Genomic DNA, 104,296 nt, shown 5'->3' with positions numbered 1-104,296 from the left:
ACGATATCGGCGACTCAGCAAGGATTATGAGTGTTTACCGGAGACATCCGAAGCTTTCATCTACTCTACGTCTCTACGTATACTTCTGCATAGATTGGCATAATTTGCTACTTCTCAAACATCCTCTAACTTAGAGTGCTGCCAAATCCAGTTAAAATAGCTGACAACTAACCGCACTGTGTCCTGCTTGTGTTCCCATAATTTGTCAAACTTGTTCTGCCACCAATGCTACAGAATAGACCTTCCATTGCCGGATGAAGAACTTAGTTATCTTGGATTTTACCAATCCCACACTGCCTTCTGGCACCACCGAATTGTGTTCGCGCCTTAGTATCGTAATTTCACACTCCCTACTAGATATATACGAAGTAGTCAGCTAACAGATTAAGCCTAGTTGAGCTTTCGACAATGGCAATCAGCTCATCCGTCGCGCCTACACCAGCTTCCCTGTCGGTGTTCAGATAGATTCCTCTCCCAGCAACCCCAGCAATTGGAGATGAACCCAAGACGTAGTTCTCAGGTGTCCCCTTGAGGTAGATGAAGTCAGCTAAAGTGAAATCGGTAATTAATGCATAATCCCTCAACCCTTGAGTTGAGTTGTCACTGTCGTTGTAATAAGTGGTCAAGGTGTCGGCAAGGAAAAAGCGATCGTTATCCCGCCCACCCGTTAGAGTATCGATCGTGCCTACTCCCGTGCTTTCACTGAAAGGAGTTACGCCGTAGAGTTCGTTATTGCCCTCCCCACTAGTAAGAATATCATTGCCATTTCCACCAACCAAGCGGTCATTGCCATTTCCACCAACCAAGCGGTCATTGAAATTACTCCCAGTCAGGTTTAGCACCTCAATGTTGCGGAAGGTATCTGTTTCAGACACTGTGACTTTCCTTTGCATGTTAGGATCGAAAACCTCTGCCGCTGTCTTGATCGTGCTATAGTCAGTATTTAAAGTCACGGTAACGGTCTTAGTAGCATGGCTGTAATCAGCAACAAGGGTATCGTAGCCCTCCCAGCCATCGAGAGTATCGCTCCCAATACCACCATCGAGGATGTCATCACCAGCCTTACCATCGAGGATGTCATCACCAGCCCCACTATTGAAGGTATCGCTGCCCTTGCTCCCGTAGAGTTTGTCATTGAAATTACTTCCGGTCAGGTTTAACACCTCAATGTCGCGGAAGGTATCCGTTTCAACCACTGTGACTTTCTTGTCTCTGGTAGGACCAATGAAAACCTCTGTCGCCGTCTTGATCGTGCCATTTATCGTGCCGTCTTTAGTTTCAGACTCAAAAGTCAAGGTAATGGCTTTGGTGGCATGGCTGTAATCAGCAATGAGGGTATCGTTGCCCTCCCAGCCATTGAGACTATCGCTCCCGATGCCACCATTGAGGATATCGTTGCCCTCCCAGCCATGGAGGATGTCATCACCAGCTCCACCATTGAGGGTAGCGTTGCCCTCCCTACCATGGAGAAAGTCATTACCAGCCCCACCATTGAGGGTATCGTTGCCCTTGCTACCGTAAAGTTTGTCATTGAAATTACTTCCGGTCAGGTTTAACATCTCAATGTTGCGGAAGGTATCTGTTTCAGACACTATAATTTTCCTGTCTCTGGCAGCATCGAAAACCTCTGTCTCTGCGGCGATCGTGCCATTTATCGCGCCTTCTTTAGTCTCAGACTCAAAAGTCAAGGTAATGGCTTTGGTAGCATTGCTGTAATCAGCAATGAGGGTATCGTTGCCCTCCCAGCCATCGAGAGTATCGCTCCCAATACCACCACTGAGGATATCGTTGCCCTCTCCACCATGAAGGATGTCATTACCAGACCCGCCATTGAGGGTATCGTTGCCCTTGCTACCGTAGAGTTCGTCATTGAAATTACTCCCAGTTAGGTTTAGCACCTCAATGTTGCGGAAGGTATCCGTTTCAAGCACTGTGACTTTCGTGTCTCTGCCAAGACCAATGAAAACCTCTGTTTCTGCGGTGATCGTGCCATTTATTGAGCTGTCTCTAATATTAGACGCAAAAGTCAAGGTAATGGCTTTGGTGGCATGGCTGTAATCAGCAACGAGGGTATCGTTGTCCCTGCCGCCGTCGAGAGTATCGCTGCCAATGCCACCATCGAGGGTATCGTTGCCATCCCCACCATCGAGGGTATCGTTGCCATCCAAGCCGAACATTCCATCATCGTCTGTTGTGCCAATGAGATTGTCATTATCTGAAGTACCCGTAATAGTAGCCATATTTATTTCTCTCGTTTGATGTGTGAATAAACCAAAAGCCTGCTCACATGCCAATTTTTAAGTAGGAATCCCGAAAGACAGTTCCAGAGAGCAAAGAGCGCTTTCCATAGTTTTGTATAAATTTTTAATGTCTTGCTGGAATGAGCAAAGCCTACTCCAACAAGTCGATGAACTATCAAAATTGCTATATTATCTGCGGTGAAGAACTAGATGTAGGAGATGTATGGTGCTTGCTAATGTAAGATCATCCCCAAATTGGGGGTTACTTGTATCTGTCTGGTGTCTGCTGAAAAACTAAATCTATCTTCCGTTCTCAATTCCAGTTTCAACAACCAAAGTTTAGGCTCTTAAGAACAAATTTAAGGATTTCTGGTTATCAATTCCCTAAAATCAGCACGAGCAAAGGTTTCAGGCGTTGTAAGATTGAACTACTTGCAGCAGTAAATTTGCTTAAAATCGGAAAAGGCTTATTTGCGGAAGGCGACTATATTCTTTAGCAGAGATAAGTTAACTAGATACAATGCGATCGCAATCGCACTGACAATAGAGATTGCAGCGTGGAGTCACTTCATTTGATTCGCCTTCGCTTCAGATGCTTAATCTACCTGGCAGATGAATGCGATGAAGATGTATCGTTTTATTGCTAATAGCAACAGAGAGAATCTAACTCGAAACAAAACAATTCTTTCTCTGAAATAATTGACCAGGTTCAGGTCAAGTTTAACGGCGAATTAAACTAATTTATATAGGATTGTATGCAGATGGTATACTCGAAAGTAGGTATTACGCGATCGCCAAAGACAGTACAGAAAGATTGTTTGAACTAACGATCCTAAATGCGATACCTAAGTTTAGTAAAGAGCAGATGGTGTCCTTTACTGGTGGTGTCGGTACAGTCAAAAGCTATCGACCCAATCCAATTGTATAGAATTATACGATCGAGATGAAGCTTAACACAGAAGCAAACATATGTAGAGTTGGCAGTGAAACTGCAATCCTGCTTACTGAGGCAGAAATTTAGATTGCGATCAACTGATGGCATTGTTGAGAAAACTGAAAGATGAACTACAATTCAGCACCAAAGTAACTTTGATAGAAGGCAACTGCGCTGAGGGTAAATAAAAGCAAGTCTTGATCGCGTCCAACTAGAACCAAGGAGTTCCGACGCAGATGAATGGACAACAATACAGGCGGAGGAGGGGTGTAATCTTATCACCTCAGGGATTTCAGAAGCTTCAGGCAGCTAAATCTCAGGCGGAAATTTGGCAAAACTCCGGCAACCGTTATACCCTCGAAGCTCTGAACGAGCAAACAGGCTTGTCTGCAGACACCCTAATGAAGGTATTTAAATGCGAAGCTGGGGTCGATAAGCAAACTCTGAAGTGCTGCTTTAAGGCTTTTAATCTTTCTCTAGAGCCAGGCGATTATTTCCAGCCAGACTTGCAAATTGAAGAGGTAGTAAATGCTACACAATCAAATCAAAACGTAGATCCAGAATTTCCAGGCGGTCCCATGCCTGTGAATTCCGCTTTCTATGTCGAGCAACCACTGCTTAGGGCTGACTGTTACAAGACAATCATGCAACCAGGAGCACTGCTGCGGATCGAAGCCCCCAGACGGATGGGAAAAACCTCGTTGATGGCGTGGATTCTCCATCAAGCCGCCGAGCAAAGCTATCGAACCGTGCTTCTCAACTTTCAGCTAGCAGATAAAGCGATTTTCCAAAACTTAGATAAATTTTTGCAGTGGTTTTGTGCCAGCGTTGGTTTGAGCGTGCAAATGCCTAATCGTTTAGCAGACTATTGGGACGATTTGTTTGGCAGTAAAGTCAGTTGCAAAATGTACTTTGAGCGGTATCTGTTGGCTGAAACAGGACAGCCTTTAGTGCTAGGGTTAGATGACGTTGACCGACTGTTTCAATATCCCGATATAGCTGACGAGTTTTTTGGTATGTTGCGAACTTGGCATGAGGAAGCCAAGAATCAGGAGATTTGGAAAAGACTCCGGTTAGTCGTGGCGCATTCAACAAAAGTTTATATTCCGTTGAACGTGAATAAATCGCCGTTTAATGTCGGCTTGCCGATTGAGTTGCGAGCGTTCACTAGCTCTCAGGTGCAGGATTTAGCATTGCGGTATAGACTGGATTGGTCGTTGAGAGAAGCGGAGCAACTGATAGTCCAGGTAGGCGGGCATCCTTATTTGGTGCAGTTGGCTTTGTATCACATTTGGCATCACGATGTCACCTTAGAGCAGTTGTTGCAAACATCCCTTGCCTCAGCTGAAATTTATCGCGACCACTTGCAACAGAAATTGTGGCATCTACAACGGCATCCAGAGTTGGCAGCAGCTTTCGGTCGGATTCTGGCTGCACCGTCGCCAGTGGAGATAGATTTGGTGCAGGCATTTAAGTTGCAAAGTATGGGATTAATAAATTTGCAAGGCGATCGAGCAATACTCAGCTGCAAGTTATACGCTGAATATTTTCGCGCTTGTTTTAGCGGTAATTTGGAAGATCTGATGATGAAACAATGTTTAGCTTCAGCAAAAGTAGGTAGCGAGTCATGCCCATCAAATTTCTAATAGCCAATAGCTATTTAATGACCAGTTACCAGCCCTTCGTTATATTCATGTTTACCCACGTACTTAATCTTACTTCTAAAATATGCAAAAAGTAAATCGCTCTACTCAGACTAAAATTCTTTCAAAGAATTGGCAAATCAGTGAATTACCAGGATTAAACTCCCAAGAACAAGCACAACTTACACAGTTGGGCGTCTCTAAAACACTGCAACTACTACAACAATGCCGAACTTCTGCTCAACGACAAGCTTTAGCAACACAGTTGCGAGTGAGAACTGAAACTGTCAACAAATGGGTGGCTTTAGCAGATTTAGCGCGGATTCCCAGTGTTGGCTGTCAACATTGCGGCGTACTACTACATGTAGGAATTATATCTGTTGGACAACTTGCGCAAACTCCACTGCATCGGTTACATCAACAGATTTTGCGATTGCAAGTCGCTACAACTCAACGTCGCGATTTGTGTCCTTCTCGAAGTGAAATGCAAGTATGGATTAATCAAGCGCGATCGCTTGCCTCATATTTGTAATACATATATATTTATATTTGTAGTACAACGAGTACATTGTCATGACGTCTCAGTTTGAATATGACATCATCTCTAATGCTGAAGACGAGCAACGACTAGGAAAAATCTTACAGCAGTGCTTCAACTCTCCACCCGACAGCATCAAGACTTACTTTCAACGTATTGGTAGAGAAAACTTCCGCAGCATCAGCAATTCAAATCAAATGATCGGTGGTTTAGCCATTCTTCCGCAAGGACAATGGTTTGGGGGTGAGTGTGTCCCCATGGGAGGAATTGCAGCAGTCGGTATAGCCCCAGAATATCGCGGTTCTGGTGCAGCACTAGAACTCATGCAACAAACGATTCGAGAACTTTACAAGCAGGGTATACCACTTTCTACTTTGTATGCAGCGACACAACAATTGTATCGCCAAGCCGGATACGAACAAGGAGGAAGCCTTTGCACTTGGGAAATGCCCACGCAAAGTATCATGATGCGCAATCGCACACTACCAATGCAAGCTGTAAATCTCGATTGTCATGAATTCTATAATCTGCATCAGCAACAAGCAAAATCAACAAATGGATATTTGCAACGCCATCAGTCGATTTGGCAAGAGAAAACAGAATCATCTACTTATGCTTATTTGATTGGTGCAGATCAACCTGAAGGGTATTTAATGTTTCAACAACAGGAAATCAATAATAGCAGTTGTCTTACAATCCGCGATCTTGTCTTGCTTACTACAGGCGCAGTGCAGCGTTTCTGGACATTTATTAGCGATCACCGCTCGCAAGTTGAGAAAGTACGATGGAGGGCTTCTCCTAATAATTTTTTAACGCTATTTTTGCCGGAACAAACTGCTAAAGTAGCAAGCCTAGAGCATTGGATGGTGCGAATTGTAGATGTTATGAAAGCTTTAGAGAAACGCGGTTATCCACAAGGATTAGTAACCGAATTACATTTGGAAGTTCGCGATGACTTGATTGTAGAAAACAACGACAAATTCATTTTAAAAGTAGCACAAGGACGCAGTGAAGTAGTACGAGGAGGAAAAGGAGAATTAAAGCTCGATGTCAGAGGATTATCTCCCCTATACACAGGATTATTTACACCACAGCAATTGCAACTTGTAGGATGGTTAGAAGCTACAGAAACAGCTTTATCAATAGCAACACAGATTTTTGTTAGTTCTTCACCTTGGATGTCAGACTTCTTTTGATTAAACATAAGATGACATGATTGACTATGGGTTATCTAATAAGGTGGCTTTAGTGACGGGAGTGAGTCGCATTCAAGGTATTGGGTTCGCGATCGCGCGTGCTTTAGCTGAAGCTGGGGCGAATGTTTTTACAACTTATTATCGTCCTTACGATGCTTTGATGCCTTGGGGAAGTCGCGATCGAGAAGCAGAAGAAATTGTTACCATGCTGCAATCTTATCAAGTAAAAGCTGCTGGATTGGAAGCGAATCTTGCTGAATCAGAGATACCAAAACAATTATTTGAACAAGTAGAAAATTTACTGGGTTCGGTGGATATTTTAGTGAACAATGCAGCATACGATGAACAAGTTGATATCTACTCGCTATCTGCTGATTTACTTGATACACACTATGCAGTGAATGTACGGGGAACTACACTGTTATGTCAAGAATTTGCGCAGCGTCACGATGGACGCGATGGCGGTAGAATTATCAATCTAACTTCTGGTCAAATAGCACCAATGCCAAAGAATCTCCCTTATGCAATTACTAAAGGAGCCATTGAGGCACTAACAATCAGTTTAAGTGCTAGTTTGGCAGAGAAAGGTATTACAGTTAATGCAGTCGATCCTGGCGCGACAGATACGGGTTGGATGAGTGCAGAATTTCGCGATCAACTGGCAATGCGATCGCCTTTTGGTCGTGTTGGTACTCCAGCAGATGCAGCACATATTATTTTATTTCTAGCTTCGGCACAAGCACAATGGATTACTGGGCAAATTATTCGTTCAAGAGGTGGATTGTAGTAATATTTCTGCGACAATAACTTGAATTTCTTTAACATATATAACTTGTTGTATTTTCTATCATCAAACCTTGCAAAGATGTAAGAAGTACTGCATAGCTTATACCTTTTTTCTGTTCCTCTACGAGTGAGTAGCCTTTAACCGAACGTGATATTAGGTAGACATCCATGTCACCTCTCAATCAAAAACTCTGGCGAGATCTCTTGCATTGGCGAGGACAAGCGATCGCGATCGCATTAGTTGTTGCTTGTGGTATTGCTAGCTTTGTTTCGATGTTAAGTGCGTATGATTCACTGCAACTATCGCAAGCGACATATTATGAGCAATATCGCTTTGCAGATATATTCGTACAACTGAAGCGTGCGCCAGAGTCACTTGTTAATCAAATTGCTGCTATTTCAGGGGTAGCACAAGTACAAACACGAGTCGTGATGGATGTCACACTCGATATTCCACAGCGCGATGAACCAGCGATTGGACGGTTGGTATCAATTCCTGAACAGCCGAGTGTCATGCTTAACGATCTTTATTTGCGTCAAGGGCGATACATTCAAGCAGGGCGTAACAATGAAGTATTAGTTAGTGAAGCCTTTGTTAATGCAAATCAACTGCAATTAGGAGATATGCTAGGAGCCATTATCAATGGACGTTGGCAATCGTTGCAGATTGTTGGTATTGCGCTTTCGCCTGAATATATTTATGAAATTCGTGGTGCAGGAAATTTGTTTCCAGACAACGAGCGATTTGGCGTGTTATGGATAGGACGCGAGGCGTTAGCTACTGCATTTAATATGGATGGTGCATTTAATGATGTTACTCTGTCGCTGATGCCCCAAGCAAGTCAAGCCGAGATAATTTCTCAACTCGATCACTTGCTAGCACCTTATGGTGGTTTAGGGGCTTATGGAAGAGAAGATCAAATTTCGCATCGAGTTTTAGCCGATGAAATTACTCAACTGCAGGGAACAGCTACGGTAGTACCGATTGTCTTTTTAGGAATTGCAGCATTTCTGTTGCATATCTCACTATCACGATTAGTGAGTACCCAGCGCGAACAAATTGCGGTACTCAAGGCGTTTGGATATAGCAACAGCACAATTGGAATTCATTACTTCAAGTTTGTGCTGGCGATCGTACTGCTGGGAGCTATTTTCGGCACAGGAATTGGGGTATGGTTTGGAAATGCTGTGACACGCACTTATGCTCAGTTTTATGCTTTTCCTGTACTACGCTACGAAGCAAGAATTGAATTGATTGTTGGCGCAATTGTCATTAGTGGAGGGGCTGCACTCTTTGGAGCATTTATTGCTGTGCAACGTGCTGTATTGCTACCACCCGCCGAGGCGATGCGCCTAGAACCGCCTGCAGTGTTTCGCCTGACGTTCATCGAACGCATGGGATTGCATACTTGGCTTTCTCCTGTAGGACGCATGATTGCGCGGAATATTGAGCGTAAACCGGTGCAAGCTTTGTTTGCAGCTTTAGGTATTGCACTGGCTTTAGCAATGTTAGTGGTGGGACGTTACTTGATTGATGCTGTTGAGTACATGATTGATATTCAATTTCGGCAGGTGCAGCGTGAGGATGTCACAATTGTATTTAATCATCCACGTCCTGCTCGCGTCCGTTACGAAGTCAATCGTTTACCTGGTGTTTTGTATTCCGAACCGTTTCGCAGTGTAGCAGCCCGCTTACGCTTTGAGCATCGATCGCGCCCTATTGGAATCACAGGGTTAGAACCAACAGGAAAATTACGTCGCTTAATTGATCGACAACTCAATACAGTTAATTTACCACCTCATGGTATCGTTTTAACTAAAGTTTTAGCAGATATCTTACACATTGGTTCAGGAGATCTACTCACAGTTGAAGTTTTAGAAGAAGAACGCCCGATCCGCACAGTTCCAGTAGTCGGGTTTGTTGATGAGATGATTGGTGTTGCTGCTTACATGGATATTCATGCGTTAAATCGATTGATGCAAGAAGGTGGAACAATTTCTGGCGCATTCTTGGCGATTGATACAAACCAAACTGAGCAACTTTACGCACTATTAAAACGAACACCCGCTGTTACAGGAATTTCAATTCGTCAAGCCGCGATCGCTCAGTTTCAAGAAACAATTGCTGGCGGTAGAGCCATTTTTACCACTGTTCTAGTCATTTTCGCGTGTATTATTGCTTTTGGAGTTGTCTACAATTCGGCAAGAATTGCCTTATCAGAACGCAGCCGCGAATTAGCAACGTTACGAATTATGGGATTTTCTCGCGTCCAAGTCACAGTAATTCTCTTAGGCGAACAAGCTGCGATTATTTTGTTTGCGATTCCGTGGGGATTTGTTTTAGGATATGGTTTCTCAGCATTTCTGTCTGCAGCTTTTGAGTCAGAACTGTACCGAATTCCCTTAATTGTCACTAAAACAAGCTATGCTTTTGCCTTGGGAGTCATTGCGATCGCTGCGATCGTTTCAGGAGTAATCATTCGCCGTCAGGTGAACCGACTTGATTTAGTTGCGGTGCTCAAAACCCGCGAGTAGTTGGATAGCACAAGAACTCAATCATTTATAGTGACAGAGCGATTATCCTCAATTTGTTCTGTGGGGTGCAAGATTAATAGTTCATCAGCAGTTAAGCCTTGCTGAATTTCTACGGTAGTATCACTGCGTTGCCCAACTGTAACTGGACGTCGTTCGGCTTTACCATTATTAACGACAAAGACACACCAAGCTTGATTGCAACGAAACAATGCACTCAACGGTGCTTGTAATACATTGCGTTTTTCCCAAACTACAATTTGCACATCGACTCGATAACCATCGCCGAGTACTTTTGGTGCGTCAAGACTACCTATGACATTCACGCGCTGTTCTTCTACGCCCAAAGCAGATGTTTTTGTAAAAGCAGAAGGTTCAACGCGCCGTACTCGACCTTCTAGTTGTGTTGTCCCAGAGGTAACTTGCATCGCATTTCCGACAGCAACTCGTTCTGCATCACTAGAAAGAACATCTACCACAAGTTCAAGTTTTGTTGGATCGCCTAGTTCCAGAAGTGGAGTTCCGTCGTTAACAACTTGGGCGCTACGTTGCAAAACTCGCAACACTTGACCGCGTACTGGCGATCGCATCTCAGTACGCTGAGCTTCATCTTGCAATCGTGCTAGTTCCGCCTCGACACTAGCAATGCGAGCATTGTAAACTTCTAAAAGATAATCAGGATCGCTTTGCTCGGCTTGTAGTAAGGCAAGAGCTTTTTGGGCAACAGCTACTTCAGATCGCGCTGCTTGTGCGGCTTGGAGTGCGGCATTGTGTTCTTCTTGTTTTGTTTGTTCGTTTAATTCGGCTTGTTCTCGCGCTTGACGTGAGATGACACCTGTAGAGGCAAAGTATTGTGCCCGTTGGCGATCGCGCTGGGCTTGCTCTAAAGTAGCTTGTGCTTGAGCAACTCGTGCTTCAATTTGTCGCTGATTTGCCTGAGTTGTTGCAATGCGACTGCGTGCTTGTGCTAAAGCTGCGGTTTTGGGGCGTTGGGTTTCAACTCCTGCACGTTGTGCCCGCCATTCTGCTAAACGCCCTAAAGCTTCTTGAACAGCAGTTGTATGTGGCAAGGAATCAATCCGCGCTACAACATCACCTACATCCACAACATCACCCTCATTTAAAGTAATCCGATCTAGGTGTCCATTGACTTCTGCTGCAAGGATGTAGCGATCGCGAACTCGTGTCATTCCCTCTGCATTAACTGTGACTTGCAACTTGCCTTGTTCAACGCGCCCTACCTCAACTGCAACAGGAGTGGGACGTAGTAATAAGACAATGGCGATCGCTGTTGCTAGCGCAATACCGAGATAGATCAATAACTTTGAGGATCGTTTAGATAATGGCAGTGATATCATCTACAACTACCTCAAATCTCTTTGTGCCTCATTATTTACAACTAAAGCTTGTAGCCTACTTGACGTAAAAATTGATGGCGTACTTTCACATCTTCATCAGTTTCAATAGCCTGCGGTGCCGAACCATCCACAATACCTAAAATTCCTCTTCCTTGATCTGTTTCAGCCACAATTGCTTCAACAGGATTCCCAGTAGCACAGTAGATATTACAGACTTCTGGACATTGCTTAATTGCGTTCAAAACACTAATTGGATAGGCATTTTGCATCACAATAATAAAACTATGTCCAGCCGCGATCGCTTTGGCATTATTGACCGCAGCAGTTTTTAGTGCTTGTTCGTTACCAGCAGCACGAATCAAACATGGTCCGGATGCCTCACAAAACGCAATACCAAATTTGATCTGAGATGAACTTTCAGTCATGATTTCATAAAGATCTTCAACTGTTTTAATGAAGTGTGATTGTCCTAAGATGACATTACTTCCTTCAGGAATTTGAACAGGAATTGATTGCAGTTGCATTTTTACCTCATTAGCTACTAAGCCAGTTTTTTATGGTAGTTGTATGCTCTTAGCCATTGCAATGAGACTATATTAAGTAACAAACCAATAAAAAATAAAACAATCATTAATGCGATTTGATACCAAGCAATTGGTGTAACTTCTAAGTCAAGTACAACGTGTAAAAAGTTCAGAACGGTATAAAAAATTGTCAAACTTAAATGAATAACTCGATAACGTTTAGAGTCATTGAATGCCATGACTATAATTGCAAACATGGGTAAAACAAAAAAGCCGAGCATTCCCCAGAGAATATAAGCAATATTCAGATTATTGTGGATATCTGCGATCGCAATATCTTGACCGTGAAACAGTGGCATCAAACCAAGTTGAGTATGAAAGAGTGTACCTAGTAAAAAAACAGTCCAAAGTGCAATGATTTTTTCCTGGTAGCTGATCACAACAGTCGCCTCTACATTTCATTTGCTGAGTTCCACTTTAGGAAGGAAACTTGAGAATCTTGTGAAGATCAGGTGCGATCGCCTAAACTTGAAGCATCACCATAGAATTACCTCTGACCATGAACAATCAACACGGTCAGTTACCTACCTCTGCTGTCTCCAACAATGTTGGGTTTCATTTGCAAGACATCACAAAGGTGTACCGCATGGGTGAAGTGGAGGTCTATGCGTTACAGTCCGTTGATCTTGATTTGTACGAAGGTGAATTTGTTGTTGTCTTAGGACCTTCGGGTAGCGGTAAATCCACATTATTAAATATCTTAGGTGGATTAGATGTTCCTTCAAGCGGGCAAATTGTTTTTCATCATCGCAATTTGACTAACGCTAGCGATGCAGAACTCACCCGCTTTCGCCGAGACTGCGTTGGTTTTATTTTTCAGTTCTACAATTTGATTCCTAGCCTCACAGCGCGAGAAAATGTGGCACTAGTGACAGACATGGCACGTCGTCCAATGCAACCAGAAGAAGCACTCTTCCGAGTTGGATTGAGCGATCGCATCCATCATTTTCCCTCGCAAATGTCTGGTGGCGAACAACAGCGAGTGGCGATCGCAAGAGCTATTGCGAAACGTCCAGAGGTATTATTATGTGATGAACCAACAGGAGCGCTTGACTTTCAAACTGGCAAACTGGTACTAGAAGTCTTAGAACAAGCTAACCGTGAATTAGGCACAATGACAATTGTGATTACCCACAATGCGGGAATTTCGAGAATGGCCGATCGCGCGATCGCAATGCGTAGTGGTCAAATTCTGAATATTCGTCGTAACGAACGCAAAGTTGCGCCGGCTGAATTGGAATGGTAAAGGGCAGACAAGATGCCTACCCTATTTATTATTTAATTTTGTTGACCTTGGTGCTGCTATCTTTTTCTTGAAGAAGGCTTTTCGATTGGATCGATGCGATTAGCAATAATTGCAGTGGGAATCATTGGTAAACCAACAAGCAGACAAATCAGCCATTGATTCCAGTTGAGTGGTGCTGTAGAGAATAATGTATTCATGAAACCCACTTGACTGAAAATAATTTGGAGAATGACTGCACCAACAATTCCAATTAAAATAGCACGAGCATCGCTAAATGATTCTCTGCGGCGTCCAATAAGTCGAGTTGCGATCGCAGTTCCCAGTTGACTCAAACTCAGCAGATAAAAGATCCTACCAGAAACCAGCGCTTGAATCGCCATTGTCCGAGCTAAATCAACATTTCCAGTATCGCGGAGTACCCATTCAAACATCCCAAAAATCAGAATCCAGTTGAATACAGAAATTAGGATGATGCGATACAGTAGTCTGCGAGAAAGCAGCGGTTCGTTTGGATTACGCGGTTCCTGCTGCATAACAATTTCTGATTTGGGTTCAAAAGCGAGGGGTACAGTCATCGCAATTGAATTCACCATGTTTAACCACAGAACTTGTAACGAGAGAATCGGCAGAACTCGCGCTAGCAACACGCTAATTAAAATCGTCATTGATTCACCACCATTGACAGGGAGAATAAACGCGATCGCTTTCAACAAGTTGCGATAAACTGTGCGTCCTTCTTCAACTGCGGCTTCAATCGAGGCGAAGTTATCATCTGTTAAAATCATGTCGGCGGCTTCTTTAGCCACTTCGGTTCCTGCACCGCCCATTGCCGTGCCAATATCAGCTTGCTTTAAAGCAGGGGCATCGTTCACACCATCGCCAGTCATGGCGACAATTTCACCTTTAGATTGTAAGGCTTCTACTAAACGAAGTTTTTGTTCTGGAGCAACGCGGGCAAACACGGCACCATTTTCTACCGCATTAGCCAATTCGCGATCGTCCATCTGTGCAAGTTGTTTTCCGGTATAGGCAATCACTTCTTCATGGTGATTAAAGCCCATACGTTGTGCGATCGCTCGTGCCGTGACAGCATGATCTCCGGTGATCATTTTGACTTGAATCCCTGCTTCCTGACACGTTTTTACTGCCCTAATTGCCTCTTGACGTGGCGGATCGATCATTCCCTGCAATCCCAGGAAGATTAAGCCTGTGGCAATATCGTCGTGATCGAGTGACTGCTGTGCTGATATTTTTTGAGCAAAAGCTAACACTCGCAATCCTTCGTTCGCCATTGCATCAACTTGCTGCTGAATGATCTCTGCATCTACTGGTTGCAGTTCCCCTTGGGCATCCAACATCTGTTCGCAACGCTGTAGCAATGCTTCTACTGAACCCTTGACATAAATTATCCGTTGTCCACGCCCCTTCTCATGCAACGTTGCCATATACTGAAATTCAGACTCGAAAGGAATCACATCCACTCTGGGCATTGCTTCTGCGTGAGAGTCATTCAGCCCTGCTTTATTAGCAGCAATAATCAAAGCTCCTTCAGTGGGATCGCCAATTACAGTGTTTTGTCCATCTTTGACTTCTATGCGCGAGTCATTACACAGTAAGCCTGCGGTTAAACACTCATATAAAGCTATATTTGAATTAAGATCTGCAATCTGGTGTGCATCAACACCATCAGGTATATCTGCAGCAACGACAATTTGCCCTTCTGGATTATACCCACTACCTGTGACTTGATAGTGTTGTCCTCCGGCATAAATTGCTTGCACCGTCATTTGGTTTTCGGTGAGTGTTCCTGTTTTATCAGAACAAATAACAGTAGCACCGCCAAGAGTTTCCACTGCAGGTAGTTTGCGAATAATCGCATGACGACGTGCCATGCGCGATACACCAATTGCGAGTGTGATTGTGACAACAGCAGGTAAGCCTTCAGGAATAGCACTCACAGCCAAAGCAACAGCAGCTTCAAACATATCGATTAAGGAGTTTCCGTAACCAATACCTACAGCCACGGTTAAAGCCGCAACACCCAAGATAATGTACAACAGCGTTTTGCTGAAGCGATCAAACTTGCGTGTTAAAGGTGTTGTTAAGTTTGTTCCGCGATCCATTAACTGCGAAATGCGTCCGGTTTCTGTATCTTGCCCGATCGCAATCACAATACCGCTACCAGTCCCAAACGTCACAAAGCTACCTGCATACGCCATATTAGTGCGTTCGGCTAAGGGGGCATCAGTTTCTACTTGTCTTGTATTTTTTTCGACCGCAACCGATTCTCCCGTTAAGGCTGATTCATTGACTTGCAAGTTGCGGATATCGAATAATCGTAGATCTGCGGGAACTTTATCTCCAGAAGCTAGCAATACAATATCGCCAGGAACAATCTCTGTGGAAGACACCCTGACTTTTTGCCCGTCGCGCAATACTGTCGCTTCCGTTTTTACTGCGGAAGCCAGCGCTGCGATCGCACTTTCAGCTTTCGATTCTTGTACATAGCCAATAATTGCATTGATGACAGTGACACCCCAAATCACCCAAGCATTTGTCCACGATCCCAGTAATGCCTTAATTGCACCAGCAACTAATAAGATATACAGCAGTGGTTGATTAAATTGCAACAAAAATCGTATTATTGGGCTTTTCCCTGGTTTACCTTTTAACTCATTTGAACCATATTTCTGCTGTCTTTGCGACACTTCAGCAGCGGATAAACCAGTTTTAGGATCGCTATCTAAACTTTGAGCAACTTCCTGTGGTGATAGATTATGCCAATGATGTTCCAGCAGTTTTTCTTCTGTTGCCGTCATGTGATTTGCCCCCCGACACTGTTTCTGGCAGTTAGGTGATGGATTAAAGTTACACTGCAAGCCATTACCTGTTTGTAAAAACCGTTATCTTTATTACTTTATTCAATATATATGATGGAAAAATGACAATTTTTAAATCATTAAAGATTATGTCTCCGTGCTTGTAGCCAATAACTTGTGGATATTTTATACTGTGCGCTCAATCGATCAAATATCTTGATTTACAGGTTTTATTTATTAAAAAAAGTAACTAAATATAGATATTTTTAGGAACAAAAATTGATATGTATACCTTACCTATTAGCAATCTTTACACTCAAAGCGCAATGGAAGTCATAAATTTCTATCAAGTATCTTTTCTAACATTTGTGCAGGCGAGTTGGTTGTCTACGCAGAATACAGGGCGATCGCTTGTTGAGTTTTTTCGTCCATCAGTTTTAGCTGGTCCCATTACCGATCCTGTACCTGTATTTCTAATTATCATGGCAATTATGCTAGTTGCGCCGCTATTATTCGAGCGGATCAAACTACCAGGTATTGTCGGTCTAATTTTAGCAGGATTAGCAGTAGGTCCTTATGGTTTTGGTTTATTAGAGCGTGATAGCACAATCGTTTTACTTGGTACTGTAGGATTGCTATTTTTGATGTTCATGGCTGGTTTAGAAACAAGCCTGGATGATTTAAAGTACAACGCTGATAAAGCAGTTATTTTTGGATTAGCAACTTTTATCATTCCTATGCTTTTGGGAACTGGTAGTATGTTGCTACTAGGTTATGGCTTACTTGCCTCAATTTTAGTAGCCTCTTGTTTTGCTTCGCACACGCTCTTGGCGCTACCCATCGCGATGCGGTTGGGAGTGATGCGTACCCAAGCTGTAACAACAGTTTTGGGAGGGACATTAATCACAAACATTTTGGCATTGCTTGTTTTAGCAGTTGTTGTTCGCGCCCATCAAGGAAATCTTACTTTAGGATTTTGGTTATTTCTGATTCCAGCTTTAACAATATATACTTTTGCTACTTTGTGGGGAGTTCCTAAAATTGGTCGTTGGTTTTTTCGGAAGTTTGGACACGATGAAAGTGCAGAATTTACCTTTGTTGTTGCTACGTTATTTATTGTATCTTATGTCGCTGAATTAATTGAAATTGAACCAATTATTGGGGCTTTTTTAGCTGGAATTGCAATTACTCAATTGATTCCTCAGTTAAGTCCTTTAATGAATCGCATTCAATTTATTGGAAATACTTTATTCATCCCATTTTTTCTTATTTCTGTTGGGATGCTAATTAATCCAAGTATTTTAATTAGCGAACCACGCTCTTTATTAGTAGCAGGAGTGATGACTTTTGTAGCAATTGTTGCTAAATTTTTACCAGCATGGGGAACAGGTAAAATTATTGGATTGCAGTTTCCTAACGTAATGTTGATGTTTGGTCTTTCAGTTGCACAGGCTGCATCAACTCTTGCCGCAATTACAGTTGCATTTGAGATTGATTTAGTCGATCAGCTAACAGTAAATGGCACGATCGCCATGATTTTAGTAACGTGTATTGCTTCTCCGTGGATAACAACACGTTGGGGCAAAGGTGTGAAACCCGATGCCGTAACTTCGACAACAGAGACAGCACAAAAGTTAGCAGATCGTATTCTAGTTCCTGTTGCTAACCCTAGTACCGAAGATCATCTCTTGAAACTTGCAATCATCTTGGCAAAAAATAGTGATGGTACATTACTACCTTTACATATTCTGAGTGACAGTAATGGAGCGGTAACTGCCGAGAAAAGAATACAGCAACAAGAACTTTTAGCTAAAGCCGAAACAATTGCTCATGCAGCAGTAACGTCAGTCGAAACAATTGGACGCGTTGATGATTCAATTGAGAAAGGAATTCTTAGAGCAGCACAAGAACGCGATGCCAATTTAATCGTTTGCGGTTGGAAAGGTTACTCTAGCTATCGCGATAATTTTTTTGGCAGTGTCATTGACAATGTTATCCGTCAAGCAACTGTACCTGTACTCGTTGCACGGTTTACCCAGCCCATTAGAAATACTGAACGTGTCATTCTCGCATTAACTGATTTAGACTTCGCCTCATCTAAGTTGCAAAAAACAATAGCTTTAGCACAAACCTTAGCTGACGAACTGAAAGCAAATCTAGAAGTGTTGCACGTCACGAAAAATTCTCGTCGCAAAGCACCTAAAATTCCTCCAGAACTACAAACCGAAGCAACAATTGAGCACGTACGGGGTAATTTTGTCAGCCGCGTTGCCAAAATGCTACAACCTGACGATTTACTCATCCTAACTTCAGGAAATCACCCTGATATTCTAAGTATGCGAATGTTAGGAACAGAACCAGAAGTCATTGCTCGCACTCATCCAGAAATCTCAATTATTGTGTTACATTTTCCCCGATAGGTATAAATTAAAACTAAGGAGCAAAACAATTGAATTGTCATGAAATATGCAAGGAATGTATGGCAGCTACTTAAGGAGACATTTTCAGAGTGGCAATTTAATCAAGTTTCATTGTTAGCTTCGTCCTTAGCTTACTACACAGTTTTCTCGCTTGTACCACTCATGATCCTTGTCATTATGATGGTAGGGGCAATTTATGGCGAAGCAACAGCAAAGCAACAACTTGTCGATCAAATTCAAGGTATTGTCGGAACTGAAAGTGCTGAGGTGATTGCAACAGCGATCGCTAATATGCGACAAGATGCTACAGGAGGACCATTTCGCTTAATTTTTAACTTAGCTTTTTTCGCCTTTGGTGCTTCTGGAGTTTTCACCCAAATTCAAAATGCACTTGACAAAATATGGGAAGTTAAACCAGTACCAGGGAAGCATATTACACACTTTCTGCGTAAACGATTATTGTCGTTTGCAATGGTGCTAGTAATTGCATTTTTACTTCTTGTTTCTTTTGTTGCTAACACAGTATTAGCTTCAGTTGTTGATGTTTTAAATGAGTTAACACCTGGGCAGGGCTATTGGTGGCGAGTTCTCAGTTTTGTCGTCTCTTTTTGTATGATTACAGTTTTATTTGCCGCGATTTATACTGTATTACCTGATGCCAAGGTAAGATGGCGTGATGCCTTAGTAGGCTCGATTTTCACTACAGTATTATTCATGCTAGGTCAGTACTTTTTTGGTTTATTTTTAGGTCAAACAAATTTTGCTTCAGCTTATGGTGTTGCTGGCTCCTTTTTAATTATTATCACCTGGATTTACTACGCTGCCCATATTTTATTTTTAGGTGCAGAATTTACCAAAGTCTATGCCAAACAACATGGATCTCCAATTGTACCAGAAGAGTATGCAATACCTATTTCTGAAGATATACCCCAAGCAAACCAGAAGCGATCGTCGCCTGGTTTATTAACTAATTTCCGCCGTAAATGTATGCGTACATGGCATAGCCTCATTGGGAGAAGATAGTAGCAATTATTGCAACGAATTAAAGAATTTTTTGTATAATTCTAGTCCCCATTTATGAGTGAGTCACCGATCAAGCCTTTATGGAACCGACTAAATAATTCAACGCTAGTTCGGTATTTATTACTTATTGCACTTGGCTGGGCAATTGCTCAAATCCTAGCTTATTTTGAACACGTCATTGTTACTTTCATTTTTGCTGCTGTCTTTGCTTTTCTTCTCAGTTATCCTGTACGTTGGCTAGAAAGTTTCTTACCTCACACCGTAGCAGTTATACTTGTCTTTCTCTTAAGTATTTTTTTGCTACTAGCGATAGTTTTTACAATCGGTTTAGCAATTTTGTCACAAGGCGAACAACTTATTAACCAAGCCCCAGAACTTTTAAATAGCGTTCTACCTGCAATAGAACAACTAGAACAAGCACTACAGCGATTTAAATTTCAAGTAGATTTTGAGGCTATTGAAGAACAAATTCGCAATCAAGCCTTAGCTGGATTAGGATTTGGTTTTGCTACATTACAAGCCATTATTACTAATATTGTCGATTTAATTATTATTGCTGTAATTGTCTTGTTTATGCTACTTGATGGCAAGCGATTATGGTATTTTCTTTTACAAGTTTTCCCCTCTCATTGGCGCGATAAAATAACTCAGGCAATTCAACACAATTTTCTCGGTTTTTTCTGGGGACGTTTCTTGTTGTCACTCTTTTTTGGTGTCTCAGTTTACGTTGTTTTGCTACTATTACAAGCACCCTTTGCTTTACTACTAGCGACGATCGCCGGAGTATTCGACTTAATTCCTGGTATTGGTGCAACAATCGGAGTTGCTTTAGTGTCAATTATCTTATTACCCCAAGGCATTTTTCTTAGTCTTCAAGTCTTGGTAGGTTGCGTTTTACTACAACAAGTTGAAGAAAATGTTCTCATGCCAAAGATCATGCAAGGATCGCTGAATGTCAATCCAGTTGTAATGTTTTTTGCTTTGCTAGTAGGTGCAAGAATTGCAGGTTTAGTTGGTGTTTTTCTATCAGTACCAATTGCCGGCGTCATAATTAGTTTATTTGAATTAAATCAACTTCAAGCAGATCAAAAGGAGCATGGTTAGTCATTGAACTTAGACTTCTTTCCATTCCTCACTAATTTCTGGATCGTAATCTGTATTAGTATCATAAATGACTTCCTCATGCACCACTTTAGCTTGGGGGTGACGCCATTTATCTAAAATATCTATAAACAAGACTTCCTCTAACCATGTTTTGGCAATAACAGTTAGTGGTAGTGCCATCAATAATCCTAATGCACCGAAAAAGCCTGCAAATAATAACTGTGCTGTTAATGTAATAGCTGGTAACAAAGCTACTTGATGTGCCATGACTAATGGAGTTAGCCAGTAACTTTCGATATTTTGAATAACTATGTATAGTATGAGAACCGCAACTGATTTCCAAGGAGCATCAAGAAGTGCGATCGCAATCGGAAATACTGCACTCAGTGTTGGTCCAATATTAGGAATAAAGTTCAATAAACCAGCAAGCATTGCATGGGCTAAGGCTAAGGGTACGCCAATAATCCATAACCCCAGTCCACTTAAGACTGCAATAAATATTCCTTCAATGACTGCACCAACCGCCCAACTTCCCAATGCAACATCACACCGTGTCAAAATCTCATCGACTCGACGGCGGTAGAATGAAGGAAAAAGTCGGATAAATGATTCGCGATACGGCTGAGGCTGTGCTAGCAACATCAGTGTTAACACCAGGACTAAGAGAAACTGTAGTAGTGCAGTAATCGAAGTTGAGAAAAAGTTAACAGATTGACCTAATAACTGAGTAGCGATCGGCTGAATTTGTTGAATTAAGCTACTAATATCGGGTAAGTTAGCTGGTAAATTAGGAAATCGTTGAATGATCTGCAGTTCTAACCAACTCAGCCAAGTTTGAATTCGCACCAAGCCTGTAGGAAGTAGAGCAATAAGTTGTTGAAATTGTTCAACAAATGCAGGTACAATGAGCACGAAAAAGCCAGTAAGAAGCGCCAACAGACTTGTTAAAGTAATTAAAACTGCCCAACCGCGTTTGACGTTTAATCTTTGTAGTTGTAAAACCAACCGATTCAAAGCTGTTGCTATGACAACTGCCGTAAGTAAGAGTAAAAGCAGCTGCCGAATCTGCCAAAGGATATACAAAGAAATCAGCAGAACAATTAAGCCAATCCATCGACCGAAATTCACAGCGAACCTTACTCCTCTGATTGAAAGATTTTTGTAGCTATTTTTGAATAACTAAACGATTGTGGATCTCAATAATACTATGCCTTAATTTCAGGTTACTGTGGCGAGCATCAGTAGTAAACATGATTAAATACATCCGGATGCTACTTTGAGGCTATATAAATAGGCAGTAGAGCGGACATTATTTGTGTTGCTCGCTAAGTGAGAGGCTGTTACTTAATTATTTAGGTTCAAAAATTATACTCTGCGATCGCACTACTTAAAAAAGATAGTTTTATGACAAAATCTGCCTTTTTAATTTCTGTCACTCTCTCGTCACAATTGTTCCAAATACTGATCGTTAGCAGAAATTATTCAATGGTGTTGATTTAAGAATACGAGTTTACATGGCATTTCAACTTGGTATTACCGTATGAGCCTTGCCAGAAAAACGTGTGATACACAAATTTTAATGCGCTCAAAATCCTGACAAGTGACTGTAATTTGAGGTAAATAGTATGCAGGGGCACAAGCTTAACCAAAACTCTTTGCTTGCAGAAAGAAATTTTAGCAACCTGACTCGTACAGAAATTAATCAGAATACAGCAGCGCCAAATCAAGTAAATATACCTAACACAGGTGCTTTTTGGGGTTCCTTAGGTTTACTTACTGGTGGAGTCATTTTTCTCAGTATGTTGTCTAAGCTTCGTAAACGAAAACAAAGTTATGTTGTTATCAATCTACAGCAACTAAATAAGATTCCTTGTAGCAACTGTCGCTTTTTTTCTAGCAATCCTTATTTAAGGTGTGCTGTGAATCCTAAAATTGCTTTAACAGAGGAGGCAATTAATTGTGCAGATTATTGCCCTCAAGCTAAAAAAAATCACTAAAGTGAATTTTAAATTAAAAACATGAGGCGTTTAGTTTGGATTAGCGCATTTACTAGTGCTATATTAGTTTGCTTTTTTACTTTTAGTTTAGTTTTTTGGCACGTACCACAACCGAAAACAAAACCAATATCAAACATAACCGTAAATTCATGGGGTCAATCAGCCAATTCACAAGCGATTGTAACTTCTATAGAAGCACAATCATTCAGCAATTCCCAAAGTGTATATCAACCAAATTATGAAGTTGTTCCGGTACACCCAACGAATTATGGTGTCAGACTGACTACCGACATTAATGGCGTTCCTGTTACCAATCAACCAATTGTTGTTTTACATGAAACAGTCAGTTCTGCCGCAAGTACAATTAATTTTTTCCAAACACCTCATTACAACGAAAGGCAGCAAGCAAGCTATCATGCATTAATTAAACTAGATGGAACAGTTGTTTATCTTGTCCCACCAGAATATCGAGCTTTTGGTGCAGGAAATTCTATTTTTGATGGTATTTCAGGAGCAGAAGCTGTAAAAACTCATGCAAATTTTCCGCCATCTGTGAATAACTTTGCTTATCATGTAGCACTAGAAACTCCACCAAGTGGTAGAAATAATGCAAGAAGACATAGTGGTTACACAGAAGAACAATATCGTTCACTTGCTTGGTTAATAGCCCAAAGTAGCGTTCCAGATAATCGAATTACAACACATCGGGCAGTTGATCGGTCAGGTACGCGAATAGATCCGCGAAGTTTTAACCTAAACAAATTTTTGCAAATTCTTCGTACCAACCGACAGCAAGAGAAGAGAAGTACATAAGACTAAAAAATCTGGTCTTACTATGTTTCTACTTGCTGATGTAACCAGGAATACAATGTGCATTCTAAAAAAATGACTCTATTTCTTCAGATAGAAGATGAAAAAGCAAGAATATCCACTTATTTATAAGGAGTATTAACTGTCAAAATATTGTTGTAAAATACTTTTTTTGTTGACTTTAATACAATTTTCCTCATTAATTTTCTGGAGGAGCAATGGATTTAGAAGCTATATTTCACTGGCTTTATATTGTTGGAATGGCTGTTGGTGCAATTTACTTTATTTCGCTAAGCACAAACCCGCGTGGTGTACCGAAGTATGAGTATTTAGTTGCAGCGTTTATTCCTATTTGGTCAGGATTAGCTTATCTCTCAATGGTTTTACCACACGGAGAGTTAGAGCAAGGAAAAATTGCTGTTGCTGGTCAAATAACCCACTACGCACGTTATTTAGACTGGGTTGTCACTACGCCTTTATTATTATTAGCTTTGTCTTGGACGGGGATGCATCGTTTACCAAAAAAAGACTGGGTGCTACCTGCTGCATTGATGATGACTCAGGTCATTGTTGTTGTGTGTGGCTTAGTTGCTGATTTGTCTGTGATACCTTGGGTGCGCTATTTATGGTACATCAACGGTGTTGTTGCATTCTTGGTTGTGATGTGGGGAATTTGGGGACCATTACGCGCTAAAACGCGCAGTCAAGGAGGCGATTTATCAAGTTTTTACGATCGCCTAACGACATATTTCACCGTGTTGTGGATTTGCTATCCCTTAGTGTGGATTTTGGGACCTTCAGGATTTCGGGTATTTAATCAAACAGTTGATACTTTTCTCTTTTGTTTAATTCCCTTTTTCTCTAAAGTGGGATTTAGCTTTTTAGACTTGCATGGATTACGCAGTATTAGTAGTGATACCCCAGAAAGTTCCACAGATAGAACCATAGGCAACGTTATGCAATTTTTCTTAGGAAAACCCAGACGGAGGTTATCGATGCGTCGCAGAAGCTACTACTAATGCTTTTTGCTTGATCGAGCTGGTGGTAATGCGGCGATCGTCTCCTGAGTGGTATCAGCGATGCTTGCCAATTACTGGAGGAATTGCGGCATTTTAGTCATGAATTAGGTTGCGTAAATAGCAGGTATTGGCTCAGCAAGGCTGAGGGCATTTTGGTAATTTATTTGAACATGCGATCGCACTGCAGTCAAGAGTGAATTGTACAAATAGGGAAGAAATTGCCACTTTTTGAACTTCCAGCTTAGGGTAGAAGAGTAAGTGAATCTACGCGTGTTAGAGCTTTAGCTAGTACAGCATCCGCATGAACAAAAGTCGATTTTTGTGGAGATTATGTGTTTTAAGTACACCTATTGCCTTGATTTTAGGAGGGTGTGACTCTGTAAGAGAATTGGTTTTATCAATACCTGGCGCAGATCAGTTCATTAATCAACCGTTACCTTCAATTCCTGCGCAAACACCAAACATTGCTGAAATGGAAGCGGCGATTCGCCAACAAATTAATGAAATTCGCTTGGAGAACAATTTGCAACCGCTGGAAAACAACGAAAGATTAGCCCAAGTGGCACGGCAATATAGTCAAAGAATGGCGCAGGAAAATTTCTTCAGTCACACAGGACCAGATGGTGATAATCCGGCACAACGAGTGCGCGATGGTGGAATTATGTATTTAATGGTGGGCGAAAATTTATTTCGCAGTTCAAATATCTCCGATCCTGTCCCTGCTGCAGTTCAAGGTTGGATGGAGAGTCCTGGACACCGTGAAAATATTTTACGTTCCGTCTTTGCCGAAACGGGTGTGGGTGTTTGGCAAGAGGGAAATCAATACTACATCACACAAATGTTTTTGCGATCGCTTCTGTGATAGCGTTTTGCTTCAAGGTTGCTACGTACGGGTAAGCAGGGGGTAGAGGAAGCAGGAAATTAATTACAAATTATGAATTAGTAATATGGCTAAATTTGGCTACCACTGTTCGCACGAACAATTTAAACCCAGTACTCTGCTACAATACGCTCAAGCTGCATATAGTGCAGGATTTCAGCGGATATCATGTTCGGATCATTTCTACCCTTGGAGCGATCGCCAGGGCGAGAGTGGTTATGCCTGGTCGTGGCTAGGCGCAGCAATGCAAGCTGTACCATTGACTTTTGGAGTTGTTTGTGCTCCAGGACAGCGCTATCATCCAGCAATCGTTGCCCAAGCTGCAGCAACATTAGCCGAAATGTTTCCCGAACGATTTTGGGTAGCTTTGGGTAGTGGTCAAGCATTAAATGAGAAAATTACAGGCGATCGCTGGCCTGCTAAAGAGGAACGCAATGCACGTTTGCAAGAGTGTGCTGAAATTATGCGGGCTTTATGGCAAGGCGAAACTGTTACTCATTACGGTTTAGTCCGCGTCGAAGAAGCAAAGCTTTATACTCGCCCTCAAGTTACCCCTAAAATTATTGGTGCAGCGATTACACCACAAACTGCTGAGTGGTTAGCAGGGTGGGCAGATGGGATGATTACAATATCGCACCCTCACGAAAAGTTAAAAGAAGTCGTAGAAGCATTTCGGCGTGGTGGCGGGGAAGGAAAACCAATATATCTTAAAGTACAGCTTTCTTATGCTGCAGATGAAGCTACAGCACTAGAGGGTGCTTACGATCAATGGCGGACAAACATTTTTACAAGTCCAGTATTAGCCGATTTGCGCAGTCCTCAGCAATTTGATGCGATCGCCGATTTTGTCAAACCAAAGGATATGTATCAATACGTCCGCATCTCCCCCGATCTCCAACAACACATCGAATGGTTGCAAAAAGATATCGAACTCGGCTTTGAAGTCATCACACTTCACAATGTCAATCGCGAACAGCAGGCATTTATTGATGTCTTTGGCGAAAAAGTTTTGCCAGTACTTTAGTGGGTAATGGATCTTTTTTCAATCACCAATTACCAGTTACCAATTACCAGTTACCAATTACCAGTTACCAGTTACCAATTACCAGTTACCAGTTACCAATTACCAGTTACCAGTTACCAATTACCAACATTCAACTCACATTTATTCATCTAAGGAGATATATGCGCATCACCGTCGGTCCCCCAATTTTAACCATCAATCATGGCGGAACGTTCATGGTTACTGATTTGGATGGTCAAATTCAGCAAGATGGTTTTTTAGGAATTTTTGCCGAAGATACTCGTTTTTTGAGTTACTACGCCTGTTATGCCAATAGTAGTTCGTGGGTACGTTTGCGCTCAACTACAACGACATACTATGCATCACGAGTTTATTTAACCAATCCAGAAATTATTACTGAAGAGGGAAATATTGAACAAAATTCTCTATCTTTAATTATTAGCCGCACAGTAGAACATGGAATTCATGAAGATCTCGATCTAACAAACTACGGACTCAGACCAGCAAAGTTTACTCTAGAAATTGCGTTGCGATCAGACTTTGCCGATATTTTTGAAGTGAACTCTGGTCAATTAGTGCGTCGGGGTTGTTTGGAAACAAACTGGGATAATGAAAAAAAAGAACTGCATACGATCTACAAAAATAAAGATTTTTTCCGCAGTTTAATTTACCAACCGCGTAACTATGACTCACAACCCCACTACGCAAATGGTCGGATTAACTTTGAAATTGCCTTAGAACCAGGCGAAAGCTGGCACACCTGTGGAAACTACATTTTGGTAGAAAATGATGTAAAACGCGAACCGATTCATATTTGCTACTACAAAGCAGTCGATGAGGAAATTAACACCGAGTTAGAAAAACTTTATCATCGCTGGTTAGAAATAGTTACAGAAGTGACAGTTACCAACGAAGAGGTTTATCGAGCATATCGTCAGTCGGTTAGTGATACGGGTGCATTACGACTATACGATTATGATTTTGGTCCTGATGTATGGCTTCCAGCGGCGGGTGTACCCAAGTTTGTCACTCTTTTTGGGCGCGATAGTTTAATTGTCACGCTGCAAAACATGATTACACACCCTGGTTTTGCTCGCGGAACGCTAAAGAAACTCGCGCAGTTGCAAGCTACAGAAATGGACGATTGGCGCGATGCTCAACCAGGTAAAATCTTACACGAGATTCGTAAAGGAGAACTCGCACATTTTCAAAAGATTCCGCATACACCTTATTACGGTACAGCAGATGCAACAACTTTGTATCTTATTGTGCTGCACGAGGCTTGGAAATGGACGGGTGACGACTCCTTGTTGCACGACTATCGCGATACGATCTTGCAGTGCATAGAGTGGATTGATCGCTACGGCGATCTGGACGGTGATGGATTTCAAGAATATCAAACGCGATCGCCCAGTGGTATCGAAAATCAAGGTTGGAAAGATTCAGGAGATGCCATTGTCTATCCTGATGGTAGCCAAGTAAAAGCACCAAAAGCCTTATGCGAACTACAAGGCTATGTTTTTGATGCGTGGATGCGCATGGCAGAAATTTTTGATTATTTGGATGAATGCGATCGCGCTAACCATCTACGCTGTAAAGCGGCAAAACTCCAAGCACAGTTTGAAGAAACTTTTTGGTGCGAAGACATCGGTTTTTATGCTTTGACGCTCGATCCTGATAAAAAGCCAGTGCGAACTGTTGCGTCAAATCCAGGACATTGCTTGTGGAGTGGTATTGTCTCTCCTGAACGTGCAGCAAAGGTTGTGCAAAAATTACTGGCACCAGATATGTACAGTGGTTGGGGTATTCGTACTTTATCGGCGAATAATCCTGCTTTTAATCCTTTCTCTTACCATCGAGGGAGTATCTGGCCTCATGACAATGGCATCATTGCCTTAGGGTTGAAGCGCTATGGCTTCAAAGAAGAAACAGCGCGGCTAGCGCGTGACCTTTTTGAGGCAACGAGCTATTTTGCTAGCTATCGTTTACCTGAACTTTACTCTGGTGTCACCAGATCGCCTGGTGCTTTTCCAGTACCATACATTGAAGCAAATGTCCCTCAAGCTTGGGCAGCTGGTTCAATCTTTCATTTATTGCAAGCAATTTTAGGCTTGCAGGCAGATGCTCCTAATAAACTTCTTTATGTCGATCCTTGTCTGCCACATTGGATACCGGAGATTACTCTCAACCGTTTAGAGGTTGGCGAGGCTTGTATTAAATTACGATTCTGGCAAGAAGATGGAATCACTCGCTGGGATGCAACTCCTCAGAAAGGTGAGATTGAGGTTAAACAGAAGTCTTGGCAACCTTGGAAAGTTGAGGCTGATTAAAAACCCCATTGGCGCATTCCCCGTAGGAGTTGCTAAAGGTTAGGATGCTTCCGGCGATAGAAGGCTTAGCAGTTGAAACCACAGTTACACAAAGAAAACTCGTAAAAGCGATCGGTATTTAGCTAAAAGCGAATTGCTAATCGCTAACAGCTCTATTAATGAGGTACGTATGCGATTACGTCCAATCATCATTTTAATTTCTTTGGTTGTTCTTGTCGGGTTTATTGCCTTTCGCATTGAACTCGCACTTCCTGGAACACCGCCAAGTCTTTACAACACATATACACCACTCACGAAGCCTACATCACAAGAGATTGGTTGGTATGATGTGCTAGGTCATACAGTAAGTAAGGCGGAAGCTGACCAATTGTTGCAAACTGAGATAGGAAGACAAGAACTTTCGCCAGAAAATGGTGCAGTAGAAGTCAGTGAAGAACTTGTCGATGTCGGTCGTAAAGCGTTTTACTTAGAAACGTTTGGCAATGAGTATTTATTTACTGATGTCATTGGAATTCTGGATGGACCGTTGAATATTGGGAGTTTGAGCAAAGCAATCTTGGCATTGGGAGGAAAACCAACAACAAATTTACAAGTCACTTTGGATGAAGATGTTACGGTAGGTAATCGCATTTTTAATGAGGGTACAGTACTCAATACAGGTATCGATGTTCCCAAAGGTTCGCTGTTTCCTTTAGGAATTCGCTCATTTTTGGATCGAGGTAAAGTTCGTGTCGGTGTGACTTGTGCGTTGTGTCATGCAACAGTCAGTTCAGAAACAGGACGTGTTTTAGAAGGTGCGCCAAATAATGATGTAGACACGGGTTTAATTATTGCATTTGCAAGTAACTCCGCAGCATTGTTTCGTCAAGCGAGTGCAAATCCTACTGAAATGCCATTAGGCGAACGCATTTACATTAACAAAGACGGACAAGAAGCCCGCTTACCAGATATCAAAGCAATGGAAGATGCGGTTGATATTGACTTGTTATCTTGGCCTCCTGGAAACTTTACCTCAAATGGAGACTTAAAAAATAATCCTTCGCAAATTCCTTCATCTTACACTCACGGCTCTTGGCCTTATAGTTGGAGTGGTGTTGCTTCTGTTGGCTGGTTCCACGGTTTAACAACATTAAATAATGCCGTGTTTGGTGTCAATGCAGATCCCGCAACGACAGCTGATGCAGGTGGCGAACTCTTGGGAGTTGATAAAGAGATTTATCTAGGGACGATGCTCCAAAATGCCTCAAATCCTAAATTCCGCTTGCCAGAAAAAGTCAAACCATCGGAATTTTTTGAGAAAATTGATCCCACCCCAGGAGAACCAGGTTTCAACGAAGTGATCAAAATGCCAGAATACCCCAAAGGTAGTTTATTTATGCAAAACGGGTTAATGGCAGCTTCTCCAGGATATCAAGTCGCAGAGCAAATTAATGCTATGTCGGCGTATCAAAACACGCTAGCGCCACCACCGTATCAACCAACAAATGATAGCGAAGTCTTAAAGCATGGTGCAGCAATCTTTAACAAAGCAGGTTGTGTCGATTGTCACAGCGGACGCTACTTTACAAACCACGATGTGATTGCTCAACGCGAAATTGGTACGCAACCATCCCGTGCCCAAGCATCAAAAGGTTTTGCCAAACTATTTGTACCACCCCAAACTTATCCACCTAATGTATCTGTCCCTTTACCACCCGATCCTCCTGTCATACCAGTTCCTACAGATATCACACCCAAAGAAGATATTGAACTAGCTTACGCACAGAGCGATCCTTTGGGAGGATTTAAAGTTCCTAACTTAATTGGACTTTATCTCAGTGCACCATATTTACACGATGGAGGTGTTGCTGCAAGTTCAGAAGCAATCAAGCTTGATAAAAAAGGCTTTAAGATAGCTAACCCCGATCAGTTAGGAATGGCTGGTACTTTACTACAAAACATCCAACCCGATCCAAGTGCAAGTTTGCGAGTACTTGTAGATCGCAAGCTGCGTAAACCTGTCGTTGCTGCTAATCGTGCTAATTCTGACTTGCAACGAGTTAATGTCGATGGTAGCGGTCACAATTACTGGGTTGACAAGCAAGCTGGTTTTTCTGTCAAAGACCAAACTGACTTGATTCAATTTCTGCTCTCAATTGACGACGATCCAAAAGTGCTACTTGATAACTAAAACTCGTCACTAAACAGTAGGAGTAGGTGGGTAAGCGGGTAGTAGGGTAGGCGGGGAGATTAAGAGAGTTACTCATTAAGAGTGTTGAGTTATGAGTTATAAAACTTTCTTCAATTCAAAACTCAAAACTCAAAACTCAAAACTCTATTACCCACACTCCTACTCTTCCACTAGTCACTCACCCCTCGCCCCTCTAGGAGAACCAAGGATATCTTGCACGTAAAGCATTTTAATCAAAGCCATAATAACTGCCGCAAGTGGTGTAGCAACTAATGCTCCCAAGGGACCAAACAACGCACTCATTGCTAACACGGCAATTAGAGTAATTGCTGGTGGTAAAGAAACAGTTTTTTGCTGTACGATTGGTGTGAGTACATTGCCTTCTAACTGTTGCACAACAAGATAAAATATCGCAACGTAAACTGCGGGCATAAACCCTTGACTAATCGCAATAATAATTGCGGGAACTGCAGAAAGAATTGGTCCGACAACAGGAATAAACTCCAACAATCCGGTAATGATCCCTAAAACTAAGGCAAGGGGGATATCAAGCAATGTCAATCCAATTCCAATCACAACCCCAATCGCAATCATAGAAATCACTCGTCCTAACAGCCAAGCACGTAGTACATGGACGACATCTGCAATAACTTCTCGAGCGCGATCGCGTCCTTGCGAGGGTACTAAACTGACAACTCCACTGCGATAGAGATTTGGATCAACAGCTAAAAATATGCCAATAAAAAGTACAAACAGCGTATTGGCTAGCCCTTCTAAAGTCAAAGTGAAAGCATTCACAAACTGATTGAGTAAGTTAGATATTGGCAATCCTCCATCACCACCAGGCATTTGCTCTAGTAACTGTTGACCCCAAGTATACTGAGCTAAAAAATTTTGCACTTGGTTGATACCGACTCCAATTTGTTGCACAAATAGTTCAGTTTGGCTCAAAACCTCTGGAATAAAAAACCACCCGCCAACTCCGATGACAACGACAAGCAACAATACAACGACACCTAATGACCATTGGGCAGTTAAAGGCGTATAACGAGCTATAGGTTTTGCTAGGGTACGCAGCACTACAGCTAAGAGCAACCCTAAAAAAATTAATAGTAAGACATCAATAATTGCCCAAGCAAAGAGAAGCAAGATGATAAATAGCCCAATAATGCCGACTGCGATTAGCAAGCGTTTTAGATATTCCCAAATATTCTGCTGAGACACGCGCCCGACTTCCTTGCAGTTGAGATTTTTCGCAGCATATCAAATATTACTCCTCAATTAATATTTTTAAGAAGATCTAGCTAATTGGGCAATCAGCGATCGCACGATCTCGTATCAACTGCTGAGTTCCTTTCTCTTGATCTTATTTTTTCGATTTAGCTTACTTAACTGTGTGTCTTTTATCTATAGGAAGAATTACATAGAAGTACAAGTTATTATGGCAGCGGTTAACTTCTACTGTTACGCTATAATAGTTAAAAATACATATTTCGTTTAAATTAGCAGTATTAAGTAATGACTTCAGGGATAATTTCATCACATTGTAAGTAAAAAACTCAGAAACAATTGGTGAACTAAATTCGTTAGTAAACGAACAAATTCCAAGATACATGAACTAAATAAAAAAAAGCCACAAAGTTAATTTTGTATGTATAGCTGCAATTTATAATCGCTAAGAATTTTGAATTTGAGACTTTTTATCTGTCAACTGATTGATATTAATTTTCTACTTAATTACCAGTCAGACTATGAAACAATTTCAATAAAATCTTCATCAAGAAAACTATATCAATGATGTCATTTTCTCAAAACTTGAATGTGTAAAAAGCAAGTTTATAAAATCAAATTTCAAGTTAACATAATTGGAGGGTATAAATGCAGCTGACAAGAATTATTGCCAGTGTAGTAGCAGGTATGAGTACATTAGGTGTTGCGGCTTGTGGGGTACAATCCTCAGAACAAGTTTCTAGTAATGGCAACGTTGCTCAATCACCTCAATCACAATTAGCAAGTGCAAACCAACAAGCTTGTACTTTAGTACCTGAAGGCGCAGGTCCACAAGGACAAGTTAATGTGCGAACCGAAGAAGTTGTAACTGGCTTAGAAGTTCCTTGGGGAATTGCATTTCTGCCTAACAACGATATGTTGGTGACAGAAAGACCAGGAAGAGTGCGATTAGTCCGAAATGGTCAATTAGAATCTGCACCTGTGGCAACAATTAATGTTACTGATAGCGGTGAAGGTGGCTTGCTTGGCATTGCAGCTCATCCTGATTTTGCAGAAAACCGACTATTTTATGTATATTACACTGCCGATCGCAACGGAACACCAATAAATCGAGTCGAACGCTGGCAATTATCACAAGACGGAACGAGTGCGACTCGCGATCGCATGATTGTTGATGATATTCCAGTCGCACTCTATCACAATGGCGGACGTATTCGCTTTGGTCCAGATGGGATGCTCTATATTGGCACTGGGGATGCGAGAGATCCAGATATTTCTCAGGATAATAGCAGCTTAGCTGGTAAAATCTTGCGCGTGACACCTGATGGTGAAGTTCCCCAAGATAATCCATTTCCAGGTAATCCTGTATATATCAGCGGCATTCGCAATACGCAAGGTTTTGACTGGGCAAACGAATCAACAATGTGGGTAACAGATCATGGTCCTAGTGGCGAACTTGGTAGACGCGGTCACGACAAAGTCAGTGTTGCCACAGCAGGCGATAATTTAGGATGGCCTACAATTTATCGCTGTGAATCGCAAGAAGGATTAGTAACTCCCTCTTTAGTCTGGCGAGAAGCCGCACCGCCAGGAGGCGCAACAATTTATACCGGAAATGCAATTCCAGAGTGGCAAGGTAATTTGATGATTGCAACACTGCGTTCTGAACACTTGCATCGCGTTGCTTTCGATCCTAATTCTCAGCAAATTCAACAACATGAAGTTTACTTACAAGGCGAACATGGTAGGCTACGAGATGCTGTGATGGGTCTTGATGGAGAACTTTATATCACAACAAGTAACTGTGATGGCAGAGGTAGCTGTCCCGCAGGACAAGACAAGATACTACGCGTTACTCGGTAATAATGCGAGCGAGTGCGAATGAATTCGCTGTTAAACAAACAAAGTCCACGGAGGTGGACTGACGGTAGAAGTCTTGTTTTAGGTACACTTTCCTTGGGTAGCCCCGACTTTAGTCGGAGGCATTTGTGATTTAATGACCGACAATTTGAGCGCCTAGTAAGCGCTGGGTGTGGCGATCGCCTGTAATGCGAATGTGTAGCTTCTGCGATCCAGGATAACATGCTTTATGATCCCAAATTTCTGTCTCTAAAGTTACAGACTCAAAACCAACTTCTGCAGCTTCTGAGTCGCGTAAACCAGTACGGGCGATCGTCAGCTCAAAAACTTTGACAACTTGAGTACCCAAACAACCAGCAAATTCTCGATTTCCACCTGCAGCATTTTCCCCAGCAACGCGACCTTGTTTGTGTGCTGTGGTTCCTAAGGGAAGATAAGTATACTGATTTAGTAATAGATTTTGCTAAATTTATTGTGAATTTCTGTTCAATTTTAGTTGTAGTCAAGCTGTACGATTAATGAATAAATTTTATATTAGAAAATTCAGAATTTTCTACATAATGCAGTAAAAATCTAAACTTAATTAATCGTTAAAATAAGTTTAATCTTTTGTTAATTTGAAACAATGTTATTACAAAAAATACTCGCCCTTAAAAGTTATTTCAGGGCGAGAAATGAAGATGCTGGTACTAAGTTTACTACTTAACTGCTGTATGAAAGCTAATTATTTAGATTTAGGATTAGCTTAAGTGTGGGCAGGCAAGATACCTACCCCACATTTGAGCATCTAATATTAATTTGATCTTGCTTACATTCGAGCAATAATATCTATTTGACGATCGACAACGTTTTCTCCAGGAGCAGGAGCAGTATCCTCAGGAGTTTCTGTATCAAAGTTTTGATGATTTTGACTAGCAGTGTTTTGATCGGCTTCATTGGTAGCAACAGGAGAAATGCTTGTTGTCTCTTCTGAGTTGTAGCCTGCTGGAATATTAAGTTTGCTTTGTTGAGAATTCAAGATGTTTCTCTTCTATTCGGTGCTTGTACTAAGTTTCTAATATTGTGCCAATTATTGCGCTGGGTGTAGTGGTAGCTATGACAAGCTTGCCATACTTCTTGGGTGCAAACATAGGAACCTCGATAACAGCTTTAATCGCAGCAATGTCACTTGCTAGTGATGGAAGTGCAGAGGGAGTAGCATCCCTAACAGTAGCATGGGTGCATATGGTGTTTGATCTCTATGCGATCGCACTACTTTACCCAACTAAGTACACGCGGAAACTACCTGTTTGGCTTGCCGAAAAATCAGCCAATTTTGTGACAGCAGGTCGAGTAGCTGCCATTGGTTACATTGCTTTGATATTTTACGCTTTACCTTTTGGTGCAATTTGGTTAACGCAAGATTGGGAAGTCGCTGAATTTTACCAACCTATCGTACCACCAGAAGTTGAACAGCTCAAACAAGAAGCAGCGAGTGGAGATGAACAAACTCAAGATGTTGAAGTAGCCAGTGAAGATGAAGCTAGTTCTGATTCAGAGTAACTTATAAATAAATCCTCATGCGATCGCTCAAATCCTTTAAGTAAACAGAGACATGTCACAGAATTCATCACCATCACTCAAGCGAGAATTAGGTGTCGTAGGTGCAGTTGCCCTTGGTTTAGGTTCAATTGTGGGTGCTGGTGTATTTGTCAGCACAGGAATTGCTGCGGGTGTAGCGGGATCTGCGGTGATTATTTCAGTGGCGCTTGCTGCGGGTGTAGCAGTGTGTAATGGCTTAAATAGCGCTCAATTAGCCGCGAGTCATCCTGTGAGTGGTGGGGCTTATGAGTATGGTTATAAATATCTCACACCTTGGCTAGGGTTTACAGCAGGGTGGATGTTTTTAGTAGCAAAATCGGCTTCAGCAGCGACTGCGGCTTTAGGATTTGCAGGTTATTTGTTGAATGTGTTGGGAGTTAGCGATCGCACTTATTTAGTTCCTACAGCTTTAGCCGCAGTCGTACTATTAACTTTGATTGTTTTGGGTGGAGTGAAGCGCTCAAACGTTGTCAATATTACGATTGTTTCCATTACGCTACTCTCACTCATTTTCTTTATTGTGGCTGGTTTACCAACAGTAGTTGCTACTGAATTTACAAATTTCACTCCGTTTGTTGCGGATGCAGATAATCCGGTTGCTTCAGTTTTGCAAGCAACCGCTTTGATGTTTGTTGCTTACACTGGATATGGACGGATTGCCACATTAGGTGAAGAAGTCAAAGAACCACAAAAGACAATTCCCAGAGCAATCATTATTACACTGACAATCACAATGTTGCTTTATATTGGTGTTGTAGTTGTTGGTATTGGCTCAGTAGGGGCGCAGACATTAGGCGCAGTCACTAGCGAACAAGTTGCACCTTTAGAAATTGCAGCAAGAAACTTTAATATTCCTGGTAGTGGTTTAATTTTGGCAGTTGGTGCTGTAACGGCAACGTTAGGTGTTCTACTCAATTTAGTTTTAGGTTTATCTCGCGTGTTACTAGCTATGGGGCGGCGTCAGGATATGCCTAAGTTTGTTGCCAAAATGAACTCATCACGCACAACGCCTTATATTGCAGTGCTCATTATGGGAACTGCGATCGCCTGTTTAGTGTTAATTGGTGATGTGAGAACAACTTGGTCTTTTAGTGCGTTTTCTGTATTAATCTACTACGCAATTACTGATTTATCAGCATTACAAATTCCAGATGAAAAACGACTTTATCCTAAGTGGATTGCTTGGATTGGTCTATCAGCTTGCCTTTTCCTAGCTTTTTGGGTCGAACAGCACATTTGGTTAATAGGTGTTGGACTAATTATTGCTGGATTGATCTGGAAAACTGTGATTAGAAAACTAGTAATAAGTTATTCAGAAGATTAAAAACATAAACCCCCTGTTTGTCTTAGTGTACGAAGGTACACTTTACCTAAGTAGCCCCGACTTAAGTCGGAGGACATCTTAAAAACCAAAAACCGTTCTAATTGTACCAATAAAAATATCGCCGTTTGTAGCGTTGTGTTCGGGGTTTGTGAGATATATAATACCTGGGATGACAGTAATATTTTCAGTAAGCGGGTATTCATAAAAAGCTTCAAAATGCAATCCGGTTGCAGTATCTTCACGCGCTACAATGGTATTATTAGTAACTTTCGGTGGCATTCCAAAACCTAAACCACCGACAGCACCAGTTTTAAATAAATCGGGAAAAGCAATGTTGATTGCGTAATTAAAAATATCTGCTGTATCGCCAACACCATTAGCTCGATTTGCGTGAGTGTATCCTAACCAACCACTAACTGCAAGCTGAGGTGCAACTCGCCACAAAGCTTGAATTCCGTAGGAATTAGATGTCAAGGCAACGCCAGAACCGAAAGGGATATTAGCAAAAGTACTACCAGTACGATGCGCCAAGTCACCATTAGCCGAGTAGTTGCGAACATATGTTAAAGCTAATTCTACATTTGCTGTCGGTCTGACGGAAAGTTGTGCTAAAGCGCTATACGTTCCATTAAATAGCCCTGCACCAGAGTTAGCTAAACCGGCATTTTGGGCAAGATAGCCTAAATCTAACTGTAATGCTTCATTGAAGCGATAAACTGCGCCTACTCCACCTGCACTAATATCGCCAATGCGATAAATCGGGTTACGTTCAGAAAAACGCGATGGCGAACCTTTAGCACCTCCAAAGCTAGCAAAATAAGGATTGACAACGGTAGTGTAGTAATGATGTGAGGCAGCATTGCCATAAAGGAAAATATTGAGGCGATCGCCTACAGGAAATCGATATTCAAGTAAATTCAAATTGAAACTGTTATCAGTGTTGCCGACTTCGTAAGAAAGTCGTGTCACATTTGTTGCAGAAATACTACTAAAGTTCGGTACTCGATTTGATGCTTGTAGTCGTACAAGTAAGCGATCTGTACCAGTAAAACTAGTCGTGAAATTCATCCGCGCTCGATAGTTCAAAGCAAGATTCGAGTCAATATTTGTGTCTGGGTTACTATCAGCAGTATCTCCAGTTAAATCGCTCGCTGCAACTACGATAGAAGTACTTAACACTGTTGTCGTAGAAAACTGATTTGCGCTTAATTCAGCAACACGCGCTGCTAAATTATCTACTCGATCTTCTAGAGTTGCTAATTCTGTTGCAAACTCATTTTGTAAGTGTTGGATTGTTGCTAAATCTGCTGGAGGTATCACTGTAAGTGGTTGATTGATGTTGTTCAAACAAGCATTTAAACTACTCGCGAACTCATCACGTGAAAGGGTTTGATTTCCTTGAAATGTGGCATCTGGATATCCTGCAAAACAACCATAACGTTCAACTAAATTGCTTAATGCAGAACTTGCCCAATCTTGATGTACTTCAGTGAGTTGAGATACAGAAGTAATATTTGCCAAATGTTCACTAGCGATCGCCTGATCCATCCCACTTGCGATCGCCGCACCTAAAACACAATAAGCGTAAGTTCTTTTTCTTTGCCAAAGCTGAAATGCAACCTGTAGATAATATTGCACGCATTAACTCCTGACACTCTCCAACACCCATCACACCAATCTACGTTAGAAATGTATTGAGTCCATAATTATTGCTTGCAGATTTACTGACCATTGACTGATAGCAGTCTTTGAGTTGGGTTAATTTTTATCCACGTACTCGCGCACTAATGCTTACGCCATCAGACAGATGCGATCGCTTTGGGAATACTCTAAGTTTAAGCCTAAAATCCAGTTAAATAAAAATAATGTGCTGTACGCATTATCTAAAGTAATGCTAAGTGGTTCTTTCTACATAGCTGGATCAAATAGCCTACTCTTCAGTCTTGCCAGCCAGCTTGCAAATATCCATGAAAAATGTTGTGACGCGCAAAAATCTTGAATTATTCTTGCTTGGTATCGCCCTTCTAGGCATTATTAGTACTCCCGCAAATTCCCAGCAGCCAGAACAACGTAGAATTGAGCGTGTTGAAGGCTATTTGGCAACACCAGAACAACTAGAGTTTGATGAAGCGCTGGTGCAGCAATTGAGAATGCCTGCAGGATTTCAGATTAATGTTTTTGCTAAAGACTTAGGAAATCCGCGTAATATTGCGATCGCACCTGATGGCACAGTTTATGTTACCCGTCGCGAACAACAAGATGTCATTGCACTACGCGATCGCAATCGTGATGGACGTGCTGACGAAATGCGGACAATTGCCTCAAATTTACCTTTTGTAAATGGTATTACAATTTATCAAAATCGCTTGTATTACGTCACCGATACGTCACTTTATGCCTCTGATTTAGGACGTGGCGGTACGGTTGGCAAGCCTCAAGTTCTCATTGACGATTTACCCGATGCAGGGCAACACCCCAACCGCACGATCGCTTTTGGTCCTGATGGTATGCTATACATCTCAGTGGGTAGTACCTGTAATGCTTGTGATGAGCCGAATGAAGAACACGCAACAATGTTACGCGCTCAACCTGATGGTAGCGATCGCACAATTTATGCTGAGGGATTGCGCAATACAATTCCTTTTGGTTGGCATCCCCAAACAAAACAATTTTGGGGACTAGATCACGGCAGCGACTGGCGAGGCAACGATCAACCACCGGAAGAATTAAATTTAATTGCGCAAGGAAAACATTATGGTTGGCCTTTCTGTTTTGGCGATCGCCGTCCTGATGTTTACTTACCGGCAGAACCCGAAGGTAAATCGAAAGCAGAATTTTGTGCCACAACTGAACCACCAGTACTAACGTATACTGCTCACAGTGCACCGTTGGCAATGGTTTTCTATACAGCTTCTCAGTTTCCCCAAGAATACCGTAATGATGCATTTGTGACAATGCGCGGTTCTTGGAATCGCAATCCACCGGTGGGTTATAAAGTAGTCCGCATTCGTTATCAAAATGGGAAACCGACTGCAATTGAGGACTTTATTGTTGGTTTTCTCAACGAACAACGAACTGCACAATTTGGTAGACCAGTCGGTATTGGTATGACACCCGATGGATCATTATTATTTACAGATGATACCAATGGTGTTATTTACCGTGTAACTTATGCTGGCACAGCAAAAAGATAGTCCAGTGTCATTCTGATTGACTTTTCTATTTGAGGTGAGCAGTATCCCACCTCACTTAATTTTAAATTAATTCAATTACAATAAGCACCTTGTCACTTTTCCGCCACATTGTCTGCAAATAATATGAAATTATGAACAGTGTATGGTTCTCGATTTGAACCAAATACTCTCAAGGAGTTTTTATAGGAGTTATTAGATGGGAATTATTATTAATTGGATTGTGACTACAATCAGTTTTTTAATTATTTCAAAAATACCCATTGGTGTCGAAATCGACAGTTTTGGAAAAGCCGCAATATCTGCAGCAGTTTTTGGACTTCTCAATGCTTTTGTCCGACCAATTATTGCTTTTCTAGCTTTTCCCATCAATCTTTTAACTTTGGGTTTATTCAGCATTGTTATCAATGCAATTATTTTTGGATTAGCAGCATTATTAGTACATGGATTTCGCTTACGTTGGGGAATTTGGAGTGCCTTGATTGGCACAATTGCTTTGAGCATCGTTAACTCTATTTTATTCAGCTTGCTTGGTACAGTAGGAATATAAAGGTTGGTTGCATAGCAAGCTGATTGAAGCAAAATCTTTAAAAAGATCTATTATCAAATTCTACCGCCTTTCACAGTCAACATAAGATTGCTGTAGTTTAACGTCAATCTCAAATTAAGTGGAAAGAGAAAGATGTTTCAAATGAAAAATCCCTGGGTTGCAGGAACATTTTGGATTGTTTTATACCTCTTAGTAACCCTTTCCCCCTTGTTAATTTTGTTAATTCACCCAGCACCAGGAGGGCGGGGATTTTGGATCGAATTTTCTGCAGCATTGGGTTACGTGGGCTTGGCAATGATGATGCTGCAATTTGCATTGACAGCTCGTTTTGATGCGATCGCCGCGCCTTACGGCATTGATATTGTCTTGCAGTACCATCGCTATATTACCCAAGTTGCCTTTGCGTTAATCCTGATTCACCCAATCATTTTATTTTTCCAGGACGCTGAATATCTACGACTACTTAACTTCTTTGAAGCGCCTTGGCGAGCAAGATTTGCGGTTATTTCGACGATATCATTAATCTTACTAGTTGTGACTTCACTATGGCGAGAGAAGCTGAAGCTGAACTATGAAGTGTGGCGGACAAGTCATGGAATTCTGGCGGTTGCGACGGTAGGTTTAGGGCTAGCTCATGCTTTTGGTGTAAACTACTATCTCGCACTGCCTTGGAAGGCGATGTTGTGGATACTATTAGCCTTGTTGGCATTTGGTTCTTTAATATATGTCCGCTTGCTCAAACCGTGGCTGATGATGCAAAAACCCTATCGGGTAGAAACTGTTGTCCCTCAGCGGGGTGATGTTTACACATTAGTACTGCGTCCGCAGGGACACGAAGGCATTCGTTTTTTGCCAGGACAATTTGCTTGGCTTACTCTAGATCGTTCTCCGTATCGCATTCAAGAGCATCCGTTTTCATTTTCTTCAAACGGCGATCGCAGCGATCAAGTTGCACTCACAATCAAAGCTGTTGGTGACTTCACAAACACAATTAAAAATGTTCAGCCTGGAACAAAAGCTTTTCTAGATGGTCCTCACGGGGCTTTTACTCCTGATCGTTTTGACTGTAAAGGTTTAGTCCTGATCGCCAATGGTGTCGGTGTTACCCCCATGATCAGTATTATGGTTACGCTTGCGGAACGCGGCGATCATCGACCAATTCGCTTAATTTATGCCAACGGTTCGTGGGATGATGTTGCTTTTCGTGAAGATCTAGAATATCTCAATAAGCGCTTAGATAGTCTCACAGTGACTCATGTTATTAAAGAACCCCCTGAAGATTGGGCAGGAGAATCAGGTTACGTAGATAAAGATCTCCTAGCACGACACATTCCCGATAATCGTGAAGGCTGGCGCTATTTCCTTTGTGGTTCTCCTCGCTTTTTAGATGAAGCAGAAAAAGCTCTACACGAGCTAAAAGTTCCTGCCAAATACATTCACATGGAACACTTTAATCTTGTTTGATGAAGCTCACAGCTTAAAAAATATGCGTTTTAAAATTATGCTTGAAGTAGTGGCATTTGTCTCTGTTGTCCTTGTATTAACGTCAGCATTGTTTGGCTACGTCCAAAGACGCCCAGTCGAGCCAAGCATTAATTCGGGTCGGGTTGAACCTAATACTAACTAACTTGGTATTTGATGTAAGGTTGGTGCATCAACCACACCAATAAAGCACCCAGGGTTAGGCATTTTTTGCCTGCCCAACTTGGATCTTCTCAATCAGACTAAATTGAAACTAGTTTTTGCCCAGTACAATTTCTTCTAGAAGTTAACACAAACATTCATGTTTGGATACCAGGTACGACAACTGGAAACAAACACAATTTTTATCTGTCTTTGGACTGGTTTTTATATTTAAGTATTACTGTAGAAATTACAGTTAAAGCACGCTTTCATTAAATGAACATTGAAAATTTACAGAAGCTTTAACAAAAAATTGGTAAAAAGCTATCAATATTAGTGGTATCTTGTAGTAACAAATAATTTTCTTGGTGTAAAAATTAATGTCTTACACAGCATTAGCTTAGCCTACGAGGCTGAGAAAAACTAGTGTAGACCCTAATTGTTACTAATTATGTGTGGTTGTCCGTAATGACTAATCGAGGAGTAATTGAACTAAATTTTCAGTTCATCAATACGTCTTATATAAACCTGTACAATTTTTTATTTTTGTAAACAACGGATATTAGGCGATTGCCCAAAGTCCACCGATTTCCCTAATCAAATACTACTAAGTTAACGAAAATCCTTCTTCAATTTGAGTTGAGGAAAGGAAATTATCTTGAAAATTTGCCTGGACGTAAAGTCATGATAGATACACTATCAAATATTTGGCTGCGGTTACGTAACCGCCATTTTCTTGCTGTTGATACAGCAATTTTCTTATTAACACCTGCATTAGCACTCGCGTTGCGCTTAGACAAATTATTTGTCTATAGAGTGTATGGCACCGATGTTCTTATTGTAACAATCCTATTTTTAGCTGTAAAGATCGTACTGCTGTACTTGTTTGGTTTTTATCGTCGCTGTTGGCGTTATGCCAGTATTGATGAACTTATTCAAGTCGTGGCTTCTATGACTGCTGCTGTTATTGTTCAAAGTTGGTTATTTTACCTGCTTTACTACAGTAGTGCCTTAGTAGACGACTTACCGCGATCGCTACCCCTACTCGATGGCATACTGAGTTTACTCCTAGTTGGTGGAGTACGCTTTAGCGTACGTGCTGTAGAGCGCATGTATCAATTACCGCGAACAACTCACCAGTACGAACGGGCGTTGATTATTGGTGCTGGTAATGCGGGCGTGTCGCTAGTTCAAACAATTCAACATAATCCTGAATTACGTCTTTATGCAGTCGGTTTTATTGATGATGATGCAACAAAACTAGGCTTACGCATTCGGGGAATTCGCGTTTTAGGCGATTGCCGTAACATTCCAGATATTGTTCGTGCTTTCAACATCGAGCGCGTCATTATTGCCATGCCGACTGTTTCTGGCAAAACAGTAAGAGAAATTGTCGATCGCTGTCAATCGCTGGGTGTGGCGACAAGTACCTTGCCAAGCATGCATGAAATCCTTAGTGGTAATGCCCATGTTGCTAGTATTCGAGATGTCAAAATTGAAGATTTGCTGCGACGCGAACCAATTAAAACAGATGTCAAGGAAGTTTCACACTTTCTCAATGGCAAGCGAGTTTTGATTACAGGTGCTGGAGGTTCAATAGGTGGTGAAATTTGCCGTCAAGTATTGCAATGTTGTCCTGCAGAAATATTGCTTGTCGGGCACGGAGAGAACTCTGTTTTCAACATTCAACAGGAACTCAAGCAAGTCTTAGACTCTTGGCATTCTTGCCCAAATCCACCTCGGCTGACAACGTTAATTGCTGATATTCGCTTTGCATTGCGCTTAGAATATGCTTTTGAGCAATTTAGACCAGATATTGTTTTCCATGCAGCAGCACATAAACATGTGCCCTTAATGGAGGCAAACTCACCAGAAGCAATTACAAATAACGTTGTCGGAACAAAAAATCTACTCGACTTGGCACTACGCTACAACGTAAAACACTTTGTCATGATTTCTACCGATAAAGCTGTGAATCCCACAAGTATTATGGGTGCGAGTAAAAGAGCGGCAGAAATGTTGGTCTTAAAAGCAGCACAAACAAGTAAAAAACCTTTTGTTGTTGTGCGTTTTGGCAATGTCCTAGGAAGTCGAGGTAGTGTAGTTCCGACATTTAAGCGACAGATTGCAGCAGGCGGTCCAATTACAATTACACATCCTGATATTTGCCGTTATTTCATGACAATTCCCGAAGCAGTTCAACTTGTACTGCAAGCTGCGGTGATTGGTCAAGGTGGAGAAGTGTTTATGCTTAAAATGGGGGAACCTGTTAAGATTGTTGACTTGGCAAAAGATCTCATTCGCCTTTCTGGTTATGAAGTCGGTAAAGACATTGATATTGTGTATACAGGACTGCGACCAGGAGAAAAACTGTATGAGGAGTTGTTTATTCCTGGAGAACGTTACGAGCCAACGCAGCACGAGAAAATTGTTTCAGTTAGCAATGCAAGTGGAATTATTCCTTTAAATTTAGATGCAATGGTGGCAGCGCTTTGTGAAGCCGCAAATTTAAATGATCATCGAGCTATTGCTTCTTTGTTAAAACAGCTAGTCATCGAGTATCAACCAGGAAGTAATGCAATTCCTAAGGATAGTACAGTTGTTTCAAGCGATCGCCTAAATCAAGTCACAAAACTACAGCAACTCGCAAAAGACTTACAAAATGCTTTAACACAATCCGAGTTCCGCATTCACTATCAACCGATCGTTAACTTAAACACGAATGAGATTACAGAATTTGAAGCTTTATTACGCTGGCAACATCCTCAACAAGGCTTGATAACACCATCTAAATTTATCGATCTCGCCGAAAGTACAGATTTAATTATCCCAATTGGCTGGTGGGTGTTGCGTCAAGCCTGCAGACAACTCCGAACTTGGCAACACCAATTTCCTCACATTCGCTTAACGATGAGTATCAATTTCTCGCACAAGCAGTTTTTTCAACCTGACTTGAGCAAACAAGTTGCCCAAATCTTGCAAGATGTCAATTTGACAGCAGGTAGTTTGAGATTAGAGATAGCTGAGAGCGTTATTTTAGAAAATCTCGATCGTGCTGCGGCAGTTATTCAACAGTTAAATAATTTAGGTGTTCAGTTACAAATAGATAATATTGGTGTTGGATACTCTTTCTTGAGCTTACTTCAGCAATTACCGCAACTTCTGCAAAATCACAAAATTAGTAAGTTAAAGCTGGATCGTACGCTCATTAGTTCTACTGACAGTGAAACTGCAGAAATTATGCAAACTATTGCCGCGATCGCGCACGACTTGCATATAAACCTCACGGCTACTGGTGTAGAAACAATCAAGCAACTTGCACAGATTCGGGCACTTGAGTGTAAATATGGACAGGGTTATTTGTTCTCAGAACCTCTAGAAAGCCAAGCAATTCAACCATTACTAGCAACGCACTACACTCCAATCAATACCTTTTAAGTATATAATTATTGGTGGTAGTAAAATAACAGTAGATGCAAAATGTCTATTCAAATACTGAGATATTACTGAATATTACCCTCAATTTTGTTGAGGATAGATTCTTAAATAAGTACAAATCCTGAAGCATCAGCATAAGGAAAAACAGAATATAGCTCTATTTTCAGTAGATTTGCTCTAGGGTAAAAAATACAAGTAAAGCTATCTTCAATTTGTTATTTGGTTATGTATAGTTATTATGAAAATCTAACTATCAAAACTAAATATGAAATCTTTCCTATTCAGATAAATCATGGTAAGACAACTTCTACAGCGTTTGCGAACACCTATTGTTTTTTCATTACTGAGTTTAACTGTTGCTGGTTCATGTCATGCTGCTACCACTGTTAGTGGAGAAACGAAAAATTATCAAGTAAGTCAAGAAAATTTTACTAATCCTGAGCGTGGATTTTATATAAATTACCTGACAAGACATCAAGAATCTCCCTTAAAAGCTTCTGAGTTAGCAACACTAAAAAGCAGGAATATAAGTTTAGCTAGACGGCTTTACATCATTCCACAATATCGTTACAATAGCTTACCGCAATCTTTTCTTGAATTTGTCAAACAAGACTTAGATACAGCTCGACAAGCTGGGATAAAATTAGTAGTTCGCTTTGCCTATAATTGGGACATCGGTGGATATGATGCACCAAGAGATATTATTTTAACTCATCTAGAACAATTGCAACCTGTGTTAACAAATAACCATGATGTGATTGCTTATTTAGAAGCAGGATTTATTGGTGCTTGGGGACAGTGGAATCGTTCTTCTCATCAGTTGATTAATAACACAACTTTAGATGTTACAGCAGATTCAAGAGCAATATTTTTTAAAATGCTGAATGTCTTACCTCCACAAAGAATGGTAGCGCTACCATTTCCCAAGCAGAAAATGGATATGTTTAACACAACTCAACCACTCAAATCGAGTGAAGCTTTTAGCGGAAGCGATCGCGCTAGAACAGCGACTCACAATGATGGTTTCTTGGCAAGTTCTGATAATTTAGGGTTTTATACTTATCGCCAGGTAGAAAGAGATAAACAATACTTAAGTACAGATAATTTGTATGTTGTTCATGGCGGTGAAACTGCAAGTGCTAGTAGCCATGCACAACCTTATATTGGGTGTGCAAATGCGTTAACAGAAATGGCACAACTACGCTGGAGTGTCTTAAATCTTGAATTTCATCACACAGTTGTACAAGGTTGGGAAAAACAAGGCTGTATGCCAGAAATTAAAAAACGTTTGGGCTACCGCTTTCGGTTACTCAAGTCAACAATTCCTAACCAAGTTAAGCCAGCAGGTACTTTTGCAATGAATTTTGTTGTGACTAATGATGGCTGGGCTAATGCTTACAATCCCCGTAAAGTAGAAATTGTATTACGTCATAAACAGACAAAAAAAGAATACTACATACCAGTCAATGAAGAGCCACGCAAATGGCTACCTGGTAGTACAAAAACTGTCACAGTTGAGGCAGGTATTCCAGCAAATATACCGAGTGGAGAGTATCAAGTTCTTCTTAATCTTCCCGATCCATCATCTACGTTATATAATCGCCCAGCGTACTCTATTCGGCTAGCAAATCAAAATACATGGGAAGGAGCAACAGGTTATAATTTATTATCAACCACTGTTACAGTTACTTCAAACGGATCGGGAAGTAATTATTCAGGTACTCAGATTTTTACTTCTCGGTAATTCCTCAATCTTGACAAGTTTTAAATATAGCAGTCTGTAGCGGAATTTTTGAGAGATTTTCCGCTACTTTCAATTTTTTAAATAAATTTATTGCCAAAACTACGATGATATATAGCTGTTTATTGTAAAATATATATTCAAACAGCTAATTAGATCTCCTTATTAAGGATATTGAAAAAATCAAAATAGTTGTCTACTGCATGAAGCTATCGTCAAGACAAGTAAATTAACTTCATTAAAGTAGAAAGCTACTTCAAGGAATTGGCAAGTGCAAAGATTACTAAATGGTTGGACAAAACTAACAAGCACTTCCGTCAACCGGAAAATTTTTGGTGCAGCCATTACGGTTGCTATCTTAACTGCATTTGTCAAGATCGCAGCTGTAATTAAAGAATTAGTAGTTGCTTGGAGGTTCGGTACTGGTGATGCAGTTGATGCTTTTTTAATTGCTTTGTTAGTACCTGCTTTTATTATTAATGTTGTTGCTGGTTCTTTTAATGCGGCTTTAATTCCTACTTACATTCAAGTTAGAGAAAAACAAGGTACACAAGCGGCGCAACATTTATTTTCTGCAACCATGATTTGGGGGTTAGGTCTACTTGGCATAACGACCTTACTCACGATCCTTTCAGCACCAGTTTATCTACCATTGATTGCATCTGGGTTTGATTCAGAAAAACTCCGTTTAACATTTTACTTGCTGTGTGCGATCGCGCCAATTATTTTACTCAGTAGTATTGTTACCATTTGGGGAGCCGTTTTAAACGCCGGCGAGCGTTTTGCATTAGCGGCACTAGCTCCAATCGCCACTCCAGCAGTTACTATTATTTTTCTATTTATCCAGTCTTGGGGTATCTTTGCTTTAGCAGCAGGACTCGTTGCAGGTACGGCAATAGAAATTATTTTACTAGGATTAGCACTGCGTAAGCAAGGTATTTCTTTGCTGCCGAAATGGTATGGTATTAATCCAGCACTACGCCAAGTTGCCTATCAATGCATACCAGCACTCATTGGCGCGTTTATTATGTGTAGTGCTACTTTGGTCGATCAATCTATGGCTGCCATGCTTGCACCAGGAAGTGTAGCATCACTTAATTATGGCAATCGAGTGATTGCATTTCCTATTACGCTTGCAACAACAGCCTTGAGTACAGCAGTTATTCCCTATTTTTCTAGGATGGTTGCGTGCAATGAATGGGCAGGGGTACGCCACACATTAAATCGCTATATGTGGTTGATATTTGCTGTATCTATACCTTTTACTGGATTATTACTACTAAGTTCTGAATTAATAGTAGAAATCTTATTCCAACGCGGTTCTTTTACATCTGAAGATACACAAATAGTTGCTCAAATTCAATCTTTGTACGCCCTGCAAATTCCTTTTTATATAGCAGATATTTTTGTGGTAAAGCTCCTCACTTCAATGCGACTAAATCATATTTTAATGTGGGTGTCAGTCTTCAATCTTTTAATTAATATTAGTCTCAACTACTTATTTATGCAATGGATCGGAGTGAGTGGTATTGCTTTATCCACTAGCTGTGTCTACTTATTCTCTTTTTTGTATTTACTCTTTTTTGCTAACAAAAACTTAAAAATATTTGCAGCACAATGCGATTAACACTAGTAACTGCAACTCTTACCTGTGGTGGGGCAGAACGAGTTTTGGTTCTGCTGGCAGAGGGCTTTTTGCAGCAAGGACATAATGTTGCTATAGTAACACTTTCAGGAAAGGAAAATGATTTTTATCAGTTGCCACCAAAAGTGACAAGAATTGCTTTAGATGTGATGCAGAAGTCTCCTAATCTCTTTCAAGCCGTGAGAAATAATCTTTATCGCTTGTTACAGTTAAGGAGAGCAATTCAGTCTACCCAACCAGATGTAGTGATTTCTTTTGTCGATCAAACTAACATTACAACTGTGTTATCGCTGCAAGCAACAGGTTATCCAGTGATTGTCACAGAACATTGTGATGTTGGCATAAAATATGGTGGTGCTATTTGGGAAAAACTGCGCCGAATTACTTATCCTCGTACAGCGAAGCTTGTTAGTGTTAGTCAAGGTGTAGACAGTGCTTTTCAGTGGCTACCTGCAAGAAAGAGAATGGTCATTTACAATCCACTCATCATTCGTGAAAATCAACATGCAGCTAATCTGCTGCAATTTGACCTGCACAAGCAGTGGATTGTTGCTATGGGTAGGTTGACTTATCAAAAGGGCTTTGACTTATTAATCGCTGCATTCCAGAAAATAGCTGCTCAGTTTTCAGATTGGCAATTGATTATTTTAGGTGAGGGAGAGTTACGGCAAGAGTTAGAAACTTATGTAGATAAGTTAGGGTTGTCTCATCAGGTTGTTTTGCCTGGAGCTGTGAATAATCCTTTTGCGATCCTCAGACAAGCAAAGTTTTTTGCAATGGCTTCTCGATTCGAGGGCTTTCCGATGGTGCATGGAGAAGCTTTAGCTTGTGGTTTACCTGTGATTAGTACAGATTGTCCTAGCGGTCCTAGAGAAATTATTCGCGATCGCATCGATGGTATTTTAGTGCCTAATGGAGATGTGACAGCCTTAGCTATGGCAATGCAGCATTTAATGACAGATGAAGCAGCGCGTCAGCAACTAGCTAACCGCGCGCCAGAAGTTTCCACAAGATTTAGTCTTGATAGTGCCATGCGTCAATGGGAAGCATTATTTGACGAAGTTGTGCGCTAGCACAAATTACAGCTTAGTACTATGCCTGAATTTTTATCAAAAAAACGTATTGCTTTTTTCCTACCTGCTTTACATGGTGGTGGTGCAGAAAAAGTAGCAATAAATCTTCTTAAAGGAATGCTGCAATACGATGTGTCTTTAGATTTAGTTTTAGCCAGCAAAGAAGGTCCATACTTGGAACAAGTTCCCTCTCAAGTCAAAATTATTGACTTAGAAGCAGGAAGAGTCATTAAGGCGATCGCACCGTTATCAGGTTATCTACGTCAAACCAAACCAGACGCATTATTGTCACATATGAATCATGCTAATGCGATCGCAGTTATGGCAAAACAATTAGCATCGACAAACACTCGACTTGTTTTGGTAGAACATGACACTTTATCTGTTGCTAGATCTAAACTTCTGCGGGCAAAACTTGTACCATTGTTCATGAAATGGCTGTATCCCAGTGCTGATGCAATTGTAGGAGTTTCTCAAGGCGTAACCGATGATTTAGGTAAATATTTAGGTATTGTTCCCTACAAGCTTCATACAATTTATAATCCGGTTGTTGATGAAGAACTGATTGATAAAGCAAAAGCAACTCTAGATCATCCTTGGTTTCAAAATCAAGCTATACCTGTATTTCTAGCTGTCGGAAGACTTACTCTACAAAAAGATTTCAGCACTTTAATTAAAGCTTTTGCTATTTTACGTCAAACCCAACAAGCACGATTGTTAATTTTAGGAGAAGGTGAAGCACGACAAGAACTAGAAGCATTGATGCAAGAACTAAAAATTATTGAGGACGTCTCTTTACCTGGATTTGTTGATAATCCTTATCCCTATATGAGTAAGGCTACTGCTTTTGTTCTTTCTTCGCGCTGGGAAGGTTTACCAACTGTATTAATTGAAGCAATGGCTTGTGGTTGTCCTGTTATTTCTACTAACTGTCCTAGTGGTCCGCAAGAAATTCTAGCAGCAGGTAAATATGGTTTTTTAGTACCAGTAGGTGATGTTAATGCTTTGGCAACAGCAATGTTAAAAGTATTAAGCAATCCTACTAAACAAGAATTATTGATTCAGCGATCGCAAGATTTTTCATTACAACAAGCGGTTCCTAAATATCTGAATTTGTTAGGTTACTAAAACGCTCGTGTAAAAAATAGTATCTCTAAAATTATGACTCCTGCTTTAGATAGAAAACACGATCTACTTCTTTATTATCAATGTATCCTAGCAGTAGGTGCTGTTATTCTCTTCTTTTCTGATATAGATCTTTATTTTTTCAGAACTGGGCAAGCGCCTGCACCTGTAATGTTGGTTTTTCTATTCGGATTTGCATCACTTCCGTTACTACTTTCAATTTTTAGTAGAATTGATTTTTTTTCAGCACCTATTGTTACTTGGTGTAGTAGTTATTTGTTAGTTTCTTTATTGTCTTTTTTGATTTTTTTATCGTCTGATGCTGGTTATCAAGAATTAAGACTACGAATTTTATCAGTTTTGTTTTTTCTAATCATGCTACTGATATTTTCTCGATATCGTGCTGTGCAATCATCAGCAAGATATACAACTATCATTGTTGGTATCATGGGAGTTCTTAATAATATTTATGAACTTTTAAATCCTTTGGTATTTGGTGGACTTAATGATACAGGTCGTCCAGCAGGGTTTTATGTAGATCCTAACAGAACAGGATGCGCTCTTGTTTTAAGTATGATCTTTGGTACTGGTTTAGTGCCTCAAAAATATCGCCCATATTTTATTGCATTTATAGGATTAGGAATTCTGCTGACTTTTTCTCGTGGAGCAATTTTAGGATGGATTTTAGTTATCCTCATTTTTCTTAAGCAAAAAGTTATTACTAAGAATCAATTAATATACTGGCTGATTGGAACAGGAATTATTGTTATTGGATTGGGATTACTGAGCAGTAACTTTATTAATATTAATCAACTTCCGTACGGAGTTCGCGAAAGGTTGGAATGGTTTGAAAACCCAACTGCTTCTGAACACTCTGCAGATTCGCGGATGGCAATTTTAATTGCTGGATGGCAATTATTCATTCAAAGTCCATTATGGGGAAATGGAATTGCTTCAACTATAGATTGGAGTTATAGAATATCGACGCATAATATGTATTTGGTATTTATGGTAGACCATGGTTTTTTAGGTATCTTAATTCTGCCCTTATTTGTTTATGCCGTAACATATCCTACTAGAGGAGAAAACCGATACGTTGCTCTATCATTTGCTATTCTAATTTTATTGTGGGGTTTGTTTAGTCACACAATACTTGAAGATAGATTCATTTTACTCAGCTTTGCTTTAATGGCAACATTGAATGTAACAAGTCAACAAGAGGAGAAATATCACTTAAGGCACCAAATATGAGAATTGTTCATGTCATCACCGGACTTTCTACGGGTGGTGCAGAAATCATGCTTTACAATCTGTTGTCGCGGATAAATCGCGATCGCTTTAGCCCAAGTGTAGTCTCGTTACTGGAACAAGGAACATTAAGCGATCGCATTTTAGAATTAGATATCCCTGTATATTCCCTTGGTATGAAACCAGGGGGACTTCCTACACCAAACATTTTCTGGAATTTGATTCGGACTTTACGTCAATTGCAACCAAATATAATTCAAGGTTGGATGTATCACGGCAACTTAGCTGCATATGTTGCTAGTCGTTTTTTTACCCCTAAAATTCCAGTTATTTGGGGAATTCATCACTCAATTGCGGCACTTGATGCTGAAAAGCAAATGACGCAAGCAATTATTAAACTAGGTGCAAAAATATCTGATTCTCCTAAAAAAATTGTTTTTGTTTCGCAAACAAGTCGATCGCAACACGAAGCGTTAGGATATTGTCATCAAAATAGCTGCGTTATTCCTAACGGTTTTGATCTTGTACGCTTTCAACCTTCATCACAGGCAAAAATCAATATTCGCACTGCTTTGAACTTAGCCACAGATACATTATTAATCGGATTATTTTGTCGCTATCATCCGATGAAAGATCATGCAAACTTTTTGCAAGCAGCGGCAATTTTAACTAAAAAATATTCAAACGTTCATTTTTTGCTAGCAGGTACAGACGTTGATGCAGCAAATCAAACCTTGCAACAAATTATTGACAATCTAGCGCTACAGTCTCAAGTTCATCTTTTGGGTGAACGTAGTGATATACCAGACTTAATGGCTGCTCTCGATATTGCAACTTCAGCCTCAGCGTATGGTGAAGCGTTTCCTTTAGTAGTAGGAGAAGCAATGGCTTGTGGAGTCCCTTGTACTGTTACAGATGTTGGTGATTCTCAGTCGATTGTTAGCAACACCGGAAAAGTTGTCCCACCAAAAAATCCTCAAGCCCTTGCTCAGGCTTGGCAAGAATTAATTGAAATCGGTTCAGCAGGTAGAACTGCTTTAGGTCAAGCAGCAAGAGTCAGAATTCAAGAAAATTTTGCCCTTGATGCCGTTGTCGACCAGTATCAAGCTTTATATGTATAGACTTTTGATTGTTACAACAATTCCTGCTACTGTGCGGGCGTTTCTGTTGCCTTATATCGCCCACTTTCGCGCACAAGGTTGGCAAGTTGATGCTATGGCACAAGGTATTACTGATTGTAGCGAGTGTATGAGTGCGTGCGATCGCGTTTGGGATATTGAGTGGTCGCGCAATCCTCTCGATCCGCGTAACTTGATCAATGCACCGCGCCAAATTCAGCAAGTTCTGACTCAACAAAATTATGATTTAGTCCACGTTCATACACCAGTGGCGGCGTTTGTAACTCGTTATGTTATCAATCGTTGGCAATCAACAAAACCACGAGTTATTTACACAGCGCATGGATTTCACTTTTATCGTGGTGGTTCGCCAATAAAAAATAGCATCTTTCTCACTCTAGAAAAACTTGCAGGACATTGGACAGATTATCTGGTTGTGATTAACCGTGAAGACGAACAAGCTGCGAATCAAATTGTCCCCGCCACCAAAGTGCGATATATGCCAGGAATCGGCGTAGATACAGCCTATTACAGCCCTCACGCAGTGACAGCAGATGAAGTGATGCAAGTACGTCAAGAAATGAGTTTATCACCAGAAACACCCCTATTTTTGTCAATTGCAGAATTTATTCCCCGCAAACGTCATCGCGATTTGCTGCAAGCTTTTGCTTCATTAGAACCGCAAGCCCATTTAGCGTTAGCAGGGACAGGATCGTTGCAAGCACAAATGCAAAGCTTAGCATCTGAATTGGGTATTGGCGATCGCACTCATTTTCTAGGGTTACGACGCGATATTCCTGCACTGATTCGCGCCTCTGTTGCAACTTTACTGGTTTCAGCCCAAGAAGGATTACCCCGCAGTGTTATGGAGTCTTTAAGTCTAGAGGTTCCTGTTATTGGTACTGATATTAGAGGTATTCAAGATCTTTTAGACTCTCATCTTTTAGTTCCGTTAGGAGACGTCTCTGGAATTGCCCAGGCTATGAATTGGGTGTTAGATCAACCTGAAGCCGCTCAAAATTTAGGGAAAAAAGGACGCGATCGCATGGCTAATTATGACTTACAGCATGTTATCGCCAAACACGAGCAACTCTATGCTGAAGCTTTAAATGATATCTAAGTTTAGGACGTTGAAATCATGATTAATATTATCTCTAACTGAATAACCAAACTATTATTGAGTTGCTACTCACTATTCACTACCTGCTTGAATCGTAATTAACCCGATTTGATATAACTTACATCTTCATCAAGCAATGTTTGATATATGTATCTATAGTACTCAGTAAAATTGAAAATTCTTATCACAGTAGTAATTCATGGAAACTACGTACATGTAATTAGTTAAAATATTTACACCTTGAGAGGAAATTTAAAATTGCTGTAATAGACCTGAGGGAATTATGACATGAAAAGCTGCCACAAAGCTCAATCCATAGACACTCTTTCCTCAAACGAACCTATTTGTCAAGTCCTTGATTTACAAAATCCTTTGTGGCAACAAGTGTTAAGCAGATTACGCCACGACATTTATCATCTCCCTGCATACGTAGCTTTAGAAGCACAAAGAATCAAAGCCATTCCTGAAGCTATTCTCATTACTAAAGACGACAAAGTTTTCTTTGTTCCCTATTTATTGCGCTCTTGTGACGATCTATTGCCAACTTCTCAGACTCAGATTGAGCTTTTTGATGTTATTTCTCCTTACGGCTATCCAGGAATTTTATTAAACGAAGCAGCCAATAACCCAGATTTTCTCAATTTTGCCATCAATGAGTTTACGCATCAGTTATCTAGAAAAAATGTTTGCTCAGCTTTTCTAAGACTGCATCCTTTACTCAATCAAAATTTAAGTGAGTATCCGTATAGCAAAATCAATGGTGAAACTGTTGCAGTTGATTTAAGATTATCACTTGCTGAAATCTGGAGTCAAACTAGACCAGAACATCGTAATAAAATCAACAAATGCAAACGCGCTGGTATGATAGCCAAAATAGTCCCGTTCGTAGCATATATTGATGATTTTATTGATATTTATGAGCAAACAATGGATCGTGTAGGGGCAAGCTCATCCTACTACTTTGATAAGAGTTATTTTATCCAATTATCGCAAGCTCTCAAAAATCAACTTCACTTGTGTATTGTTGAATTAGACAATGAAATCATTTGTAGTGGTTTATTTACTGAGGCTTGTGGCATCGTTCAATATCACTTGGGTGGCACAAAATCAGCATTTCTCAAACAAGCACCGAGTAAACTCATGTTTGACTATGTCCGCACTTGGGCTAAAGAACGCAACAATGAGTTTTTACACCTTGGTGGCGGTGTTGGCAGCGCAAAAGATAGCCTTTTTCATTTCAAAGCTGGTTTTTCTAAACAGACACAGACGTTTTCAACGATCCGCTTGGTTGTAAATAAAAAAAAATACCACAATTTAGTTCAAAAACGTGCAGCAGAATTAAATATTTCTTTTGAAGAACTACTGAACTCTGAATTTTTTCCTGCTTATCGTTGCAGTTAAATAGCAAACTACTAACGAAATCATGTCAAAAGTTAATAATAAACACATATACAGCACAGCAGAATTTGATGCCTGGGCATATGGGGTAAATCTGCTTGATGAGGAAAAGTATTTAGTTGATACTTACTTAGATAAAGAAAGAAAAACGTTGGAAGCAGGTACTGGTGGTGGCAGAATTCTCTTGGAAATGGAGAAAATGGGCTTTAACTCTCTTTATGGCTATGACTATATGCCTGAGTATATTGAACAAGCTCAACAAAAAAATCCTAATTCTAAAATTAGTTTTGAAGTTCAAGATGCAACTCAGTTAGAATATACAGATTCTAGCTTTGAGCAGATAATTTATTTACAGCAGATTGTTAGCTCAATTGAAACTGAAGTAGGACGAAAAAAAGCAATTCAAGAAGCTTATCGAATTTTAAAAAGAAAAGGTATCGCTTTATTCTCGTTTTTATACCTCGAATCTAGACTTCAGAATCCAGTCTACTTACCATTCTTGATGTATCTCAGAACAACAAGAAAGTTACGCGGATCAAGCCTAACACTGAACTATCTACCTTGGCTTAAACTTGGCGGAAAGCCTAACTGGAAGGCACTTTGCGATCGCGCACCTTATATGTATTGGTATAGACTACACGAAGCGATTTTAACATTAACATCTGTAGATTTTACAATCCTAGCACTTGGCTCAAGTTATCAACTTCAACAACAGCAAATGCTTGAATCTTTTGATGGTTTAGCGCATCAGCCCATCGCAGGAATGCTTTACTGTGTTTGTCAAAAGACTTGATCGGCAAAGTTACCAAAGTAAAAATTAATAGAACTTGGGTAAAACCTCTTTGAAACTCTTGTTCTTTTATGTCTACCCTACGAGAAGGCTACGCCAATGTGATTCGTTTTTTGTGTTTTACTTAAGTGTTGATTAAATTAAATGTGTAGTAGGCATTTTAAGGTATCTTACCTAAACCTGATTTTGGCTCAAAACTAAGATAAACTAATTCTTTAGGGAAAATAAAAATTTTCTGATGGGTGCTAATGAATAGCAAGTTGAGCTGCTTGGTAAAATCTTTCTTAGACAAAACTACAGCAATCATCGCTCTAAGTCTGTTCTCTCCGATTATGTTAGGAGTTGCGATCGCTATTGCCACGCAAATTGGACGACCAGTTTTTTTCACACAACAGCGTCCTGGAAAAGATGGCAAAATTTTTAATTTCTATAAGTTTCGTTCGATGACCAATGATTGTGACGCGCAAGGTAACTTACTTCCTGACGAACAACGGCTAACGCCAATAGGACAATTTATCCGTTTCACAAGTTTAGACGAACTTCCACAATTATGGAACGTCCTTAAAGGTGATATGAGTATTGTTGGTCCACGCCCTTTACTGATTCAATATCTTGAACGCTATACTCCCGAACAAGCACGTCGTCATGAAGTCAAGCCAGGTATTACTGGCTTGGCACAAATCAACGGACGCAATGCCCTAGGCTGGGAGGAAAGATTTAAACTCGATGTTTGGTATGTTGATCATTGGAGCTTGTGGCTCGATCTTAAAATTCTTGGGCTAACAGTGTGGAAAGTTTTACAACGTGAGGGTATTAGTCAACAAGGTTATGCTACGTGTGAAGAATTTAAGGGCAGTTGGTCAGAAAACTACAACTTAGAAGAGCAATAAGGATAGTGCGATCGGGTAAAAGTACTAATATTCATGTCCAGTCAAGCGATAGTATACGTGAGGATGCCGCCGCTGAATATAGCTGCCAATGATTGAATTTAAAAACACTTGAGCTGGAATATGTTTGACAGGAAAACCTATACCATCCTTATAGGTACATAATGCTTGATCTTCGCGCGAATGTAAACCATTAACAACCTCACGAATATTGCCACTGCGACGACAAATTTGGATGAACTCATAAACTAGTCCACTGTTAATGTTAGTCGTCAACACCTCAGTTGCGACATACAGATTTTCAAAGTAAGCTGTTCCATCAACAGCATAGCCACTAATATATCCACCTAGCTGATTGCCAATCATACCAGCTAGAACTAACCGATGTTTGGAATCAATGTAGTTGGGAAGACTTTTGAGATATTCCTGTTTTGAAGGTGCTTCCAAGTATTGAGTTCGCTTTGCTGCTGAGAGAACAACTTCAAATCCCTGTTGCTCTAATATTTCTGTACTAGTAAGTTCCACGATTTTGACCCGCTTCTGACATCGACGAAGATTATGTCTACGATTTGATGAAAAGTTTTGCATATCGTAGCTATCAAGATCGGATAAAAGGTGAACTGGTATTGAACCATTAGCAACTGCGATATCAGTCTTACCTAAAGCTGCCCGAAATCCCCAACATAATTGTGTTGGCTTTGTTGCCTGATCAGCACTCAAGCGAGCTAGCAAATGGATGGGTTGATAAAAACCAGGACGTATCCTTTCCCAATAACGACCACTATGCGAGATGATGTGAAACCCCTGTTGGCGACGCCAGCTTGCCATTTCCGCTTCGGTCATTGATTCTATCACCGGTTGAGTTGCTCGTGCTTGCACTTATCTGTCCTACGATTGCTTGTATTGCCTATCATAGACTTTAAGCTTTTCCAATAAGATTTTAGATGAAGAATGTGTTTGTCTCACATCTTGTATTTCTCTGGCATTTCTATATAAGGAAGGATAGAAGTCTACCCTACCAACACATCAAATCACTGTAGGATGAGCTTTTTTGCCTATCCACTTTGTTCAAACCTATCTGATTCATTTGTTCAACTAGTCATACCCAATCGAGCCGAGTAGTGATTAAACCAATTCTCCTTTCGACCCCACACATGGGCGATCGCGAACTAGAGTTCGTGCAAGAAGCTTTTAAGACTAATTGGATTGCGCCTGTTGGTCCTCATGTTGACGCTTTTGAACAAGAGTTTTGTCAAGCAATTGGTGCAAGTCATGCAGCAGCAGTGAGTTCAGGAACCGCTGCTTTACATTTAGCATTACGCTTGATTGGGATTAAACCTGGTGATGAAGTCGTTTGCTCAACACTAACGTTTATTGCAACGGCAAGTCCAATTACCTACTTAGGGGCAAAACCACTATTTATTGACAGCGATCGCACTTCTTGGAACATGAACCCTGATTTGTTACGGGAAACTCTAGCCAAGCGATTGCATCAGGGGAAACTCCCTAAAGCCGTTGTTGTCGTTCATCTTTACGGACAAAGTGCCGATCTTGCGCCAATTGTAGAAGCTTGCAACGAGTACGAAATTCCGCTGATTGAAGACGCTGCTGAAGCCCTAGGTGCGACGTACAAAGGGCGATCGCCTGGAACGTTTGGGCACATTGGCATTTTTTCGTTTAATGGCAACAAAATTATCACAACTTCCGGCGGCGGGATGTTAGTATCTGAAGATGCTGATTTAGTCGCTAAAGCTCGTTTTTTGGCAACACAAGCCAGAGATCCTGCACCACACTACCAGCATTCTCAAATTGGCTATAACTACCGTCTAAGTAATGTTTTAGCAGGAATAGGACGCGGTCAATTGCGCGTATTAGCAGATCGAGTGACTGCACGACGGCACAATTTTGCAATTTATCAGCAAGAACTAGGTAAGTTACCAGGAATTGAGTTTATGCCAGAAGCAACATTTGGGCGGGCTACACGCTGGTTAACCTGTCTGACAGTTGATCCTGATGCTTTTGGCGTTGATCGCGAACAAATTCGTTTAGTACTATCACAGCAACAAATTGAAGTTCGCCCAGTCTGGAAGCCATTACACCTGCAACCTGTGTTTAGTGAATGCGATCGCATTGGTGGGGCGATCGCCGAAGACTTATTTGACCGTGGCTTGTGTTTACCATCAGGTTCAAATTTAACATCAGAAGATTTAACCAGAGTGATTCAAGCGATCGCCAATCTCCACCCTTGATAACTCTATTTACCTACTTTGGGCTGTACAACTTGTGGTGCGGAATTTGTCTTAACAGTGTTGTACTCTTGTGAAAAGTAGTAGTAGCTTTGGGGTTCGTTTTCAGGGACAACACCATTCACAACCAACCCTAAAATATTTTGGTTTGACTGTTGCAGAAACTGTTTAGCCAAAGCCGCATTATTAGCATCTGAGACTCCAGGGCGGACAACAAGCAATACTCCATCTGCCATTTTGCCTAAAATTGGTGCTTCAGCATCTACATTAATTGCGGGTGTGTCGATAATTGTGAAGTCGTAATCTTTGACAAATCGCCTCATCAAAGCTGCCATTTTCTGGGAATCGAGTAATGCAACAGGGTTAGGTGGTGTGACTCCTGCCGGAAGGACATCTAGATTAGGCATTGCGGATTTAATTGCTGTTCTAAATTCTGCTTCTCCAACTAAAAGATTACTTAAACCTGTTTGATGGGTTGTTTCCCAGACATGATGCTGTACAGGGCGATGCATATCCGCATCCACAAGTAAGACTCTTCTACCTGATTGTGCCATTGTTGCTGCTAAATTAGCTGCTACAGTCGATTTACCTTCTTTTGGTACTGCACTAGAAACAACAATAACTTTCAGTTCCTTGTCAGAACTCAGAAACCTCAGATTTGCCTGTAACATGCGGTACACAGCACTAAAAGGCGATCGCGGAGCATTTAACACCACAACTTCTGGAATCGTACGTTCCATTCCTTGGCGCAGGGCAGGTTTGTCTGATTTTTTAAAAGCTGGAATAATGCCTAACAATGGCAAACCATAAATTCTTTTCGCTTCATCAACTGTTTTCAGTGATTTATCTCGTGCTTCTAAAATATAAACTGTAGCTGCTGCGGCAAATCCACCTAGTAGTATTGCTGCCAAAATTGACAACTGACGAGAACCTACTGGTTCTGGAGGAACAAAAGCTGCTGAAATAATACTCGCGTTGCTTGCATTTTGATTTTCTGCAATTCGTGCTTCTTGATAGCGCTGTTGTAACAAGTTATATGTAGCTTGTGCCGTATCTCGTTCGCGTTCTAAATCTCCTTGTTGTTGTTCTAGTTGAGGAATACCATTGAGTTTTTGCGTGTAAGCTGTTTGTAGGTTTGATAAAGCTGTTAGTTGACTATTCAACCCTAGTCTTCTTGCCTCAGAACGTGCCAAGTCTTGAGTCAAGTTTTGCTCATAGGGACTCAGTTGTAAACCACGAATGTTTTGTGGCTGATTAGCACCAAAACTACTTTGAACTCGCTGTTGCAACAACCGTTCTAAATCAGCTTGTCTTGCTTCCGAAGACACAATACTAGGATGATCTGGCTGAAAACGTCCGCGATCTGTTGCTAGTTGTGACTCAACACGTTGAATTTCTGCGAGTAATTCTTGGACACCAGGTAACTGACTTGCCGCGGTAGCTGTACCTGCTTGTTGTAAGCCTCTACCAAGTTGTCTTTGTAGCAGTGCTGATTGTGCTTGTGCGTCTGCTAGCTGAGTTTGAATCGTATTAATTTGTCTTTGAATATCTGCAGATGTATCTACCGCAGTCCGTTTTTCTTCTGGCAGTGAGACAATGCGATTTTGTTCGCGGAAAGCACGTAAAGCTGATTCTCTTTGTTGTAAAGTTGCTCTCGCTTCAGGTAACTGCTCTTCAATAAATTTTCGCGCTGCTGCCGCTGCACTGCGGTTATTAACTATATTGTTCTCAAGATACGAAGTCATCAGAGTATTCACAACTGCTGCTGCTCGTTCTGGATTTTTATCTCTATAAGTTACTTGCAACACGTCAGTACCAGTAATATTTCTGACACTGAGTTGGTTGAGAAGCTGAGTTGGGGAGAGTGCTCTACCTTCTTGATCGCTCAGATTAAGTTTATTAATTGTATTTGTTGTAATGGGCGCAGATCGCATCACCTCTGCTTCAGTATCAAGGGGTGTGTTTTGATATTGCAAAGGATCTAACTGCCCTATTTCTGTTCCTAATCCTGTCAGTGAGGATGTTGGACTTGTTCTGCGAAATTGTAACTTTCCTTCAGCTACATAAGTTGGTTTTCGCATTAATAAACCCGCAGCAGTTAAGGCAAAAATGACACTAAAAACTATAGAAGCAGGCAACCACCGCCGCTTCAGCATCAGCCAGTACTGCTGGAAACCTGTAGAAGCATCCTTAGATTCCATAATTAACTTGTGAAAAGGTTTCCGTTGAACGTCGAAAATACCAAGTTACAACAATATTACCGCAATCATTCAGTAATTTTGGCTGTCACAAAAAAACAGAGCAATAGAGATTTTTATGAATCAGAGCGACGCAATCGACGTTGCCATTCTGCGTCTATTTTATCAGATGATTCTTGTTCTAAGAGATCTGTTTCGGTAGTATAAATTAAGTCTTCTTGAGTAATCACTGTATTCGCGCTAAATTGCTGAGCATAAGACATTTTTTGTTGTAAAGTCGCATCAGGATTGACTAAAGTTCCTGCTCTAAGTTGTCGCTGATGATTGCGATCGCTAATTTGACGATTCCGCCATTTGATCCAGAAATACCGTACCAGAGGAACTGCTAAAAACGCTGTACCATAGCCCAGCAGTAGCCAGTAAATACCTTGGGCAAACGCGACTAATCCTCCTAGTTCTGCAGCAACAGCACCATCGGCTAATAAAGAACCTAAAAACACAGCACCAACAAAATTTAACAAACCCAATCCTGCAGCTAAAGCGATTTGCCCAGAACTTGCAGCACTAAAGCGCCAGAGTGATTCTTGTAAATATGGTGCAACAGAACGCGATCGCCGTTGCAAGGCACTTACCTGTAATTCAGGAAAATGATACACTAATTGCCCTTGGGGGCTTACGACAGGTTGTCCGTTAAACCGAGTCAGCACAGGTAACATATAATCTTCATACTCTTGAGCGTAGCCTGTACCCACTTCATCAAGATACGGCGCAATTTGTTCGGCAACAACTGCACCCTGGTTATTGCGAATGATAGTTCCAATTGTTTGCCAGCGCTGTTCTTCTAAATCGGCGTTGGGATTGCCATCGCCAAACAAAAATGAGAAGATTGCTTCTAAAAAATTCAGTTCGCTGGTTTCACGCCGTCGCCGTTGATAGCGCGTACCATAGTCAGGATAAAAAAACCAATACCAATTAGGTCCAATCCAGAAGCGTGGCATATACATCATCCCACCACCAGAATGATCGCTGCGATTGTCATTGTCACGATTTGCCGCGCTAATAATAATGACAATACTCAGAAAAATAATCGCAATTGAGAGCAATAAAACAATACCAAAAGAAATCCGAATCAAATAAAATAAAACTCGCCAGACTTTTTGCCACCAAGCCTGTAGCCGTAACCGCCAAAATTTGTTTCTTAAAACTGTGTGGAGATTTTTGGGAAATTGGTAGACAATCTCACCAGACTCAGCAACTTGCATATGTCCGCCAGCTTCAGAAGCAAGCGTCAATAATCCTTGTTGTGCCAAGCTGACGTTTAATCCTGATTGAGTCGCAACGTCTCCAACAGTAACGCGGTAGCCCAGTTGTTCTACAGCTTGAATAATAGTAGGATTTGGAGCCATTCACACGCCCTCAGTCAAATCAATTGTGGATTCTTGATTTGGGATTGACCCTGCGGTACACAAAACCCTTGAGAAATCAGTATCCTTTCTTTAGTATAAGGTTCTAAGTTTTGGTCATTGAGTTGAGCGAGTGTTTATCCGAAAGCATGGCTAAGCGATCGCCTAACCACTTAAGTTAAAATTTATCTCTTGTGTTATGAGTACTGCTGCTAAAAACTACTAGACTCAGCAATACATATGAAGAATTTATTGTCAGCAACTATGGTTAAATACACCTTGCCTCAAAGTCCAGAAATTGTCCTCACCGTTTCCGGCAAAGACTCAGCGAAAGCGCGTGAGAAAGCGATGGATCAGCTGATGGAACTGATGGATGAAGGTAAACTTCCAACAGATCTTGCAGAAGGTTTTAGTTCTCAACAGCTAATTGAGTTAAAAGAATCAACCACAGAGACAGCAAGTGATGAAGATGCAGTAACGCAAGCGGTACAAGTTTTAAGCAATCTGGCTACCCTCAAACTAAAAGTGCAAGAGTCGCGAGATGAAGCGATGGCTGTTCGGACTGCTATTGATGTATTATTTACAGATAAGTCTGTCAGCGAAGCAGAAATTACTCGCATCAAAGAAGGCTTCAAAGCATTAAAAAACTTTGCACAAGTTAATCTTCGTTATCAAGAAGCAAGAGCAAAAGCTGAAGAAGCCCGCATTATCCTTGACCGCGCCTTGAAATCAGCAGAATCTTAGTAGATTAAGTTCTAAATTAAAATAATTCAGTGGGGTAAGCATCTTGCCTGCCCACCCACACCCCACAATGAGACTACTATCTGACATTTGACGAAGTTGACTGACTGGCTGCGTAATGATAGATAGTAGGTTGATTGTATTATTGAGTTCGTTTTTCTAACGCAGAAACGCGAGTTTCTAGTTGATTTACTTGTTGCTTTACTTCTACTACGAGCGTTGCTAATCGATCAAACATTTGGTCTTGACTTAATTGTGCTCTTGGTCCTGGTGGATTTGGTAGTGTAATTGGTGTTCTTGGTGACTGAACGCCACGCAATTGATTCAATTGGGCTTCGACACGGTTAAGTCGCGATCGCACACCTCTCAGATCTACTTCTAGGGCATTAATGCGAGATTGTGCTTGCGATGCAGCAGGATAAGCTAAGCTACTCCAAGTAAATACTACGGCGATCGCTGCAATACTGAGCAATATAATTTTTCTAAACATTTTTGAGTAAGATTTTTCATTGATCTGAAAAAGAGTATCCCTATTGACGAAAGTAGAATTCTCATAGACAATCGCTATACTTTATGATCTAGCTAAATGCCTTGCAGAAGTTAGAGATAAATTTATACTTGTTTACTAGCGATCGCGCTCATGCTAAGGCATCTGCATAAGCTTCTCATTCCACCACAAACAAATCAATTTAACACTCATACTAAATTCTGGTTTGGTCTTAGTCTAATTTTTGCCACTCTTTATGGCATTTTAGCGCTTCAGCACGCTTTTGGTAGTGAGTATATTGTGCAAGACGATGCGCGACAGCACGTTTTTTGGATGCGGCGGTTTTTAAACCCTGAATTGTTTCCTAACGATTTAATTGCTGATTATTTTCAATCTGTTGCACCATTAGGATACGCCTTCTTTTATCGCAGCTTCGCTTTATTAGGTATTGATCCGCTATGGTTGAGTAAAGTTTTACCTATTGTTTTAGGGTTAATTACTACAGCTTATAGTTTTAGTGTTTGCTTACAGCTATTACCAATACCGCTAACTGGATTTATCGGTTCAATCCTCCTCAATCAAAATTTGTGGATGCAAGATGGCTTAATTTCAGCTACACCAAAAGCTTTTATCTATCCACTATTTTTAGCATTTCTTTATTATTTTTTACGACGTTCTTTCATCCTTTGTTTAATTGCGATCGCACTATTAGGACTCTTTTATCCTTCGCTACTTTTCGTTTGTACTCTAATTTTATTGTTTCAAATTTGCCACTGGCGTCATGGGCAACTATATCTGTCACGTAATCGTCGAGATTATGTTTTCTGCATAGCTGGGATTGGAGTTGCTGTTCTTATACTATTGCCTTATGCGCTGCATACGAGTGAATTTGCACCTACAATTCCCATATCGACTGCAAGAACTTTACCTGAATTCTCACCAGGAGGAAGAAGTAGCTTTTTTAATCACGACCTTTGGGAGTTTTGGTTTAATGAAAGTCGTAGTGGTATTCGCTTGACTTCCGCACTAATGCCACCACTTGTTTATGCTGGAATTTTGCTACCAATTATGTTGTGGTATCCGTCGCTGTTTCCTTTAGCAACCAAGATCCGCCGTAATATTATTCTCTTACCACAGCTGTTACTTGCGTCATTGGTCATGTTTTTCATTGCCCATGCTTTGATATTTAAATTACATCTTCCCAGTCGTTACACCCAGCATAGTTTGCGGATCGTCATGATAATAGCTGCGGCGCTCGCCTTAACTTTATTGCTAGATACTCTATTGCGGCGATTTTTCGCTTCTCATCAAGGAATATTTTACTATTTAAAACATGTTTTCGCGTCTGCAATTGCCGTTGCATTAATATTCTATCCATGTACATTAAATAACTTTTTATGGACTGGTTATGTTGTTGGTAGTAGCCCTAGTTTATATCGGTTTTTCCAACAACAACCGCAAGATATTCTTATAGCTTCGCTAGCAGAGGAAACTAATAATTTACCTACCTTTGCTCAACGTTCTATTCTTGTTGGGAGCGAGTATGCAATACCTTATCATTGGGGGTATTATCGTCAATTTCGTCAGCAGACTCTTGACCTAATTCAAGCACAGTATAGTCAAGACTTAACAGACGTGCAAAAACTGATTCAAAAATATAATATAGATTTCTGGTTATTAGAAACAAATGCTTTTACTCCAGATTACATTGCAAGCAATCGCTGGATTCAACAATTTCAACCACTTGCTACAAATACAATTCAACAGTTACAACAAACAGTACCGGCTTTAAGTAATATCACTGCCCGATGTACTATTTTTGAAGTTGACAGGTTTGTAGTTTTACAAGCACAATGTATTCAAAAACAATCGTCACTAGATTAAAATCTAAATGAATGCCTATAAAACTCTACCCAATTATTTTAAGATTTTTCTTATTAGTGTATTAATTCTAGGCATATTCTTTAGGTTTTCCAATCTAGATAAAAAAGTTTATTGGATTGATGAAGTTCATACTTCTGTGCGCGTTGTTGGTTATAGGAAAACAGAGTTTGTCGATCAAGTACCAAGCGATCGCATTATCAATGTTAGAGATTTACAAGTATTTCAACGTTTATCTCCAGAAAAAGATTGGCTAGATACAATAAATGCTTTGGCTGGTAATGCAGAACATACACCAGCATACTATGCGATCGCTCGCGTTGCTATGCAAATCTTCGGTAGTTCTATCACAGTTACTCGCGGTGTTGCTGCTGTTATTAGTTTATTTGTGTTTCCCTGCATTTACTGGCTGTGTTTAGAGTTATTTACTTCGCCACTTGTGGGTGCGATCGCTATAGCATTAGTAGCGGTGTCCCCACTACACGTATTGTATGCCCAAGAAGCTAGAGAATATAGTTTACTCACAGTAACTACTTTACTTGCAAGTATTGCCTTGCTACGAGCTAATCGCCAAAAAACAAAGTCAAGCTGGGGAATATACGCTTTAACGGTAGCCTTAGGACTATACTCTCATCTAATCTTTATACTAGTATGTGTAGCTCATGGAACTTACTTGTTAGTTCAAGCAAGATTTCAGATAACCAAAAATTTTATTGCTTATATAATAGCTTCTTTAGCAAGCCTAATTACACTGATTCCCTGGATAATCTTATATTTTATTAATGCAAGTAGCATTGGTGAGTGGACAGCAAGAACAATTGGTGTTGACACGCTCATTAAAAGATGGTTATTAAATTTCAATGCTCTATTTTTTGATATAAAGTTTGGCTATAATAAAGTTCGTTTTTTTGATATAGAAAATGGCAATGATATTTTTCAATTTAGCTTTAGTGAACCTTTATTGTATTTAATTCCTTTAGTTATTGTTTTAGTATTATATTCATTTTATGTGTTATGTCGCAATACACCATTATCATGCTGGCTTTTTATATGGACATTAGTCATAATTCCTGCAAGTAGTTTGCTTATCCCAGATTTAGTATCTGGAGGACAACGTTCAAGTATAGCAAGATATTTGTTTCCCAGTTATCTTGGCATACAATTGGCTGTTGCGTATTTGTTTGCTAATCGGTTTACTACATCTTTTCAACATTGGCAACAAAAAGCGTGGCGTCTTATTTTGGTTATAGTGTTATCCGGTGGAATTTTATCTTGTATTATCATTAACCAAGCAGAAACTTGGTGGAATAAATATAGCAGCTACTATAATCCAGAAGTCGCTAATATTATTAATCAAACAAATCAACCTTTAGTTATTAGTAGTCAAAAACGAGTCAGTCGAATCACGTCTCTTAGCTATGAACTTGACACCAAAGTAAGTATCTTATTAGTAAGTGAGACTGAAATTTCTACAGATATCAGTCAATTTAGTGATATTTTCTTATTTAGACCAGAGGCAGATTTACTAGCAGCTCTTGAACAAAGTCCAAATTATAATTTAGAAATAATTCACCCTATCGGTCAACTTTGGAGAATCCGATAATTTCTAAAGTTTTTCTTGTTTCTCGGCGTAGCCAATAAGGTGCTTAATCCACACGACCATAACGTGCAACAATGGGATCGTTACAATTGGCTTGTGTTAGATACGCCCACATTTGATCTCCCAAGGAAAAATGCCACCATTCACTAGGATGACGTTGGAAGCCTGCAGAATGCATCACCTTAAATAGTATCTGGCGATGATGGTGATATTGTTGTGCCTCAGCACAAATACTAGTGGCATAGTAATCAGGATGCGATCGCTCTGATAATTCATCAATTGCAGAACCCATCTCAACATTCTCATTCATACTATTGACAAGTGTGACATCTACTGCTGCACCAGTACTATGTGGGGGTGGATAGCGCTTGTCTAAACTAGGTACTGCCCAAAGCTGATAAACTTGTTGCCAAATTTCTTGGCACTGAGACGCAGATAAACTATCTACTGACAACCCAGCAGTACGCGCAACTTGCCCGAACGTGTAATCTACCATAAATTGCTGCACAGCTACAGGGCGATAAGCATCAAAAATCAGAATTCGCCAAGCAGGATACTGTCTTTGTAGTTCAGTTTGAGCAGTAAGTAAAGCTGATACGACACTTTGACGTAAATAATAAGGAGAGCGATCGCCATAAACCGCTCCCAATTGCTGATAAGGATGGGGAGAAACCACCGCAAACTTTTCTAGAGGAATCGGAACAAGTGGTTCGTGACACTCTAAAATTGGAACTTGCTGATAAGGCTTCTCCATGTGGGTTTTAGTAAGGTAACTTAATTACGGGTAGGTAATTCCTTAGCTATATTAGAGCCGTAAGACTTCAATAGCAGAAATCAAAGGAAAGTCTTTTTCTGCTTTAAAAGTGAGAGTTAACTTGCCATCAGTAACTCTTACACCTCTAATTGCGACCATTGTTGCGTTTAAAGCACCACCAGCAGCTTTTGAGATGTCGTAGTTATTCATCACAAGTTTACCTTCTGCGAGGACATCAAACACGCGTCTACCAACACCACCAGGACCCCTACCAGGTGCACCCCAGTAGGTTTCGGCAAAATGTAATCGCACTTCAAGATTACTTGGATTGCTAACTGGGAGGTTAAAGTTAATCACGCGCGATGCTAGAGGAGTGTTATTGGCAATTTTCCCGCGATAAGTTTGGTAAAGCTTATCACTAGTTGTATTTGCGATCTGCACATTCCCAGCATTCTCTGCTTGTGCATTTGTTGGTGAAAACCAGCCTTTCCCTGTGTCAGAAGACCACACTTTACCTGTGCTATCTGTAAAAGAAGTGTTAGTTCCTACATTAATTCGATACAGAGTATTTCGCGTTTCTGGTTTGATGTTGCTGACTAAATAAACGTTGTCTTGATAATCGTAGTTAATTCCAGAGTAGTCCATTGCAACAATCCAAGTGTTGGGAATCACTTGTCCTTGGCGATCGCGAACTGCCCAAAAACGAACGTGATGACCACTAGGTCCAGGACTACCTTTTTGTTGGTCAATTAATTGATTATTTTTTGTTGGATCGCTCCACTCTTGGTCAATTTTAAAGCCAAAAGCTCCATTGGGAGTAAAAGAACCTCGTGCAGGTTGCACCAAATCTCGTTTACGTGGTAGCAGCGTTTGTCCATCAACACCTGTATGGGTAAAAACAACCTTAGTTGCGTCGCTACCTTTGCTATGCCAGAAAATTGTCGCAGTTTTATCTTGGGTATGATAAGCCGCTAATTGTCTCACAGTGACAGGTTGAGCAGCATTTGCCCGTTGCCAATAGGCGGAAAGAACTTCATCGCCTACTGCTTGTACTAAACCATTTTGATTGAGTTTTTGTCCAGGACCAGTCACTTTTGTTTGATAGCCAAAAACTCGCAAAATCTCATTTAGACTGGGTTCTTGATTACCTTCAGATACTGATTGCCAGAAACCCGAAAGTTGAATAACTTTGTTTGCCTCATCAGCATCGTTAGACTTGATGGTTAATGTCCCATTATGAATATTGCCACTCGTTGCTTTAAAGCGAACTCGTAAATCCAGCTGTCCTCCAGGAGCAACTGTCATGGGAACCTGAATATTATTGAGTAATTCCCACGGTCCTGTAATTGGTACGCCTGTGATTCTCAGAGGGCTAGTACCTAAGTTTTTGGTTCGCAGCGTAACTGTATCGTGAACTCCATTAGCAGGTGGGTCGCTCAAGCTACCAATACGACTAAAAACAAGGCGATCGCTATAAGGTACATTGTCGAGGTTTTGAATTTCAATTTCAGGACCACTTGCTGCAGCTTGAATTGAAGAATGCTGTCTTAAAGGTGAAAGTGTACTTAAAGCCTGCGACTCATTGAAACTGTTAGTGTACAGTGAGTTGCTATTCGACTCAAAAGACCCATTTAAAGTATCCGATTGATAGTTGAGCGTCATTGCAGACCTAGTAGGTTTAATAGAGGTAAAAATTTTACTTGCGATCCACCTAAAATCTTTACCATATTCAGGCAAGAAATATTCACAAAAATTATTTACCTAACGACTCACCGCTAACTTATAGAGCCAGTAGGAGAAACACGCCAAATCTTAATCGTGCGATCTTTACTAGCAGTAGCAAAATTTAGCCCATTCTGACTAAAAGCTACACTCGTGATTCCTTGAGAGTGATCGGCAAGATTGCGAACAACTTCTCCATTTTCCATATTCCACAGTCGAATAACTCGATCTTCACTCGCTGTTGCAAAAGTTTCGCCATCACCACTAAAGCTAATTGCTGTCACTTCTTTTTTGTGTGCAACTATAGTACGCCGAAGTTCGCCATTACTGGTATTCCAAAGTTTGACTTCTCCAATATTACTCCCACTAGCTAGGGTTTTATTGTCAGGACTAAAGGCAACTGTGTAGATTGGTCTTGCGTGTCCTGATAAAGAATGAAGTAACTTACCTGTTTTCATACTCCAGAGGTTTGCTCTTTGGCGAAAAGTACCAGTAGCAATCATTTCTCCATTTGGACTCATTGCGATCGCTGCTACGCCTCCATCATCTGTAATTGTCCGGAGAAGTTGTCCTGTTCTGATATCCCATATTTTGATGGTGCGGTCATTACTTCCACTCACTAAAATCACACCGTTAGGACTAAAGGCAATAGAACTTACCCAATCTTTGTGTCCGGCTAGCGTGCGGATGATTTTACCTGACTTGAGATCCCATAATTTGATTGTTTTATCACCACTTGCACTTGCTAAAATTTGGCTGTTTGGAGTGAATGCTACTGAACTAATCCAGTCTTTGTGCCCTGTCAAGGTGTATTGCAGCTTTTTGGCACCCAAATTCCAAACTTTCACAGTGCGATCGCCACTCCCACTAGCCAGAACTTGTCCATTGGGGCTAAATTTTACTGTGTATATTGGTCGAGCATGACCACCGCTAATTGTATCTACTGAGAGTTTCCCGCGCCACACATTTGCCGCTGCCAAGATATTTTGAGTCTGTAGCTGTTGATGTCTTGCTGTTAGCTGTGGTATTGCTGGTAGTGCAGATAACGGCATAACACTAAAATTTAATACTGGAAGCGCGGTAAACACAATTGCTTGTAAAGACATAGCTACCTTTTTCGGTGATTGCACAACTAACTGTATTAGCCTACCGAGGCTTTTGGCTATTCATCGGTTCAGTGTAAAACTCTCTGATTGAGAAAGCTAATCTAACGAATAGATTCCTGCAACCTAGCTTGAATTGTCGCAATTCATCAATTTAATGTATTTGACTTATTCCTAGCAAATTCAGCAGAAAATATTGTCATTTTATGTCAAAATTATTGTGGAAACTTACATCTCTTAATAGAACAAGCAAATTCTGAAAAGCTGTTATCCAAAATTACTAATGTTGACAAAATCCGATTTGTATGCGTAGCTACAAAAAAATGTACGTGTTTTTGCATATCACTCCTGATTATTAGGTGTTGCTGATTTGTAAATAGAGTATGCGAATAAAGCGCGTAGAAGCTACTGAAGGCAATTTTGTTCCTAAACTTTACAAAAAAAAACATACCGGAAATTGTGGCATTTTTCATTGAATTATCCATTAAATTAGCAACTATTTTTTAATTTGTTTAAACTGAAATTTAAGCTGATCAATGAATTCAAATTAGTAAAAGTGGTGTAGTAGTTGTCACTTTTACCAAAGCGATTCAACTCTTGGGGAGAGTCAAGCGATGATAGGCAAATTGCTAGGTGGGCGATACCAAATCGTAGATGTTTTAGGCACTGGTGGCTTTGGTCAAACGTATGTTGCCCAAGACATCCACCGACCAGGTAGTCCTAGATGTGTTGTAAAACACCTCAAGCCTGCTAGCAGCAACTCCAGTTTTTTAGAGAATGCGCGGCGTCTGTTTCAATCTGAAGCGCAAACCTTAGAGAAGCTGGGTAGTCATGACCAAATCCCGAGACTACTCGCTTACTTTGAGGAAAACGAAGAATTTTACTTAGTTCAAGATTTTATTCAAGGTCATCCATTAAGTGTAGCGTTACAAGCAGATAGACACTGGAGCGAGGGAAGAGTCTATCATATGTTACGTGAAGTTTTAGGCATTTTAGAATACGTCCACAGCCAAGGAGTGATTCATCGCGATATCAAGCCAAACAACTTAATTCAACGCCAAGAGGACAACAAGTTAGTCTTAGTTGATTTTGGTTCAGTAAAGCAAGCGTGGACGCAAGTTGTGACTGCCCACGGACAAACAAAAACAAGTTTTGCTCTAGGAACCCCAGCAACAATTGGTATCGGCACGCCAGGATATATGCCCACTGAACAAGGGCGAGGAAGACCACGTCCGAATAGTGATATTTATGCCTTAGGTATTATTGGCATTCAAGCCCTAACTGGTCTAAGTCCGATGCGTTTTCAAGAAGATTTGGACACGGGCGAAATTTTGTGGTTACACATAGTAGCGCAAGTTGACTCAGCACTTGCTCACTTACTTTCAAAAATGGTGCGTTACCACTTTAAAGATCGCTATCAAACAGCAACAGAAGTTTTGCAAGATCTCGCACGCATCAACATACCAGAAGAACCAGCAAATACAGCAGACTTTTTATTAGAACAAGTGCCGCTACCATGTCCGCCACAAAGCACTATCATTTTTACTGAAGACACCAGAACATCAGAACTTCAACACGTTGTTCCAGTCACCTTAGCAGGATCTACAGAGCTGTATACTGGTCAAATTAGCTCGCAGTTAGTTAGCCCAATCATGGAGCGATCGCTTCCAGCGCTGAGAAGAGCGCAATCGCTTGCTCCCAGTCGTCAAATGAGTGTTGCCCAACTGCCACCACCCCTCCCCCCACAACCCCTATCTGACCAGACAAGTACTTTTGCACTGCAAGTCAATTCAGTTAACAACACTGACATTGATCCACCCTCAAATAACCGTGTAAGTACTAGTCATACGGTTCAAAGTCAATACAAGCTGCGCATTGGTGCAGGAATTACAGCAATTATTTTGAGCTTAGTTGCAGGATATGCAATTTACTGGCAACCACGTCCTAGTATCTCTAAGCCGATAGCACAAATGAAGTCACTCAAAGCAGAAGGAAGATATGAAGAGTGCGTTAGTCAGGCTTCTAATTTGTTAGAGAAATCCAGCTATGACGCAGATGCGCAGTCAATTTTATATGAGTGTCAAGTTGCCCAAGCTATAAGATTTGCAGGAGAACGGAACTTTCATGCAGCAATTACAGAAGCCAGTAAAATACCATCTTCAGCAGCTTTTTATCAAAATGTTCAGCAGCTGATTGGACAGTGGTCAAACAGTATCTTAGAAACCGCAACTAACGAATATCAATCAGGCGATCTGCAGCAAGCGATCGCGATCGCGCAACACATTCCTGAATTGAGTCCGATTTATTCAGAAGTGCAAACAACAATCAAACAATGGAACACTGAGTGGCAAAGTAACAATCAACACCTCGAAGCTGCTAAAACTGCTCTCAAAGCTGAAAAATGGGAACAAGCGATCGCTGAAGCGAACAAAGTTTTAGATACAGTCTATTGGCAACAACAAACACAGCCAATTATTCAAACAGCAGAATCAAAGCTTGCAGAAGTTAAGAAAACTGCTGTTACAGCACAGTCAACAACTAGCCCTCAGAACACAACTTCAGCAGTCCGTACTGCTGCGATCGCAACTGCATCTACGACAACTCCAAGACGCACCGTCACGCCAACTACTACAAAACGAGTGACTCCTCAACGCAGAAGTACTCCAGTAGTTCCAGTTAAACGCGTTCAACCACGCCCTGTTAATCGAACGACAACAAGAACTGTCCGCCGCCCCGCAGCAACTCAACCGCGACGTAGCACCCCACCACGCACCGCGACTCCTGCAAAGCCATCATATAGTTGGACAACAAAAACTATACCTTAAGTAGTTGATAAAAATCTTATTAGCTTTGTTTGCTCATGTGTCTTGAGCCATTAATACATAATTCAGAATCAAATCTCGCATAACATAGTGGCGACGAATTCCAATTACTATCGTAAATAGAGAGTAGTGATTGGTTTTATGACAGCATCACCAGTCTTAACAAAGCAATATGTTGAGCAACGAGATAGAGGGTACTGGATTGAGGGAACTCGTGTTTCTCTTGATTCAGTTGTGTATGGTTTCTTAAACGGTGAGTCTCCGGAAAGTATTGCCCAAAATTTTCCTTTGCTTGAACTCGAACAAATCTATGGTGGCATTGCTTTTTACCTTGCCAATCGAGAACTGATTGATCGGTACTTAAAAGAGGGAGAAGCAGAGTTTGAGGAATTGCAGCAGTCCCTCAGAGAAAAAAACTTACTTTTATACCAGAAACTAAAAGCTGCTCAAATCCAGAAACAGGACAAAGCATGAAGAAGGTTCGCTTCCAAGCCGATGCTGATCTTAAGCAATCGATTGTAAGTGGAGTATTGCGCAGGCAACCAAATCTTGATTTTCAGTCAGCTAATGCAGCAGGCTTTGAGGGTAAGAAAGATCAGGAGGTATTGGTAAGCGCAGCAAAGGAGAGAAGAGTTTTAGTGACTCACGATCGGAAAACGATGCCTGTTGAATTTGGAGAATTTGTACTATCTCAAACTAGTTCCGGCGTTTTAATTCTCTCTCAGCGTTTGTCAATTAATGAAGCAATTGAGACCCTCATCTTGATTTGGGAAGCTTCCACTGCTGAGGAATGGATTAATCAAATCATGTCTATTCCTTTCTGAGTCTGCTTCAGACTATACAACCCTGAGAATGAGAATGCTTGATAGGTAAGCAGTGTGGCATAACAAGTCGATGACATGAACAGAAAGGAGACTTGGTGGAGTTGCCGAAGGTAACTGCTGAACTTATCTTATGTGAGTCTGAAACAATCGATGAAGTTAAATCTTTACAGAAGCGAAGTTATAGTATAGAAGTTGAACTTATGAAAAAAGGTTTTCACACTTGTGGTCAACGGATTTCTATTGTTGGAACTACAGGCTCAGGGAAAACAACTTTAGCGCAAAACATTGCTCAACACTTTCAAATCCCTCATATTGAGTTAGACGCACTATACTGGGAGCCAAATTGGACAGCGGCTTCAGAACAAGTGTTTCGAGATCGTGTGTTGAAGGCACTTAAGGGCGATCGCTGGGTTATAGATGGTAACTACAGTAAAGTTCGTGATATCGTTTGGAGTCAAGCAGACACAGTTGTCTTTCTAGACTACTCATTCTGGCTAGTTATGAGGCAACTTTTGCGGCGAACATTGCGGCGATCGCTTAAACAAGAGGAACTTTGGAATGGCAATCGTGAAAGTATTTGGAAATCGTTCTTTACTCAAGAGTCCATCTTGCTATGGATGTTACAAACCTATCAACGTAATCGCAAAAAGTATCCTGCACTGTTTCAGCAATCAGAGTACGTGCAACTATCTGTCGTGCATTTGCAATCTCCACAAATGACAAATGAGTGGTTATTGAGTTTTAAATAGCTATTGGTGCAGCTAGCCGCTTGATGCTGTGTTGCAACCCGTATCAAAATTATCTGTGAGCTGCGGTTCTACAATCAAGTCAATCAAACCATTGACAATGCGATCGCGTTCCATTGGCATAATCTCCTTACCATGTAACATCTCTTGCACAATCATAAAATGCACAACAGCACCAACAAAGATTCTTGCTGTTGCTTCAGGATCAGATAGCTTAAGTTGCGGACAATTTGTAAAATAGTAACAGAGCCTTCTAAATGCAGTCTGCTCAATATTACGAACAAAAGCACGAGCTAATTGCGGAAATCGTCCCGACTCTCCCAAAATCAGCCGCATAAAATTGAGAAACTGAGGTTCACTTGTCTCTATATCTAAGGCTCGATTAGCAAAATTTCTCAGAACAACTTGGGGTGGCATTTGGAAAATTTGATCGTCTGCTGTACCAAAAATAGATTGGAATCTTTGCTCGACTAAACGTTGAATGAGCGCAATGAATAAACTTTCTTTGTCTTGAAAGTGACTATACACTGTCGCTTTTGAAACTTTGGCGGCGATCGCAACTCGATCCATACTTGTTGCTGCATAACCATGAGTTAAAAATTCTTGCATTCCACCTTCTAAAATGGCTGCGGTTTTTTCTGGAGAAAGCTGTCTATCTGTACGTCCAGGTTTTGCCTGTCTCATGCCAAGTCGTCCTTAAGGTTGAATCATCAATCTTACCTTGACATTCTAAACTAGTCAGTCTAGTCTATTATTAAATGAACTACTCAGTTTAGTTTATTGCTTCTGGAACAGGAGGCACAAAAGTATGCAAAACACCATTCAAACAAACGTCATTATCGTCGGCGCAGGACCCACAGGGCTTTCGCTTGCTGTGCAGTTGATGCGCTACAACATTGATTTTGTCATCTTTGACAAGAAAGAAGGAGTTACTGAGCTATCCAAGGCGCTGGTAGTGCATGCTCGTACGTTGGAAATTTACGACCAGGTAGATTTGGCGAAAAAAGCTGTTGCTGGGGGAGAACAGGTACAACAAGTTGCCTTCATGCATGACGGTAAAGTTAGTGCCCGCCTCGATTTTTCAGACTTTGGTGCAGGGCTTAGTCCGTTTCCATTTATGCTTGTATTTGAACAAAGCAAAAACGAGCATTTGCTTTACGAGCATCTCCAGCGTAACGGTAAGGCTGTGCTGTGGCAGACCGAATTGGAATCATTAACACAAGATGCAGACAATGTAAGAGTGGTGGTCAAAACCATCAGTGGCGAAACGCAAATAATCGAAGCATCTTATTTAGTGGGGTGTGATGGTGCGAGTAGTCCTACTCGGCAGATTCTCGGTTTACCCTTTGAAGGTTCAACGCATCCACGCTTGTTTTACGTGGCGGATGTGCAGATGGAATTTTCAAAAGATGAGGGCACAGCATATCCAGTATTAGGACATGACTCCTTTGTGCTGATGGTGCCGATGCAAGATGAAAAACGCTGGCGGCTGATCGGTAACTTGCCTGAGTATGAAGATGAAATTGATCGAGAAATCCTGTTTGATGCAGTCGAACCTAAAGTCAAGCAATTGGTGCAACAACCGCTAGAAATTACAGCTTTACATTGGTTTTCGACATACAAAGTGCATACTCGGCGGGCAGAGACGTTCTCAGCTGGTAGATGCTTTCTAGCAGGTGATGCGGCACATATTCATACGCCTGCGGGGGGACAAGGCATGAACACGGGTATTCAGGATGCTTATAATCTTGCTTGGAAGCTGGCTTTCGTTTTACGGGGTAATGCTCACAATTCATTGCTAGCAACTTACAACGAGGAACGCGTAGCGAATGCGAAACGGTTGTTACAGACGACTGACCAATTTTTTGAGGTTGCAGCAAGCGATCGCTGGTATTTTCGTTTCTTCCGCGACAATATTTTTCCAAGCATTGCGGGGTTTGTGACCCAGTTTAGTGCTGCAAAAGAGTTTCTGTTTCCCATGATTTCGCAAATTGGACTAGACTACCGCGACAGTTCTTTAAGCCAACATCAGCAAAGCCACTTCGAGGTCAAAGCCGGAGATCGAATGCCGTATTTTCTAGTCAGTGGCGAGAACGTTTACGATCAGTTGCGCAGTCCTAAGTTTCACTTACTTGTGTTTTCTGATGGGCAACACAATGATGAGTATCTGAAACCGGAACTTGAAGAATTCGGTGAGTGTATCGATTTTCAGATCATTCCGCTTTACCCAAAAGTTGTGGAAATTTTTGGTAGTCAAAAACCATTCAAAGTACTGCTGCGACCAGATAACTACATTGCATTACTCTCGCCAGACTGTTCTTTAGAAGACCTCAAAGCCTACTTCTGTAAGGTTGGACTAACTTAATATATCTGCGCTTTCAGGATGTGACTTATGCAAGATACGATTCAGAGTCGGAATCAATTTATTAAAGCAATATCCCAGCGAGGAGTGATAATTGCGGGAATTATACTGTTGGGCGTCGGTAGTGCAATGACATATAGATGGATGCGAGTGGCATCGAATCAACAAGAGGCTGATGCACCTGTGATAACTCCTGTAATTGAAACAGTCACTGCACTAGGGCGATTAGAGCCACGGGGTACCGTCATTAAACTTTCGGCTCCAACGTCAAGTCAAGGCAATCGAGTTGAGCGATTACTAGTGCAAGAAGGCGATCGCATTCAAGTAGGTCAAGTTATTGCCATTCTGGACTCGCACGATCAACGTAAAGCTGCTCTTGAAGAAGCAGAGGAACAAGTAAATGTGGCACGCACTCAACTCGACGTCATTCAAGCAGGTGCAAAACAAGGTGAAATCAATGCACAACGAGCAGAAATTGCTCGATTAAGCGCAGAACGCCAAGGCAATATTGCTGCACAAGTAGCAACTGTGGCTCGCTTGCAATCTGAGTTACAAAATGCCCAAGCCGAGTTTAATCGTTATCAATTACTGTATCAAGAAGGAGCAATTTCCGCATCTGAACGTGACAGCAGACGCTTAGCATTAGACACGGCTCAAAAATCTGTCCAAGAAGCGCAAGTTAATCTCGATCGCCTGCGTTTGACAACTCCTGCGGAGTTAAACAGGGCAAGAGCAACGCTAGAGCAAATTGCTGAGGTGCGTCCTGTCGATGTGCGTTCGGCACAAGCACAAGTGAATCGAGCGATCGCTGCCCGCAATCAAGCAAAGGCAAGTTTTGAGCAATCAGTAGTGCGTTCTCCGATTGATGGTGAAGTGCTAGATATTTATACACGAGCGGGTGAAGTGGTTTCGACAGATGGCATTGCAGAGATTGGGCAAACGCAGCAGATGCAAGCGATCGCAGAAGTCTATCAAAGCGATATCAGTAAAGTTCAAGTCGGGCAACGAGTTCGAGTCACAAGCGATTCAATTGCGAGTGAATTAACAGGGACAGTTGAATGGGTTGGTTCTCAAGTACGCCGACAAGCGATCGTCAACACCGATCCGAGTGCCAATATCGATGCCAGAGTGATTGAGGTGCAAATCAACTTAGATGATGCCTCTAGTCAAAAAGCTGCTCAATTTACGAATCTGCAAGTTCAGGTGGTGATTGAATCTCCTGCATGAAAAGAATTACGAATAAATTCGCACACTATAAACAAAGTCCACCTCCGTGGAATTACCAGTAAAAATCTTGTCTTAGTGTACGAAGGTACACTTTGCTTGGGTAGCTCCGACTGAAGTCGGAGGAAGTTTGCGATTTATACAGAAGGTTTATTGAACAATGATCGGCTTCATTCAACAATTACAGCGTCGCACTCCTCTTGGATGGCTGCAACTGAGTCACGAGAAAGGTCGCTTACTGGTTGCACTAGCAGGTATCGCCTTTGCAGATGTGCTGATGTTTATGCAGCTGGGCTTTCAAAATGCATTATATGACAGTAATACCCGTGTCAGTCGTGCGATGTCAACTGACATTGTTTTGCTCAGTCCCAAAGCCCTTAATCTGCAAAATTTATCTACCTTTTCACGGCGGCGACTATTTCAAGCAAAAGATGTTCCAGGTGTGCAAACGTCAACCGCACTGTACATCAACAGCATCACTTGGCGAAATCCTCAAACTCGCCTCAATGCCACTGTGCAAGTGTTAGGATTTGCACCCGACGAGCCAGCGTTTGACCTACCAGAAGTTAATCAACAACTTGACAAGCTGAAGTTACCGGATACAGTTCTTTTTGATCGCGGTGCTAGAGGTCAGTATGCAGAGGCGATCGCCCAAGTAGAGCAAGGAACAACAACGACGACTGAAGTTGATCGCCGGACATTAACAATTGCCGGACTGTTTAGCTTGGGAGCGTCTTTTGGCGCAGATGCCAACTTAATGGTGAGCGATCAAACTTTTCTGGGTCTCTTTCCACGACGAGATGCTGCTAGTGTTAGTCTGGGGTTGATCCAAGTGAAATCAGGATACGATCCTCAACAAGTTGCTGCTGCCTTAGAATCTCATTTACCTGAAGATGTCCGCGTACTGACAACTCAAGAGTATGTGCAATTTGAGGAAAACTATTGGAGAAGTGCAAGCCCAATCGGATTTGTATTTGGGTTAGGAACTACAATGGCGTTTGTTGTTGGCGTTGTGATTGTCTATCAAGTGCTATCAACTGACGTGAACGCGCACATCAAGGAGTACGCCACCTTTAAAGCAATGGGCTACAGCAATTCCTACTTATTGAGCGTTGTGTTTGAAGAAGCAATTATCCTAGCATTTCTCGGATTTATCCCTGGTGCTATTCTTCCTTTGGGACTTTATGCCCTAGCTGCTAACGCAACTGCTTTACCAATTTATATGACAGCTTCAAGGGCTGTGTTTGTCTTAGTGCTAACAGTTGTGATGTGTGCGCTTTCGGGGGCAATTGCCACTCGTAAACTCCAGTCCGCCGATCCAGCAGATATGTTTTAGGAATGAACAATGGCGATCGCTATTTCAGTTCACAACCTCAACCACTACTTTGGTCAAGGTCAACTTCGCAAGCAAGTCTTATTTGATATCAATCTCGAAATTAACACAGGCGAGATTGTGATTATGACGGGTCCTTCGGGTTCTGGAAAAACAACATTGCTAACGTTGATTGGGGGATTGCGTTCTGCCCAATCTGGAAGCTTACAAGTTTTGGGGCAAGAATTGTGCGGCGCAACATCTCAACAACTCACGCAAGCCCGAAAATACCACGGATACATCTTTCAATCACACAACTTGCATAGCAGCTTAACAGCGTTACAAAACGTCAAAATGGGTTTGGAATTGCATCGAGAGATACCTCCCACAAAGATGAAAGCGCGATCAATTGGGATGTTAGAACAAGTAGGATTAAAAGAGCGCATCAATTATTATCCTGATAATTTATCTGGCGGACAGAAACAAAGGGTTGCGATCGCCCGTGCTCTGGTTAGCCATCCTAAACTAGTACTTGCAGATGAACCTACTGCGGCTTTGGATAGCAAATCCGGTCGAGATGTGGTCAACTTAATGCAAACTCTTGCCAAAGAGCAAGGCTGCACAATTTTGCTAGTAACCCACGACAATCGAATTTTAGACGTTGCCGATCGCATCATTCACATGGAAGATGGAATATTAAAGCGCAATACAGCTTCAGCAGTAGGTTAGTGTTTGAATCAAAAGTGTGACGAGCGCACACTCAAGCAAAAGATCTACCAGTAAGTCCACGCAGGTGGACTTAGTTAGTTGAGCTGCGAATTTATTCGCCAAGCTGATGCAGTTATTTCGGTACTGGATCGTAACCACCTGGATGCCAAGGATGACAACGCAGCACCCGTCGCACTGCTAAAATTCCGCCACGCCATGCTCCAAAGCGTTCAACTGCTTCCATTGCATACTGCGAACAGGTAGGATGAAAGCGGCAAGTAGGAGGAAACAGCGGTGAAATTAAAATACGATAGCCGCGAATTAAGAAAAGAATCAGACGTTTCATCACAGAGCCAAATTCTCGATACAGTGTAACAAGAATACTTACATTCAGCTTAAGTCAAGACCTTGCTTACTTTAACTCAGTTAGAATCAGTACCATTGTGGCAGCCAATTACTGTTGTAGGAACCTGGATAGGTGCGATCCTATTAATAGCATTAATTGCCAATCGCTATACTAGTGCCGACTCAGAAATTACGCGCAAGATTGTTCACATTGGCACAGGTAACATCATTTTGTTGGCTTGGTGGCTAAATATCCCTGCAAGTATAGGTATTGGTGCTTCAATTGTAGCAAGTGTTGTTACCCTGCTCTCATATAAATTTCCGCTTCTGCCTGGAATTAATAGTGTTGGACGCCAAAGCCTTGGCACGTTTTTTTACGCGGTGAGTATTGGCATCTTAGTTGCCTGGTTTTGGTCTGTAGAACAACCTCAATATGCAGCTTTAGGCATTTTGGTAATGACGTGGGGTGATGGTTTAGCTGCCTTAATTGGTCAAAAATTTGGTAAGCATCGCTACAAAATTTGGGGAATTCAAAAAAGCTGGGAAGGTTCTTTGACAATGGCTGTCGTCAGTTACATCGTTAGTAGCCTGATTTTTCTGGGTATACAAGGTAACATCTGGCAAACCTGGATGATTTCACTAGTTATTGCCCTAGTTGCTACTAGTCTAGAAGCTTTCTCTAAATTTGGTATAGATAATTTGACGGTTCCTCTGGGTAGTGCAGCGATCGCTTTTGCTTTGACTCAGTTGCTGTAGTTCAAATTGTATAGATATACTACCCATTACCCATTACCCAACTGCATTGCACAATAAACAAAGAACACTATGAGGTAAAAATGGAGAAGCGACGCTTAGGCACAACTGATATCTACATTACTCCCATTTTGATGGGAACATGGCAAGCTGGTCAAAAACAGTGGGTTGGTATTGAGGATGAAGAATGTATCAAAGCTATTCGCGCTGCAGTGGATGCTGGAATGACAACAATTGATACAGCAGAAGTATATGGTAATGGTCACTCAGAACAAGTCATTGCACAAGCTTTAACTGATGTACCACGCGATCGCATTGTTTACGCTACAAAAGTTTTTGCCAATCACTTGAAACACGATCAAGTACTCGAAGCTTGCGATCGCTCGCTGAAAAATCTGAAAATTGATTATATTGACCTCTACCAAATTCATTGGCCTTCGGGTTCTTTTAACACAGAAACTGTCCCTATCGAAGAAACAATGAGTGCTTTAAATCAATTAAAGCAGCAAGGTAAAATTCGGGCGATCGGGGTTTCTAATTTCTCGCGCCCTCAGCTAGAAGAAGCTGCACAACACGGACGCATTGATAGCATTCAGCCGCCTTACTCGCTGTTTTGGCGCTGGGTTGAGAAAGACGTGATGCCTTATTGTGTTGAGCATAACATTTCGATTCTTGCCTATTCTCCTCTCGCTCAAGGGTTATTAACAGGAAAATTTGGTCAAGGTCATCAATTTGATTCCCAAGATAACCGTTCTAAGAATAAGCTGTTTCAAGGCGAAAACTACGAACGGGCGCAGCAAGCCCTAGAAAAACTTCGTCCGATCGCTGAACGCCATCAAGCTTCTCTTGCAAATTTGGCGATCGCGTGGCTAATTGCCCAGCCTCAAACCCAAGCCATTGTTGGTGCTAGAACCGCAGAACAAGCTGTTGGTAACGCTAAAGCTGCTACAGTACAACTCAGTACTGAAGAACTAGCAGAAATTGACGCTATTGGTCGCATTGTGACTGACCATTTAGACGAAAACCCAGTGATGTGGAATTGGTAGGAAGAAGAGGGGTCGGGGTTTGGAGGTCAGAGGTTAGGGGGTTTACAAAGGAAAGTTATTGGTGTGTTGCTGAATGTGTCGGTTGTTGTTGCAAAGTTCTAAGACTTTTAAACTTGAGTAAATACCTACTTGCAGTTATCAAACAACGTGATAACTTAAATATTAAGGCACCAGATGGATAAAACCACATCCAAAAAGGAAAGGTTCTCGGCTCGGTGTCTCCCGTCGTAGAACTATCAACAGCAAATACCAAGCATAGCTTCAGAGGCAACACACCTAACATGGGTAACGCCTAACCTTGGTCAAGAAAGACACTTCTATGCTGGAGTTGCGAAACTAGTAAACCTTAGTTGTTATTCCACTTACCTCTCTATTCCAAATTCAATTTGAAGAAGTTGAGTCTTATTTCCTAAAGGGTCTAGTCCATCTATTCTGGCTAGACCCTTGACATTTGATTAGTGATTCGCAATTAGCGACTCAATGTGAGTACCCAGTCGCTTAACAGAGAGTTAACTTGTTCTGGCACTTCATCATGAGGGCAATGTCCTGCCCATAAAAAATATTCCTTTAATTCTGGATAATACTTGCGAAACCTAGGCGATCGCTCTCTAGCATTCATCCAAGGATCTGCTTCTCCCCACAACAGCAGTAAGGGACAATCTAACTGTTTTAGCAGCGTATCAACTTTTTCTCCCTGAGGAGTACTGAACACAGAGGCAAAAACATCGATGGCACCAGGATCGCAAGCAGGACGGTAAATGTCTTCTACTAATTGCTCTGTGATCGCACTTTTATCAAGGTATACCTTTTCTAAGGTTTGCCGGATAACCCAAGGTTGACGGATGTACTGAAATAATAAGAAACGTCCTAAGGGTTGCTGAAAAAACCACTTTGCCGACTCTTGCAAAAATTTTTGGATAAAATCAGACTGTTTTGGTGGTTGAATCTCTGATTGTACTGCTTCAGATTCAGGCGTAGGCTGATCTTCGTTAAAAGGTCCTGCACTATTTAATAAAACTAATCCCGCAGCTGCATCTTTACGCTGAGCAGCAACACACAAACTAGTATATCCACCCAAAGAGTTACCAGCTAACACAACTGGTTGACCAATGACTTCTTGAATAAAGTCATACAACTGATCGCGCCATAGATCTCCGCTGTATTGCCACTTTGGCTTAGCAGAACGCCCAAAACCTAATAAATCAACTGCCCATACTTCAAAATCACGCGACAGCCCAGCAACATTTTTTTGCCAGTGGTCGGTTGAAGCACCAAATCCATGTATTAATAGTATGGGTGGATACTGGGAGGATTGTCCGGCCCGTACATAATAAATTGACTGCCCTCGCCACTGCCAATATTTGCCAGGAATTGAGGTAGTAGCAGAAGTCACCTGCATAATCTCAATAAATGTTAAGTTACTTTAATAATCTTAACGTGGACTATAACCATGTAATCTATGTAAATAGATAGAGGTTAGAGGTTAGAGCTTTAATATGTGTCATTTATTTGGTTTGGGTATTTGTAGGTGATTACAGGTAAAACACAACTACTTGGCGTGATTGGGCATCCGGTAGAACACTCGCTGTCTCCGGTAATGCATAATGCAGCGATCGCCCATTTAGGACTAGATTATGTTTATTTACCTTTATCAGTTAAACCAGAAGCTTTGACAACAGCAGTTGCTGGATTTGCAGCAATCAACTTAAAAGGCTTTAATGTCACAATTCCCCATAAACAGGCAATTCTACCGTTGCTATCAGAAATTTCTCCTGTCGCTCAAGCGGTGGGAGCCGTTAATACAGTTTGGCGTCAGGATGATGCTTGGGTAGGTACTAACACTGATGTTGAAGGCTTTCTTGCTCCTTTGCAAGATTTAAATCGCGATTGGAATAATGCTGTAGTCGTTATTTTAGGCTATGGAGGAGCCGCAAGAGCAGTCGTAGCAGCTTGCGCTCAATTAGGTTGTTCGACAATTCATGTGATTGGTCGTAACGGGCAAAAGCTACAGCAATTTTACGCTAGTTGGCACAATGCAGATACTAGCAGTAAACTACAAGTTCATGCTTGGGAAAAACTACCACAGTTGATTCCTCAAGCAACCTTATTAGTCAACACAACTCCTGTGGGAATGCATCCGCACACTGAAGCATCGCCATTAAGCATTACAGAGATGATGCTTTTGTCTCCAAAGGCGATCGCATACGATTTAATTTACACTCCGAGTCCTACTCAGTTTCTCCAACAAGCAGAAAAACAAGGCGCAATGACAATCGATGGACTAGAAATGCTCGTTCAACAAGGCGCAGCAGCGCTTCAAATTTGGTTACAGCAATCAGTCCCTGTCGATATTATGCGTCAAGCTTTACAACAGCAATTAATCAAGCGTTAGCTGAGACTTGATTGTGTAGGCATCACAGCCTGAACTTCAGCATTAAGAGTTACAAAATAAAGCTCTATATTGAGATCAGGATATCGCTTGCGAATTTCCCAATAAGCTCGATTTAAGTAATCTCCATGAACTTGTTGTTCGCGTTCTCGATCGCTACTTAACTCAGGATCGATTTTACTAGCATATGCTCCACAATCTTGATGGTCTAAGACAATTACTTTTGTAATGTGATGTAACTTGTGAGACAACTCTAGTTGATCCCAAAATACCTCAGCCTCAGCAGTATGGGGAAAACCAGATAATGCTAGAGAAGCGCCTGCTAAAGCTGTCCAATCATATTGATTACTCAGATGTTGCAGCGACAAGAAATAGCGCTCTGTCTCTAGAAAGCGAAAATCAATACAACTAAGTACTAATGCTTTCGCCTGATGTTCTGCGGCTCTAGCTGGTAAGGTTTTTAGTAAAACAGGAACAACAATTACAGGTAAGAGCGATCGCAAAAAATGACGACGAGGAAATTGATGAGGTTGACTACAGGCACAGCCGCTAATTTGTTGCATTGTGAAATCTAGTATAAATGTTTCTCTAAAAAGAAATAAGCTTGTATGGCACTGATTAAATTACAGGTCATTTAGTTGTTTAGTTCTCACGAACAGATACTAACTCTTGATGGCATCCAAGTTCAGGAGACAGCGCACAAATTGCAGCATCAGTAGTTTCAAAGCAATTTTCTTTACCTATTTTGTCGAGTAAGCCACTACGTTCTAGCATTTGCTTTACCTGGGGTTGCAAACCACTTAGTAGCAAACGACAGTTGCGTCGTTTTAAGTCATAGTAAATGTCTTCTAATGCAACAAGTCCAGTAGTGTCCATATTAGGCACAAATCGCAACCGTAAAATCAAGTATTTTACTTCTGGTTCGTCGCGCAAAAAAGTCACAAAGCGCTCAGCAGCCCCAAAGAATAAGGGACCATCAACTCGGTAAACAGCAACTTGTTTACTTAGCTCCAAGGGTATACCAGGCGGAAAGGCTTCTATTTCAGATACTTTACCTAAACTAAGGTCACTCATTCGTTTAATAAACAATGCTCCTGCGGCAATCAAGCCGACTTCTACTGCTAATACTAAGTCAAAACAAACAGTCACTAGCCACGTAAGAATCATGACAGCAAAGTCAGAGTATGTTGCTCGCATCAACAACCCGATCGCTTCCCACTCAATCATCCGCACACTTGTAACCATGAGAATACCTGCCAAGGCTGCTAAAGGAACCTGTGCTGCTAAGGGAGCTAATACTAAAACAATGATTGCCAATGCAATGCCGTGAATGACACCAGAAAGCCGCGTTTTGCCGCCAGCGCGGACATTAACTGCTGTACGGGCGATCGCTCCTGTTGCTGGAATACCACCGAAGAAAGGCACGACGATATTTGCTAAACCTTGACCTATAAGTTCGCGATCGCTATTGTGCTTCTCGCTGACAGTCATGCCATCTGCTACTACTGCCGACAGTAACGATTCAATACTGCCCAAAGCTGCTAGTGCTAATGCTGGACTCATCAGTTCTTGAATAAGCTGAAAGTTATTCCAATGAGGAATTGTCTGCGGTATTGGCAATGATTGCGGAATTGAACCAATGGTGGGGACATCGAGATCAAACCAAGCAGCGATCGCTGTTGCTAAGACTAAACCAACTAATGAGCCTGGGATGCCAGTAGTAATCTGCGTCCAAAGCAGTTTGGTAGTAATTACCATCAGGGTTAACCCTACTGCTGCCCAATTGACACCCTCTAGATGCGTTAGTGTTGCCCATAATCCTGGCAAAAAGTGTTCGCTGCGCGATAAATGTAAACCGAAAAAATTATTCAATTGTCCGCAAAAAATGATGATGGCAATGCCATTCGTAAAACCGGCAGTAACTGGATAAGGAATAAATTTGACCAGCCTACCAAGCTTGGCAACTCCTAGGGCAACTTGAATGATTCCTGCCATTACCCCAGCAAGCCACACTTTTTCAATTCCGTACTTGGCAACAATCCCAATCAAGATAACTGCCATTGCTCCTGTAGGACCTGTAATCTGTACAGGAGAACCACCAAATACTGCTGCTACAATCCCCGCCACAATTGCTGTGTAAAGTCCGGCTTTCGGTTCTACGCCACTCGCTACGGCAAATGCTAATGCTAAAGGAAGCGCCACAATTGCTGCTGTCAGCCCTCCAGTCAAGTCACCACGCCAATTAGTAATCTTCAGAAGGTTTGCTCGTGTCATCTGGTGCTATCCAACTCCAATATATATCTTTGTATCTTTGTATCTGCAAAGTCTTGCATATAGATTAGCACCCATGCTAAGGTGTGGCAAGCAGCGATATCCAAGTCAACTGCGCCCTTTGAGCGTATTTAACTTATTCAGATGTACAGATACATGGATGTTGAGTCTAATCACGTTGAGCGTTATTTACAAAATCAGATTGAGAGGTCAACTTCCGTGTGGTATGTTGTCCGTCACCTTCCTAATCTGCAATCCATTGTTGTTGCCAAGTTTTCTTCTCGGACAAAAGCAGAAGCACACTTGCGGTTTCTTAAACAAGCACGACCTACTGCTTCATACACAATTGCGTTTGATTGTGTTTATGAGTGAAATGTCAATTTGTAGCATTTTGTGAGATATATATTAAGACAATGGAAATTAAAATTTTTGATGTTGATCGCGGATTCTGTGCAGTTGTGATTACAGACGATCACCGGACAATACTTCTTGATAGTGGCTATTCGCACACAGGATTTAGACCCTCACAATATATTGTGCAAAAGCATTGCAATTCTCTAGAATGCTTGATTGTTCCTGCTTATACAGAAGAGCATTTATCTGGTTTTGCCGATCTTTTGAATCAGTCTTTAGAACACTGCTTACCAATTCATTTTTATCTTGCAAACCCCTCAGTTGATGCTGAAAAATTTCCAGGATTACAACGTTTAAATCAGCGATTCAAAAATGCTCTTGCCTTTATGTCAGATACACCTCCAGGAGTAGGAAGTACTCAGGTGATGAAAATTGATGATGTCGCCGTTTCATTTTTCTGGAACAATTACTCAGAATTTCAGAATGCTGATAACTTGAGCTTGGTGACTTTTTTGTCCTATCGAGATATTAATATAATTTTTCCAAGTAATCTAAAAACAGCAGGTTGGTTGTCACTTCTCAAGTCGCCTCATTTTTGCGATCGCTTACGACAAGTTAATATTTTTGTAGCAGCTAATCATGGCAAAGAAGATGGTTATTGCCCATCAGTTTTTGATTATTGCAAACCAGAAGTTATTATCGTTTCTAATGAATTGGAACAACCAATTTCACCACGAATGATGCAGCGATATCAAAGTCATGCCCACGGTTCTCCATTAGGAGTTAGTCATAAAAAACTGTTAACCACTTACGATGAAGGAACTATTACTATTACTAAATATCTTGATAGACTGCGACAAGTACAAACTCAGCTTCAAGATCGCAAAAACACAGCTGCTCAATTTTTAGAATTTGAGTATATAAACTTGAATTAAATTAACTCTGTTCAAGTTATAACTTGCGCTTTCAGATGCTAAAATGTTAAGCAAACTGAAAAGCTTTGAAGATACACAGGTATGTAAGTAATGTTTAAGCCCAGTTATTTTAAAGCTGATCTGTTTAAAGTATTATCCAATCCAGTACGAATTCAAATTTTAGATGCTTTAAGACTGGGAGAACAAAGCGTGAATAGCATTGCCCAGTGGGTTCAAGCCGATCCATCCTCAGTATCTCAGCAACTCGCTGTACTGCGCAGTCGCAATTTAGTTACAAGCCGTAAGCAAGGTAACTATGTATTTTACTCTGTACGTGACCCAGCTATTTTTAATATTCTAGATGCTGCACTAGAAGTATTTAACAATCATCTAGTTGATGTACGTGATGCGCTCGAAAAATTAGAGTAAAGTTGCAACGTCAAGTTTATTCTGACATCCAACGCCAATTATAACGGTTCCAGCTGTATATGCCTTGAATTTCGTATTCTGCACCATTGCTTAAGCGAACAATACAGCTTGTTGTGTTATTGCCATCATCGGCTTCCTTAATTTGAAGCACAGTACAACTATACCACTCTCGCTGACAAGGTCCTGTTTCTTGCACCCATTCCCACAAGCCATTTGAGACTTCAATACGATCGCCAACTTTGAGTCTCAAAGCATCTTCTGTCTCATCTGCATATTCGGCAATGTGAACTGGTTTGATGCGATTTAACCATTGCAAGCCGTAGCGATCGCGAATAAACTGCACTTTTCCAGAATCACGGCTCATGAACCAATCATTCAACAGTTGAATTTTCCAATCACGATCTTGCTGTTGCTGTTGTTTAATATATTCCCAAAAACTACGACGTTCTTCTGTAGTGAGTTCCGCAAGTGGATTTGTCGAAGCACTATCTGTATTTTCGAGTGAATGCTGATGTGCGATCGCTTGAATTATAATTTCTTTTTGTTGCTCCGTCAGAGCGCAGCCAGCCTTTTCGCAGTTTTGAAATGCCGCTTGCAGGGTAGCTTCAATCTCCGTAGGGTTCATAGCAAGTTAAGTCCCGATTCTTTATTCTACGATATAAAGTTGAATACAAAACTTCTAAAAATGCTTGTCCCTACAAAAAACTCAGCTTAAGCTGAGGTTGGTAACAATTAATGTTTTTCTATCTTTGTCTATGTATCGCGGTTTTACTGTCATTCTCGTCACTTGCTTTATGGGGCTGATAACTTTTTTATGGAGTCCCCCAGCGTTAGCACTCACCCAAATCAAACTTACTAATGTCAATTATCACGAGTGTCCCCAAGAACTCTCCGAGGGAGCAGTAACAAGTGGGACTACAATGGCAGCAAACTGCTTTATTGTGACTGGTAAAGCTGAAAATGCTTCTAACAAACCAGTATACGATGCTGATATTTTTGGCAGAATTTACGATGCCAACAACGAACCCGTCATGCAAAATCGTACTCGCTTAGGTTCTATTGCTGAATTACCACCAGGTACCAGCGATTTTGAGCTAAGGATTTCTGTACCGGCTAATCAACCTACTCCTTTAAAGTTAAAGCAGTTTAAAGCAGCCGGTTTTAGTGGTCAAGTTCGACGATAAGTTAGATTATTGGTTTAGTAGTAAGCAAAAGCTCCTGGTAAGCCACCGATTAGACCACCTGCTACTTGTAATAGCAAAATAGCCAAGATCGGTGAGATATCGATTCCTCCTAATGGAGGAATGAACGAGCGAAATAGATTTAAATAAGGGTCAGTAATCTGGCTAATTGCCGCAAAAGGTTGCGAATACCAATCAATGTTAGGAAACCAAGTGAGCAGCACCCGAATGATTAAGATGTAGGTGTAAATGGTGATGAATGTAACGAGTGTACTTGTCAGTAAGTAAATGGAACTCATAGATAGGAAGTCAGTTACTAAATTGCATTTAAACCAAGAATGATTTTAATTTAGCCGATATTAACGCTTTTGGGATCTTTAACAAGAAAGATCTGCAAAGTCATTGACATTAACCGCAGGTCGTGTGCTAGGAATCCTGAGACACCGAGCGATCGCTATCTGGTTGATTGCCATTAACTTGTCCTAGTGTCAATCGAACTTCATCAATCGTTTCGTTGAGTTGAGCAATTTTGTCTTCTAAACTGCGCCGTGCAGTTTCAATACTCTGATCCGAGTATGCTGCTTTGAGTGGGCGTCGCTTCAGTCTATTATTGTCGGATGATTTCGAGTTGCGCTTTTCGGGAAGATCGCCTGTTGCTTCATAATTAGTATTTTGGGAAGCTAGTAAAGCTCCGATAACACCACCTACAATCCCTCCAACAATTGTGCCAGTTAAAAAACCACTGGCAAAGCCATCACGTTGATTCATATTAATTACCGCCTTTTGGGAATACACTGTCACCTGGTGCTCAGTTGCTTGTTATTGATTTTCCCCAATTAACAAAATTGTAGACTTTATGAAGTAACTATCGTTATACTCCGGCTGCTTAGTTCATCTTATTCAAATGGTAGGTGATTAAGCTTATTGCCGAGAGCTTAATCTTAAGTACCAAAAGTGCGATCGCCCGCATCTCCTAAACCAGGAACAATAAATCCGTCTTCGTTAACCATTTCATCAATTGTTGCCGTATAAATCACTAAACCTGGATAAGCTCCACCTATTTTTTGTAGTGCTGGAGGAGCGACAACAACTGAAATGATCCGCGTCAAACTCGGATCAACTCCCCGTTTTTCTAATTCTGCTAACGTCATCATAATTGAGCCACCTGTTGCTAACATTGGCTCAGTGATTAAAACTCGTGTCTCTGGCGCGAACCGTTCAGGGAGTTTATTCAGGTAGCAACTTGCTTGTAGTGTTTTTTCGTCGCGGACTAAGCCCAGGTGATAAACTGATGCTAAAGGTAGCAGTGTTTGCGCCCCTTCTAGTAAAGCTAATCCAGCGCGTAAAACAGGAACAACAGCGATCGGTGCTTCAGGATTAACTAAAGTTGCAGGTGCACTCGCCAAAGGCGTGTCTATAGTTACGTCTTGCGTGGGTAGCCAGTCTCTTACTGCTTCATAAGTTAACCAGCGCCCTAATTCTGTCATAGCACTTTTAAAGAGAACTGAAGGCGTAGCAGCATCACGAGCAACGCCTAGCCAATGCTGAATTAATGGGTGGGGTGGAACGTAAACACGCAACTGCAGCGTCATAGTCTCATCAGATTACTGGTCTGCATCATCATACTCTCTTCCAACGCGGCTTGGGAGGTTGTCATGCCATTTTGCTTTCAGGTTGCTACCTATTGGGAACCAGAGGAGAATTGTGATTTGTTGCAACTATTTTTTAAATTGGTGTCAGTCGTTCAACATTAAGTTTATTTTTGGAGACAGGGAGATATTCTTTTTACGTTCCCAAGTTCTGGTGTTCCCAGTCTTTGAGTAACTTTGATTGCCAATTCAACAGAAGAGTTCTTGCAGTTTGTTGAAAATAATTTGCATTAGCTATTGACAAGATTTATCAATCAAGTTTATATTGACATTTAGTGTTCTCCTCTCTTTAAAGATCGGCAGACGGGGTTAGTCAGCAGTAGCAGACTGATCCCTATTTTTTTTATAGGCTCACCCTTTAGTCACTAGTGCTGAGCGATCGCAAGAAGCGTTACACTATATTTCGAGAATTCTTGTAACCTAATATCTTCATGCTTGCTAATTCTTCGCGATCGCATCCAAATGCTCACCTGTGCTTCGACGCCATCATTATAGGTTCTGGTATTGGCGGACTAGTGAGTGCAACTCAGTTAGCAGCAAAAGGTGCCAAGGTTCTCGTTCTTGAGAGCTATACGATTCCTGGCGGTAGTTCAGGATACTTTGAAAGAGAAGGCTATCGCTTTGATGTTGGGGCTTCGATGATTTTTGGCTTTGGGACTCAAGGTACAACTAATCTACTCACAAAAGCTCTAGAAGCGGTTGATGTCAAACTAGAAACAATTGCCGACCCTGTGCAGATTCACTATCATTTGCCCAAGGGCATTGAACTGAAAGTTCACAAAAATTATGAGAAATTCTTGCAAGAGCTAGGAAATATCTTTCCGCATGAGAGGCAAGGAATGCGTCAATTCTATGATGAGTGCTGGAAAGTTTTCAACTGTCTCAACTCGATGGAATTATTATCGCTGGAAGAACCTCGATATTTAACGAGAGTCTTTTTTCAGCATCCTCTTGCTTGCTTAGGATTAGTCAAATATTTACCAAAAAATGTTGGAGACATAGCGCGGCGCTACATTAAAGATCCAGAATTACTCCAATTTATTGACATAGAGTGCTATTGTTGGTCGGTGGTTCCTGCAAATTTAACGCCTATGATCAACGCAGGAATGGTATTTTCCGATCGGCATTATGGCGGAATCAATTACCCCAAAGGTGGTGTAGGTCAAATCGCTCAAAAACTGGTGGCAGGATTAGAAAAAGCAGGTGGAGAAATTCAATACAAAGCACGGGTTAGTAAATTTTACTAGATGGCGATCGCGCCATTGGCGTTGAGTTAGCTTCGGGTAAGACTTACTATGCTAAGCGAATTATCTCTAACGCAACACGCTGGGATACTTTTGAGAAGCTACTTCCCGCATCTGATATGCCAGTAGCAGAACGTAAATGGCAGCAAAGATATCAAAAGTCGCCTAGTTTCTTAAGTTTACATTTAGGTGTGCAAGCTGATGTTTTACCTATCGGTACTGAATGTCATCATATTGTGTTAGAAGATTGGCAAAAAATGGCAGATCCTGAAGGAACGCTCTTCGTTTCCATTCCAACTTTACTCGATCCTGATTTAGCACCTGCTGGTTATCACATTGTTCATGCCTTTACACCGAGTTGGGTAGATGCTTGGCAAGCACTTTCATCAAGTGAGTACGAACAAAAGAAAGAAGCAGCAGCAGGACGTGTTATTGAACGACTAGAAAAAATCTTCCCTGGGTTAGATGCAGGATTAGATTACATGGAGGTAGGCACGCCACGCACTCACCGGCGTTTTCTCAATCGCAATGACGGTACCTATGGCCCCATACCACAACGTAGGTTACGGGGGTTGTTAGGAATGCCCTTTAATCGTACTGCAATTTCTGGTCTTTACTGTGTTGGTGATAGTACCTTTCCTGGACAAGGTTTAAACGCAGTAGCATTTTCAGGATTTGCGTGTGCACATCGGGTAGCAGTAGATTTAGGTTTGTAAGAGCATTAAGTAACGTCAAGTAATGTAATATTATTCAGGGCTTTACCTTCTTCTAGCAGTTGGGTGAAGGTATGAGCAGGGAGTGGACGGCTAAAGTAGTAGCCTTGTATTTCGTCACAACCTTTGTTTTGTAAGTAGGTTAGCTGCTCCTGACTTTCGACACCTTCGGCAATAACACTTAAATTAAGACTATGGGCTAGAGAAATAATTGCATCAACGATCGCGGCATCGTCAGAGTCTACTACTAAGTCACGGACAAAAGACTGATCAATTTTTAGGGTATGAATCGGAAATCGTTTGAGGTAATTTAAAGAGGAATAACCTGTTCCAAAGTCATCAACCGAAAGTACAATTCCCATATTATGCAATTGTTGCATGATATTGATAGATTGTTGGATGTTGTCTATCATCAGGCTTTCAGTTAATTCAAGTTCAAGATAATGTGGATCTAGACCTGTTGTCTCTAAAACTTGATTCACTGTTTGGACAAGGTTTTGTTGCTTGAATTGACGCGCTGATAAATTAACTGCAATTTTCAATGAGGGAAACCCTTGTGCTTGCCATGTCAGGCTTTGGGCGCAAGCTGTACGGAGAACCCATTCACCAATTGGAACAATTAAACCTGTTTCTTCCGCAATGGGAATAAACTTTGCAGGAGAGACTAACCCTCTTGCCGGATTTTGCCAGCGAATGAGAGTTTCAACACCAATTATGCGTCCACTGTGTAGAGAAACTTGGGGTTGGTAGTGTAGTAAAAGTTCACCACGATCCAGTGCATAATATAGTTCATTTTCTAAAGCTAGCCGTTCTTGCAAACTACTGTTGAGATCAGTTGAATAAAAATGATAATTATTTAATTCTTGTCTTTGTGCTTGATGCATTGCTGTATCTGCATACCCGACAAGATGATCGATATTTGTCGTATCACTAGGATAAATCGCGATTCCTACACTAGCACCAGTAGTAATCTCATGATTATCAATCGCGAACGGCTTAGCAACGGTGTCACAAATTTTTTCAGCTAAGTTAACGATATCGTCAACAGTGCGAAAACGAGTTTGCACAATCGCAAATGTGTTGCTACCAACGCGTGCCAAAATGTTGTTGTCATTTATGCAATTAGTAAATCTTTGAGCCGCACTTCTCAATAGCACATCTCCAGCATGATATCCCAAAGTATCATTAATTCTTTTGAGACGATTCAAGCTGAGGAACATCACTGCCAACGTTTGGTGGCTATCGTGGGCTTGCGATACAGCCTGTTGCAGGCGATCGCGAAATAAATCTCGGTTTGGCAAACCTGTTAAATCGTCGTAGCTTGCCATGTAATCAATTACTTGGTCGAGTTTTTTGATTGTGTGGACTGTATCTGCCATGAGAATTCCTGCTTCATCAGTAAATTCCGTGGGCAAGTTTGGCAGTTGTTTGTAAAGTAAGTATTTTCTTAATCCTAGAAAGGTGAGTGATATTGGTGCTAGTAGATTATGCAGTGCATAGAGTGTTAGGGCTGTACCTATCAAAGTAGCTAATAGAGCAATAATGATAATACGCAGCTTCAATTGAAAAGGAAAAGATGTTGTGCTAATAAAATATATGAGTAAACTTAAAAGAGGTATATGAGTGCCTACAAAGGCAACAATCATAATTTTTCCTTTGTAGCTTTTTAGCAGTGAAAAACGCGACAAAAATGAATACAACTGAAGGCTAGGATGACGCAGTTTTGCGATTATACTCATATTTTATTTATTATTTTTTAAATAAAGTGAAAACTCAAAAAAGACAAAATGTTTAATTTATTACCTGAATACGACAGATAATTCATGATACATTTTTTATAAATGAATACTATTCTATTGATATGTGTTTTATAGTCTAAAAAAGATGCGTAGCCTGTATTTTAACTGATGAAAAAGTACAAAAACGCAGTGAAAATACTTAAAAGTTTTGAAATTTACCAAGCTTAAGACTTACCTAACAATTAGTATTATTAAGCTTCATTAGAATTCATGCATGAGCTTAAGGTTATGGCAAAAAGAATTAACCGAGGTTAACTGCACCGATCAGTAACGACTCACTGCTAGCGACACCTACTTTTTGATTGAGATTATTATTTTCTCAGTTGCCAGCAGCTTATTGAGAATAGGTATTGGCGTGATGGTGTACTTGTATATGCTGGTGTTTCCGTATTCCCAGATGACGCCTTGTTCTTCATTGCAACGGTGATACTCTCGATGGCGTTGATGTGCATCAACTGATGCAGCTAGTGTTCCGCCAAACTTGCTAAGACAAACGTCACAATAAAACAAGCGACTGCGACGGAAATAGTGAATAGGTTCATAAGTTTCGATTCCTCACGCAATTTGACAAACTTTATCGAACTTTACAATCTATGGAGAATCTTACTAAGTTTTTGTTTTCTATCACTGCCGGAAAGTGCGATCGCAAAACTCATACACATATGTGGTAATGCAAAAATGTGCCCGCAAACTGCACGCCATCGATTCCACGATCGTATTACTCGTGATGTAGGATAGACACGCCAAAATCGATTGACCGAACACACCATATCATCGCCTAATGCCGTGACATCATGCCACCAGCACATAGGAATATATAGCGTTTCACCTTGCTTAAGGATAACTTCATATCTATGCTGAAGTGCAATTTTAAAGCGGGGAAATAATTCAAAATCTGGTTGTGCGAGTGAGACGCGACTGAACCAAGAACGTAACTTTAAACCGTAGCGTATATGATTATAAACAGGAAAAGGATAGAGATTATATGTCTGAGAAGGAGGAAACAACACGACTCTTTTCTCACCATACATCTGCATCAGTGTACCGTCTACAGAGTCATAGTGTAAACCTGATATGTGTCCCCCAGGTCCCATATATAAATTAAAATCAGTCGCGGGCTTGGTTAAACCGAGTTGATTGCCAATAACTTTTAATGCAGGTGTCTGTGCCAGAATAGTATCTTTTAAAGAACATTTACCTAAGTAAATGTCGTTTTCATGCGCAGTGCGATCGCGTAACAATTCGGCATACTCGATAAACGGCATACTTTGCAAAGCCACTCCACTACCAATATTTTTCCAATTCCGCTTATCTTGCTGATACCTGGAACTGCCGTAATTCCTAAACAAAAATGTTTGCTTGCCTAATTTTTCGCATAGATAGTCTAAATTCCAATCAATCGTGGTTAATAAACCAGTGATAACAACTGGCGTGCCTGTTTTCTGATACTTTTCGATAAAGATATCTGGTGTTATCTCAGTAATATCAACGCTTGCTATGGAATCAAGTGCTTTGACCATTTGCCAAATTCATAACTTATTTATTTTTTACTCTATAATGCCAAAACCGTAGTTGATCGATAGTTGCTTTTTATTAAGGTGTGTTCTTATATGTCAAACTTTGTCCAAAAAGCCTTGTTATATGCTACTCAACAGCGAAAAAATATCTTTATTAAGAAAACTCGCAACGCTTTAAGTTCGCAAGAGCAATTCTTAATTAATCTTTTACATTTTCATAAAAATACTGAGTTAGGACAAGAGTATTTGTTCAACAACATTACTACTATCGAGCAGTTTCAACAGCGGATTCCGATTTGGGAATATAGTAACTACGAACCTTATATCCAGCGCATGGCACAAGGTGAAAGGAATATTTTAACACCTGATCCTGTCGTGTATTTTAATACGACAAGTGGTTCAACCGGAAAGCAAAAATTAATTCCGGTTACACAACACTTTCAAAGTACATTAAGACGAGCTAATTTAACAAGTATTGGGTTTCTTGATACAGCGCTGCGATCGCGTAGTTTAAAGTTTGGCAAATTATTAGTGACTAACACAGCAAACATTACTGGGCGCACTACAAGTGGAATTGCATATGGTCCTGGAGGTACAGGAGTGATGCGAATGAATAAAATGTTGTATCAACAGTTATTTGCGCATCCATATACACTACTTGAAGTTTCTGATAGCATGAGCCGACATTACCTCTGTTTGCTATTTGCGTTAAGAGATGCATCAATGCGAGGAATCATTGCTAACTTTCCCATGCTTGTTTTACGTACTTGTCAGTATTTAGAACGCTATGCTGAAGATTTAATTCAAGATTTAGAATTTGGAGAAATTGCCAGTTGGTTAAAATTAGAACCCGAAATCCGTAATGCTTTAGAAAAGCAGTTTTTTGCTGCACCAAGCCGTGCCGCTCAACTTAATTCAATATTAAAAACTAATGGTAAACTTACTCCAAAACTTGCTTGGTCTAACTTATCTTTTATTGCAACAGCACGCGGAGGAACATCAAATTTTTACTTTGAAAGATTTCCTGATCACTTAGAAGATACTCCTGTATTTGGTGCAGTCTATGCTTCAGCCGAAGGGACATTTAGTATTTATTCTGATCTCAATACAGATGGTAGTATTTTAGCGCTTGAAAGCGGTTTTTTTGAATTTGTTCCTCAAGATCAGTGGGAAGAAGCACAGCCTAAAACATTGCTGGCTACAGAAGTAAAAGTAGGTGAATTTTACCGCATACTAATGACAAACTATAGTGGTTTGTACCGCTATGACAATGGGGACGTTATAGAAGTTGTAGGTTTTTATAACAAAACTCCTTTAATTACTTTTCGATATCGTCGGGGAGGTTTACTGTCTTCTACTACCGAGAAAACCACTGAGTCTCATGCAACGCAAGTCATGCAAGCTTTACAACAAGAATTTGGTGTAGCCTTAGAGGACTTTTGTATTACTTTAACTGAAAATGACTTTCCAGCACATTATTTAGTCAATATTGAATTGATCAGCGATCGCCCACTGAGTAACCCACAAGCATTTTTAGCAAGATTTGACCAAAAGCTACAAGAAATTAATGTGTACTATGGTGCGAAGCGTCAAGATCAAGTACCACCACCGCGATTACGTATTTTAGTGCCTGGGAGTTTCGCGATTATTCGTCAACGTCAATTACAAAAAGGCATTCCCGATTCTCAATTGAAATTTCCCCACATCAGCGAAGACCGCAACTTTCTTTCAGGACTCGTCGTAGAACAGGAAGTTAGACTACCAGAGGATTAGAAAGTAAAAAGAATAAAACTAACCATCATCTTGTGGTAATTCTGCCATCATTACTAAACCAAATAAGTGGGATTGCGATCGCGGCAGATAAACTTGCGGCAGTGTAAAATACAGATGGTAATCCACTGCTGTCTAACACAGGACTCAGAAGAATCGGAGAAAAGAATTGTCCTAAAAAGCCTGCACCTGTTCCTAATGCTAAGATACTCGAACGCAGGTTTACGGGTGCAACATCTGCTAAAGCACTGTAAAGACTAGGTAAGACAATCCCGAATCCTGCCCCAAAAATTCCTGCCATGAATAAAATCAAGTAAAGTTGTTTTAGTAGCGGCAGCGTAGCTAATGTTACAGCCATCAGCGCAAAACCTACCGCGGTAGCCCGTGCTGTACCTAAAGATTGTAACAAGCGTTTAGCGGCGAATGCAGAGACAATTGCAGCTCCAATAGCTCGTGCTGCCAGAATAATACCATTAAGTGCTGCACCAGCATTCATAGTTGCTTTGAAGTAAAGTGGTGCATAAATCACAACGGTATACATAACAATTGATGCCACACCGAGAGTTAGCAGCAGCCCTATAACGCGGCGATCGCCTAAAACGCGACCAAGTTTGTTGCTAGCTATTTGATTTACTTTCGTTGGTTGTGTCTGTTGACGCAACATGACCACGACAACGACTGCTAAAGGAATTCCAAGACTGTATAGCCCAAAAGTAAAGCGCCAGTTAATATTACCTAGCCAGCCTCCGAGTAGCGGAAATAGAATTCCAGCAATTGTTAAGGTAGTTGTTGCGTAAGCTAACGCCTGCGATCGCTTTTGTCCTTCATACATCTTGCCAAGCAAACCAAGACTAGCGGCAGCAATTCCTCCGCTGGCAACACCAAGTAAGGCTCGACTCACTAATAACGGTAAGATAGTCTGTATGACTGCGCCTACTGTACCAAAGAGCGCGTATAGTAATAGTGAAGGAACTAACACCCACAATGGACCAACCTTGTCTGCCAAAATACCCAGCAAAGGGCTAGATAGTGCGATCGTTAAGCAATGTATACTTACTAGGTGTGCTGCGACACTGGGGTCAAAGTGCAACTGCTGGATCATTTCTGGCAGAACAGGTGCGATGACTCCTCCTGTCATTGTTGTCAATGAACCAGCAAGCAACAGCACTATGAGTTTGGGGTCACGTAACATTAATTAAATATCAGCATCTTTAGTCACTATAAGCTAAATAGATATAACCTGCGCTAGATGCTTGACGAATCAACTTACGCATTTACATTCTAGTTTAGTTGCTATAAATCCGATTCAGCCTCTGCAATGAGTGTCCACGGTGGATAACGTTGACCTCATCAAGGTCTCGCCATATCTGCGCTACAGCTTCATTAAGAGAGGTGTGTGGAATCGTTGCGCTAATCCCCGTTTACTAATACGTCTAGCCCACCGTGGTACGAGAGTACTTCGGCAACCAAAAGACGAACTTAGTTTTGATCAGCAAGATCAGCCTGGGAATAAGATGCACCAAGATATGCTTTCGCCAGCGCTTGACCAATCATTACTGAAGACTTGGAATGAAAAGCAATAATAAAGCCGTCCTCGGCAAGTCGCTTTGCGCTCGCCATCCCTACCAGATGTCGAACCAGTGACGAGAGCAACTCTCTTCTATCTTCGGTCACAACATTCACTCATAGATTTTCCTTTAATGTAAGAGAGTTTTTACACTCGACATAATTACTATGGTCATATTCTGCCTAACTGATCGCGATTGCTTTCCCGCAGATAACCTTTGCATTTCAACCCGTATATTGAGGCGTTCCGGTGCAGCCCGTTTGTTATGCTACCGTTACAAATGAGATTCAATTAGCACCTCTGGATAATCAGGCGAAATCCTTTCGAGCAGAGATTCATCTTTACCCAAAAGATACTTGTTGAAAAATGCTAGTGTGTATGCATTGATAATCTGAGTTGCTCGTTTAGGTTCAATTGAACCAATTGCTTGAGTTATCTGGGATTTTTCTTGAGTGGTTGAATGTGCTGAGAAAGCAGGCAAAATTAATCCAAAATCCATAAACGTCGTGTGTTTAGTGCCTTTTATCATTAATCTGTAAGCGTTCGCTCCTAGGCGTTGATAAAATGTCTGCAACGCCTCATCTGCTCCATCATGAGACATCACCATCAAAGGACAATTCAAACTGTCTTTATTTCCACTACTGTAGAAACTACCATAACTACCCCCATCCATATTAATTCCTGCTTTTAAGCGGCGATCGCGCCTCATTGCTTCAGTTGCAGTATCACCACCTAGCGAGTGCCCAAAAATTCCAATTTGATCTAGATCTAAACGTTTCGTTAGGAGTTCTTGAGGATCTTTAGTATTAATGCGTTCTAATTGATTCAATACAAAGTTGATATCTTCTGCGCGAATTTCAACAGCCTGATTAAAGACTTGTTGTTCGGTTTCGCTGTTAGCAGATGAAAAATTAAACACTGAAGATTGAGTAATTACTTGCCCATCTGGAAACAAAACTGGTGCTTCATAAGTAGGATTAATTGCTACAACAACATAACCATGACTAGCAAGTTCCTCAAATTGCCTTGTGTAGAATTTAGGTGTCGCTCCAAAACCAGGTGAGAAAATCACAACAGGATAGCGCGAAGTCTCAGCAAGCTTTGCCTTTAGTACAGCATTTGTCTGAATAGTCTGAGTAACAACCTGAACAAATTGTTCAGATGATACACCAAAGCTAGATCCCATCCCTTCGGCAGTAGCTAATGCAAAGTCTTCATCGATATATGGGGCTGTTGTTGCTTCTCGATCCGTTCTGGCAGGATACCAAACATAGACAACTAATTCACGGCGATCAGTTGGTCTTGGAGTTGTAGCCAAAGATTGGGCTTGCAAATCGTAAATCTCAGCACGATAAATTTCTCGACGAGAGTCGTCAACCCAATGGTAAATTGTTGTGCCTACCTGGTACTGACCGCTGGGAGCAGGTAACTGAAAGGTGAATGCCTGACTCGTTGATTTCAACTTGGTACATCGTTCATCTGAAAAAGCAGACCAACTCCGATCCTTTCCCATCTTTTCCCACAAAGCGCGAAACTCTGTGTCATTGTCTCTAGTGATGGTTTGTCTAACTTTTAACTCTCCAGTCAGTTGGTTTGCGGAACCGAAAAACCTTAACTTGTTTGATTCCCACCCACTACTTTCAACTTTTACAAAAGTGCCATCTCCTGTAAAGGCGTATCGTTCAATTTTGTTATTGACCAGTCGCCAAAAATCGTTGGAAACTTTGTTTTGCCCTACTTGAACAAAACCAACTAGCCATAAGCTGTTCAGACCCTCCGCAACTGACCAACGAAAAACGTTATTTGGAGAGCCTTGAATTCTACATTCCCAACTACCTTTGAAAAATGCGACTTCACTTAAGTTAGCTTTTGAAGGGGTATTGCTAGCCTGACTTATATTGATAAGAGTAAATGTTAATACTAAAAATACCACTAACAAGAAAAAACGTATGGCTTTCACAGTTTACTTGTCCCTCTTATAAACAAAATGTTTCTTATATTACTGGTTTAGCTATATTATTAGTTGTAGCTGAACCACCATCTTGACTGGGCTGATAATATTTTTCTCTAACTTAAATACTAATAAATAACTTCTAAACTACTGTCCTATTAATAAAAAAGCTGCATAATAACATCCTGATTAAGAGTTTTAAGTTGCAGTTTGAAGTGCGATTGCTTTTATATAATTATTTTCTAGTTTCCTGAAAACTCATAAAAATAATCGGAATTATCTAATCCATACTTTCTCCCAATTCGCTAGCCTTGCGGCTAAACATTCAGTATGTTGACATTCTGCTATTGCTATCTCTTCAGGAGTTCGGTAGCGTGTACCTTGCGCGTTATACCAATATAAAATCTCTGGGGAGAAACTACTAAATATATTACTTTTGTGCCCTTTGGTAATTCATACATTTCGGCGTTGATAGGCGCGAATTGCCAAGGTGCTAAATATGACTGTAATTGCAACACTCCATAGTAAAGTTTCAAGGACAAAACGTATTGTAGATCCACCTATTGCTAAACCTCGCAACGCTTGTGCAGCAGCTGAGACGGGGTTAATGGCAACAAAACCTTGCAACCATTCAGGAAAGCCTTCTAGCGGTACTAAGCCAATACTAAGAAAAGTC

General features: G+C 41.0%; 86 protein-coding genes and 4 pseudogenes (1 of these 90 cut by a window edge). 57 read left to right on the top strand and 33 right to left on the bottom strand.

The features are described from left to right. Positions 1 to 103: pseudogene (locus tag CSQ79_RS21590) on the top strand (IS5/IS1182 family transposase); the annotation flags it as partial. 20 nt (positions 104 to 123) lie between these two features. On the opposite strand, the pseudogene CSQ79_RS29030 reads toward CSQ79_RS21590, so the two are convergent. Further along, positions 124 to 228: pseudogene (locus tag CSQ79_RS29030) on the bottom strand (IS1 family transposase); the annotation flags it as partial. Between the two features lie 125 nt (positions 229 to 353). Next, positions 354 to 2,240 carry a calcium-binding protein gene (locus CSQ79_RS21585; RefSeq protein ID WP_143755487.1) on the bottom strand — a complete coding sequence of 629 codons (1,887 nt, stop codon included), beginning with the start codon at positions 2,238 to 2,240 and terminating at the stop codon, positions 354 to 356. A 557-nt stretch (positions 2,241 to 2,797) separates the two neighbouring features. Here CSQ79_RS21585 and CSQ79_RS28690 point away from each other — a divergent pair. From CSQ79_RS28690 to CSQ79_RS21555, 6 genes are all read left to right on the top strand, one after another. Further along, positions 2,798 to 2,887: a Mo-dependent nitrogenase C-terminal domain-containing protein gene (locus CSQ79_RS28690; protein ID WP_354000921.1), complete on the top strand. Its 90-nt coding sequence runs from the start codon at positions 2,798 to 2,800 to the stop codon at positions 2,885 to 2,887. Positions 2,888 to 3,410: 523 nt separating this feature from the next. Next, the gene (locus tag CSQ79_RS21575; RefSeq protein ID WP_099703179.1) at positions 3,411 to 4,820 is read left to right on the top strand and encodes an AAA-like domain-containing protein; all 1,410 of its coding nucleotides are present in this window, start codon (positions 3,411 to 3,413) and stop codon (positions 4,818 to 4,820) included. An 82-nt stretch (positions 4,821 to 4,902) separates the two neighbouring features. Further along, the gene (locus tag CSQ79_RS21570; RefSeq protein ID WP_099703178.1) at positions 4,903 to 5,349 is read left to right on the top strand and encodes a DUF4332 domain-containing protein; all 447 of its coding nucleotides are present in this window, start codon (positions 4,903 to 4,905) and stop codon (positions 5,347 to 5,349) included. A 41-nt stretch (positions 5,350 to 5,390) separates the two neighbouring features. Beyond that, positions 5,391 to 6,551, top strand: a complete 1,161-nt coding sequence (locus tag CSQ79_RS21565) for a GNAT family N-acetyltransferase (protein ID WP_099703177.1) — start codon at positions 5,391 to 5,393, stop codon at positions 6,549 to 6,551. Positions 6,552 to 6,567: 16 nt separating this feature from the next. Continuing rightward, the gene (locus CSQ79_RS21560) at positions 6,568 to 7,338 is read left to right on the top strand and encodes an SDR family oxidoreductase (RefSeq protein ID WP_099703176.1); all 771 of its coding nucleotides are present in this window, start codon (positions 6,568 to 6,570) and stop codon (positions 7,336 to 7,338) included. Positions 7,339 to 7,505: 167 nt separating this feature from the next. After that, positions 7,506 to 9,872: an ABC transporter permease gene (locus CSQ79_RS21555; protein ID WP_099703175.1), complete on the top strand. Its 2,367-nt coding sequence runs from the start codon at positions 7,506 to 7,508 to the stop codon at positions 9,870 to 9,872. A gap of 17 nt (positions 9,873 to 9,889) precedes the next feature. Here the strand turns inward: CSQ79_RS21555 and CSQ79_RS21550 are convergent, their stop codons facing one another. The 3 genes from CSQ79_RS21550 to CSQ79_RS21540 are packed head-to-tail and all read right to left on the bottom strand — an operon-like array spanning position 9,890 to position 12,191. After that, positions 9,890 to 11,227, bottom strand: coding sequence for an efflux RND transporter periplasmic adaptor subunit (locus tag CSQ79_RS21550; protein WP_099703174.1), 1,338 nt, complete (start codon positions 11,225 to 11,227; stop codon positions 9,890 to 9,892). A 41-nt stretch (positions 11,228 to 11,268) separates the two neighbouring features. Then, on the bottom strand, positions 11,269 to 11,751 hold the full coding sequence (locus CSQ79_RS21545) for an adenosine-specific kinase (protein ID WP_099703173.1): 483 nt from the start codon (positions 11,749 to 11,751) through the stop codon (positions 11,269 to 11,271). Between the two features lie 17 nt (positions 11,752 to 11,768). Next, positions 11,769 to 12,191, bottom strand: coding sequence for a hypothetical protein (locus CSQ79_RS21540; protein WP_289501403.1), 423 nt, complete (start codon positions 12,189 to 12,191; stop codon positions 11,769 to 11,771). 119 nt (positions 12,192 to 12,310) lie between these two features. On the opposite strand from CSQ79_RS21540, the gene CSQ79_RS21535 reads away from it, so the two are divergent. Then, on the top strand, positions 12,311 to 13,057 hold the full coding sequence (locus CSQ79_RS21535) for an ABC transporter ATP-binding protein (protein WP_099703172.1): 747 nt from the start codon (positions 12,311 to 12,313) through the stop codon (positions 13,055 to 13,057). 56 nt (positions 13,058 to 13,113) lie between these two features. Here the strand turns inward: CSQ79_RS21535 and CSQ79_RS21530 are convergent, their stop codons facing one another. Next, positions 13,114 to 15,876 carry a cation-translocating P-type ATPase gene (locus CSQ79_RS21530; protein WP_099703171.1) on the bottom strand — a complete coding sequence of 921 codons (2,763 nt, stop codon included), beginning with the start codon at positions 15,874 to 15,876 and terminating at the stop codon, positions 13,114 to 13,116. Positions 15,877 to 16,160: 284 nt separating this feature from the next. On the opposite strand from CSQ79_RS21530, the gene CSQ79_RS21525 reads away from it, so the two are divergent. The 3 genes from CSQ79_RS21525 to CSQ79_RS21515 are packed head-to-tail and all read left to right on the top strand — an operon-like array spanning position 16,161 to position 20,423. After that, positions 16,161 to 18,296, top strand: a complete 2,136-nt coding sequence (locus CSQ79_RS21525; RefSeq protein WP_099703170.1) for a cation:proton antiporter domain-containing protein — start codon at positions 16,161 to 16,163, stop codon at positions 18,294 to 18,296. Positions 18,297 to 18,335: 39 nt separating this feature from the next. Then, positions 18,336 to 19,319, top strand: a complete 984-nt coding sequence (locus CSQ79_RS21520; protein WP_099703169.1) for a YihY/virulence factor BrkB family protein — start codon at positions 18,336 to 18,338, stop codon at positions 19,317 to 19,319. A gap of 54 nt (positions 19,320 to 19,373) precedes the next feature. Further along, positions 19,374 to 20,423, top strand: coding sequence for an AI-2E family transporter (locus tag CSQ79_RS21515; protein WP_099703168.1), 1,050 nt, complete (start codon positions 19,374 to 19,376; stop codon positions 20,421 to 20,423). 9 nt (positions 20,424 to 20,432) lie between these two features. Here CSQ79_RS21515 and CSQ79_RS21510 read toward each other — a convergent pair whose 3' ends face one another. After that, positions 20,433 to 21,551 (bottom strand): AI-2E family transporter, encoded by a 1,119-nt coding sequence (locus CSQ79_RS21510; protein ID WP_099703167.1) that lies wholly within the window; start codon positions 21,549 to 21,551, stop codon positions 20,433 to 20,435. A gap of 497 nt (positions 21,552 to 22,048) precedes the next feature. Between CSQ79_RS21510 and CSQ79_RS21505 the strand changes: the two genes are divergently transcribed. The 7 genes from CSQ79_RS21505 to CSQ79_RS21475 all read left to right on the top strand — a co-directional run bounded on the left by CSQ79_RS21505 (position 22,049) and on the right by CSQ79_RS21475 (position 30,653). Then, complete coding sequence (locus CSQ79_RS21505; protein WP_099703166.1) at positions 22,049 to 22,420, top strand: hypothetical protein; 372 nt, start codon at positions 22,049 to 22,051, stop codon at positions 22,418 to 22,420. A 21-nt stretch (positions 22,421 to 22,441) separates the two neighbouring features. Then, positions 22,442 to 23,233: a peptidoglycan recognition protein family protein gene (locus tag CSQ79_RS21500; protein ID WP_099703165.1), complete on the top strand. Its 792-nt coding sequence runs from the start codon at positions 22,442 to 22,444 to the stop codon at positions 23,231 to 23,233. Between the two features lie 215 nt (positions 23,234 to 23,448). Continuing rightward, positions 23,449 to 24,249 carry a bacteriorhodopsin gene (locus CSQ79_RS21495; protein WP_099703164.1) on the top strand — a complete coding sequence of 267 codons (801 nt, stop codon included), beginning with the start codon at positions 23,449 to 23,451 and terminating at the stop codon, positions 24,247 to 24,249. 301 nt (positions 24,250 to 24,550) lie between these two features. Beyond that, the gene (locus CSQ79_RS21490) at positions 24,551 to 25,111 is read left to right on the top strand and encodes a CAP domain-containing protein (protein ID WP_099703163.1); all 561 of its coding nucleotides are present in this window, start codon (positions 24,551 to 24,553) and stop codon (positions 25,109 to 25,111) included. Between the two features lie 85 nt (positions 25,112 to 25,196). Continuing rightward, positions 25,197 to 26,153 carry a TIGR03885 family FMN-dependent LLM class oxidoreductase gene (locus tag CSQ79_RS21485; protein ID WP_099703162.1) on the top strand — a complete coding sequence of 319 codons (957 nt, stop codon included), beginning with the start codon at positions 25,197 to 25,199 and terminating at the stop codon, positions 26,151 to 26,153. 161 nt (positions 26,154 to 26,314) lie between these two features. After that, positions 26,315 to 28,483 carry an amylo-alpha-1,6-glucosidase gene (locus tag CSQ79_RS21480; protein WP_099703196.1) on the top strand — a complete coding sequence of 723 codons (2,169 nt, stop codon included), beginning with the start codon at positions 26,315 to 26,317 and terminating at the stop codon, positions 28,481 to 28,483. A gap of 169 nt (positions 28,484 to 28,652) precedes the next feature. Continuing rightward, positions 28,653 to 30,653: a di-heme oxidoredictase family protein gene (locus CSQ79_RS21475; RefSeq protein WP_099703161.1), complete on the top strand. Its 2,001-nt coding sequence runs from the start codon at positions 28,653 to 28,655 to the stop codon at positions 30,651 to 30,653. Between the two features lie 174 nt (positions 30,654 to 30,827). On the opposite strand, the gene CSQ79_RS21470 is transcribed toward CSQ79_RS21475, so the two are convergent. Then, positions 30,828 to 31,877: an AI-2E family transporter gene (locus tag CSQ79_RS21470; protein WP_099703160.1), complete on the bottom strand. Its 1,050-nt coding sequence runs from the start codon at positions 31,875 to 31,877 to the stop codon at positions 30,828 to 30,830. A gap of 654 nt (positions 31,878 to 32,531) precedes the next feature. Between CSQ79_RS21470 and CSQ79_RS21465 the strand changes: the two genes are divergently transcribed. Next, the gene (locus tag CSQ79_RS21465; protein WP_099703159.1) at positions 32,532 to 33,746 is read left to right on the top strand and encodes a PQQ-dependent sugar dehydrogenase; all 1,215 of its coding nucleotides are present in this window, start codon (positions 32,532 to 32,534) and stop codon (positions 33,744 to 33,746) included. A gap of 133 nt (positions 33,747 to 33,879) precedes the next feature. Here the strand turns inward: CSQ79_RS21465 and CSQ79_RS21460 are convergent. Both CSQ79_RS21460 and CSQ79_RS21455 read right to left on the bottom strand, forming a co-directional pair. Further along, positions 33,880 to 34,197: pseudogene (locus CSQ79_RS21460) on the bottom strand (oxidoreductase dimerization domain-containing protein); the annotation flags it as partial. 354 nt (positions 34,198 to 34,551) lie between these two features. Then, positions 34,552 to 34,761 (bottom strand): hypothetical protein, encoded by a 210-nt coding sequence (locus CSQ79_RS21455; RefSeq protein WP_099703157.1) that lies wholly within the window; start codon positions 34,759 to 34,761, stop codon positions 34,552 to 34,554. A gap of 77 nt (positions 34,762 to 34,838) precedes the next feature. On the opposite strand from CSQ79_RS21455, the gene CSQ79_RS21450 reads away from it, so the two are divergent. Together CSQ79_RS21450 and CSQ79_RS21445 are read left to right on the top strand one after the other, a co-directional pair. Further along, positions 34,839 to 35,285: a hypothetical protein gene (locus CSQ79_RS21450; protein ID WP_143755486.1), complete on the top strand. Its 447-nt coding sequence runs from the start codon at positions 34,839 to 34,841 to the stop codon at positions 35,283 to 35,285. Positions 35,286 to 35,337: 52 nt separating this feature from the next. After that, complete coding sequence (locus CSQ79_RS21445) at positions 35,338 to 36,648, top strand: APC family permease (protein ID WP_099703155.1); 1,311 nt, start codon at positions 35,338 to 35,340, stop codon at positions 36,646 to 36,648. Positions 36,649 to 36,726: 78 nt separating this feature from the next. Here CSQ79_RS21445 and CSQ79_RS21440 read toward each other — a convergent pair whose 3' ends face one another. Further along, on the bottom strand, positions 36,727 to 38,286 hold the full coding sequence (locus tag CSQ79_RS21440; protein WP_099703154.1) for an iron uptake porin: 1,560 nt from the start codon (positions 38,284 to 38,286) through the stop codon (positions 36,727 to 36,729). A 329-nt stretch (positions 38,287 to 38,615) separates the two neighbouring features. On the opposite strand from CSQ79_RS21440, the gene CSQ79_RS21435 reads away from it, so the two are divergent. The 15 genes from CSQ79_RS21435 (at position 38,616) to CSQ79_RS21370 (ending at position 57,598) form a co-directional block, all read left to right on the top strand. Further along, positions 38,616 to 39,842, top strand: a complete 1,227-nt coding sequence (locus CSQ79_RS21435) for a PQQ-dependent sugar dehydrogenase (protein WP_099703153.1) — start codon at positions 38,616 to 38,618, stop codon at positions 39,840 to 39,842. Positions 39,843 to 40,038: 196 nt separating this feature from the next. Next, the gene (locus CSQ79_RS21430) at positions 40,039 to 40,389 is read left to right on the top strand and encodes a phage holin family protein (protein ID WP_099703152.1); all 351 of its coding nucleotides are present in this window, start codon (positions 40,039 to 40,041) and stop codon (positions 40,387 to 40,389) included. Positions 40,390 to 40,521: 132 nt separating this feature from the next. Next, a complete protein-coding gene (locus CSQ79_RS21425) occupies positions 40,522 to 41,853 on the top strand; it encodes a ferredoxin reductase family protein (RefSeq protein ID WP_502693950.1) in 1,332 nt (443 codons plus the stop codon). A 22-nt stretch (positions 41,854 to 41,875) separates the two neighbouring features. After that, a complete protein-coding gene (locus CSQ79_RS28285; RefSeq protein WP_289501401.1) occupies positions 41,876 to 42,016 on the top strand; it encodes a hypothetical protein in 141 nt (46 codons plus the stop codon). 680 nt (positions 42,017 to 42,696) lie between these two features. After that, a complete protein-coding gene (locus CSQ79_RS21420; protein WP_099703151.1) occupies positions 42,697 to 45,450 on the top strand; it encodes a polysaccharide biosynthesis protein in 2,754 nt (917 codons plus the stop codon). A gap of 292 nt (positions 45,451 to 45,742) precedes the next feature. Beyond that, entirely contained in the window at positions 45,743 to 47,194 is a 1,452-nt protein-coding gene (locus tag CSQ79_RS21415) for a DUF4832 domain-containing protein (RefSeq protein WP_099703150.1), read from the top strand. Positions 47,195 to 47,462: 268 nt separating this feature from the next. Further along, the gene (gene murJ / locus CSQ79_RS21410; RefSeq protein WP_099703149.1) at positions 47,463 to 48,818 is read left to right on the top strand and encodes a murein biosynthesis integral membrane protein MurJ; all 1,356 of its coding nucleotides are present in this window, start codon (positions 47,463 to 47,465) and stop codon (positions 48,816 to 48,818) included. Beyond that, positions 48,809 to 49,909 (top strand): glycosyltransferase family 4 protein, encoded by a 1,101-nt coding sequence (locus tag CSQ79_RS21405; RefSeq protein WP_099703148.1) that lies wholly within the window; start codon positions 48,809 to 48,811, stop codon positions 49,907 to 49,909. The genes murJ and CSQ79_RS21405 overlap by 10 nt, the downstream gene beginning before the upstream one ends. Positions 49,910 to 49,930: 21 nt before the next feature. After that, entirely contained in the window at positions 49,931 to 51,037 is a 1,107-nt protein-coding gene (locus tag CSQ79_RS21400) for a glycosyltransferase (RefSeq protein ID WP_099703147.1), read from the top strand. Positions 51,038 to 51,070: 33 nt separating this feature from the next. Continuing rightward, entirely contained in the window at positions 51,071 to 52,285 is a 1,215-nt protein-coding gene (locus CSQ79_RS21395) for an O-antigen ligase family protein (RefSeq protein WP_099703146.1), read from the top strand. Continuing rightward, positions 52,282 to 53,403 (top strand): glycosyltransferase family 4 protein, encoded by a 1,122-nt coding sequence (locus CSQ79_RS21390; protein WP_099703145.1) that lies wholly within the window; start codon positions 52,282 to 52,284, stop codon positions 53,401 to 53,403. The genes CSQ79_RS21395 and CSQ79_RS21390 overlap by 4 nt, the downstream gene beginning before the upstream one ends. Further along, on the top strand, positions 53,396 to 54,520 hold the full coding sequence (locus tag CSQ79_RS21385) for a glycosyltransferase family 4 protein (RefSeq protein ID WP_099703144.1): 1,125 nt from the start codon (positions 53,396 to 53,398) through the stop codon (positions 54,518 to 54,520). Before CSQ79_RS21390 ends, CSQ79_RS21385 begins: the two co-directional genes overlap by 8 nt. Before the next feature lie 288 nt (positions 54,521 to 54,808). Beyond that, positions 54,809 to 55,921, top strand: coding sequence for a GNAT family N-acetyltransferase (locus CSQ79_RS21380; RefSeq protein ID WP_099703143.1), 1,113 nt, complete (start codon positions 54,809 to 54,811; stop codon positions 55,919 to 55,921). Between the two features lie 22 nt (positions 55,922 to 55,943). Next, complete coding sequence (locus CSQ79_RS21375) at positions 55,944 to 56,711, top strand: class I SAM-dependent methyltransferase (RefSeq protein WP_099703142.1); 768 nt, start codon at positions 55,944 to 55,946, stop codon at positions 56,709 to 56,711. Between the two features lie 245 nt (positions 56,712 to 56,956). Further along, positions 56,957 to 57,598, top strand: coding sequence for a sugar transferase (locus tag CSQ79_RS21370; RefSeq protein ID WP_099703141.1), 642 nt, complete (start codon positions 56,957 to 56,959; stop codon positions 57,596 to 57,598). A 24-nt stretch (positions 57,599 to 57,622) separates the two neighbouring features. On the opposite strand, the gene CSQ79_RS21365 is transcribed toward CSQ79_RS21370, so the two are convergent. Beyond that, the gene (locus CSQ79_RS21365) at positions 57,623 to 58,474 is read right to left on the bottom strand and encodes a hypothetical protein (protein WP_289501400.1); all 852 of its coding nucleotides are present in this window, start codon (positions 58,472 to 58,474) and stop codon (positions 57,623 to 57,625) included. 242 nt (positions 58,475 to 58,716) lie between these two features. Between CSQ79_RS21365 and CSQ79_RS21360 the strand changes: the two genes are divergently transcribed. Continuing rightward, positions 58,717 to 59,844: a DegT/DnrJ/EryC1/StrS family aminotransferase gene (locus tag CSQ79_RS21360; RefSeq protein ID WP_099703140.1), complete on the top strand. Its 1,128-nt coding sequence runs from the start codon at positions 58,717 to 58,719 to the stop codon at positions 59,842 to 59,844. 5 nt (positions 59,845 to 59,849) lie between these two features. Here the strand turns inward: CSQ79_RS21360 and CSQ79_RS21355 are convergent, their stop codons facing one another. Together CSQ79_RS21355 and CSQ79_RS21350 are read right to left on the bottom strand one after the other, a co-directional pair. Then, positions 59,850 to 62,042 (bottom strand): GumC family protein, encoded by a 2,193-nt coding sequence (locus CSQ79_RS21355; protein WP_099703139.1) that lies wholly within the window; start codon positions 62,040 to 62,042, stop codon positions 59,850 to 59,852. Positions 62,043 to 62,155: 113 nt separating this feature from the next. Then, positions 62,156 to 63,445 (bottom strand): hypothetical protein, encoded by a 1,290-nt coding sequence (locus tag CSQ79_RS21350; protein ID WP_099703138.1) that lies wholly within the window; start codon positions 63,443 to 63,445, stop codon positions 62,156 to 62,158. A 261-nt stretch (positions 63,446 to 63,706) separates the two neighbouring features. Here CSQ79_RS21350 and CSQ79_RS21345 point away from each other — a divergent pair, with 261 nt between their 5' ends. Then, positions 63,707 to 64,186, top strand: a complete 480-nt coding sequence (locus CSQ79_RS21345) for a hypothetical protein (RefSeq protein ID WP_099703137.1) — start codon at positions 63,707 to 63,709, stop codon at positions 64,184 to 64,186. 139 nt (positions 64,187 to 64,325) lie between these two features. Here the strand turns inward: CSQ79_RS21345 and CSQ79_RS21340 are convergent, their stop codons facing one another. Beyond that, positions 64,326 to 64,673 (bottom strand): hypothetical protein, encoded by a 348-nt coding sequence (locus CSQ79_RS21340; RefSeq protein ID WP_099703136.1) that lies wholly within the window; start codon positions 64,671 to 64,673, stop codon positions 64,326 to 64,328. Between the two features lie 150 nt (positions 64,674 to 64,823). Between CSQ79_RS21340 and CSQ79_RS21335 the strand changes: the two genes are divergently transcribed. Continuing rightward, positions 64,824 to 66,554, top strand: a complete 1,731-nt coding sequence (locus CSQ79_RS21335; protein WP_099703135.1) for a hypothetical protein — start codon at positions 64,824 to 64,826, stop codon at positions 66,552 to 66,554. A 7-nt stretch (positions 66,555 to 66,561) separates the two neighbouring features. Further along, a complete protein-coding gene (locus tag CSQ79_RS21330; protein WP_099703134.1) occupies positions 66,562 to 68,154 on the top strand; it encodes a glycosyltransferase family 39 protein in 1,593 nt (530 codons plus the stop codon). 43 nt (positions 68,155 to 68,197) lie between these two features. Here the strand turns inward: CSQ79_RS21330 and CSQ79_RS21325 are convergent, their stop codons facing one another. The 3 genes from CSQ79_RS21325 to CSQ79_RS21315 all read right to left on the bottom strand — a co-directional run bounded on the left by CSQ79_RS21325 (position 68,198) and on the right by CSQ79_RS21315 (position 71,733). Further along, on the bottom strand, positions 68,198 to 68,905 hold the full coding sequence (locus CSQ79_RS21325) for a M15 family metallopeptidase (RefSeq protein ID WP_099703133.1): 708 nt from the start codon (positions 68,903 to 68,905) through the stop codon (positions 68,198 to 68,200). 51 nt (positions 68,906 to 68,956) lie between these two features. Then, positions 68,957 to 70,567, bottom strand: coding sequence for a malectin domain-containing carbohydrate-binding protein (locus tag CSQ79_RS21320; RefSeq protein WP_099703132.1), 1,611 nt, complete (start codon positions 70,565 to 70,567; stop codon positions 68,957 to 68,959). A 113-nt stretch (positions 70,568 to 70,680) separates the two neighbouring features. Continuing rightward, positions 70,681 to 71,733, bottom strand: coding sequence for a WD40 repeat domain-containing protein (locus CSQ79_RS21315; RefSeq protein WP_099703131.1), 1,053 nt, complete (start codon positions 71,731 to 71,733; stop codon positions 70,681 to 70,683). A 611-nt stretch (positions 71,734 to 72,344) separates the two neighbouring features. On the opposite strand from CSQ79_RS21315, the gene CSQ79_RS21310 reads away from it, so the two are divergent. The 4 genes from CSQ79_RS21310 to CSQ79_RS21295 all read left to right on the top strand — a co-directional run bounded on the left by CSQ79_RS21310 (position 72,345) and on the right by CSQ79_RS21295 (position 76,125). Further along, a complete protein-coding gene (locus tag CSQ79_RS21310; protein WP_099703130.1) occupies positions 72,345 to 74,555 on the top strand; it encodes a serine/threonine-protein kinase in 2,211 nt (736 codons plus the stop codon). 138 nt (positions 74,556 to 74,693) lie between these two features. Then, positions 74,694 to 75,026, top strand: coding sequence for a DUF433 domain-containing protein (locus tag CSQ79_RS21305; protein WP_099703193.1), 333 nt, complete (start codon positions 74,694 to 74,696; stop codon positions 75,024 to 75,026). Further along, complete coding sequence (locus CSQ79_RS21300; RefSeq protein ID WP_099703129.1) at positions 75,023 to 75,376, top strand: DUF5615 family PIN-like protein; 354 nt, start codon at positions 75,023 to 75,025, stop codon at positions 75,374 to 75,376. The genes CSQ79_RS21305 and CSQ79_RS21300 overlap by 4 nt, the downstream gene beginning before the upstream one ends. Before the next feature lie 200 nt (positions 75,377 to 75,576). Then, positions 75,577 to 76,125 carry an NB-ARC domain-containing protein gene (locus tag CSQ79_RS21295; protein ID WP_099703192.1) on the top strand — a complete coding sequence of 183 codons (549 nt, stop codon included), beginning with the start codon at positions 75,577 to 75,579 and terminating at the stop codon, positions 76,123 to 76,125. Between the two features lie 12 nt (positions 76,126 to 76,137). Here the strand turns inward: CSQ79_RS21295 and CSQ79_RS21290 are convergent, their stop codons facing one another. Then, on the bottom strand, positions 76,138 to 76,806 hold the full coding sequence (locus CSQ79_RS21290) for a TetR/AcrR family transcriptional regulator (protein WP_099703128.1): 669 nt from the start codon (positions 76,804 to 76,806) through the stop codon (positions 76,138 to 76,140). A gap of 124 nt (positions 76,807 to 76,930) precedes the next feature. Between CSQ79_RS21290 and CSQ79_RS21285 the strand changes: the two genes are divergently transcribed. From CSQ79_RS21285 to CSQ79_RS21270, 4 genes are all read left to right on the top strand, one after another. After that, positions 76,931 to 78,487, top strand: coding sequence for an FAD-dependent monooxygenase (locus tag CSQ79_RS21285; protein WP_099703127.1), 1,557 nt, complete (start codon positions 76,931 to 76,933; stop codon positions 78,485 to 78,487). Positions 78,488 to 78,514: 27 nt separating this feature from the next. Beyond that, positions 78,515 to 79,711, top strand: a complete 1,197-nt coding sequence (locus tag CSQ79_RS21280) for an ABC exporter membrane fusion protein (RefSeq protein WP_099703126.1) — start codon at positions 78,515 to 78,517, stop codon at positions 79,709 to 79,711. Positions 79,712 to 79,868: 157 nt separating this feature from the next. After that, positions 79,869 to 81,044 (top strand): ABC transporter permease DevC, encoded by a 1,176-nt coding sequence (devC, locus tag CSQ79_RS21275; protein WP_099703125.1) that lies wholly within the window; start codon positions 79,869 to 79,871, stop codon positions 81,042 to 81,044. 9 nt (positions 81,045 to 81,053) lie between these two features. Continuing rightward, positions 81,054 to 81,749, top strand: coding sequence for a DevA family ABC transporter ATP-binding protein (locus CSQ79_RS21270; protein WP_099703124.1), 696 nt, complete (start codon positions 81,054 to 81,056; stop codon positions 81,747 to 81,749). 112 nt (positions 81,750 to 81,861) lie between these two features. Here CSQ79_RS21270 and yidD read toward each other — a convergent pair whose 3' ends face one another. Then, positions 81,862 to 82,074 (bottom strand): membrane protein insertion efficiency factor YidD, encoded by a 213-nt coding sequence (yidD, locus tag CSQ79_RS21265; protein ID WP_099703123.1) that lies wholly within the window; start codon positions 82,072 to 82,074, stop codon positions 81,862 to 81,864. Between the two features lie 62 nt (positions 82,075 to 82,136). Between yidD and CSQ79_RS21260 the strand changes: the two genes are divergently transcribed. Together CSQ79_RS21260 and CSQ79_RS21255 are read left to right on the top strand one after the other, a co-directional pair. Next, entirely contained in the window at positions 82,137 to 82,829 is a 693-nt protein-coding gene (locus CSQ79_RS21260; RefSeq protein WP_099703122.1) for a diacylglycerol/polyprenol kinase family protein, read from the top strand. Between the two features lie 80 nt (positions 82,830 to 82,909). Further along, positions 82,910 to 83,872: an aldo/keto reductase gene (locus tag CSQ79_RS21255; protein WP_099703121.1), complete on the top strand. Its 963-nt coding sequence runs from the start codon at positions 82,910 to 82,912 to the stop codon at positions 83,870 to 83,872. Between the two features lie 469 nt (positions 83,873 to 84,341). On the opposite strand, the gene CSQ79_RS21250 is transcribed toward CSQ79_RS21255, so the two are convergent. Further along, positions 84,342 to 85,271 carry an alpha/beta fold hydrolase gene (locus tag CSQ79_RS21250; RefSeq protein ID WP_099703120.1) on the bottom strand — a complete coding sequence of 310 codons (930 nt, stop codon included), beginning with the start codon at positions 85,269 to 85,271 and terminating at the stop codon, positions 84,342 to 84,344. Between the two features lie 129 nt (positions 85,272 to 85,400). On the opposite strand from CSQ79_RS21250, the gene CSQ79_RS21245 reads away from it, so the two are divergent. Beyond that, positions 85,401 to 86,264 (top strand): shikimate dehydrogenase, encoded by an 864-nt coding sequence (locus CSQ79_RS21245; RefSeq protein ID WP_099703119.1) that lies wholly within the window; start codon positions 85,401 to 85,403, stop codon positions 86,262 to 86,264. Here CSQ79_RS21245 and CSQ79_RS21240 read toward each other — a convergent pair. Further along, complete coding sequence (locus CSQ79_RS21240) at positions 86,261 to 86,824, bottom strand: carbonic anhydrase (protein ID WP_099703118.1); 564 nt, start codon at positions 86,822 to 86,824, stop codon at positions 86,261 to 86,263. The genes CSQ79_RS21245 and CSQ79_RS21240 overlap by 4 nt on opposite strands. A 79-nt stretch (positions 86,825 to 86,903) precedes the next feature. Further along, positions 86,904 to 88,535: a SulP family inorganic anion transporter gene (locus tag CSQ79_RS21235; protein WP_099703117.1), complete on the bottom strand. Its 1,632-nt coding sequence runs from the start codon at positions 88,533 to 88,535 to the stop codon at positions 86,904 to 86,906. A gap of 153 nt (positions 88,536 to 88,688) precedes the next feature. Here CSQ79_RS21235 and CSQ79_RS21230 point away from each other — a divergent pair, with 153 nt between their 5' ends. The 3 genes from CSQ79_RS21230 (at position 88,689) to CSQ79_RS21220 (ending at position 90,229) form a co-directional block, all read left to right on the top strand. Next, positions 88,689 to 88,904: a hypothetical protein gene (locus tag CSQ79_RS21230; protein WP_099703116.1), complete on the top strand. Its 216-nt coding sequence runs from the start codon at positions 88,689 to 88,691 to the stop codon at positions 88,902 to 88,904. A gap of 41 nt (positions 88,905 to 88,945) precedes the next feature. Next, positions 88,946 to 89,821, top strand: coding sequence for a ComEC/Rec2 family competence protein (locus CSQ79_RS21225; RefSeq protein WP_099703115.1), 876 nt, complete (start codon positions 88,946 to 88,948; stop codon positions 89,819 to 89,821). Positions 89,822 to 89,911: 90 nt separating this feature from the next. After that, entirely contained in the window at positions 89,912 to 90,229 is a 318-nt protein-coding gene (locus CSQ79_RS21220) for an ArsR/SmtB family transcription factor (RefSeq protein ID WP_073551402.1), read from the top strand. A gap of 16 nt (positions 90,230 to 90,245) precedes the next feature. Here CSQ79_RS21220 and CSQ79_RS21215 read toward each other — a convergent pair whose 3' ends face one another. Next, positions 90,246 to 90,854, bottom strand: coding sequence for a hypothetical protein (locus CSQ79_RS21215; RefSeq protein WP_099703114.1), 609 nt, complete (start codon positions 90,852 to 90,854; stop codon positions 90,246 to 90,248). A gap of 130 nt (positions 90,855 to 90,984) precedes the next feature. Here CSQ79_RS21215 and CSQ79_RS21210 point away from each other — a divergent pair, with 130 nt between their 5' ends. Further along, positions 90,985 to 91,413 (top strand): hypothetical protein, encoded by a 429-nt coding sequence (locus tag CSQ79_RS21210; protein ID WP_099703113.1) that lies wholly within the window; start codon positions 90,985 to 90,987, stop codon positions 91,411 to 91,413. Between the two features lie 14 nt (positions 91,414 to 91,427). Here CSQ79_RS21210 and CSQ79_RS21205 read toward each other — a convergent pair whose 3' ends face one another. The 3 genes from CSQ79_RS21205 to upp form a co-directional block, all read right to left on the bottom strand. Beyond that, positions 91,428 to 91,700 carry a YggT family protein gene (locus CSQ79_RS21205; RefSeq protein WP_099703191.1) on the bottom strand — a complete coding sequence of 91 codons (273 nt, stop codon included), beginning with the start codon at positions 91,698 to 91,700 and terminating at the stop codon, positions 91,428 to 91,430. A gap of 136 nt (positions 91,701 to 91,836) precedes the next feature. Beyond that, a complete protein-coding gene (locus tag CSQ79_RS21200; protein ID WP_099703112.1) occupies positions 91,837 to 92,178 on the bottom strand; it encodes a ssl2009 family thylakoid membrane protein in 342 nt (113 codons plus the stop codon). Positions 92,179 to 92,351: 173 nt separating this feature from the next. Beyond that, complete coding sequence (gene upp / locus CSQ79_RS21195; protein WP_099703111.1) at positions 92,352 to 93,002, bottom strand: uracil phosphoribosyltransferase; 651 nt, start codon at positions 93,000 to 93,002, stop codon at positions 92,352 to 92,354. Positions 93,003 to 93,490: 488 nt separating this feature from the next. On the opposite strand from upp, the pseudogene crtH reads away from it, so the two are divergent. After that, positions 93,491 to 95,019: pseudogene (gene crtH / locus CSQ79_RS21190) on the top strand (carotenoid isomerase). Between the two features lie 5 nt (positions 95,020 to 95,024). On the opposite strand, the gene CSQ79_RS21185 reads toward crtH, so the two are convergent. After that, a complete protein-coding gene (locus CSQ79_RS21185; RefSeq protein ID WP_099703110.1) occupies positions 95,025 to 96,755 on the bottom strand; it encodes a putative bifunctional diguanylate cyclase/phosphodiesterase in 1,731 nt (576 codons plus the stop codon). 644 nt (positions 96,756 to 97,399) lie between these two features. Next, positions 97,400 to 98,335, bottom strand: coding sequence for a cupin-like domain-containing protein (locus tag CSQ79_RS21180; protein WP_099703109.1), 936 nt, complete (start codon positions 98,333 to 98,335; stop codon positions 97,400 to 97,402). A gap of 90 nt (positions 98,336 to 98,425) precedes the next feature. On the opposite strand from CSQ79_RS21180, the gene CSQ79_RS21175 reads away from it, so the two are divergent. Then, on the top strand, positions 98,426 to 100,105 hold the full coding sequence (locus CSQ79_RS21175; RefSeq protein ID WP_099703108.1) for a GH3 auxin-responsive promoter family protein: 1,680 nt from the start codon (positions 98,426 to 98,428) through the stop codon (positions 100,103 to 100,105). A 25-nt stretch (positions 100,106 to 100,130) separates the two neighbouring features. On the opposite strand, the gene CSQ79_RS21170 is transcribed toward CSQ79_RS21175, so the two are convergent. The 4 genes from CSQ79_RS21170 to CSQ79_RS21155 form a co-directional block, all read right to left on the bottom strand. Continuing rightward, entirely contained in the window at positions 100,131 to 101,294 is a 1,164-nt protein-coding gene (locus tag CSQ79_RS21170; protein WP_099703107.1) for an MFS transporter, read from the bottom strand. 287 nt (positions 101,295 to 101,581) lie between these two features. After that, positions 101,582 to 101,785 carry a hypothetical protein gene (locus tag CSQ79_RS28280; protein ID WP_289501399.1) on the bottom strand — a complete coding sequence of 68 codons (204 nt, stop codon included), beginning with the start codon at positions 101,783 to 101,785 and terminating at the stop codon, positions 101,582 to 101,584. A 158-nt stretch (positions 101,786 to 101,943) separates the two neighbouring features. Continuing rightward, positions 101,944 to 103,629: an alpha/beta hydrolase family protein gene (locus CSQ79_RS21160; protein ID WP_289501398.1), complete on the bottom strand. Its 1,686-nt coding sequence runs from the start codon at positions 103,627 to 103,629 to the stop codon at positions 101,944 to 101,946. A 444-nt stretch (positions 103,630 to 104,073) separates the two neighbouring features. Continuing rightward, positions 104,074 to 104,296: the 3' portion of an ABC transporter permease gene (locus CSQ79_RS21155; RefSeq protein WP_099703106.1), read on the bottom strand. The gene runs 599 nt beyond the window's last position; 223 of the gene's 822 nt are visible here — the last part of the coding sequence; the start codon falls outside the window, past its right edge — the gene reads right to left on this strand; its stop codon occupies positions 104,074 to 104,076.

Source organism: Gloeocapsopsis sp. IPPAS B-1203 (assembly GCF_002749975.1).
Taxonomy (GTDB): Bacteria; Cyanobacteriota; Cyanobacteriia; order Cyanobacteriales; family Chroococcidiopsidaceae; genus Gloeocapsopsis.
This window is presented reverse-complemented; position numbering and strand designations above follow the sequence as displayed.

What these genes read in the sequence shown, in the direction of transcription:
- CSQ79_RS21585 (WP_143755487.1), bottom strand. Translation starts at nt 2,240, where the DNA reads ATGGCTACTATTACGGGTACTTCAGATAATGACAATCTCATTGGCACA.
- CSQ79_RS21575 (WP_099703179.1), top strand. Translation starts at nt 3,411, where the DNA reads ATGAATGGACAACAATACAGGCGGAGGAGGGGTGTAATCTTATCACCT.
- CSQ79_RS21570 (WP_099703178.1), top strand. Translation starts at nt 4,903, where the DNA reads ATGCAAAAAGTAAATCGCTCTACTCAGACTAAAATTCTTTCAAAGAAT.
- CSQ79_RS21565 (WP_099703177.1), top strand. Translation starts at nt 5,391, where the DNA reads ATGACGTCTCAGTTTGAATATGACATCATCTCTAATGCTGAAGACGAG.
- CSQ79_RS21560 (WP_099703176.1), top strand. Translation starts at nt 6,568, where the DNA reads ATGATTGACTATGGGTTATCTAATAAGGTGGCTTTAGTGACGGGAGTG.
- CSQ79_RS21555 (WP_099703175.1), top strand. Translation starts at nt 7,506, where the DNA reads ATGTCACCTCTCAATCAAAAACTCTGGCGAGATCTCTTGCATTGGCGA.
- CSQ79_RS21550 (WP_099703174.1), bottom strand. Translation starts at nt 11,227, where the DNA reads ATGATATCACTGCCATTATCTAAACGATCCTCAAAGTTATTGATCTAT.
- CSQ79_RS21545 (WP_099703173.1), bottom strand. Translation starts at nt 11,751, where the DNA reads ATGCAACTGCAATCAATTCCTGTTCAAATTCCTGAAGGAAGTAATGTC.
- CSQ79_RS21535 (WP_099703172.1), top strand. Translation starts at nt 12,311, where the DNA reads ATGAACAATCAACACGGTCAGTTACCTACCTCTGCTGTCTCCAACAAT.
- CSQ79_RS21530 (WP_099703171.1), bottom strand. Translation starts at nt 15,876, where the DNA reads ATGACGGCAACAGAAGAAAAACTGCTGGAACATCATTGGCATAATCTA.
- CSQ79_RS21525 (WP_099703170.1), top strand. Translation starts at nt 16,161, where the DNA reads ATGTATACCTTACCTATTAGCAATCTTTACACTCAAAGCGCAATGGAA.
- CSQ79_RS21520 (WP_099703169.1), top strand. Translation starts at nt 18,336, where the DNA reads ATGAAATATGCAAGGAATGTATGGCAGCTACTTAAGGAGACATTTTCA.
- CSQ79_RS21515 (WP_099703168.1), top strand. Translation starts at nt 19,374, where the DNA reads ATGAGTGAGTCACCGATCAAGCCTTTATGGAACCGACTAAATAATTCA.
- CSQ79_RS21505 (WP_099703166.1), top strand. Translation starts at nt 22,049, where the DNA reads ATGCAGGGGCACAAGCTTAACCAAAACTCTTTGCTTGCAGAAAGAAAT.
- CSQ79_RS21500 (WP_099703165.1), top strand. Translation starts at nt 22,442, where the DNA reads ATGAGGCGTTTAGTTTGGATTAGCGCATTTACTAGTGCTATATTAGTT.
- CSQ79_RS21495 (WP_099703164.1), top strand. Translation starts at nt 23,449, where the DNA reads ATGGATTTAGAAGCTATATTTCACTGGCTTTATATTGTTGGAATGGCT.
- CSQ79_RS21490 (WP_099703163.1), top strand. Translation starts at nt 24,551, where the DNA reads ATGAACAAAAGTCGATTTTTGTGGAGATTATGTGTTTTAAGTACACCT.
- CSQ79_RS21485 (WP_099703162.1), top strand. Translation starts at nt 25,197, where the DNA reads ATGGCTAAATTTGGCTACCACTGTTCGCACGAACAATTTAAACCCAGT.
- CSQ79_RS21480 (WP_099703196.1), top strand. Translation starts at nt 26,315, where the DNA reads ATGCGCATCACCGTCGGTCCCCCAATTTTAACCATCAATCATGGCGGA.
- CSQ79_RS21475 (WP_099703161.1), top strand. Translation starts at nt 28,653, where the DNA reads ATGCGATTACGTCCAATCATCATTTTAATTTCTTTGGTTGTTCTTGTC.
- CSQ79_RS21465 (WP_099703159.1), top strand. Translation starts at nt 32,532, where the DNA reads ATGCAGCTGACAAGAATTATTGCCAGTGTAGTAGCAGGTATGAGTACA.
- CSQ79_RS21450 (WP_143755486.1), top strand. Translation starts at nt 34,839, where the DNA reads ATGACAAGCTTGCCATACTTCTTGGGTGCAAACATAGGAACCTCGATA.
- CSQ79_RS21445 (WP_099703155.1), top strand. Translation starts at nt 35,338, where the DNA reads ATGTCACAGAATTCATCACCATCACTCAAGCGAGAATTAGGTGTCGTA.
- CSQ79_RS21435 (WP_099703153.1), top strand. Translation starts at nt 38,616, where the DNA reads ATGAAAAATGTTGTGACGCGCAAAAATCTTGAATTATTCTTGCTTGGT.
- CSQ79_RS21430 (WP_099703152.1), top strand. Translation starts at nt 40,039, where the DNA reads ATGGGAATTATTATTAATTGGATTGTGACTACAATCAGTTTTTTAATT.
- CSQ79_RS21425 (WP_502693950.1), top strand. Translation starts at nt 40,522, where the DNA reads ATGTTTCAAATGAAAAATCCCTGGGTTGCAGGAACATTTTGGATTGTT.
- CSQ79_RS28285 (WP_289501401.1), top strand. Translation starts at nt 41,876, where the DNA reads ATGCGTTTTAAAATTATGCTTGAAGTAGTGGCATTTGTCTCTGTTGTC.
- CSQ79_RS21420 (WP_099703151.1), top strand. Translation starts at nt 42,697, where the DNA reads ATGATAGATACACTATCAAATATTTGGCTGCGGTTACGTAACCGCCAT.
- CSQ79_RS21415 (WP_099703150.1), top strand. Translation starts at nt 45,743, where the DNA reads ATGGTAAGACAACTTCTACAGCGTTTGCGAACACCTATTGTTTTTTCA.
- CSQ79_RS21405 (WP_099703148.1), top strand. Translation starts at nt 48,809, where the DNA reads ATGCGATTAACACTAGTAACTGCAACTCTTACCTGTGGTGGGGCAGAA.
- CSQ79_RS21400 (WP_099703147.1), top strand. Translation starts at nt 49,931, where the DNA reads ATGCCTGAATTTTTATCAAAAAAACGTATTGCTTTTTTCCTACCTGCT.
- CSQ79_RS21395 (WP_099703146.1), top strand. Translation starts at nt 51,071, where the DNA reads ATGACTCCTGCTTTAGATAGAAAACACGATCTACTTCTTTATTATCAA.
- CSQ79_RS21390 (WP_099703145.1), top strand. Translation starts at nt 52,282, where the DNA reads ATGAGAATTGTTCATGTCATCACCGGACTTTCTACGGGTGGTGCAGAA.
- CSQ79_RS21385 (WP_099703144.1), top strand. Translation starts at nt 53,396, where the DNA reads ATGTATAGACTTTTGATTGTTACAACAATTCCTGCTACTGTGCGGGCG.
- CSQ79_RS21380 (WP_099703143.1), top strand. Translation starts at nt 54,809, where the DNA reads ATGAAAAGCTGCCACAAAGCTCAATCCATAGACACTCTTTCCTCAAAC.
- CSQ79_RS21375 (WP_099703142.1), top strand. Translation starts at nt 55,944, where the DNA reads ATGTCAAAAGTTAATAATAAACACATATACAGCACAGCAGAATTTGAT.
- CSQ79_RS21370 (WP_099703141.1), top strand. Translation starts at nt 56,957, where the DNA reads ATGAATAGCAAGTTGAGCTGCTTGGTAAAATCTTTCTTAGACAAAACT.
- CSQ79_RS21355 (WP_099703139.1), bottom strand. Translation starts at nt 62,042, where the DNA reads ATGGAATCTAAGGATGCTTCTACAGGTTTCCAGCAGTACTGGCTGATG.
- CSQ79_RS21350 (WP_099703138.1), bottom strand. Translation starts at nt 63,445, where the DNA reads ATGGCTCCAAATCCTACTATTATTCAAGCTGTAGAACAACTGGGCTAC.
- CSQ79_RS21345 (WP_099703137.1), top strand. Translation starts at nt 63,707, where the DNA reads ATGGTTAAATACACCTTGCCTCAAAGTCCAGAAATTGTCCTCACCGTT.
- CSQ79_RS21340 (WP_099703136.1), bottom strand. Translation starts at nt 64,673, where the DNA reads ATGTTTAGAAAAATTATATTGCTCAGTATTGCAGCGATCGCCGTAGTA.
- CSQ79_RS21335 (WP_099703135.1), top strand. Translation starts at nt 64,824, where the DNA reads ATGCTAAGGCATCTGCATAAGCTTCTCATTCCACCACAAACAAATCAA.
- CSQ79_RS21330 (WP_099703134.1), top strand. Translation starts at nt 66,562, where the DNA reads ATGAATGCCTATAAAACTCTACCCAATTATTTTAAGATTTTTCTTATT.
- CSQ79_RS21325 (WP_099703133.1), bottom strand. Translation starts at nt 68,905, where the DNA reads ATGGAGAAGCCTTATCAGCAAGTTCCAATTTTAGAGTGTCACGAACCA.
- CSQ79_RS21320 (WP_099703132.1), bottom strand. Translation starts at nt 70,567, where the DNA reads ATGACGCTCAACTATCAATCGGATACTTTAAATGGGTCTTTTGAGTCG.
- CSQ79_RS21315 (WP_099703131.1), bottom strand. Translation starts at nt 71,733, where the DNA reads ATGTCTTTACAAGCAATTGTGTTTACCGCGCTTCCAGTATTAAATTTT.
- CSQ79_RS21310 (WP_099703130.1), top strand. Translation starts at nt 72,345, where the DNA reads ATGATAGGCAAATTGCTAGGTGGGCGATACCAAATCGTAGATGTTTTA.
- CSQ79_RS21305 (WP_099703193.1), top strand. Translation starts at nt 74,694, where the DNA reads ATGACAGCATCACCAGTCTTAACAAAGCAATATGTTGAGCAACGAGAT.
- CSQ79_RS21300 (WP_099703129.1), top strand. Translation starts at nt 75,023, where the DNA reads ATGAAGAAGGTTCGCTTCCAAGCCGATGCTGATCTTAAGCAATCGATT.
- CSQ79_RS21295 (WP_099703192.1), top strand. Translation starts at nt 75,577, where the DNA reads ATGAAAAAAGGTTTTCACACTTGTGGTCAACGGATTTCTATTGTTGGA.
- CSQ79_RS21290 (WP_099703128.1), bottom strand. Translation starts at nt 76,806, where the DNA reads ATGAGACAGGCAAAACCTGGACGTACAGATAGACAGCTTTCTCCAGAA.
- CSQ79_RS21285 (WP_099703127.1), top strand. Translation starts at nt 76,931, where the DNA reads ATGCAAAACACCATTCAAACAAACGTCATTATCGTCGGCGCAGGACCC.
- CSQ79_RS21280 (WP_099703126.1), top strand. Translation starts at nt 78,515, where the DNA reads ATGCAAGATACGATTCAGAGTCGGAATCAATTTATTAAAGCAATATCC.
- devC (WP_099703125.1), top strand. Translation starts at nt 79,869, where the DNA reads ATGATCGGCTTCATTCAACAATTACAGCGTCGCACTCCTCTTGGATGG.
- CSQ79_RS21270 (WP_099703124.1), top strand. Translation starts at nt 81,054, where the DNA reads ATGGCGATCGCTATTTCAGTTCACAACCTCAACCACTACTTTGGTCAA.
- yidD (WP_099703123.1), bottom strand. Translation starts at nt 82,074, where the DNA reads ATGAAACGTCTGATTCTTTTCTTAATTCGCGGCTATCGTATTTTAATT.
- CSQ79_RS21255 (WP_099703121.1), top strand. Translation starts at nt 82,910, where the DNA reads ATGGAGAAGCGACGCTTAGGCACAACTGATATCTACATTACTCCCATT.
- CSQ79_RS21250 (WP_099703120.1), bottom strand. Translation starts at nt 85,271, where the DNA reads ATGCAGGTGACTTCTGCTACTACCTCAATTCCTGGCAAATATTGGCAG.
- CSQ79_RS21240 (WP_099703118.1), bottom strand. Translation starts at nt 86,824, where the DNA reads ATGCAACAAATTAGCGGCTGTGCCTGTAGTCAACCTCATCAATTTCCT.
- CSQ79_RS21235 (WP_099703117.1), bottom strand. Translation starts at nt 88,535, where the DNA reads ATGACACGAGCAAACCTTCTGAAGATTACTAATTGGCGTGGTGACTTG.
- CSQ79_RS21230 (WP_099703116.1), top strand. Translation starts at nt 88,689, where the DNA reads ATGGATGTTGAGTCTAATCACGTTGAGCGTTATTTACAAAATCAGATT.
- CSQ79_RS21225 (WP_099703115.1), top strand. Translation starts at nt 88,946, where the DNA reads ATGGAAATTAAAATTTTTGATGTTGATCGCGGATTCTGTGCAGTTGTG.
- CSQ79_RS21220 (WP_073551402.1), top strand. Translation starts at nt 89,912, where the DNA reads ATGTTTAAGCCCAGTTATTTTAAAGCTGATCTGTTTAAAGTATTATCC.
- CSQ79_RS21215 (WP_099703114.1), bottom strand. Translation starts at nt 90,854, where the DNA reads ATGAACCCTACGGAGATTGAAGCTACCCTGCAAGCGGCATTTCAAAAC.
- CSQ79_RS21210 (WP_099703113.1), top strand. Translation starts at nt 90,985, where the DNA reads ATGTATCGCGGTTTTACTGTCATTCTCGTCACTTGCTTTATGGGGCTG.
- CSQ79_RS21200 (WP_099703112.1), bottom strand. Translation starts at nt 92,178, where the DNA reads ATGAATCAACGTGATGGCTTTGCCAGTGGTTTTTTAACTGGCACAATT.
- upp (WP_099703111.1), bottom strand. Translation starts at nt 93,002, where the DNA reads ATGACGCTGCAGTTGCGTGTTTACGTTCCACCCCACCCATTAATTCAG.
- CSQ79_RS21185 (WP_099703110.1), bottom strand. Translation starts at nt 96,755, where the DNA reads ATGAGTATAATCGCAAAACTGCGTCATCCTAGCCTTCAGTTGTATTCA.
- CSQ79_RS21180 (WP_099703109.1), bottom strand. Translation starts at nt 98,335, where the DNA reads ATGGTCAAAGCACTTGATTCCATAGCAAGCGTTGATATTACTGAGATA.
- CSQ79_RS21175 (WP_099703108.1), top strand. Translation starts at nt 98,426, where the DNA reads ATGTCAAACTTTGTCCAAAAAGCCTTGTTATATGCTACTCAACAGCGA.
- CSQ79_RS21170 (WP_099703107.1), bottom strand. Translation starts at nt 101,294, where the DNA reads ATGTTACGTGACCCCAAACTCATAGTGCTGTTGCTTGCTGGTTCATTG.